The sequence below is a fragment of the Collimonas sp. GW821-FHT02H07 genome (genome assembly GCF_059421505.1).
This window is the reverse complement of record NZ_JBWKVC010000014.1, coordinates 1-114370: the sequence shown is the minus strand read 5'-3', so window position 1 is coordinate 114370 and position 114370 is coordinate 1. Positions and strand designations below refer to the sequence as shown.

The 114370-nt window shown below is 61.1% G+C and carries 99 protein-coding genes and 1 pseudogene (1 of these 100 cut by a window edge); 33 read left to right on the top strand and 67 right to left on the bottom strand.

Going from position 1 to position 114370, the window contains the following annotated elements:
* The 4 genes from AC07V8_RS20480 to AC07V8_RS20465 form a co-directional block, all read right to left on the bottom strand.
* Positions 1–223: the beginning of a transporter substrate-binding domain-containing protein gene (locus AC07V8_RS20480; protein WP_494679949.1), read on the bottom strand. The gene continues 521 nt to the left of window position 1, outside the view; the window shows 223 of its 744 coding nt (coding positions 1–223); the start codon lies at positions 221–223; the stop codon falls past the left edge of the window.
* 238 nt (positions 224–461) lie between these two features.
* The gene (locus AC07V8_RS20475; RefSeq protein WP_494679860.1) at positions 462–1013 is read right to left on the bottom strand and encodes a GNAT family N-acetyltransferase; all 552 of its coding nucleotides are present in this window, start codon (positions 1011–1013) and stop codon (positions 462–464) included.
* A 41-nt stretch (positions 1014–1054) separates the two neighbouring features.
* Positions 1055–1936 (bottom strand): prohibitin family protein, encoded by an 882-nt coding sequence (locus AC07V8_RS20470; RefSeq protein WP_494679861.1) that lies wholly within the window; start codon positions 1934–1936, stop codon positions 1055–1057.
* The gene (locus AC07V8_RS20465) at positions 1929–2144 is read right to left on the bottom strand and encodes a hypothetical protein (RefSeq protein ID WP_494679862.1); all 216 of its coding nucleotides are present in this window, start codon (positions 2142–2144) and stop codon (positions 1929–1931) included. Before AC07V8_RS20465 ends, AC07V8_RS20470 begins: the two co-directional genes overlap by 8 nt.
* Before the next feature lie 78 nt (positions 2145–2222).
* Here AC07V8_RS20465 and AC07V8_RS20460 point away from each other — a divergent pair, with 78 nt between their 5' ends.
* From AC07V8_RS20460 to AC07V8_RS20435, 6 genes are read left to right on the top strand one after another with little or no spacing between them, the layout of a single operon-like run.
* Positions 2223–3137, top strand: a complete 915-nt coding sequence (locus tag AC07V8_RS20460) for a fatty acid desaturase (protein WP_494679863.1) — start codon at positions 2223–2225, stop codon at positions 3135–3137.
* 46 nt (positions 3138–3183) lie between these two features.
* Positions 3184–4101, top strand: a complete 918-nt coding sequence (gene osmF, locus AC07V8_RS20455; RefSeq protein WP_494679950.1) for a glycine betaine ABC transporter substrate-binding protein OsmF — start codon at positions 3184–3186, stop codon at positions 4099–4101.
* Entirely contained in the window at positions 4098–5318 is a 1221-nt protein-coding gene (locus AC07V8_RS20450) for an ABC transporter permease (protein ID WP_494679864.1), read from the top strand. Before osmF ends, AC07V8_RS20450 begins: the two co-directional genes overlap by 4 nt.
* A complete protein-coding gene (locus tag AC07V8_RS20445; protein WP_494679865.1) occupies positions 5315–6253 on the top strand; it encodes an ABC transporter ATP-binding protein in 939 nt (312 codons plus the stop codon). The genes AC07V8_RS20450 and AC07V8_RS20445 overlap by 4 nt, the downstream gene beginning before the upstream one ends.
* Positions 6250–7035 carry an ABC transporter permease gene (locus AC07V8_RS20440; protein ID WP_494679866.1) on the top strand — a complete coding sequence of 262 codons (786 nt, stop codon included), beginning with the start codon at positions 6250–6252 and terminating at the stop codon, positions 7033–7035. The genes AC07V8_RS20445 and AC07V8_RS20440 overlap by 4 nt, the downstream gene beginning before the upstream one ends.
* Entirely contained in the window at positions 7032–7826 is a 795-nt protein-coding gene (locus AC07V8_RS20435) for a phosphate/phosphite/phosphonate ABC transporter substrate-binding protein (RefSeq protein WP_494679867.1), read from the top strand. The genes AC07V8_RS20440 and AC07V8_RS20435 overlap by 4 nt, the downstream gene beginning before the upstream one ends.
* Before the next feature lie 32 nt (positions 7827–7858).
* On the opposite strand, the gene AC07V8_RS20430 is transcribed toward AC07V8_RS20435, so the two are convergent.
* From AC07V8_RS20430 to AC07V8_RS20410, 5 genes are all read right to left on the bottom strand, one after another.
* Positions 7859–8086, bottom strand: coding sequence for a hypothetical protein (locus AC07V8_RS20430; RefSeq protein WP_494721488.1), 228 nt, complete (start codon positions 8084–8086; stop codon positions 7859–7861).
* Between the two features lie 112 nt (positions 8087–8198).
* The gene (locus tag AC07V8_RS20425; protein ID WP_494679868.1) at positions 8199–8939 is read right to left on the bottom strand and encodes a tetratricopeptide repeat protein; all 741 of its coding nucleotides are present in this window, start codon (positions 8937–8939) and stop codon (positions 8199–8201) included.
* 77 nt (positions 8940–9016) lie between these two features.
* A complete protein-coding gene (locus tag AC07V8_RS20420) occupies positions 9017–11107 on the bottom strand; it encodes a bifunctional 2',3'-cyclic-nucleotide 2'-phosphodiesterase/3'-nucleotidase (RefSeq protein WP_494679869.1) in 2091 nt (696 codons plus the stop codon).
* 164 nt (positions 11108–11271) lie between these two features.
* Positions 11272–12033: an ABC transporter permease gene (locus AC07V8_RS20415; protein WP_494679870.1), complete on the bottom strand. Its 762-nt coding sequence runs from the start codon at positions 12031–12033 to the stop codon at positions 11272–11274.
* A 2-nt stretch (positions 12034–12035) separates the two neighbouring features.
* Entirely contained in the window at positions 12036–12968 is a 933-nt protein-coding gene (locus AC07V8_RS20410) for an ABC transporter ATP-binding protein (protein ID WP_494679871.1), read from the bottom strand.
* 280 nt (positions 12969–13248) lie between these two features.
* Between AC07V8_RS20410 and galE the strand changes: the two genes are divergently transcribed.
* The gene (galE, locus tag AC07V8_RS20405; protein ID WP_494679872.1) at positions 13249–14268 is read left to right on the top strand and encodes a UDP-glucose 4-epimerase GalE; all 1020 of its coding nucleotides are present in this window, start codon (positions 13249–13251) and stop codon (positions 14266–14268) included.
* A gap of 39 nt (positions 14269–14307) precedes the next feature.
* Here the strand turns inward: galE and AC07V8_RS20400 are convergent, their stop codons facing one another.
* The 10 genes from AC07V8_RS20400 to cyoA all read right to left on the bottom strand — a co-directional run bounded on the left by AC07V8_RS20400 (position 14308) and on the right by cyoA (position 24514).
* Positions 14308–15426 (bottom strand): ABC transporter substrate-binding protein, encoded by a 1119-nt coding sequence (locus tag AC07V8_RS20400; RefSeq protein ID WP_494679873.1) that lies wholly within the window; start codon positions 15424–15426, stop codon positions 14308–14310.
* A gap of 209 nt (positions 15427–15635) precedes the next feature.
* Positions 15636–16793, bottom strand: a complete 1158-nt coding sequence (locus AC07V8_RS20395) for an ABC transporter substrate-binding protein (RefSeq protein ID WP_494679874.1) — start codon at positions 16791–16793, stop codon at positions 15636–15638.
* A gap of 289 nt (positions 16794–17082) precedes the next feature.
* A complete protein-coding gene (locus AC07V8_RS20390; protein WP_494679875.1) occupies positions 17083–17535 on the bottom strand; it encodes an RDD family protein in 453 nt (150 codons plus the stop codon).
* A gap of 43 nt (positions 17536–17578) precedes the next feature.
* Positions 17579–18115 (bottom strand): response regulator transcription factor, encoded by a 537-nt coding sequence (locus tag AC07V8_RS20385; protein WP_061940801.1) that lies wholly within the window; start codon positions 18113–18115, stop codon positions 17579–17581.
* Positions 18105–19457 (bottom strand): ATP-binding protein, encoded by a 1353-nt coding sequence (locus tag AC07V8_RS20380; RefSeq protein ID WP_494679876.1) that lies wholly within the window; start codon positions 19455–19457, stop codon positions 18105–18107. Before AC07V8_RS20380 ends, AC07V8_RS20385 begins: the two co-directional genes overlap by 11 nt.
* Positions 19441–20301: an SURF1 family protein gene (locus tag AC07V8_RS20375; protein ID WP_494679877.1), complete on the bottom strand. Its 861-nt coding sequence runs from the start codon at positions 20299–20301 to the stop codon at positions 19441–19443. Before AC07V8_RS20375 ends, AC07V8_RS20380 begins: the two co-directional genes overlap by 17 nt.
* A gap of 10 nt (positions 20302–20311) precedes the next feature.
* Positions 20312–20818: a cytochrome o ubiquinol oxidase subunit IV gene (gene cyoD / locus AC07V8_RS20370; protein ID WP_494679878.1), complete on the bottom strand. Its 507-nt coding sequence runs from the start codon at positions 20816–20818 to the stop codon at positions 20312–20314.
* Entirely contained in the window at positions 20815–21453 is a 639-nt protein-coding gene (gene cyoC / locus AC07V8_RS20365; RefSeq protein ID WP_494679879.1) for a cytochrome o ubiquinol oxidase subunit III, read from the bottom strand. The genes cyoD and cyoC overlap by 4 nt, the downstream gene beginning before the upstream one ends.
* On the bottom strand, positions 21446–23449 hold the full coding sequence (gene cyoB, locus AC07V8_RS20360; protein ID WP_494679952.1) for a cytochrome o ubiquinol oxidase subunit I: 2004 nt from the start codon (positions 23447–23449) through the stop codon (positions 21446–21448). The genes cyoC and cyoB overlap by 8 nt, the downstream gene beginning before the upstream one ends.
* A 135-nt stretch (positions 23450–23584) precedes the next feature.
* Entirely contained in the window at positions 23585–24514 is a 930-nt protein-coding gene (cyoA, locus tag AC07V8_RS20355) for a ubiquinol oxidase subunit II (RefSeq protein WP_494679880.1), read from the bottom strand.
* Between the two features lie 237 nt (positions 24515–24751).
* Here cyoA and AC07V8_RS20350 point away from each other — a divergent pair, with 237 nt between their 5' ends.
* The gene (locus tag AC07V8_RS20350) at positions 24752–26092 is read left to right on the top strand and encodes an MFS transporter (protein WP_494679953.1); all 1341 of its coding nucleotides are present in this window, start codon (positions 24752–24754) and stop codon (positions 26090–26092) included.
* Positions 26093–26172: 80 nt separating this feature from the next.
* On the opposite strand, the gene AC07V8_RS20345 is transcribed toward AC07V8_RS20350, so the two are convergent.
* From AC07V8_RS20345 to AC07V8_RS20335, 3 genes are all read right to left on the bottom strand, one after another.
* Positions 26173–26340: a hypothetical protein gene (locus AC07V8_RS20345; RefSeq protein WP_494679881.1), complete on the bottom strand. Its 168-nt coding sequence runs from the start codon at positions 26338–26340 to the stop codon at positions 26173–26175.
* Between the two features lie 62 nt (positions 26341–26402).
* Positions 26403–27020 (bottom strand): TetR/AcrR family transcriptional regulator, encoded by a 618-nt coding sequence (locus tag AC07V8_RS20340; protein ID WP_494679882.1) that lies wholly within the window; start codon positions 27018–27020, stop codon positions 26403–26405.
* 64 nt (positions 27021–27084) lie between these two features.
* Positions 27085–27483, bottom strand: a complete 399-nt coding sequence (locus tag AC07V8_RS20335; protein ID WP_494679883.1) for a transposase — start codon at positions 27481–27483, stop codon at positions 27085–27087.
* Between the two features lie 264 nt (positions 27484–27747).
* Here AC07V8_RS20335 and AC07V8_RS20330 point away from each other — a divergent pair, with 264 nt between their 5' ends.
* Positions 27748–28032, top strand: coding sequence for a DUF4148 domain-containing protein (locus AC07V8_RS20330; protein ID WP_494679884.1), 285 nt, complete (start codon positions 27748–27750; stop codon positions 28030–28032).
* Between the two features lie 38 nt (positions 28033–28070).
* On the opposite strand, the gene AC07V8_RS20325 is transcribed toward AC07V8_RS20330, so the two are convergent.
* Complete coding sequence (locus tag AC07V8_RS20325; RefSeq protein WP_494679885.1) at positions 28071–28730, bottom strand: class I SAM-dependent methyltransferase; 660 nt, start codon at positions 28728–28730, stop codon at positions 28071–28073.
* Between the two features lie 83 nt (positions 28731–28813).
* The gene (locus AC07V8_RS20320; RefSeq protein ID WP_494679886.1) at positions 28814–29710 is read right to left on the bottom strand and encodes a LysR family transcriptional regulator; all 897 of its coding nucleotides are present in this window, start codon (positions 29708–29710) and stop codon (positions 28814–28816) included.
* Positions 29711–29882: 172 nt separating this feature from the next.
* Between AC07V8_RS20320 and AC07V8_RS20315 the strand changes: the two genes are divergently transcribed.
* Positions 29883–30623, top strand: coding sequence for an SDR family oxidoreductase (locus tag AC07V8_RS20315; RefSeq protein ID WP_494679887.1), 741 nt, complete (start codon positions 29883–29885; stop codon positions 30621–30623).
* Positions 30624–30685: 62 nt separating this feature from the next.
* Here AC07V8_RS20315 and cysC read toward each other — a convergent pair whose 3' ends face one another.
* A complete protein-coding gene (cysC, locus tag AC07V8_RS20310) occupies positions 30686–31300 on the bottom strand; it encodes an adenylyl-sulfate kinase (protein WP_494679888.1) in 615 nt (204 codons plus the stop codon).
* A 218-nt stretch (positions 31301–31518) separates the two neighbouring features.
* Between cysC and AC07V8_RS20305 the strand changes: the two genes are divergently transcribed.
* Positions 31519–32340 (top strand): sulfotransferase family protein, encoded by an 822-nt coding sequence (locus AC07V8_RS20305; RefSeq protein ID WP_494679889.1) that lies wholly within the window; start codon positions 31519–31521, stop codon positions 32338–32340.
* A 20-nt stretch (positions 32341–32360) separates the two neighbouring features.
* Here AC07V8_RS20305 and AC07V8_RS20300 read toward each other — a convergent pair whose 3' ends face one another.
* Positions 32361–34031 (bottom strand): ShlB/FhaC/HecB family hemolysin secretion/activation protein, encoded by a 1671-nt coding sequence (locus AC07V8_RS20300; RefSeq protein WP_494679890.1) that lies wholly within the window; start codon positions 34029–34031, stop codon positions 32361–32363.
* 40 nt (positions 34032–34071) lie between these two features.
* The gene (locus AC07V8_RS20295; RefSeq protein WP_494679891.1) at positions 34072–41670 is read right to left on the bottom strand and encodes a beta strand repeat-containing protein; all 7599 of its coding nucleotides are present in this window, start codon (positions 41668–41670) and stop codon (positions 34072–34074) included.
* 510 nt (positions 41671–42180) lie between these two features.
* Between AC07V8_RS20295 and AC07V8_RS20290 the strand changes: the two genes are divergently transcribed.
* The 3 genes from AC07V8_RS20290 to AC07V8_RS20280 all read left to right on the top strand — a co-directional run bounded on the left by AC07V8_RS20290 (position 42181) and on the right by AC07V8_RS20280 (position 43905).
* Positions 42181–42837: a phage tail protein gene (locus tag AC07V8_RS20290; RefSeq protein ID WP_494679892.1), complete on the top strand. Its 657-nt coding sequence runs from the start codon at positions 42181–42183 to the stop codon at positions 42835–42837.
* A 112-nt stretch (positions 42838–42949) separates the two neighbouring features.
* On the top strand, positions 42950–43519 hold the full coding sequence (locus AC07V8_RS20285; protein ID WP_494679893.1) for a phage tail protein: 570 nt from the start codon (positions 42950–42952) through the stop codon (positions 43517–43519).
* 65 nt (positions 43520–43584) lie between these two features.
* Positions 43585–43905: a DUF6916 family protein gene (locus AC07V8_RS20280; RefSeq protein ID WP_494679894.1), complete on the top strand. Its 321-nt coding sequence runs from the start codon at positions 43585–43587 to the stop codon at positions 43903–43905.
* 6 nt (positions 43906–43911) lie between these two features.
* Here the strand turns inward: AC07V8_RS20280 and AC07V8_RS20275 are convergent, their stop codons facing one another.
* Positions 43912–44421, bottom strand: coding sequence for a GNAT family N-acetyltransferase (locus tag AC07V8_RS20275; RefSeq protein ID WP_494679895.1), 510 nt, complete (start codon positions 44419–44421; stop codon positions 43912–43914).
* Between the two features lie 198 nt (positions 44422–44619).
* Between AC07V8_RS20275 and AC07V8_RS20270 the strand changes: the two genes are divergently transcribed.
* Both AC07V8_RS20270 and AC07V8_RS20265 read left to right on the top strand, forming a co-directional pair.
* Positions 44620–45318: an aspartyl/asparaginyl beta-hydroxylase domain-containing protein gene (locus tag AC07V8_RS20270; protein ID WP_494679896.1), complete on the top strand. Its 699-nt coding sequence runs from the start codon at positions 44620–44622 to the stop codon at positions 45316–45318.
* Positions 45311–46327, top strand: a complete 1017-nt coding sequence (locus AC07V8_RS20265; protein WP_494679897.1) for a sulfotransferase family protein — start codon at positions 45311–45313, stop codon at positions 46325–46327. Before AC07V8_RS20270 ends, AC07V8_RS20265 begins: the two co-directional genes overlap by 8 nt.
* Before the next feature lie 36 nt (positions 46328–46363).
* On the opposite strand, the gene AC07V8_RS20260 is transcribed toward AC07V8_RS20265, so the two are convergent.
* The 13 genes from AC07V8_RS20260 to AC07V8_RS20200 all read right to left on the bottom strand — a co-directional run bounded on the left by AC07V8_RS20260 (position 46364) and on the right by AC07V8_RS20200 (position 59214).
* Positions 46364–46972 (bottom strand): glutathione S-transferase family protein, encoded by a 609-nt coding sequence (locus tag AC07V8_RS20260; protein WP_494679898.1) that lies wholly within the window; start codon positions 46970–46972, stop codon positions 46364–46366.
* Positions 46973–47043: 71 nt separating this feature from the next.
* A complete protein-coding gene (locus AC07V8_RS20255; RefSeq protein ID WP_494679899.1) occupies positions 47044–47997 on the bottom strand; it encodes a cupin-like domain-containing protein in 954 nt (317 codons plus the stop codon).
* A 54-nt stretch (positions 47998–48051) separates the two neighbouring features.
* Complete coding sequence (locus AC07V8_RS20250) at positions 48052–48354, bottom strand: hypothetical protein (protein WP_494679900.1); 303 nt, start codon at positions 48352–48354, stop codon at positions 48052–48054.
* Positions 48355–48356: 2 nt separating this feature from the next.
* Complete coding sequence (locus AC07V8_RS20245) at positions 48357–48683, bottom strand: YbjQ family protein (protein ID WP_325669741.1); 327 nt, start codon at positions 48681–48683, stop codon at positions 48357–48359.
* Positions 48684–48819: 136 nt separating this feature from the next.
* On the bottom strand, positions 48820–50061 hold the full coding sequence (locus AC07V8_RS20240; RefSeq protein ID WP_494679901.1) for a DUF1501 domain-containing protein: 1242 nt from the start codon (positions 50059–50061) through the stop codon (positions 48820–48822).
* Positions 50062–50090: 29 nt separating this feature from the next.
* Complete coding sequence (locus tag AC07V8_RS20235; RefSeq protein WP_494679902.1) at positions 50091–51629, bottom strand: DUF1800 domain-containing protein; 1539 nt, start codon at positions 51627–51629, stop codon at positions 50091–50093.
* A gap of 264 nt (positions 51630–51893) precedes the next feature.
* Positions 51894–52265: an EF-hand domain-containing protein gene (locus tag AC07V8_RS20230; protein ID WP_494679903.1), complete on the bottom strand. Its 372-nt coding sequence runs from the start codon at positions 52263–52265 to the stop codon at positions 51894–51896.
* Positions 52266–52343: 78 nt separating this feature from the next.
* Positions 52344–54029 (bottom strand): S10 family serine carboxypeptidase-like protein, encoded by a 1686-nt coding sequence (locus tag AC07V8_RS20225; protein WP_494679904.1) that lies wholly within the window; start codon positions 54027–54029, stop codon positions 52344–52346.
* Positions 54030–54464: 435 nt separating this feature from the next.
* Positions 54465–54758, bottom strand: a complete 294-nt coding sequence (locus tag AC07V8_RS20220; protein WP_494679905.1) for a putative quinol monooxygenase — start codon at positions 54756–54758, stop codon at positions 54465–54467.
* Positions 54759–54835: 77 nt separating this feature from the next.
* Positions 54836–55861: an NADP-dependent oxidoreductase gene (locus tag AC07V8_RS20215; RefSeq protein ID WP_494679906.1), complete on the bottom strand. Its 1026-nt coding sequence runs from the start codon at positions 55859–55861 to the stop codon at positions 54836–54838.
* Between the two features lie 386 nt (positions 55862–56247).
* The gene (gene leuD / locus AC07V8_RS20210) at positions 56248–56889 is read right to left on the bottom strand and encodes a 3-isopropylmalate dehydratase small subunit (protein WP_494679907.1); all 642 of its coding nucleotides are present in this window, start codon (positions 56887–56889) and stop codon (positions 56248–56250) included.
* On the bottom strand, positions 56882–58306 hold the full coding sequence (leuC, locus tag AC07V8_RS20205; RefSeq protein ID WP_494679908.1) for a 3-isopropylmalate dehydratase large subunit: 1425 nt from the start codon (positions 58304–58306) through the stop codon (positions 56882–56884). Before leuC ends, leuD begins: the two co-directional genes overlap by 8 nt.
* A gap of 17 nt (positions 58307–58323) precedes the next feature.
* Positions 58324–59214, bottom strand: a complete 891-nt coding sequence (locus AC07V8_RS20200; protein WP_494679909.1) for an alpha/beta fold hydrolase — start codon at positions 59212–59214, stop codon at positions 58324–58326.
* Between the two features lie 92 nt (positions 59215–59306).
* Between AC07V8_RS20200 and AC07V8_RS20195 the strand changes: the two genes are divergently transcribed.
* Positions 59307–60230, top strand: a complete 924-nt coding sequence (locus tag AC07V8_RS20195) for a LysR family transcriptional regulator (RefSeq protein WP_494679910.1) — start codon at positions 59307–59309, stop codon at positions 60228–60230.
* Here the strand turns inward: AC07V8_RS20195 and AC07V8_RS20190 are convergent.
* Together AC07V8_RS20190 and AC07V8_RS20185 are read right to left on the bottom strand one after the other, a co-directional pair.
* Positions 60184–61080, bottom strand: coding sequence for a pirin family protein (locus tag AC07V8_RS20190; RefSeq protein ID WP_494679911.1), 897 nt, complete (start codon positions 61078–61080; stop codon positions 60184–60186). The two genes, AC07V8_RS20195 and AC07V8_RS20190, sit on opposite strands and share 47 nt — an antisense overlap.
* Positions 61081–61115: 35 nt before the next feature.
* Entirely contained in the window at positions 61116–61850 is a 735-nt protein-coding gene (locus tag AC07V8_RS20185) for an isochorismatase family protein (RefSeq protein WP_494679912.1), read from the bottom strand.
* Between the two features lie 157 nt (positions 61851–62007).
* On the opposite strand from AC07V8_RS20185, the gene AC07V8_RS20180 reads away from it, so the two are divergent.
* Together AC07V8_RS20180 and AC07V8_RS20175 are read left to right on the top strand one after the other, a co-directional pair.
* Complete coding sequence (locus tag AC07V8_RS20180; RefSeq protein ID WP_494679913.1) at positions 62008–62928, top strand: LysR substrate-binding domain-containing protein; 921 nt, start codon at positions 62008–62010, stop codon at positions 62926–62928.
* An 88-nt stretch (positions 62929–63016) separates the two neighbouring features.
* Positions 63017–63556: a hypothetical protein gene (locus AC07V8_RS20175; protein ID WP_494679914.1), complete on the top strand. Its 540-nt coding sequence runs from the start codon at positions 63017–63019 to the stop codon at positions 63554–63556.
* Here the strand turns inward: AC07V8_RS20175 and AC07V8_RS20170 are convergent.
* The 5 genes from AC07V8_RS20170 to AC07V8_RS20150 are packed head-to-tail and all read right to left on the bottom strand — an operon-like array spanning position 63553 to position 68870.
* Entirely contained in the window at positions 63553–65046 is a 1494-nt protein-coding gene (locus AC07V8_RS20170; RefSeq protein WP_494679915.1) for an efflux transporter outer membrane subunit, read from the bottom strand. The two genes, AC07V8_RS20175 and AC07V8_RS20170, sit on opposite strands and share 4 nt — an antisense overlap.
* A 25-nt stretch (positions 65047–65071) precedes the next feature.
* Complete coding sequence (locus tag AC07V8_RS20165) at positions 65072–66214, bottom strand: ABC transporter permease (RefSeq protein WP_494679916.1); 1143 nt, start codon at positions 66212–66214, stop codon at positions 65072–65074.
* On the bottom strand, positions 66211–67203 hold the full coding sequence (locus AC07V8_RS20160; protein WP_494679917.1) for an ABC transporter ATP-binding protein: 993 nt from the start codon (positions 67201–67203) through the stop codon (positions 66211–66213). Before AC07V8_RS20160 ends, AC07V8_RS20165 begins: the two co-directional genes overlap by 4 nt.
* A complete protein-coding gene (locus AC07V8_RS20155; protein WP_494679954.1) occupies positions 67200–68162 on the bottom strand; it encodes an HlyD family secretion protein in 963 nt (320 codons plus the stop codon). The genes AC07V8_RS20160 and AC07V8_RS20155 overlap by 4 nt, the downstream gene beginning before the upstream one ends.
* Positions 68163–68195: 33 nt before the next feature.
* Positions 68196–68870, bottom strand: a complete 675-nt coding sequence (locus tag AC07V8_RS20150) for a TetR/AcrR family transcriptional regulator (RefSeq protein ID WP_494679918.1) — start codon at positions 68868–68870, stop codon at positions 68196–68198.
* 158 nt (positions 68871–69028) lie between these two features.
* On the opposite strand from AC07V8_RS20150, the gene AC07V8_RS20145 reads away from it, so the two are divergent.
* Complete coding sequence (locus tag AC07V8_RS20145) at positions 69029–70273, top strand: alginate lyase family protein (RefSeq protein ID WP_494679919.1); 1245 nt, start codon at positions 69029–69031, stop codon at positions 70271–70273.
* A gap of 175 nt (positions 70274–70448) precedes the next feature.
* Here the strand turns inward: AC07V8_RS20145 and AC07V8_RS20140 are convergent, their stop codons facing one another.
* On the bottom strand, positions 70449–72413 hold the full coding sequence (locus AC07V8_RS20140; RefSeq protein WP_494679920.1) for an SPFH domain-containing protein: 1965 nt from the start codon (positions 72411–72413) through the stop codon (positions 70449–70451).
* Between the two features lie 125 nt (positions 72414–72538).
* Entirely contained in the window at positions 72539–73669 is a 1131-nt protein-coding gene (locus tag AC07V8_RS20135) for a heavy metal-binding domain-containing protein (protein WP_494679921.1), read from the bottom strand.
* Between the two features lie 356 nt (positions 73670–74025).
* On the opposite strand from AC07V8_RS20135, the gene AC07V8_RS20130 reads away from it, so the two are divergent.
* Positions 74026–75315 carry a TCR/Tet family MFS transporter gene (locus AC07V8_RS20130; protein WP_494679922.1) on the top strand — a complete coding sequence of 430 codons (1290 nt, stop codon included), beginning with the start codon at positions 74026–74028 and terminating at the stop codon, positions 75313–75315.
* 55 nt (positions 75316–75370) lie between these two features.
* Here the strand turns inward: AC07V8_RS20130 and AC07V8_RS20125 are convergent, their stop codons facing one another.
* The 4 genes from AC07V8_RS20125 to AC07V8_RS20110 all read right to left on the bottom strand — a co-directional run bounded on the left by AC07V8_RS20125 (position 75371) and on the right by AC07V8_RS20110 (position 81219).
* On the bottom strand, positions 75371–76513 hold the full coding sequence (locus AC07V8_RS20125) for an acyltransferase family protein (protein WP_494679923.1): 1143 nt from the start codon (positions 76511–76513) through the stop codon (positions 75371–75373).
* 138 nt (positions 76514–76651) lie between these two features.
* A complete protein-coding gene (locus tag AC07V8_RS20120) occupies positions 76652–78004 on the bottom strand; it encodes a sigma-54-dependent transcriptional regulator (protein WP_494679955.1) in 1353 nt (450 codons plus the stop codon).
* Entirely contained in the window at positions 78004–79800 is a 1797-nt protein-coding gene (locus tag AC07V8_RS20115; RefSeq protein ID WP_494679924.1) for a sensor histidine kinase, read from the bottom strand. Before AC07V8_RS20115 ends, AC07V8_RS20120 begins: the two co-directional genes overlap by 1 nt.
* A 69-nt stretch (positions 79801–79869) precedes the next feature.
* Positions 79870–81219, bottom strand: coding sequence for an MFS family transporter (locus tag AC07V8_RS20110; RefSeq protein WP_494679925.1), 1350 nt, complete (start codon positions 81217–81219; stop codon positions 79870–79872).
* Positions 81220–81679: 460 nt separating this feature from the next.
* Here AC07V8_RS20110 and AC07V8_RS20105 point away from each other — a divergent pair, with 460 nt between their 5' ends.
* Positions 81680–81889 (top strand): SlyX family protein, encoded by a 210-nt coding sequence (locus AC07V8_RS20105; RefSeq protein WP_494679926.1) that lies wholly within the window; start codon positions 81680–81682, stop codon positions 81887–81889.
* 10 nt (positions 81890–81899) lie between these two features.
* Here the strand turns inward: AC07V8_RS20105 and AC07V8_RS20100 are convergent, their stop codons facing one another.
* The gene (locus AC07V8_RS20100; protein ID WP_494679927.1) at positions 81900–83720 is read right to left on the bottom strand and encodes an aminopeptidase P family protein; all 1821 of its coding nucleotides are present in this window, start codon (positions 83718–83720) and stop codon (positions 81900–81902) included.
* Positions 83721–83940: 220 nt separating this feature from the next.
* Here AC07V8_RS20100 and fusA point away from each other — a divergent pair, with 220 nt between their 5' ends.
* Positions 83941–86061 (top strand): elongation factor G, encoded by a 2121-nt coding sequence (gene fusA / locus AC07V8_RS20095; protein WP_494679928.1) that lies wholly within the window; start codon positions 83941–83943, stop codon positions 86059–86061.
* A 48-nt stretch (positions 86062–86109) separates the two neighbouring features.
* On the opposite strand, the gene ribA is transcribed toward fusA, so the two are convergent.
* Positions 86110–86784 (bottom strand): GTP cyclohydrolase II, encoded by a 675-nt coding sequence (ribA, locus tag AC07V8_RS20090; RefSeq protein ID WP_494679929.1) that lies wholly within the window; start codon positions 86782–86784, stop codon positions 86110–86112.
* 247 nt (positions 86785–87031) lie between these two features.
* Between ribA and AC07V8_RS20085 the strand changes: the two genes are divergently transcribed.
* From AC07V8_RS20085 to AC07V8_RS20065, 5 genes are all read left to right on the top strand, one after another.
* Positions 87032–87670, top strand: a complete 639-nt coding sequence (locus tag AC07V8_RS20085; RefSeq protein ID WP_494679930.1) for a paraquat-inducible protein A — start codon at positions 87032–87034, stop codon at positions 87668–87670.
* Positions 87667–88356: a paraquat-inducible protein A gene (locus AC07V8_RS20080; protein WP_494679931.1), complete on the top strand. Its 690-nt coding sequence runs from the start codon at positions 87667–87669 to the stop codon at positions 88354–88356. Before AC07V8_RS20085 ends, AC07V8_RS20080 begins: the two co-directional genes overlap by 4 nt.
* Positions 88357–88431: 75 nt before the next feature.
* A complete protein-coding gene (locus AC07V8_RS20075; RefSeq protein ID WP_494679932.1) occupies positions 88432–90069 on the top strand; it encodes a PqiB family protein in 1638 nt (545 codons plus the stop codon).
* Positions 90066–90698 carry a PqiC family protein gene (locus tag AC07V8_RS20070; protein WP_494679933.1) on the top strand — a complete coding sequence of 211 codons (633 nt, stop codon included), beginning with the start codon at positions 90066–90068 and terminating at the stop codon, positions 90696–90698. The genes AC07V8_RS20075 and AC07V8_RS20070 overlap by 4 nt, the downstream gene beginning before the upstream one ends.
* Positions 90699–90738: 40 nt before the next feature.
* Entirely contained in the window at positions 90739–92028 is a 1290-nt protein-coding gene (locus AC07V8_RS20065; RefSeq protein WP_494679934.1) for a DUF445 domain-containing protein, read from the top strand.
* Between the two features lie 13 nt (positions 92029–92041).
* Here AC07V8_RS20065 and AC07V8_RS20060 read toward each other — a convergent pair whose 3' ends face one another.
* From AC07V8_RS20060 to AC07V8_RS20050, 3 genes are all read right to left on the bottom strand, one after another.
* A complete protein-coding gene (locus AC07V8_RS20060; protein ID WP_494679935.1) occupies positions 92042–92776 on the bottom strand; it encodes an rRNA pseudouridine synthase in 735 nt (244 codons plus the stop codon).
* Positions 92777–92794: 18 nt separating this feature from the next.
* Positions 92795–93019 carry a hypothetical protein gene (locus AC07V8_RS20055; RefSeq protein ID WP_211441339.1) on the bottom strand — a complete coding sequence of 75 codons (225 nt, stop codon included), beginning with the start codon at positions 93017–93019 and terminating at the stop codon, positions 92795–92797.
* A gap of 109 nt (positions 93020–93128) precedes the next feature.
* Complete coding sequence (locus AC07V8_RS20050; protein ID WP_494679936.1) at positions 93129–94670, bottom strand: CYTH and CHAD domain-containing protein; 1542 nt, start codon at positions 94668–94670, stop codon at positions 93129–93131.
* 624 nt (positions 94671–95294) lie between these two features.
* Between AC07V8_RS20050 and AC07V8_RS20045 the strand changes: the two genes are divergently transcribed.
* A complete protein-coding gene (locus AC07V8_RS20045; protein ID WP_494679937.1) occupies positions 95295–97961 on the top strand; it encodes a TonB-dependent receptor in 2667 nt (888 codons plus the stop codon).
* Between the two features lie 66 nt (positions 97962–98027).
* Here AC07V8_RS20045 and AC07V8_RS20040 read toward each other — a convergent pair whose 3' ends face one another.
* Both AC07V8_RS20040 and AC07V8_RS20035 read right to left on the bottom strand, forming a co-directional pair.
* Positions 98028–99569 carry a catalase gene (locus AC07V8_RS20040; RefSeq protein WP_494679938.1) on the bottom strand — a complete coding sequence of 514 codons (1542 nt, stop codon included), beginning with the start codon at positions 99567–99569 and terminating at the stop codon, positions 98028–98030.
* A gap of 273 nt (positions 99570–99842) precedes the next feature.
* Complete coding sequence (locus AC07V8_RS20035) at positions 99843–100988, bottom strand: porin (RefSeq protein ID WP_494679939.1); 1146 nt, start codon at positions 100986–100988, stop codon at positions 99843–99845.
* Positions 100989–101286: 298 nt separating this feature from the next.
* On the opposite strand from AC07V8_RS20035, the pseudogene AC07V8_RS20030 reads away from it, so the two are divergent.
* Positions 101287–102015 (top strand): annotated as a pseudogene (locus tag AC07V8_RS20030) (YoaK family protein); the annotation flags it as partial.
* A 93-nt stretch (positions 102016–102108) separates the two neighbouring features.
* Here AC07V8_RS20030 and AC07V8_RS20025 read toward each other — a convergent pair.
* The 3 genes from AC07V8_RS20025 to AC07V8_RS20015 all read right to left on the bottom strand — a co-directional run bounded on the left by AC07V8_RS20025 (position 102109) and on the right by AC07V8_RS20015 (position 106248).
* Positions 102109–103785 carry an acid phosphatase gene (locus AC07V8_RS20025; RefSeq protein WP_494679940.1) on the bottom strand — a complete coding sequence of 559 codons (1677 nt, stop codon included), beginning with the start codon at positions 103783–103785 and terminating at the stop codon, positions 102109–102111.
* A gap of 99 nt (positions 103786–103884) precedes the next feature.
* Entirely contained in the window at positions 103885–105249 is a 1365-nt protein-coding gene (gene gorA, locus AC07V8_RS20020) for a glutathione-disulfide reductase (protein WP_494679941.1), read from the bottom strand.
* Between the two features lie 138 nt (positions 105250–105387).
* Positions 105388–106248, bottom strand: coding sequence for a fumarylacetoacetate hydrolase family protein (locus AC07V8_RS20015; protein WP_494679942.1), 861 nt, complete (start codon positions 106246–106248; stop codon positions 105388–105390).
* Between the two features lie 165 nt (positions 106249–106413).
* On the opposite strand from AC07V8_RS20015, the gene AC07V8_RS20010 reads away from it, so the two are divergent.
* The 3 genes from AC07V8_RS20010 to dinB all read left to right on the top strand — a co-directional run bounded on the left by AC07V8_RS20010 (position 106414) and on the right by dinB (position 109823).
* A complete protein-coding gene (locus AC07V8_RS20010; RefSeq protein WP_494679943.1) occupies positions 106414–107046 on the top strand; it encodes a LysE family translocator in 633 nt (210 codons plus the stop codon).
* 82 nt (positions 107047–107128) lie between these two features.
* Complete coding sequence (gene cls, locus AC07V8_RS20005) at positions 107129–108550, top strand: cardiolipin synthase (RefSeq protein WP_494679944.1); 1422 nt, start codon at positions 107129–107131, stop codon at positions 108548–108550.
* A gap of 115 nt (positions 108551–108665) precedes the next feature.
* Entirely contained in the window at positions 108666–109823 is a 1158-nt protein-coding gene (dinB, locus tag AC07V8_RS20000) for a DNA polymerase IV (RefSeq protein WP_494679945.1), read from the top strand.
* A gap of 9 nt (positions 109824–109832) precedes the next feature.
* Here dinB and AC07V8_RS19995 read toward each other — a convergent pair whose 3' ends face one another.
* The 3 genes from AC07V8_RS19995 to AC07V8_RS19985 all read right to left on the bottom strand — a co-directional run bounded on the left by AC07V8_RS19995 (position 109833) and on the right by AC07V8_RS19985 (position 113646).
* Complete coding sequence (locus AC07V8_RS19995; protein ID WP_494679946.1) at positions 109833–111086, bottom strand: glycosyltransferase family 9 protein; 1254 nt, start codon at positions 111084–111086, stop codon at positions 109833–109835.
* Between the two features lie 160 nt (positions 111087–111246).
* On the bottom strand, positions 111247–112497 hold the full coding sequence (locus tag AC07V8_RS19990; RefSeq protein ID WP_494679947.1) for a glycosyltransferase family 9 protein: 1251 nt from the start codon (positions 112495–112497) through the stop codon (positions 111247–111249).
* 222 nt (positions 112498–112719) lie between these two features.
* Positions 112720–113646 carry a CgeB family protein gene (locus AC07V8_RS19985; RefSeq protein ID WP_494679948.1) on the bottom strand — a complete coding sequence of 309 codons (927 nt, stop codon included), beginning with the start codon at positions 113644–113646 and terminating at the stop codon, positions 112720–112722.
* Positions 113647–114370 lie beyond the last annotated feature (724 nt).

Below are 114370 nucleotides of genomic sequence, written 5' to 3'. Positions count from 1 at the left end.
TGTGCGTCTGCAGGTAGGCGATGCGGTTGGCGCTGGTGACCGGCACCAGTTCCGCTTTCAAGCCCATGTTCCTGGCGATCAGCGTTGCAACGTCAATGTCGAGCCCCTGCAGTTTGAGATCCGCGGTGACGGATCCGAATGGTGCAAAATCCTGGGGCACGGCAATGCGCAGGACGCCGCGCTTCTGGATATCGCCCAAGCCGTCGGCATGCGCGCTTTGCATGCCCAGGACCGGTAAATCGAGGAGCAGCAGGAACAGCAACTTGAAAATTCTCATCAGATTCACCTGGATGAAGAGGAAAGCGTAGGGATGGCTGTGCGGCCCATCCACGGGACTGCGGGCCACAGCCATATTACGCAATAAATATGCCACAAGCCGTATCCATGGCCTGATGCATGCCTTGGATGCCAAGCAATGATTGCCCGGCGCCGCGCTCAAGCGCTTGCAACTACGGGATCTTTCAGCGCCAGTCCCATACGATCACGCGCCATTCCGACGGCTCGGCATCCGTCCCCGCGATGCCTCTGAACCCTACCCTCTGATGCGCGCGCATGGATCGCGGATTCTGCAGCGACACTTCGGTGACGACGAAATCGAAGTCGGCACGCATCTGCGTCCTCAAGGTTTCGTACAGTTTCCTGAAAACGCCCTGGCCGCGAAATGCCTGGCCGACGCACACCTGTCCCATGACGAAGTAGGCGTTGTCACGCATCGGCATGCCATTGAAAACGGCGGCCTCGGCATCCCGGAACATATTGTCGAGAAAAGGAAATGAAGCACGGCATTCCTTCAGCATGACCAAGGCATAGCCGATGACGACGCCATCGCACTTTGCAAGGACATGCCGGTAAGCGCCGCGCATGAGCTGCAGTTCGCCGACGGTATATTCCATGGTCACGAATCCCTCCGTGCCGCGCAGTTCGGCCGCCACCGCATCCAGCCGGTTCAGGCGCTGCAATTCAACGATTTGCTCAAGGTCATCCGCCTTGTCGCTCAATTCGAAAGTCATCATGCAGCCCTCCTGTCGCAGATTCTATACCTGTGCAGCGCAGGCTACTTATTGGTCACGAACGGAATCGGCGCCGAGCCGTACATGGTGGTCGGGACGTCGCCCTTCCATTGCTTGGCCCTGACCATGTCGACCTCGATCCGGCGCAGTTCCAGCACATCCTTGTTTTGCGCCAGCGCGGCGTTTTGAATCTTCAGCGCATCCGCCTGCGCGGTGGCGATCTTCAATTGCGAGTAGGCTTCGCCGTCGGCGCTGGCGCGCATCGCCTGAGCCTCAGCTTCGGCAACCGCCACTTTCTGCTTTTGCTCCGCCTCGACGGTCTTGAGCTTGTTTTCCGCGCCCAGGCGCAACTGTTCCTGGGTGACTTTTTCGTTGATCGCCGCCATATAGGAAGGCGAGAAAGAGAAGGTTCGCATATCGATGCCGATTACCTGGGCGCCGTAGATTTTCAGCTTGTCGCGCAAGGAGGCGCTGATGTCCGCGCTCACCTGCGAACGGCGGGCGATCAGGTCGGGCGCGCTGTATTTGGCAGTGACTGCCTTGAACACTTCTTGCGTCGCGGTCTGTACATACGATGAGAGATCACCGTCATGGCTGTACTTCTCATAAACTTCCGCGACGCTGTTGGTGGAAATCGAATAACGCACCGTCATGCTGACCTTGACCGGCTGGGTATCCGAAGTGCTGCCCTCGGCGTCTTCAACGTCGGCGCGCTCGGCGCGGATGCTGAATATGGTCAGTTTCTTCCATGGCGGCAGGATCACCAGCCCCTCGTTCTCGATGCCGACGATCTTGCCGAACGATGTCACCACGCCGCGGTTGCCGGTCGGCACAGAACCGAACGGCCACAGCCATAGCGCCACAATCAATAAAACCAATCCAGTCAAACCCAACTTGATGAAACTTTTCTTTTGTAAATCAAGCATCTAATTCCCCTTGTTTGAATAAACCAAAATCGGCAGCTCCCACAGCCGACCGATGCCATTCTTGCATGCTTTCAAGGTTTTGTCTGAGGGCAATAATGCGTGGTGAAAAAACAAGCTGGCGCAGCTGTTTTTTATGGCTGTCAACGACGCAACGGGTCTTCACGTAGGGAGGCGGCAAAGATTTTCGGCGACCGTCCAGGATCCGCATATGGATGCTCGAAACGATTCGTTCAGTTCTCGCGGAGACGCACTATATATTGGCGGAAAGTCAATGGAGAGCCGCCCTATGCCATCTTTATTTCACACGCCCTCAGACCGCTTCCGCGCCGCAAGACCCGGCTGGTGGGCGCGGCTGGAGCTGCCGACCTGGATCCTGATTGCCGCCATCTACGGCGGCTGGCTAGGCTGCGTGCTGCATTGGCGGGCGCTGGGCCCATGGCTGGGAACGCCGCTGCTGATTCTGCTGACGGCCTGGTATATGTCGCTGCAGCATGAGCTGATACACGGGCACCCCACCCGCCATGCCCGTTTCAACGCCCTGCTCGGCCAGTTGCCACTGGCTGTCTGGTATCCGTATGCGGTCTACCGCGACAGCCATCTCGGCCATCACAATAACGAAACCCTGACCCTGCCCGGCATCGACCCGGAAACCTATTATGTATCGCGGGCCGGCGCCGGCAGCGGCTCGCGCCTGCGCCGCTTCCGCAACACCTCCGCCGGCCGCCTGCTGATAGGCCCGGCGCTGGCATGGTCGCATACCATCCGCGCCGCCTGGCTGGCGCGCGACCGTAAAGCTCTGCTCATCTGGGGCGGCCACGGCTTGTTGCTGGCCGGGATGCTGATCTTGCTTGAGCGCGCCGGCATCGCGCCCTTGTTCTACGTACTGGCGATTGCCTATCCGGCGCTCAGCCTGACCATGGTGCGTTCCTTGTTCGAACACCGGGCGGTGGAATCCGAGCACGGGCGCTCGGTCATTAATGAAGCTGCATGGCCCTGGCGCCTATTATTCCTGAATCTGAATTATCATTTGGTGCATCACCTTCATCCCGGACTGCCCTGGTTTCATCTGCGGCTGGCCTACCTGGCCGAGCGCGAGAGCTACCTGGAGTCGTCGGATGGGTTCGTCGAACGCGGTTATCTGCCCTTGCTGTGGCGCTATCGCAGCACGCCGGCGATTGCCGATGTTCATCCTTTTGCCTGAAGCAGCATGATCTTTGAAACTGCCCCTTGACGATCACATCGACCACATGAACCTGCCCATCCGCCGGCTGACCGCCCTGTTTGCCTTTACCCTGCTCACTTCCCACGCACAGGCGGCCGAGCCGATCCGCGTGGGATCCAAGATCGACACCGAAGGCGCCTTGCTGGGCAATGTCATCCAGCTGGTGCTGGAAGCCAACGGCATCAAGACCGTCAACCGCCAGCAGCTCGGCACCACCAAGGTGGTGCGCGGCGCGCTGCTGGCCGGCGGCATCGACATCTATCCGGAATATACCGGCAACGGCGCCTTCTTCTTCGCCGACGGCAGCAACCCGGCCTGGAAGAATGCCGGGGCCGGCTATCAGCTGGTGAAAAAGCTCGATGCCGACAAGAACCACGTGATATGGCTGACGCCCTCGCCGGCCAACAATACCTGGCTGATTGCGATCCGCAAGGAAATCGCGCAAGCCAACCAGCTGAAAACCATGGCCGACCTCGGCCGCTGGATCAGCCAGGGCGGCAAGATCAAGCTGGCCGCCTCAGCCGAATTCATCGAGCGTCCGGACGCCTTGCCGGCCTTTGAAGGCGCCTACGGTTTCAAGTTGAAACAAGACCAGCTGCTGACCCTGGCCGGCGGCGACACTGCCGCCACGATTAAGGCCGCTGCCGAACAGACCTCCGGCGTCAACGCCGCCATGGTCTACGGCACCGACGGTGCGGTCGCGGCCCTGGGCCTGGCGACGCTGGATGACGTCAAGGCCGTGCAGCCGGTCTACGCGCCGGCGCCGGTGATACGCAGCGACGCCCTGGCCAGGGAGCCGAGGATCGCCGCCCTGCTGCAACCGGTATTCAGCTCCCTGGATAGCGCGACCCTGCAAAAGCTCAATGCCGGCATCGCCATCGAAGGCCGCGATGCCCGCAAGGTCGCCGCCGATTATCTGCGCAGCAAGGGCTTTATCCGATGACGGCAGAGCGTCTGGCGAACCTGCCGCCGCGCTCCGGCGCACTGGCGCTGCTATCGATCCAACTGCGCAATCCGGTGCACCTGCTGCTGGCGGCAACAGCCATCCTCGCCGCCGCCGGCTTGCCGCTGCTGACGTTTGCGCCCAACCGGCTGCTCAGCGGCCATGGCATCTTTCTGAGCGAACTGTTCAACCGCGCCAGCATGTATTGGCTGCTGGCGATCCCGGCCTTGCTTCTGCTGGCGGCGCCCTGGCTGCGTCCGAGCCGCGGCAGCAGGATATTGCTGATCCTGGCTGCCGCGCTGTTCAGCTGGGGCCTGCTGGCGCTGGCCGGCCAGGAAGCCCGCCTGCGCAGCGGCGCGGAGGACTCGCTGGCACGCGTCTCGTTCGGCGGCGCTTTCTGGCTGCTGACGCTGGTCGCCTGGCTGCAGCTGGCCGAAGCCTTGCGCGGGCTGCGGCTGTCCTTGCCGGCCCAGGTCGCGGTGGTAGCGCTGGCGGGATTGCCGGCGACCGGCTTGCTGCTGACGGGCCAGCTCGGCCAGCTGTCGCTGCTGAAGGAATACCGCAATCATCTGGACAGCTTCGATCAGGCGCTGCTACGGCATCTGCAGCTGGTGCTGTTTTCGGTGCTGCCGGCGGTTGTCATCGGCACCAGTTTCGGCGCCCTCGCGTTCCGCAGCCAGCGCCTGCGCAAGCTGTTGTTTCCCGTCTTGAACGTGATACAGACGATTCCATCGATTGCCTTGTTCGGCCTGCTGATCGGTCCCTTGACCCTGCTCGGCCTGATGCTGCCGCGCACCGGCATCAGCGGCATCGGCATGGCGCCGGCCTTGCTGGCGCTGATCCTCTACTCGCTGCTGCCGATGACCCGCAGCGCCGTAGCGGGACTGCAACAGGTGCCGGCCGCGGTGCGCGAAGCGGCCCGCGGCATCGGCATGTCGCCGCGGCAGATTTTCTTTCGGGTCGAACTGCCGCTGGCGCTGCCGGTCTTCCTCAACGGCGTGCGCGTTACTACCGTGCAGGCGGTAGGTTTGGTGGAAGTGGCGGCGCTGATCGGCGCCGGCGGCTTCGGCACGCTGATGTTCCAGGGCATGGCCAGCAGCGCGCTGGACCTGGTGCTGCTGGGGGTGATTCCGGTGGTGCTGCTGGCGATCTGCGTCGACGCTGCGTTCAAGGTGGTGATTTCATTGCTCACCAGGAAAACCCAGGAAAATCAATGATTGAAATCGAGAATATCAGCAAATCCTTCGATGGCCGCCTGGCGCTTGACGACGTGTCGCTGGCCATCAACGCCGGCGAGCTGGCGGTGCTGATCGGCAGTTCCGGCTCCGGCAAATCGACGCTGCTGAAGCTGTTCAACCGCTTGCTGGAACCGGACAGCGGCAATGGCAATATCAGGCTGCTGGGAAATGACATTACCGGCTATTCGCCGGAGCAGCTGCGGCGCCGCATCGGCTATGCGATCCAGTCGGTCGGCCTGTTCCCGCACTGGACCGTGGAACAGAATATCGCGGCCGTGCCGACCCTGCTGCAATGGCCGAAAGCGCGCATCCAGGAACGCGTCGACGAGTTGCTGACGCTGCTGCACCTTGCGCCTGAGACCTTCCGGCGCCGCTATCCGCACCAGCTGTCCGGCGGCCAGCAGCAAAGAGTCGGCGTGGCGCGCGCCTTGGCGGCCGATCCGGAAGTGCTGCTGATGGATGAACCGTTCGGCGCGCTCGACCCGCTCACCCGCAGCAGCCTGCAGCAGGAACTCGCCAATATCCACGCCATTTCGGGCAAGACCATCGTGCTGGTCACCCACGATATCGACGAAGCGCTGGCGCTGGGCGAGCGTATCGTGCTGCTGGATCACGGCCGTATCGTGCAGCAAGGCGCGCCGCGCGATTTCCTGCTGGCGCCCGCCAGCGACCTGGTGCGCGATTTTGTCGGCCAGAGCGATGTCGGCATCCGCCTGCTCGGGCTGGACAAGATCGCCGCCAGGGTGCGCGCCGAGCCGGCCATTGAAGGCGAACCGATCCGCAGCGACGGCACCTTGCGCGAAGCGCTCTCGGCGTTCATCACGCGCAAGGTGTACAGCCTGCCGGTGGTGGATGAACACGGCCAGCCTGCCGGCGTACTGCATTTTGCAGATTTGCTGACGGAGCGGACTTGAGCTGGCCGGGCAAACCGCGAAATTCTCTGTACCGCCATCGCTGGCTGATTGTCAGCAGCCTGCTGCTGGCGGGACTGATCTTCGGCATGCCGCTGGCAGGACCGCTGTTCAGCGCCGTTTTTCCGGAGCTGGAACGGCCCATCTATCAGCAGGACTCGTTTCTTGCCCTGGTGCTGGCGCATCTGCGCATCGTCTCCATCTCCGGCGGCATCGCTGTGCTGGGCGGCGTCGGCGCTGGCTTGCTGGTGACCCGGCCTGCCGGCAAGGCGTTTCGCTCGCTGCTGGAAACGATGCTCGCCATCAGCCAGTCATTCCCGCCGGTGGCGGTGCTGGCGGTGGCCGTGCCGCTGGTCGGCTTCGGCGAAACGCCGGCCCTGATCGCGCTGGTGATGTACGGCATTCTGCCGGTGGCGCAAGGCGCAGTCACGGGCTTGTCGTCCATTCCACGGCCGGTGCTGGAAGTGGCGCGCGGCATCGGCATGAGCCGTCGCCAGATCCTGTGGCGCGTCGAGCTGCCGCTGGCCGCGCCCGTGATACTGGCGGGCGTGCGCACCTCGGTGGTGATCAATATCGGCACCGCGGCGATTGCCTCCACGGTGGGCGCAAAAACCCTGGGCTTGCCGATCATTGTCGGCCTCAGCGGCTTCAACACCGCCTATGTGATCCAGGGCGCGCTGCTGGTCGGCCTGCTGGCGATCGTGGCCGACCAGCTGTTCGAATTGCTGGCGCGCCGCTGGACGCCGCAATCCGCAGGCGGTGCGCAAGACCAGGGGGATGGATGATCTGCGCACTGCCGATGTATCCGTTTCCGGCCGCCGGCCTGCGCGCATTCTGGACGGTCTTGCGCGACAATTTGCTGCGCGCCGGCCTGGAGCCGCTGCCGCTGGAGCTGGCGCAGCCGGACGACCTGCTCCAGCATTGGCAGCGCAGCGATCTGCTGCTGAGCCAGTCGTGCGGCTATCCGGTTTCCACTCTGTTGCGCGGCAAGGTGCAGGTGGTCGGGGCATTTCATTTCGATGTGCCCGGCTGCCGGCTGAGCGCTTACAGCAGCGTCTTGCTGGTACGCAAAGACGACAAACGCGCATCCTTGCCTGCATTTCACGACGCCGTCGCCGCCTGCAACGAACGGCATTCGCAATCCGGCTATCACGCGCTGCGCAGCGCGGTTGCGCCATTGGCGCGCGACGGCCGCTTCTTTTCCAAGGTGCTATTCAGCGGCGCGCATCGCCGCTCGGCACAGATGGTTGCCGGCGGCGAGGCCGACATCGCTGCGCTCGATTGCGTCAGTGTTTTCCTGTTGCGGCAACAGGAGCCTGCTGTTTTCGAACGGCTTGCCGTCATCGGTTTTACAGAATCCATGCCCGGCCTGCCGCTGATTACCTCGCTGAGCACGTCTGCAACGGCATTGGCGCAACTGCGGCAGGCACTGAGCGTGTGCTGTCAAGCGCCAGAACTGCGCGATAGCCTGGACGCCATGCGCATCACCGGCTTTTCCGCCCTCGATGAAAACGATTACCGCATCTGCGCGGCCAGGGCCGAACAAAACACGAAAGGCGGCCTGGCCGACTGGTAGCCAGCCTGGCGCAGGCTGGTTTCGCTGCCGCGTCAAGAGCGCCAGGGTTCCAGGGTTTTCAGCAGGACGCCTTTTTCCTTGACGCATTTGCCCAGCAAGGCAAAGCCGCATACCTCTTCCTGACGGTTGGTGTACACCGCGCGCATGCCGGTGACGATGCCCTCTGCCTGCAAGGCTTCCGCCGGTTCCCAGCGGCCGTCCGACAGGATCGGCGGCACGATCACGGCCGGCAGCGCCGGGGGTTTTGGCGTTGCCGGGATTGCCGGTCTTGCGATTCGGTTGCTATAAAAATAGGCACTCCAGGAGAAAGTAGCGCCGCTGGCCGCGGTCGGAGGCTATGGCGGCAGCTGAGCAGGTAGTCGAGGCAAAGAATTATTGCGCCTTGTCCCAGTGCATGCGCCGCTCTTCAGTTGCTTCCTTGAGCAAATGATAGGAACGCTCTGGATTTTTTTCTGCATTCGGACTTCCGGCATCCATGGCCAGCGCCAGCGACTGCAGCGCCGGCGGAAAATCTCCCTGCGCGGATTTTTCCAGCCAGCTGCGCGCCAGCGCCGGATCCTGCAGGACGCCGTCGCCCGCGGCATAGGCGTTGGACAGCAGGAACATGGCTTGCGCACTGCCGTTGGCGCTGGCTTGCTGCAGCCATGACACGGATTGCTTCAGGTCTTGCGGCATGCCTTCGCCATACTTGGCCATGCGCGACAGCATCAAGGCAGCTCTTTCGTCATCCTGCGCCGCCGCCTTTTTGTACCATCGCGCGGCCAGCACAGGCTCTTTGCCAAGGCCAAGCTTGCCGTTGTAGTAAGCGCCGGCCAGGACAAAAGCCGCCTCCCTGTCCCCGCCCTGGGCGGCCTTGCCCAACCAGAAGGCGGCATCCTTCTCGCTCGCCGCCGTATCTTCGTAGGCCAAGGCCAGTTCCCGCTGCGCCACCGCGGAGCCGCGCTGCGCCCAGGCTTGCAATTGATCGACAGCCGACGCCTGCCGGCCTTGCCGGGCCAGCACGCCCAGGCTTTCCAGCTGCGCGCTGCCTGGCGCTGCCGGCTGCTGATCGCTACAGGCGGCAAGCAGCGGTCCGAAGACCAGCGCCGCCAACAGATTTGAATATGTTTTCATCTTTATCAAACAAGACAAGCCCCGTGCAACCGAGGCTTGGTACATCGGAGATGCCGGCCGCACCTCGCCGGCCGCACCTATTTGCTCAAGTCGATCGCGTACTTGGAAAAGCCGCTGGGATCAAGAGCGCCCTCGGTGGCGACGCGGTTCAGGCCGAGCGCTTGCGCCACGGCCAGCTTGCCCGGCGTCGAACGCAGGATCACCGGTCCCTTGGTCGCCACCTTGACGAAGCTCCAGCTCTGGCCGCTGCCGTTGTTCGCCTGCGTGACCTTGCCGAGCTTTTGCAGGTAGCCGCTGACCACCGCCTGGCTGGCGTCGGGCGACTTGATGATGGTCTTGCTGCCGTCGATGCCAGGGAAATTGCCGCCGCCGCTGGCGCGATAATCATTGGTGGCAACGATGAAATCATCCGTCGCTGCCACCGGCTTGCCCTGGTAAGTCAGGTTGACGATGCGGCTGCCGACCGCCTGGGTGACGTCGATCTGGTACTGCATCGCATTGCCTTCGGCGTAGAACACGTCGTAGTTGTAGATGGACGAATACGAGGGCACCAGGTCTTGCTCCGCAGTTGCGTTGGGATCGATCTTGCCGAACTGCGAAGCGGAGGTTTCCAGCCAGTTTTTGAGGTCCGATCCCTTGATTTTCACCGCCTGCAGATTGTTGTTGCTATACAGGTAGAGATCGCCTGGATTACGCACCTGCAAGGCAAATGGCGCCGCCCTGGATGCGGTCGGCGCGACATCCGTGAAATCCGACGGCCCGTTGCGGCCGGCCTTGAACGGCGCGCTGCAAGAGATCACCGGGATGTTCTTGTAGCTGGCCAGCGTCGCATCGGTAGAATTCGCGATGAAATTCTTGACGTAGTCGATCTGCGCCTGGTTGACGATCTGGATCGCGCCGACATCGCCCGCCAGCGCAAAGTACGACGACATTTCGAAATCCGTAGTGGTGCCGAGCGGCTGCTGCGCATAGGCGATGGTGGCCTTGTGCTCGCTGTCCACCAGCGCCGCAATGGCGGGATCGGCCGCCACGCTGGTGACGCCGTCGGTATATTTGAAGCCGCGCGCTTCCACCGTGGTTTGCGGTTTCTGGATCACCCATTTGCCGCCCGTGTATTGCAGGGTCAGCTTGATGATGCCGAGACGCCGGCCCCAGCTCTGCGCCATCACGGTCGGCACATTATTGACAAAGCCGTTCTTGCTGTCGACGATGTTCTTGGGCAAAGCTGCCAGCGAGGCGTCCAGCGCCGGCGCTTTGGCTTCCTTGGCCGCCGGGAAAATCAGGTGCGAATGGCCGACCAGCAGCGCGTCGATGCCGGTGGTCGACAGATACAGGCTGCCGTTTTCCATCTTCGGACTGTAGGGCGAGGCGTCCAGCCCGCCGTGCGAGAGCGCGACGATGACGTCGGCGCCGGCGCTGCGCAACTGCGGCACGTACTGGTTGGCGCTCTCTTGCACGCCGTTGACATACACCTTGCCGGCCAGGTTCTTCTGGTCCCAGTCCATGATCTGCGGCGGCACGAAGCCGAGGATGCCGACCTTGAGCGGCACTTCGATGGTCTTGCCGTCCGGCGTGGTGGCGGCGAACAGCTTGGGAATCACGGCATAGGGATTGAAAATCGGCTTCTGGCTGGCGACGCTGTTGACGTTCGACAGCACCAGCGGGAACGCCGGCGCGCCGCAAGTGCCGGCCGGCTTGGCGACGCCGGTGACGCCAAGGTCGGCATTGGTGATCTGGCTGAGGAATCCCAGGCCGTAATTGAATTCATGGTTGCCGATGCCGCCGCCGTCGTACTTGAGGGCGTTCATCACCTTGTGCACCGCCAGCGTGCCGCTGCAGGCGACCGGCGTGGCCTGCGCCTGGTAGTCGCCCAGCAAGGTGCCCTGGATGACGTCGCCGTCGTCGAACAGCACGTTGTTGGGGTTTTCAGCGCGCGCGCCCTGGATCAGGGTCGAGGTGCGGTCCAGGCCCAGGCTGGCGTCGGGCGCCAGCGCGTAGTAGTTATAGCCGAGCACATTGGAATGGATGTCGGTGGTCTCAAGAATCGCCATCTTGAGCACGCTGCCTTCCTGCACCTGCGTCGTTAGCGTGGAGGAACTGCTGCCGCAGGCCGCCACGGCCATTGCGGCGACGGCGGCCAGCGCCGGCTTGCCAAATTTATTGATCATCAAACGGTCTCCGGAAAAGAGAACGCGCCTTGGATGGCGCGTTCGTCATGTGGGGCGCGTGGTTCTGGTTTTATGTATCGGCCAGGTAACGCATTGTCGGGATTATGTATCCCGAATATGACCCCATCATGAATCCGGTTGGCAATTGTTTATCAGCCCTTGAGTCAGCCCTTGAGGCGGTAGCCAGTCTTGAAGATCCACCAGAGCACGCCCATGCACAGCGCCAGGAACGCCAGCGCCATGCCGGCGCTGATCAGCACGTTGACGTCGGCAACGCCGTAGAAGCTCCAGCGGAAGCCGCTGATCAGGTACACCACCGGATTGAACAAGGCGATCTTTTGCCAGAACGGCGGCAGCATCTTGATCGAATAGAAGCTGCCGCCCAGGAAGGACAGCGGCGTGACGATCATCAGCGGGATCAGCTGCAGCTTTTCAAAGCCGTCGGCCCAGACGCCGATGATGAAGCCGAACAGGCTGAAGGTGACGGCGATCAGGATCAGGAAGGCGATCATCCACCACGGATGGGCGATCTCGAAAGAAATGAAGAGCCGCGCCGTGGCCAGGATCAGCAGACCGAGGATGACCGATTTGGTGGCCGCTGCGCCGACATAGCCGCCGACGATTTCGACGCTGGAGATAGGCGCCGACAGCACCTCGTAAATGGTGCCGGAAAACTTCGGCATGTAGATGCCGAACGAGGCGTTCGCGGTGCTTTGCGTCATCAGCGACATGATGATCAGGCCGGGAATGATGAAGGCGCCGTAGCTGACGCCATTGATGCTGACCATGTGCGAGCCGATGGCGGCGCCGAACACGACGAAATACAGCGCGGTGGAAATCACCGGCGAAGCGATGCTCTGCATCAGCGTGCGCCCGGTGCGCGCCATCTCGAACATGTAGATTGCGCGGATAGAGTGAAGATTCATGTTTATGCTTTCACCAGGTTGACGAAAATTTCTTCCAGTGAGCTTTGACTGGACTGCAAGTCCTTGAAATCGATGCCGTGTTCGCTGAGCTGGCGCAGCAGGCTGGCGATCCCGGTTTGTTCGCTCTGGGCGTCGAAGGTGTAGATCAGCTCGTTGCCGTCGGCCGAGAGTTCCAGCTGATGTTCCAGCTGACTGCCGCCCAAACCGTCAGGAATCTGCGACAGCGACCGCTGCAGGTGCAGCTTCAGCTGCTTCTTGCCGAGCTTTTCCATCAGCACCGCCTTGTCTTCCACCAGGATGATCTCGCCCTTGCGGATGACGCCGATGCGGTCGGCCATTTCCTCGGCTTCCTCGATATAGTGGGTGGTCAGGATGATGGTGACGCCGTTCTCGCGCAGGCCGCGGACCATCTGCCACATGTCGCGCCGCAGTTCGACGTCGACGCCGGCGGTGGGCTCGTCCAGGAACAGGATCTGCGGCTCGTGCGAGAGCGCCTTGGCGATCATCACGCGGCGCTTCATGCCGCCGGACAAAGTACGGATCTTGGCATCCTTCTTGTCCCACAGCGACAGGTCGCGCAATATCTTCTCGATATGCGCCGGATGCGCAGCCTTGCCGAACAGGCCGCGGCTGAAGGAGACCGTGGCCCACACGCTTTCGAAGGCGTCGGTGGAAAGCTCCTGCGGCACCAGGCCGATGCGCGAGCGCGCCGCCTTGTAGTCGCGCACGACGTCGTGGCCGTCGGCCAGGACCTGGCCCTGGCTGGGGTTGACGATGCCGCAGATGATGTTGATCAGGGTCGTCTTGCCGGCGCCGTTCGGTCCCAGCAACGCAAAGATCTCGCCGCGCCGTATCTCCAGGTTGATGTTCTTGAGCGCACTGTGCCCTGATGCGTAGGTCTTGGTCAGGTTGTTGACTGAAATGATCGATTGCACTCGGCTTCCTTCTAAAAATCCGGATAGTCATGCATTCTAATGGTGCTTTGTATTTGCTGCTGGCAAGCGGCCGTATGCAGCGAGGATTGCCCCTGCGGCCGGTTTTCCATGGCTGAAAGCGGCTGCAAGCCACTGACGTTGCCGGGCTTGCTTAAATTGCACGATTGTCACGCGGCGGGCGCGGCTATTCCCGGCATTTGCGCAGACAGTGATTGCCTCGATTCAAAAAACTACTTACTCTCTCTGCCTATATCCATTTTTGCTTTGCTTTAAAGACAATATGAACGCAGCTATCCTGCTCACCGGGGCAACCGGCTACATCGGTTCCCACACCTGGGTTGAGCTGCTCGATGCCGGCCATGAGGTGGTTGGCGTCGACAACCTGGCCAACAGCAGTCCGCTGGTGCTGGACCGCATCAAGAAAATTACCGGCAAGACCCCGGTCTTCGTGCAGGCGGATCTGTGCGATCGCGCCGGCACCGAACGCTTGTTCCACGATTACCGCATCGGCGCAACCATCCATTTCGCGGCGTTGAAATCGATAGGGGAATCGGTCGCCAAGCCGCTGGAATACTATGCCAACAACCTGAACAGCCTGCTGACGCTATGCACGGCGATGCGCGATGCCGGCGTGGGGAAAATGGTGTTCAGCTCATCGGCATCGGTGTATGGCGATCCGGCCGCCCTGCCCATCCTCGAACACTTTCCGCTGTCGGCCTCGAGTCCGTATGGCCAGACCAAGCTGATCGGCGAACAGATACTGCGCGACCTGGAACAGTCGGACCCGCGCTGGAAGATCGCCTATCTGCGTTATTTCAATCCGGTGGGCGCGCATAAGAGCGGCTTGATCGGCGAAGACCCGCGCGGCAATCCGGATAACCTGATGCCTTATATCGCGCGGGTGGCCGCCAGGCGCAGCGCCAGCTTGCCGGTATTCGGCGGCGACTATCCGACCGCCGACGGCACCGGCGTGCGCGATTATATCCACGTGGTCGACCTGGCCAAGGCGCATCTTGCGGCGCTGAACTATCTGCAAGACAAACAACAAAGTTTCACCGCGAATATCGGCAGCGGCCGCGGCTATAGCGTGCTGGAAGTCATCGCTGCCTACGAAAAAGCCAGCGGCCGGCCGGTGCCCTACGATATGGCGCCGCGCCGTCCGGACGACATCGCCTCGTGCTATGCCGATCCGGGACGGGCGGCCGAACTGCTGGGCTGGCGCGCAGAGGAAGACCTGGAATCGATCTGTACCGATTCCTGGCGCTGGCAGTCGCAGAACCCGGCCGGCTTTACCGATTGACCTGCATTGCCCGGCGCCGCGATGACTGAGGATTAGCTATCAATGCAGGATGGCGCCGTGTTTGCCGACCATGATCATTTCGACAAATTTCGAACCGTCGTGGTTGCCCGGCGAATAGGACACCCGCACGCCGCCCAGATCGAAATCGCGTATCGTCTCCAGCGCTGCAATCAGTTTCGGCCGGGTTGGATTCGGCCCCGCCCGGCGCAATCCTTCGGTCAGCAGTTTCGCCGCCACGAAGCCCTCAAACGCCGAATAGGAACTAGGCGGCGGCTTGGCCATGCCCTTCAGGACGCTCTGGAACTCGCGCGTCGCGGCTGCCGCAAAGTCCCTGGGATAAGGCATCACCTGCATGACGCTGACGCCGCGGCCATCGTCGCCCAGCGATTCGAAAAAAGTCTCGGAACTGACGTTGGAGAGCATCATGAATGCCGGATGCGCGCCCTTCTTGTGCATCTGCTTGACGAAATCGGCGCAAGCTGACGGCGTGCACGCCATCAGGACTGCCTGCGGGTTGGCGGCGGCGATGGCGCTGACCGCCGGCTCCAGCTTCAGATCCTTGCGGTCATAGCTTGCGGTAACCAGCGGGTTCAGCTTATGCGCTGCCAGATTGCGCTGGAATCCTGCCAATCCATCCTTGCCGAAGCTGTCGTCCTGATACAGGATCGCCACCTTCTTGATGCCGAGCGAACCGAACAACTCGATCATTTTCGCGGTTTCAGCCTGGTAGCTGGCGCGCAGATTGAACAGATAGGGGTTGAACGGCTGATGCAAGCTCTGGCCGCCGGAAAAAGGCGCGATCAACGGCACCTTCTCGCTCAGCAGCAGCGGCAGCACGGCCTCCACCGTCGGCGTGCTGCGGTAGCCGAACAGCGCCAGCGCATTGTCTTCCTTCAGCAGCTTCTCGGTATTGAGCCGGGTGGTCTCCGGCTTGCGCTTGTCGTCATAGGACTTGAGCTCGATTTTGCGGCCATAGACGCCGCCCTGAGCGTTGACCCAGGCGAAATAAGCCAGCGCCCCCTCCATGTTTTCCTTGCCGGTGGCTTCGCCCGAAAGCTCCACCGACTGGCCGATGACGATCTTGTCCTGGCCCGCCCGTTCTTGCGCCTGGGCCAGCGCGACAGATGCAAATAAGAGTATGCCGATCAACATTTTCATGCTTGTCCCCCCTGTTTGTAATTATTTTCTCAGGACAATACTCTTACAAAGCTTACAAACAGCTTTCAAACGGCGTTCATTTCATTGCGTTTTTTTGTAATCGCCGACTTGGCAGGCCATGACGTTTCAGCGCTTGCGCCGAGCAGTCCGGTTCAGGCCGGCGGCCCGCGCCGCAAACGCGGAGCGCCAGGCAGGCCGGCCCGCGCAGTTCATTTCTTGACGCGGGTAATCAGTCCGCTGCTGGCGTCTTCCGGATAGGCGTAAGCCACCTGCCCCTTGTGGATTTCGCCCATGACGATCATGTTCAGGCTGATGGCTTCATGGTCGGCCGGCGAAAACGGCCGCTTGTAGCGCGACACCACGGTCGACACGGTGGACTGGCGCAGGTCTTCCAAGGCAGCGCGGATCTTGTCGCCATCGGTGGAACGGGCCTGGTGGATCGCCAGGATGATCAGGCGCAAGGCATCGTAAGTCTGGGCCGCGGCGACCGCTGACGGGATCCGGCTCACCTTGTTGGTTTTTTTGTAAGCCAGCGCGAACTGGTTGCTGACCGTACCGCCGTCGTTTTCGATATAGGTGACCGCCGTGCGCACGCCTTCGCCGCTATCGGCGGACAAATCGATAAACGATTTATGCGACAGCGTCCAGGGACCGACAATCGGCAGTTTCAGCTTCATCCCGGCGGCGCTTTTCGCCACCATGGCGCCTTCGTCCGCGAGGCAGTACAGCACCACCGCCTGGGCGCCTGCTTCACGCGCCTGCGCCAGCTGGCTGCTCATGTCTTGCTCGCCGACCTTGAAGCTGGCCACCGTCACCGGCGCCAGATGGCGGCGCGCCAGTTCGTCCAGCACGCTCTGCTTGCCTAGCTGGCCATAGGGCGTTTCATCATGCAGCAGCGCGATCTTGGTGATCTTGCGGCGGTCGATCAGGTCGTTCAGGATCACGATCGGCTGCAAGGCGTCGCTGGCGGAAATACGGAACACATAGCTGACGGCGGAGGCTGGCGGCATCAACTGCTTGTTGATGACGGCGCCGGTGGCGCTGCTGATGATCACGGGAATCCTGGCGTCCTGGAATATCTTGGCGGACGGCAGCGCGACGCCGGTGTTGCCGAAGCCGACCGCGGCGACGACTTTTTCCTTGTCCACCAATTCCCTGGCGATGCGAGAGCCAACCTCAGGCTTGGCTTCGTCGTCGCGCTCGACCAGCTCGACGCGGCGTCCCAGCACGCCGCCAAACTGATTGATGTCGCTCAGGAAAACCCGGGCGCCGCCGCGTATGCTTTCGCCGATGTCTTCGGACGACTTCCCGGTAATTGGGCCGATGACGGCGATCCTGATAGGCGGTTCTTCAGCAAAAACCGGCAAACTCGCACAAAGAATCAGGGCTGGCAACATTCTGTTGAAAGAGAATTTTAGCAACATCGTCTCCGTTTTGTAGTGTTCAGGTTTTCCTGCGTCGGATAAACAGCGCAGCAGTGCACTAGCGCTGTCATATGTTTTGCCGCTGTCTCCACAAGGAAATTATTGCAATTACAACACAAGCTGCTCACGGCTCGTTCTAAGCGCACACGTAAAAACGGCTCCCTTAAGGGGAGCCGTGAAACCTGCCAATCTGTGATTCTGCCTGCCGTCCCGGCGCAATGCCGACGCCTTCCTATCTACCGTGGTCTTTTCTGCGCACCACAACAGTGCCCGCCATCTTGTCGTGCCAGCCTTGCTTTTTCTTGTCGAAGGCCACCCATATGAAACCCAGGCAAAACCCGAAAACAGAAACGTAATAACCGATATAGCGCACCACCAGCTGGGCTGGCCGGGGATTCTCGCCAGTCCTGGCGTCGACGATCTTCGCGCCTATCATCATTTTTCCCGGCGTGCTTTGCTTCACCAGCCAGAACGCCAGGACGGCGACTATGGGAAGCATCCATTCAAAAAGGACCCCGCCGTAGCCCTTGAAAAGACGTTCGTCTTCCCAGTATGCGCTGCCGTAGATCGCCAGCATGGCCGGAATGATCACCAGCGACAGCAACACCGTGTCGACCAGGCTGGCCAGCGTGCGGGCCCAGAATCCAACGTACTCCAACTCCTGCTCAGATTGCGCTTGCTCCATATGACGGCCTTTTCCGTGAGCGCTACGATTCAGATTGAACGGCTTATTTGATACGCTGTTTTTCCAGCTTGCGCGCCAGTGTACGGCGATGCATGCCCAGGCGGCGCGCCGTCTCCGAAATATTGAAGCCGGTTTCCACCAGCACTTCGTGGATGCGCTCCCACTCCAGCGTCTTGATCGAGGTCGAACGCGTACTCAATTCAAGCTCGGCCACCCCGGCAACGTGGCCGAAAGCGGCCTCGATGTCGTCGGTATTGGAGGGCTTGGCCAGGTATTGGCAGGCGCCCAGCTTGATCGCTTCCACCGCCGTGGTGATGCTGGCGAAACCGGTCAGCACCACGATCAGCATGGCGGGGTCGTGCTTGTGCAGCATCTGCACGCAAGCCAGTCCGGAAGTATTGTCGCTCAGCTTGAGGTCGACCACGGCATAGCCGGGCGAATGCTGCTGCAGCAGTTGCGCGGCTTCATCCAGGTTGGCCGCCAGCAGTACTTTGTAATCGCGCCGCTCAAACGAACGGCCGAGCGTACGCGCGAAGGTGGCGTCGTCTTCAATGATCAACAGCAGACGATCAGCCGGCATGTTCTGTTCCCTCTTCTTCCAGGCGGATGGCGGCCAGCGGCAGCGTCAGCTGCACCAGCGCCCCGCCCTGCGGCCGGTTGCTGGCGCTGAAAGTGCCGCCCAGCTTGCGGGCGACGTTGACCACAAAGAACAGCCCGAGGCCGCTGCCCGGCCGTCCTTTGCTGGATTGATAGGGCTTGCCGATCTGGGCCAGGATGGCGGGCAGGAAGCCGGGGCCGCTGTCGGTGACGACCAGGACCAGCGCGTCGCCGTCGCGCGAGGCCTCCAGGCTGACCCATTGCGGCGAGGCTTCCAGCGCATTGTCGAGGACATTGCAGATCATCTGCTTGAGCGCGGAATCGAAGGCCACCGGGATGTCTTGCTCGATGCGGTTTTCGTAGGCGAACGAGACCACCGGCCGGGTCGCGCCCCATTCTTTCGCCAGGTCGTTCAGGAAAGTGTTGATGGTGGTCTTCACGGACGATTCGCCGCGCGCCTCGCCGGCCGAGAGCAGGATGCCGCTGACGATGCTCTTGCAGCGCTGCAGCTGGGTTTGCATGTCGCCGATTTCCTCCAGCAAGTCGCTGTTCTGGCTGAACTCGGGCATGCGCCGCCAGTCGCCCAGGATCACCGACAAGGTCGCCAGCGGCGTCCCAAGTTCATGCGCCGCGCCGGACGCCAGCAGGCCCATGCGGACGATGTGGTCTTCCTCGGCGGCGCGCTGGCGCAGTTCGGCCAGCTGGGCGTCGCCGGCGCGCAGGTTGCCGTTGATGCGGGTAATGAAAAACACCAGCAGCGCGGCATTCATCACAAAGCACATCAGCATGCCTTCGACGTACAGGCTGGACAAGCCGTTGCCGTGGTCGGGCGGAAACGCCAGCGGCTCGGAAAACAGCGAGAGGCCGGCCAGGCACAGGCTGGTGATGGCGACCATGGTCCAGGTCGACCAGGCTTCCAGCAGCACGGCGCTGAGGATCACCTGCAGCAAGTAAAGGAAGGCAAAGGGATTGGTGGTGCCGCCGCTCAGGTATAGCTGGGCGGTCAGGATGCCGACGTCGACCAGCAGCGCCAGGAACAGTTCGCCGTTGGTGGCGACGCGCCGCTCGTGCCAGCGCAGGTGGCTAGCGATATTGAACGCCACCAGGCAGGCCAGCACCTTCAGCATGTGCGGCAAGGGCAACTGGATGCCGAAGCCGAGGATGACGATGGCGATCGTGGTGATCTGCCCGATCACGGCAATCCAGCGCAGCTGGATCAGCTGCAGCATATTCTTGTGGCCGGCGGCGTTTTCCACGCCTGCCGCCACCGTCCATCGCTGTTTCAACTCTTCTGTATTTGTAAGAATATCAATTTTGCTTGCCATCTTCACTTTCACTTTGATCCTTGCCGGCCGCGTTGCCGGCATTCTGCGGCATTTTTTGTTCTTCGCGCACGACCCAGTAGCAGGCGCCCGCCACCATCAAGGCGAGAGCATACCAAGTGAGAGCATAAACCAAGTGGCTGTTGTGAAAGGCAATTACTGTCAAACCGGCAACCGGACGCAGCCCGTCGCCGATATCTTGTGCGGCAGGCTGGCGTACGGCTTCGGCGTCGACAAAGTAAGGCGCAACCCGGTCCAGGCCGCGCGCCGCCGCAATCGCCTGTACATCGCGTGAATACCAGCGGTTGCCGGCAGGGTCGTTGTGACGCAGGAAGCCGCCGCCCGGCTCGCTGATGCGCAACAGGCCGTTGACGACGACCGGCGCGGATTCCGCCACCACCACCACGGATTCGGGCGTAGCGGTCGGCACGAAGCCGCGGTTGACCAGCACTGTGCTGCCATCGGCGCTGCGCAAGGGCGTCAGCAGCCAGAAGCCGCCGCCCAGCTCGGTCGAGGCCTGGACCCGGGTGGTCAGCGCATACAGATAATTGCCGCTGATGCGCACATGGCGGTATTCATCAGATTCGGCGCTGATGTGCGGCCATCGCTCCGGTCCCGGGGCGGCCACGGCAGGCGCATGCACCCGCGCGTCGACCCGCTGGATCAGGTCCAGCTTCCATTGCAGGCGCTTGATTTGCCAGCTGCCGAGGGCGAAGAAAGCGGCAAACAGCAGCACGGCGCAGGCCAGCAGCGCCGTTTTTGCAGCCCTGGAGCGCGAACGCGGCGCCGTTGCCGGCGCCGCGTTCTGGTTTGCCGCAGTTTGCGGCTCCGGCGGTTCTGCTTTCATCGCACGGGATTTATGGCGTCTGTTGCATATTGGGCATGTTGTGCATGTCGTGGGATTTCGGCATGGTCGACATGTCCATGCCAGGCATGCTCTGCATCGACTCAGGCACGGTCTCGTGCATGGACGAATCCGTCATCATGCCCGGCATCATGTTGTGGTTCAGGTGATACATGACCCACAAGGAACCGCTCAGCATGATGAACACCAGCATGATCGTGAAGATCAGCGCCAGCATCGACCAGCCGCCTTCGGACTTGGTGTTCATGTGCAGGAAGTACACCATGTGCACCACGATCTGCACGGCGGCGAAGCCGAGCAGCACCAGTCCGAGGGTGCTGGACTTGTCGATGACCTTGCCCATCACCAGCCAGAACGGGATCGCGGTGAGGATCACCGCCAGGATGAAACCGGTGGTATAGCTTTTCAGGCTGCCGTGGTCGGCATGGGTGTGACCGTGATGATCGTCGTGGCCATGGCCGATAACTCGGGCCGGATGTTCTTGATGTCCGCCGCTCATGGCAAAACTCCCATCAGATAGACAAAGGTGAAGACGCCGATCCAGACCACGTCCAGGAAGTGCCAGAACATCGACAGGCACATCAGGCGACGGCCGTTTTCCGGGGTCAGGCCGTGGCGCTTGACCTGGAACATCAATGTGACCAGCCAGACGATGCCGAAGCTGACGTGCAGGCCGTGGGTCGCCACCAGGGCGAAGAAGGAAGTCAGGAAGCCGCTGCGTTGCGGACCGTAGCCTTCGTGGATCAGGTGGGCGAATTCATACAGTTCGAAGCCGATGAAGCAGGCGCCGAGGATGCCGGTGACCGCCAGCCAGGCCATGGTCGCGCCCTTGCGCTTGCGCTGCATTTCCAGCATGGCGAAACCGTAAGTGATCGACGACAGCAGCAGCAGCGAAGTATTGACGGCGACCAGCGGCAGGTCGAACAGCTCGGCGCCGGTCGGGCCGCCTGCATAGTTGCGGCCCAATACCGCGTAAGTGGCAAACAGACAGGCGAAGATCAGGCAATCGCTCATCAGGTACAGCCAGAAACCCAGCAAGGTGCCGTTTTCCGGATGGTGCTCGCGGACGTAGAAGCGCGCGCTCGGGTCAGCCGCGCCGGTGGCGCTGTTGGTATTCATAGTGATGTCAGACATGGCTAGCCAGCAATCGTGTGCGTTCGCCCTCGGTGCGGACGACTTCGTCCGCCGAGATGTGGTAATCGCGGTTGTAGTTGAAGGTGTGGACGATGATGGCAGCCATCATCGCGGCAAAACCGAGGCCTGCCACCAGCCACATGTGCCAGATCAGGGCAAAGCCGACGACTGCACTGAGCGCGGCGATGATGAAGCCGGCGCCGGTATTCTTCGGCATGTGGATGGCGACGAAGTCTTTCAGCGGACGGGTGTAGCCGTTGGCTTTCATGTCGGTCCAGGCGTCGTTGTCATGCACTTTCGGCGTGAAAGCGAAGTTGTAGTCCGGCGGCGGCGACGAAGTCGACCATTCCAGCGTACGCGCGCCCCATGGATCGCCGGTGGTGTCGCGCAGCGCGTCGCGGCGGCGGTAGCTGACCACCAGCTGCACCACGAAGGAAGCGATGCCCAGTGCGATCAGGACGGCGCCGAAGGCGGCGATCTGGAACCAGATCTGCAGCGACGGATCTTCGAAGTGGCCCAGGCGGCGGGTCACGCCCATCAGGCCCAGCACATACAGCGGCATGAAGGCGATGTAGAAACCGATGGTCCAGAACCAGAAGCAGCACTTGCCCCAGAAATCGTCGAGCTTGTAGCCGAAGGCTTTCGGGAACCAGTAATTGATGCCGGCAAACATGCCGAACAGTACGCCGCCGATGATCACGTTGTGGAAGTGGGCGATCAGGAACAGGCTGTTATGCAGCACGAAGTCGGCTGGCGGCACCGCCAGCAGCACGCCGGTCATGCCGCCGATGACGAAGGTGATCATGAAGCCGATGGTCCACAGCATGGGCAGCTCGAAACGGATGCGGCCGCGGTACATGGTGAACAGCCAGTTGAAGATCTTGGCGCCGGTCGGGATCGAGATGATCATCGTCGTGATGCCGAAGAACGAGTTGACGCTGGCCCCCGAACCCATGGTGAAGAAGTGATGCAGCCACACCAGGTAGGACAGGATGGTGATCACCACGGTGGCGTAAACCATCGAGGTGTAGCCGAACAGGCGCTTGCTGCTGAAAGTGGAAACCACTTCAGAGAAGATGCCGAAAGCCGGCAGGATCAGGATATAGACTTCAGGATGGCCCCAGATCCAGATCAGGTTGACATACATCATGGCGTTGCCGCCCATGTCGTTGGTGAAGAAGTTGGTGCCGAAGATGCGATCCAGCGACAGCATGCCCAATACCGCGGTCAGGACCGGGAAGGCAGCGACGATCAGGACGTTGGTGCACAAGGCAGTCCAGGTGAACACCGGCATCTTCATCATGTTCATGCCAGGGGCACGCATCTTGACGATGGTGGCGATCAGGTTGATGCCGGACAGCAGCGTCCCTACCCCGGCAATCTGCAGCGCCCATATATAGTAGTCGACCCCCACATCCGGACTGGCCAGGATGCCGGACAGCGGCGGATACGCCAGCCAGCCGGTACGCGCGAATTCGCCGACGAACAGCGACGCCATCACCAGCATGCCGCCGAAGGTGGTCATCCAGAAGCTGAAGTTGTTGAGGAAAGGAAAAGCAACGTCGCGCGCGCCGATCTGCAGCGGCACCACGTAGTTCATCAGGCCGGTCACCAGCGGCATAGCGACGAAGAAGATCATGATGACGCCGTGCGCCGTGAAGATCTGGTCGTAGTGATGCGGCGGCAGGAAGCCTTCCGAGCCGCCGAAAGCGAACGCCTGCTGGGCGCGCATCATCAGGGCGTCGGCAAAGCCGCGCAGCAGCATGACCAGGCCGAGCACGACGTACATGATGCCGATTTTCTTATGGTCGATGCTGGTGAACCAGTCGCGCCACAACGTACCCCAGACCTTGTAATAGGTCAGCGCGCCAAGCACCGCTGCGCCGCCGAGGGCGACCATGAGGAAGGTCGCGATAAGAATCGGTTCGTGATAGGGAATCGCTTCCCAGGTGAGACGGCCGAAGATCAGCTTCGTCAGATCGATATGGTCTAGCATCATTACTTTCCGGTGAAAAAGGGAAACATGGCGCCTGACAGCGCGCCATTGCTTGCAGAGCGGAGCGCTGCTTGCCGGTGTTGCATTGCTTGCATTGCTTGCGTTGGTTGCTGGCCAGGCGGTGTTTGCAGGCCCTTATTCATGATGTTGTTCCATCGTGTGGCCGCCCATCATCTGGTCCATGCACATCTGGCCCGGTTCGATGCAGCGGTTGAGAATGGCGTGGTACAAGTCCTGGTCGACCGAAGCGTAGGAGCGCACCGGCTCTTTTTCGCTAGGCTTTTCCAGCTGCAGGTAATCGGGACGATTCAGGTGGCCGCCGGCCGCCTTGCGCGCCTGCACCCACTTGTCGAAGTTTTCCTGGGTCAGGCCGTGGAACTTGAAGCGCATGTCGGAGAAGCCGGCGCCGCTGTAGTTGGCAGAGAAGCCGTCGAACTCGCCAGGACGGTTGATCACCGCGTTGAGCGAGGTCTGCATGCCGGGCATGGCGTAGATCTGGCCGGCCAGCGCCGGGATGAAGAAGGAGTTCATGATCGTCGACGAAGTGATCTTGAAGCGGATCGGCATATCGACCGGCGCCGCCAGCTCGTTGACGGTGGCGATGCCTTGTTCCGGATAGATGAACAGCCACTTCCAGTCCAGCGCCACCACTTCGACCGTCAGGGTCTTGGCGTCGGCCGGAATCGGACGGTCCGCATCCAGGCGCGACAGCGGCCGGTACGGGTCCAGGGTATGGGTGCTGATCCAGGTCAGCAGGCCGAGGGCGATGATGATCAGCAGAGGCGCGCCCCAGATCACCAGTTCGAGTTGTGTAGAGTGGTCCCAGTCCGGCTCGTAGCGCGCGGCGGTATTGTTTTTACGGTAGCGCCAGGCAAACCAGATGGTCAATGCGATCACTGGAACGATGACCAGCAGCATCAGTAAGGTGGAGACGACGATCAGGCGTCCCTGCTGAGAGGCGATATCGCCCGACGGATTCATCACGACTGTGTTACAGCCAGCCAGAAGGAGCACAGGCAAGACGGCCGGCAGAAGCAATCCGCGACGAGAAATTAGGGAAACCATGGAGTAAAAGTCCAGTCGAAGCTATCAGATCGTGGTACTGTACACTGACTGGTGCGCGTTGGCGATTGGACGTTTTGTCCTACCCTTGCCAGTGTCGTGTTGCGCATGTAATCGCAAGTAATGGAGCTCCGGATTATGTGCGAAACGCCACACTAAACGTCGGGAAGGGTTCGCCATGCCATTAGTAGGCAAGGCCATAGTTAGTAGAGACCCAAACCAACTAGAGACAAAATTATGATGACCAGCACCCATAGCCATAATGGCGATCTTTCCGCCAATCTCTCGTCCGCCCAAGACGTCCGCAATGCCAAATCCGACCACCCTGAAGTCGCCCCGGGCGAAATAGCCATCGGCGTGGTGATCGGCCGCGCCTCGGAGTACTTCGACTTTTTCGTCTATGCGATGGCCTCGGTTTTGGTGTTCCCGGCGGTTTTCTTTCCGTTTGAACAACAGCTGGAAGGAACGCTGTACGCCTTCGTGATCTTCTCCTTCGCCTTCCTGGCCCGGCCGTTCGGCACCGTTCTGTTCATGACGATCCAGCGCCGCTTCGGCCGCGAAGTCAAGCTGACTGCCGCGCTCTTCATATTGGGCATTTCCACGGCCGGCATGGCTTTTTTGCCGACATACGAACATCTTGGTTTTTACTCGATACTTTTGCTCTCGCTGCTGCGCATCGGCCAGGGCGTCGCCCTGGGCGGCTCATGGGACGGCCTGCCGTCGCTGCTGGCGCTCAATGCGCCGCAAAACAAGCGCGGCTGGTACGCCATGCTGGGGCAGTTGGGCGCGCCGGTAGGCTTCATGATCGCCGGTGCCCTGTTCGCCTACCTGCTCGGCAACCTGACTACCGAAGACTTCCTCGACTGGGGCTGGCGCTATCCGTTTTACGTGGCCTTCGCCATCAACGTCGTAGCGCTGTTTGCCCGCCTGCGCCTGGTGTCGACGCCGGAATATGCACGCCTGCTGGATGAGCGCGAACTGGAGCCGACCAAGGTCATCGAAATGACGCGCTCGCAAGGCCGCAACCTGCTGATCGGCGCGCTGGCCGCCCTCGCCAGCTATGCGCTGTTCCACCTGGTGACGGTGTTCCCGCTGTCATGGATCAGCCTGTATTCGATGCGCTCGGTGCACGACTTCCTGATCATCCAGGTCATCGGCGCCGCCCTGATGGCGGTCGGCGTGGTCGCTTCGGGCCTGATTGCCGACCGCTTGGGCCGCCGCACCACGCTCGGCAGCTGCGCGATACTGATCGCGATACTCAGCGCCTTCGTGCCGACACTGATGAACGGCGGCGAACTGGGCCAGAATATCTTCATCCTGCTGGGCTTCAGCTTGCTGGGCCTGTCCTACGGCCAGGCGGCCGGCGCGGTCACCGCCAACTTCCCCGCCAAGTATCGCTATACCGGCGCCGCCCTGACCTCCGACCTGTCATGGCTGGTCGGCGCAGGTTTCGCGCCGCTGGTGGCGCTTGGCCTGTCGGCCCACTTCGGCCTTGCCTATGTCAGCTTCTACCTGCTGTCGGGCGCCGCCTGTTCGCTGGCGGCCCTGAGCCTGAATCGCGCGCTGGAGATACGCGACTAGGCGAGCGAATCGCTGCTGCGCATGGCCCGCCAAAGCAAGCCGTCCGCAGCAGAATGCCATGCCGGATGCATCAGGGCCTGTTAACCCTCGGCTCGCCAGCCGCTGCGGCCGAGGTATCCCTCTTCCAGTCCAACATCAGAAAAATCAAAGTCGGCGTTGCAGTTCGGGACGGAGCGCAAGGCCGACGCCAGATAGCCACCCAGGGCAAACACGCCGGCGACAGCGCCGGCCAGCAGGAAAATCATCATCGCAGCTCCTTTTTCGCACGATAGTGCGAAATTGAATCAAAAAAAACCTCAACCACCCCAGGCTATGCGCCCTGGTAGTTAAAGCTCCTGTAAGTGGAAATCAAGCGGCTGTAAGCGTTGTGCACCCGCTGCACCGCGCCGCTGTCGCGCATGAAGCGGATATCGTGGGTAAGCCCGACGATCAAGCTGTAGATTTCGAAAATCAGCTGCTCCGGATCGCTGTCCGGCCGCAGATGCCCTACTTCGATCGCCTGGATGATCGTGCGCCGCATCGTCGCGCGCCAGCGCACCACCCCGCGCTGGATGCGGTCGCGCAGCGGGCCGTCGATGTCGTCGTATTCAAAAGCGCCGGCGATATACAGGCAGCCGGCCACCTCGCGCGGATCGCTGGCGCGGCCGATCCAGGCCTTGACCTGGGAACTCAGGCGCGGCAAACCGCGCGGCAAGGCCATGGACGGCAAAAACACTTCTGCGCTGAAGCGGCGGTCGAACTCCTCCAGCACCGCCTCCTGCAGCGCTTCGAGCGAACCGACCCGCGAGAACACCCCGCTTTTGCTGATGTCCAGCTGCTTCGCGACTTCGCCGAGGGACAGATTGCCGATGCCCTCCGCCGCGGCAAGCGCTAAGGCGGCGTTGACGATGGCGGCGTAGGTGAGTTCGCTTTTGCTGGCTTGATTCATGATGCGTGCATTTTAGCACACTCATGCGAAATTGAAAGAGCTTTGTTCTTCAAACCCTTTGGCGCTAACACATGCTGCCGTCGACCAGCCGCAGCCAGTGCAGGTCAGAGTCGCTCTCCGCGGCAAGCGCCGCCGTTGCGCCAGAACGGTATTTGTTTCTCAGGTTGCGTTGCTTGCCGTAGGCGCAGATTTTTTTAATTGCCGCGTGCAGCTCGGCATCTCCGGACGCATCGTCCATCAGTTCGGCCCACAGATTCGAGGCGTCCCAGCGCCTGAAATGCACGTACACCGTATTCCACTTGCCGAAGCGCGCCGGCAGCTCATGCCATGCGCGCTCGCTGCCGATCAGCCATAGCAAGGCTTCTATGAACTGGCGGTTCCTTTTCGCGCGCAGCTTGGAGTACCCGCTCTTGGCTGACAGCAGCTGTTCCAGTTTTCGCCATTGCTCATCCTGAAGCATCATGATGTTCTCTTTCGTTGGTCGCGCCGTTGCTGTCCATGCAAGCGCTCATACGGGCCGATTTTACATATTGTTTTGATAATTTGACGCTGTTAATTGTCAATGATTGTTAATTTATGAAAGAGAAATCTTCTTATGGTGCAGATTGATGCCGGCATGACAAATTTGTCATGCCCGTGTCATCAGATCGTTTGAGGCCGAAGCCTAGACTGCAGTTCAGCGATGGCGGAAAACGCTGTCGCCCTCCCCACATCCAAGGAAACCATCATGCCTACCGTAAAAACGATTTTCACAGTCTTGGCCTTAGTCGCTGCCGCATCAGCTTTCGCAGAAGCACCCTACCCGCCTGAACAGTCGTTCGTGTCGACCCTGACCCGGGCGCAGGTCGAGCAGGAAGTCGCCAAGGCTGAAGCGCAGGGAACACTGTTGCAAAGCGATGCCAGCTATCCGGTCATTGCCGCGCCTGCGGCGCAAGGCGGGAAGCCGATGATGGCGCAATTGCACGAGCACGGCAAGAACGAGGCCGGCGCCTCGATTTATGCCGGCGCATGAAGCTGATGGCGCGCAAGCCGGCCGCGGATGACAGCGGCTCAGCGCTTGCGCGCCAGCGTCAAGCCGTCGCCGACCGGCAGCATCGACAGGTCGATGCGCTCGTCGGCATGCAGTTTCAGGTTAAGCGCCTGCAAGGCAGCGGTGTCGGCATCTTCCGCAGGAGCCGCCACGCTGCCGCTCCATAAGACGTTGTCGATGGCGATCAGGCCGCCGCGCCGCACCAGTTGAAGGCAGCGTTCGTAGTAGCCGTCGTAGGCGCTCTTGTCGGCATCGATAAAGGCAAAATCGTATTGCCCGGCCGCGCCGGCAGCCAGCCTGGCGTCGAGTGTTTCCAGCGCCGGCGCCAGCTGCAAGTCGATCTTGTGCGCCACCATCGCTTGCTCCCAGTAAGGGCGCGCAATGCGCGTATATTCGTCGCTGATGTCGCAAGCCAGGACCTGGCCGTCTTCCGGCAAGGCCAGCGCCACCGCCAGCGCGCTGTAGCCGGTAAAAACCCCTATTTCTATCGTCTTGCGGGCGCCCATCAGGCGTATCAGCAGCGCCATGAACTGCCCTTGCTCGGGCGATATCTGCATGCCGCCGCGGGCATGGCTGCGGGTGGCGGCACGCAATGCGGCCTGCGCCGGATGTTCGCGCAGGGAGTGGCTTAGCAGATAGTCATAGAGCGTATCGTCAAGATTAAGCGTGCGGCTGGACATGGTTTGGCTTTCACTGGCTGGAAGATCAATTTACCACGTCCGCCGTCATCGTCAAGGACGCTCTGCGCAGCTATCAGCAGGCCCTAGCGCGCATCGGCGAAGATGGTCGCCAGCCAGTCGACCAGCACCCGTACCTTGGGCGACAGCTGGCGGTGATGCGGATAGAGCACCGACACGGTCGACGGCCGCGGTCTGGCCGCAGGCAAGACTTCCCGCAACTCGCCCGAGGCCAGCAGATGCGCGACGGCATAGCGCGGCAGCTGGATCAGGCCGAAACCCAATTTGCAGCACTGCACATAGGCATCGGCGTTGTTGACCGATATGCTGCCGTTGATCGCATATTCGCCGGCCTCTCCGTCCACGGTGAATTCAAATGGATAGAGCTTCCCGCTTTGCGGCGAAAAGAAATTGACTGCGCGGTGCCCGTCAAGTTCGTCCACCGCCTGCGGTTCGCCTTGCTTTTCCAGATAGGCCGGACTGGCGCAGGTGACCTGCTCCAGGCTGGCGACCCGCCGGCCCACCATCGACGAATCGCGCAATTCACCCACGCGCAGCACGCAATCGACGCTCTCCCGCACCAGATCCACCAGGCGGTCGCCCATGCCTATCTGCAGTTCGATATTCGGATAACGGTTGCAGAACTGATCCAGCACCGGCAGCACGAAATGGCGCCCGAGCGTGCCGTGCATGTCTATCCTCAGCTTGCCTGAGGGGTTGGCGGCGGCTTGCGAAAACACATTTTCGGTTTCCTCCAGATCCGCCAGCAGCTGCGCGCAACGCGTGTAATAAGCGTCGCCGTCCAGGGTAGTGCTGACCTGGCGCGTGGTCCGGTGCAGCAGCCGCACATGCAGACGCGCTTCCAGCTGCTTGATGGCGTTGGTCACGGTCGCTTTCGGATAGCCGAGATCATCGGCGGCCCGGGTGAAACTTTTCAATTCGACAATGCGCGTAAAAATGCGCATGGCTTCAAATTTATCCATGGAGGTGCCCAGCTTTATTGTTAATTCATATGGAACAGTGTAAGCATAAATAGCCAGTTTATCCAAATAAAATTAACTGTCATGATGCACTCACCGCCCCGCAAACCGATATCGGCAATCCATAGCGCGGGGCGGCTTAGGCAACGCTCAAACCAACTTCAAGGAGCTTCAAATGAACAGCGCGGACAAGAAAGTAGCCATCGTCACCGGATCCTCGCGCGGCATCGGCGCGGCAGTGGCGCGACGCCTGGCGCAAGACGGCTTTGCCGTGATCGTCAATTATTCGGGCAGCGCCGCCGCTGCCGCAACCCTGGTGCAGCAGCTGCTCGGCCAGGGCGGCCAGGCATTGGCGGTACAGGCCGACGTCAGCGATCCCGCAGCGGTGCGCGCCATGTTCGATGCGGCGGAACAAGCATTTGGCGGCGTCGATGTGCTGGTCAATAACGCCGGCATCATGGTCAACGCAAGCATCGCCGAAACCGACGATGCCGGCTTCGACCGCCAGATCGCCATCAACCTGAAAGGCAGCTTCAATACGCTGCGCGAAGCCGCCAAACGCCTGCGCCATGGCGGCCGCATCATCAACTTCTCGTCGAGCGTGGTCGGCATGCTGCAGCCCACCTACGGCGTGTATGCCGCCACCAAGGCCGGGGTGGAAGCGATGACCAGCGTGCTGGCCAAGGAGCTGCGCGGCAAGGACATTACCGTCAACGCCGTCGCGCCCGGACCGACCGCCACCGATCTTTTCCTCAACGGCAAACCGCAGGAGCTGGTCGAGCGCCTGGCCAAGATGGCGCCGCTGGAGCGCCTGGGGCAGCCGCAAGATATCGCCGGCGCAGTGTCCTTCCTGGCCGGCGCCGACGGCAGCTGGATCAATGGCCAGGTCCTGCGCGCCAACGGCGGCGCCATCTGAGATCGAGCCGCATTTCTCATACGTCGACGAGAGGAAACATGAGTGAACGGCTGATTCCGGCGTCAGGCACGGGGAGCGGATTTTGCGTCTAGCGGCAGATTGCGCTCCACATACGCCACCAGCTGCTGCACGCTCGCGGCGATGCTTTCATGGCCGCTATCGATCGCAAGTTGCGGATGCTCCGGTGTTTCATATGGCGCGCTGATGCCGGTAAATTCTCGCAATTCGCCCGAGCGCGCTTTCTTGTACAAGCCCTTGGGGTCGCGCGATTCGCAGGTCGCCAGGTCGGCGGCGACATGGATTTCGTGAAACGCCTCGCCGCAGGATAGCCGGGCGCGCGCACGGTCGGCCCGGTACGGGGAAATGAAAGCCGCGATGCAGATCAGGCCGGCGTCGGCAAACAGTGCGGCGACCTCCCCTACGCGCCGGATATTCTCGCTTCTATCCTCCGGACTGAAGCCGAGATTTGCATTCAGGCCATTGCGTATATTGTCGCCATCCAGCACGTAGCAGGAATATCCCAGCGTTGTCAGCGCATGCTCCAGGGCCATGGCCAGCGAGGATTTTCCGGACGCAGGCAATCCGGTCAGCCACAGGACTGCGCCGCGGTGGCCGTAGTGCGCCGCGCGCTGCGATGCATTCAAGGCATGGGGTACTGCGGTCAGATTTTTTTGCATTCAACGCTCCACAGAATACGGCGCCCCGCGACGGCCAGGCGGCAAGATACATGATGCCTCAAAACGCAGCGGCCGCAACGGCCCGTATCCGCGATTCATGCATCCGCCGCGCTACGCAGGCGCAGGATGCGGTAATATTTGCTGGACAGTTTGCCGGCGCTACTGGCGCTGAAAACGTCTCGGGCAGCCATTCAATTTGAGAGCAAAGGCCATTTCTGATGATTCCAGCATTCGTCGGCGTAACGGGTTTACCGAGGGCGGGTTCCACGCTGCTGTGCCAGCTGCTGGCCCAGCATCCCGAAATTCATTGCGAAGGACATAGCTCTCCCCTGTGCAACACCTTGCTGGGGATCCGCCGCATGATCAGCGAAGATACTTTTTTCCTGTCGCAGCTCGATACTCAGTTCGAACAAAGCTATGCCCACCTGACCTCGGCAATGCAAGGCTTCTTGCGCGGCTGGAACCATGATTGCGGCAAGCAGGCGGTGGTGGACAAGAACCGCGCATGGCTGCACGCGATAGAACTGCTGCTGCATATCGAGCCGAACGCCAAGCTGATCGTGTGCCTGCGCGAACTCGGACAAATCTACGGCTCGATCGAAGCGCAGCACCAGCGTACGATCCTGGTCGATTTCATCGATCACCTGGCCGATTTCGACCGCTTCGGACGGGCCGACATGCTGTTCGCCAAAGACAAGGCCATCGGCGCTCCGCTGATATCCCTGCATGCGGTCGCCGATCTGCCTAAGCATGTGCAGGAACGCCTGTATTTCATCCGTTTCGAAGACTTGATGGAACGGCCCTCGGCCTGCATGACGCACCTGTATTCCTGGCTGGGACTGCCGCCGTTCGAAATCGATCCCGACCACCTGGCGATCGGGATCCAGGAAAGCGACAGCCACTACCATATGAAATACAGCCACAAGCAGGCGCGCCAGATCAGCAAGCCGAAACGGCATGACATCCCGCCGCGCATACAGGCGCAAATCGAAACCGCCTGCTCCTGGTTCTACCAGCTCTACTATCCGCAGAAAATGTAAGGCCCCTAGGCCGACGCTTCCTAAAACGCCTTGCCGATCTCGGCCCAGGCGCGCACCGATTTATTGTCGCCGATCAGTTGCGGCGTCGACCCGATTGGCGCGGCAATATAGAGCTTGGCATGCCACTGGTCCGGGCCGGCCCAATTCATGCCGACGCCGGCGCCGCTCAGCGTCGCGCCATTGTCGCCCGGCAGCCAGGGATTCTTGTTGACCGTCACGTGTTCGCTGTCGACGAAGGCCAGCACCTGCCAGCGCCCGCTCGCGAACTGGCCGAGATCGTGCCGCAGTTCGATCGAACCGAAGACCCCGGTATCGCCGGACAGCACGCCGATGTCATAGGCGCGCACCGTATAAGGACCGCCCGCGACCATCTTTTCGGCGGGATCCAGGTTGCTGTTGGTCCATTGGCCGGCCAGCGCGAAATACAGGGAATCGTTCTGGCTCAGATTTTGCAGCTGCGCCAGATTGCCGTTCCATTTCGTGTAGCTGCCCTGGGTCTTGGCGGTGACTGAATCGGACAGTTCCGCCGCCCGGTCGTCGAAGCCGACACGTCCCGCGGTGACGCCTATATTCCAGGTGCCGATGCCGCCGGCCAGTACGCCGTTGCGCCAGTCGCCGTTCAGGCTTGCGCTCCAGTTGTCCAGATGGCGGTCGGTCTTGATGTTGCTGACGCCGATGCGGTCGTTCAGCTGCTTGCGATCGTACTGGATCTGACCGTACAGATTCGCGTCGCGCGTGCGCATGAACGGATGCTTGACCCAGATGCTCGCCACTTGCGCGGTGCCGCGCGCATCCAGCGCGCCCAGGGCATCGCCGAGGATGTAATGCAGCGCCGAATAGGAACCGCCCATGCGCGTACCCAGGCCGTTGAGCAGGGTTTCATAGGCAATGCTGCCGTAATTCATGTCTCTGCCGCTGGTCAGGGCGCCAAGGCTGAGGACATCGCCATGGTGCAGCGGATTGAAGATATTGACGGCGGCGCCGAGGCGGGCGCGGCCGGTATAGCGGTTGCCGAAATTATCCACCGTCACGTTGCCGGCGACCTGCGCCGTCGGGTCGGCTTGCACCTGCAGGTCGGAAGTGCCGACTACTTCGCCCGGCTTCAGGATCGCGCTGACGGCGACACCCGGGATATCCGAGGCCAGCAGCAGCGTGCGGTCCAGCCCCGCCTGCGTAACCACTTGCCCGGCCTGCAAAGGAGACAAGGTTTGCTGCAGCAAGGCGTCGCCTACCCGGCTGCGGTTGTCCAGCTTGACCTGGCCGTAACGGGCCTCGATCACCGTCACCTTCACTACGCCGCCTTGCACGGTCTGGGCCGGGATGATGGCGCGCGCCAGCGGATAGCCGTGGCTGTGGTAATAGTCGGTGATGCGCGAGACCACTTCGCCGAGCTGGGCCAGAGCGAGGTTCTTGCCCTCGGCGTCGGCCACCAGCGCATGCAGGGTGGCCGTATCGAACGCGGTATTGCCGGACAGCTGTATGCTGGTGACGCTGAAAGCCGCACCCGCCGGCTGCTGGGCGCCGCCCTCCCGTTCGATGGTCAGGCCGGTCCCCGTCGACGAGGGAAGCGCTGGCTTGACCGGCTGGATCTGCCGCAGTATCGAGCCGGCGCCGGGCGGGGTTACCGGATCGGCCGCCAACGCGCAAAAATATGGGTAGCTGAGCAGCATGGCTGCGATGATCGGCTTCATTGGCGTTAGGAATCTACCGTTATTTTTCATTGAGGCTCGCTTATTCATCCGTGCTCACAATATTGTCCGGCAGCTTGACTCCGCCGCCCGTGATCTTCACTTCCACACCGTTCATGCCGTCGCCGATTTTATTGTTCGGCGGCTGGATATTGAACTGCACCAGGTCGAGCGCCGCCAGGTTGACGCCCGCGTGCGAAGGATCAAAAACCGAATCCAGGGCGGTGATCACGTTCTGCACCGGGACGGGCGCCGCACCCGGCTTCAAGGTCAGCGCGGTGGCGTTCCCTGCCGCTTGCACGAACACATAGTTCATCGCGCTCAGGCCGCCGCCGTCAATCGCATACAGTCCCGGCAGGCTGGTCGGCTGGGCGTTGGTGGTCCAGGTCAGGCTGCCTGCCGTCGCATCGTTCAGCGTGTCGCCGCCCACCAGGCCGCTCAGGGTTCCGCTCAGGCCGGACGGCGTTTGCCCGGCAATGCTGCTTGCCGGGGCGGCGGTATAGGTAAGCGTCGCCGGCGTAATGTTGGCGCTGGTCGTCGTCGTGCCGCTCACCGTATAGTTCCCGGCATCGGCGCCGCTTGCGCTGATGCCCGCCACCGTCACGGTCTTGCCGGCGCCGGCATTCTTGTCGGCGAAGTTGGCGGAGGTGTCGCTGAACGTCACCGCATCGCCGGCCAGTCCGCCGCTGAGCGTCACCGCAGCCGTCGTATTGCCGTCATAGGCTTTGTTGGCGCCGATGGCGGCAACGGTGATGGCCAGCGGCGTGATATCGGCAGTGGCCGATGCGGTGGCATTGCTGAGCAGGTAGTTGCCGGCATCCGCACCGCCTGCGCTGATGCCTGAAACGGTAAGCGTCTTGCCGGTGCCTGCATTTTTGTCGCCAAAATTTGCCGAAGTATCGGTGAAGGTCACCTTATCGCCGCCTATCAGGCCGCTGCCGGCCAATATCGCCGAACCGGAAGTCGTTGCGTCATAGACCTTGCTGACGCCGCTGGCAGTGACCGTGACCGACTGCCGGTTGACCGTATAGTCGCCGCTAATGCTGCCCAATATGTAGTTGCCGGCATCGGCGCCACCCAAGGCGCCATTCGCCGATTCGATACCGATATGGGTGCCGGCAGTCAGGTGGCCGCTGCTGCTGGTAAGCCCGGCCGTATTCACTGAAACGCCGGGGGCGCTGACAAGGTCTCCCGAGATGACATTCGATATGCTGAGTGCGCCTGGCGCCAGCGCCGCACCGTAGGTCGAGCTGCCGGCGGCAATCGAACCGGCCAGCGCCAGCGGACTGACAGTGTAGTTGCCCGCTGGGCCGGCGTACGCATAGTTGCCGGCATCGGCGCCGCTCAGGGCGCTGACCGATTCGATGCCGCTATGCGTTCCGGCAGTCAGGTGTCCGCTGCTGCTGGTGAGTCCGGTCGTGTTGATCGCAACCGTCGCCGTGCCCAGAGCATCGCCCGCCACGGCATTGGTGAAACTCGCCGCGCCCGGCGTCAACACGGCGCCATAGACCGAGCTGCCGGCGCCGATCGAACCGGTCAATGCCAGCTGGCTGACGGTATAGTCGCCGGCTGGCGCGGCAAATGTGTAGTTGCCGGCATCCGCCCCGCTCAGCGCGCTGACCGATTCAATGCCGGTGTGGGTTCCGGCGATCAGGTGTCCGCTGCCGCTGGTCAGGCCGCCGGTATTGACCGCGACCGTCGCCGTGCCCAGTACGTCGCCGGTCACGGCATTGGTGAAGCTCACCGCACCCGGCGTCAACGCCGAACCGTAGGTCGAGTTGCCGGCGCCTATCGAGCCGGTCAAGGCCAACGGACTCACCGTGTAATTGCCGGTGGCGCCGGTAAAGGTGTAATTGCCGGCGTCCGCCCCGCCCAGGGCTGTGCCTACCGATTCGATGCCGTTATGCGTTCCCGCGATCAGATGTCCGCTGCTGCTGGTCAGGCCGGCCGTATTCACCGTGACTGCGCCAGGCGTGACCAGGTCGCCGCTCAAGGCATTGGTGAAACTTGCCGCCCCTGGCGCCAGCACCGAACCGTAGACCGAGCTGCCCGCCGCAACCGTGCCGCTCAAGGCCAACTGGCTGACGGTATAGTCGCCCGTGGCGCCGGCAAAGGTATAGTTGCCCGCATCCGTTCCACCCAAGGCAGTGCCCACCGATTCGATGCCAGTGTGGGTGCCGGCAATCAGGTGGCCGCTGCTGCTGGTCAGACCCGTCGTATTCACTGTGACTGCGCCGGGCGTGACCAGGTCGCCGCTCACGGTGTTGGTGAAATTCACCGCGCCCGGCGCCAGGGTCGCACCATAAGTCGAACTGCCCGCCGCAAGCGTGCCGTTCAGCGCCAGCTGATTGACAGTGTAGTTACCCGTGACCCCGCTGAATGTGTAGTTGCCGGCATCGGCTCCGCCCAAGGCGCTGACCGATTCGATGCCGTTATGCGTGCCGGCCGTCAGGTGCCCGCTGCTGCTGGTCAGGCCGCTCGTATTGATGGCGACCGTCGCCGTACCCAGCGCATCGCCCGATACGGCGTTGGTGAAATTCGCTGCACCCGGGACCAGGGCCGCACCGTAGGTCGAGCTGCCCGCCGCAACCGCGCCGGTCAAGGCCAGTTGGCTGACGGTATAGTCACCCGTAGCGCCGGCAAAGGTGTAGTTGCCTGCATCCGCCCCGCCCAAGGCAGTGCCCACCGATTCAATGCCGGTATGGCTGCCGGCAATCAGATGGCCACTGCTGCTGGTCAGACCTGTGGTATTCACTGTGGCGGCGCCCGGCGTGACCAGGTCCCCGCTCAAGGCATTAGTGAAATTCACCGCGCCCGGCGCCAGGGTCGCACCATAAGTCGAACTGCCCGCCGCAAGCGTGCCGTTCAGCGCCAGCTGATTGACGGTGTAGTTGCCCGTGACCCCGCTGAATGTGTAGTTGCCGGCATCGGCTCCGCTCAAAGCGCTGACCGTTTCAACGCCGTTATGCGTACCGGCAATCAGGTGGCCGCTGCTGCTGGTAAGACCCGTGGCATTGACGCCAACCGTGGCCGTACCCAGCGCATCGCCCGACACCGCATTGGTGAAATTCGCTGCACCCGGGACCAGGACCGCACCGTAAATCGAGCTGCCCGTCCCTATCGAACCGGTCAAGGCCAGCGGCGTAACGGTGTAATTGCCAGTGGCGCCGGCAAAGGTGTAATTGCCTGCGTCCGCCCCGCCCAAGACGGTGCCCACCGATTCGATGCCGTTATGCGTGCCGGCCGTCAAGTGACCACTGCTGCTGGTCAGGCCAGTCGTATTCACGGTGACGGCGCCCGGCGTGACCAGGTCGCCGCTCAAGGCATTGGTGAAATTTGCCGCCCCTGGCGCCAGCACAGCACCGTAGACCGAGCTGCCCGCCGCAACCGTGCCGCTCAAGGCCAACTGGCTGACGGTATAGTCGCCCGTGGCGCCGGCAAAGGTATAGTTGCCCGCATCCGTTCCACCCAAGGCAGTGCCCACCGATTCGATGCCGGTGTGGGTGCCGGCAATCAGGTGGCCGCTGCTGCTGGTAAGACCAGCCGTATTCACGGTGACGGCGTCCGGCGTGACCAGGTCGCCACTCAAGGCGTTGGTAAAATTCACCGCCCCTGGCGTCAGGGTCGAGCCGTAGGTCGAGCTGCCCGCCGCAAGCGTGCCGTTCAAGGCCAGTTGGTTGACGGTGTAGTTGCCCGTGACTCCGCTAAAAGTATAGTTGCCGGCATCGGCCCCGCTCAAGGCGCTGACCGTTTCAACGCCGTTATGCGTGCCGGCAATCAGGTGGCCGCTGCTGCTGGTAAGACCCGTGGCATTGACGCCAACCGTGGCCGTACCCAGCGCATCGCCTGACACCGCATTGGTGAAGCTCGCTGCACCCGGGATCAGGGCCGCACCGTATGTCGAGCTGCCCGTCCCTATCGAGCCGGTCAAGGCCAGCGGTGTAACGGTGTAGTTGCCGGTGGCGCCGGCAAAGGTGTAATTGCCCGCATCGGCGCCGCTCAGCGTACCGCTCACCGACTCGATGCCGGTGTGCGTGCCGGCAGTCAAGTGGCCGCTGCTGCTGGTCAGGCCGGTCGTATTCACCGTGACGGCGCCCGGCGCGACCAGGTCTCCGCTCAAGGCATTAGTGAAATTCACCGCGCCCGGCGCCAAAGTCGAGCCGTAGGTCGAGCTGCCTGCCGCAAGCGTACCGTTCAAGGCCAGCTGGTTGACGGTGTAGTCGCCCGTGACCCCGCTAAAAGTATAGTTGCCGGCATCGGCCCCGCTCAAGGCGCTGACCGTTTGGATGCCGGTATGCGTGCCGGCAGTCAGGTGGCCGCTGCTGCTGGCAAGGCCCGTGGTGTTGACGCCAACCGTGGCCGTACCCAGCGCATCGCCTGAGACCGCATTGGTGAAGCTCGCTGCACCCGGGACCAGGACCGCACCGTAAGTCGAGCTGCCCGTCCCTATCGAACCGGTCAAGGCCAGCGGCGTAACGGTGTAGTTGCCAGTGGCGCCGGCAAAGGTGTAATTGCCCGCATCGGCGCCGCTCAGCGTACCGCTCACCGACTCGATGCCGGTGTGCGTGCCAGCAACCAGATGGCCGCTGCTGCTGGTCAGGCCCGCCGTATTGACGGCGACCGGTGCGGCCGTGACGACATGGCCGGCGATCATGTTGGTGAACGTCACCGTGCCCGGCACCAGGACTGAACCATAGACGGAGCTGCCGGCGCTGATGCTGCCGATGAGCGCCAGCGGATTGATCGTCAATGCACCATTGACATAGGTAACGATGTAACCCTGCTGGCCGCTGGAAGAAAGTCCCGACGCGGTAATCGTGTAAGTGCCGGCGTTGATCGCGGTTTGCGAGCTTCCGCCATAAGTTATGCTGCCCAGCACGCCGACCGGCGTCCCGGAATATCTGTAGCCGTTGAGTCCGGTGTATGTAACGCCATTGTTGCTGCCATAAGCCGCGCCGTTGAAAGTGCTGGTGGCGTTGTTGGCAGTGACGGTCAGCGCCGTCATGCCGGAGAGTAATAGCGGATAGCCGCCGGATATTATCCAGGTGCCGCTGAAATCCCATGCTGGGTTCAGATTGCCGTTGGCGACGGTGCTGGATGTGAAATTGGCCTGGTTCTGCATGTTGGCAGTGGTCATGCCAGTGCCGGCGGCGGATGTAGCCTGGCCGGAGCTCGTCTTGTCCCAGAAGCTGCCGGTGACGGTGCCGGCGTTGTTGCCAATCAGCCCGCCAACCGAGGTCGAGCCGGTGCCGGCGCTGACGCCGCCTGTCGAATAGCTGTTGGTGACTGTGCCGCCCAATGCCCCGGCGCCGGCGTTATTGCCTACCAGTCCACCGACAAAGGAAGCGCCAGCCGTGCCGGTGACGCTGCCCGTTGCATAGCTGTTGCTGATCGCAGGGTTGCCGCCCGCACCGCCGTAATTGTGGCCGACCAGGCCGCCGACAGCGCTGGTGCCGGCAACGGCGCCCGTCGCATAGCTGTTGCTGATCGTGGACGGGCCGGAAAACCCATAATTGGCCCCAAGCAAGCCGCCCACATAGGACGCGCCGCTGACAGAGCCGGTGGCATAGCTGTTGCTGATCACGCTGGTGGCGCTGCCTCCGCCATAGCTGTACCCGATCAGGCCACCGACATAATTGCTGCTTCCGGTGACATTCCCGGTCGCATAGCTGTAACTGACGGTCCCACCCTGCAGGCCGCCAAGCAAACCGCCCACGTTACTTGCCGCAGCCCCGGCATTGAGCGTTCCGCCCGCATGACTTCTGATGATCGTACCGCCCGAGCTTTCGCCTACCAAACCACCGATAAAAGTCGCATTGCTGCTGGCGCTCACCGTAGCGGTTGAAAAACTGTTGCTGATCTTCCCGAAATTCTGCCCCACCAGCGCGCCGGTGTAGTTGGACGAGGTGACGGCCACGCTCCCGCCCAGCAATCCCACGTTGCGCACCACGCCGGCTGCACCCACCGCGCCGATCATGCCCACGCCGACAACCGAACCTCGATTGATCGTCAGACCGCTGACGGTATGGCCGAGGCCATCAAAGACGCCGGAAAATTCCTGCGCCGGGGTCAATACTGTCACTCCATTACCGCCTATCGGCGTGAAGCCTGCGCCGCTGTTCCAAGCCGAGGTGGCGGCAGCGTTGATATCGCTGCCCAAGGCATAATAGCCGGCCAGGTTTCCTATCGTTCCCTGCAAGCTGCCGTCGCCGCTGCTGGCGGCCGTACCCAGGGAGTTGATGACCGTATAGACATGATTGTTCATCGTCAGCACGCCGCTGCCGCTGAAATTGACGCGCCCGTTAAACGCGCTGCTGCCCACGGCGACATTGACATTGCCGCTGCCCGGCTCCAGGTCCAGGCTGGCGGAGCCGCTGGCCGTCATCGTGGCGTTGATGTTGACATCGTTGCTGGCGTTCAGGGTCAGCTTGTGCCCGCTCCAGCTGACCGTATCGTCGACGTTGACATTGCCGCTGGTGCCGCCGGCGCCGCTGGCCGAAGAAATGGTCACATTGCCCGCGCTTAATGACGCATTAAGCGCGGCGCCGGTCAGGTCGCCGCCGCTGGGCGCGATCGTGAAATCGGTCGGGTCGATCAGCCAGGTGCCGGCCAAGCCCAGCGCCGCAGCGGTGGTGATCTTGGCGCTATTTGCCACCTTGACGTTGGCCGCGCTGGTTTCGATGAAACCGCCGTTGCCGCCGGCCGGCGCGCTGGCGTCGAGCGTGCCGCCGACATTGACGGTGCCCGCTGCCATGCCGCCCAACAACGTAATCGTGCCGCCCTGGTTCTCCACGGTGCGCGCTTCAATCACGCCGGTGTTGTTGACGACGCTGGCCAGCAACGCATCTTTTGCGCCCGCGCTCATGATCACCCGGCCGCCGTCAGCCCGGATCAGTCCGCCGTTTTCCGCCGCGCTGTTCAGCACGCTCTGGTCGACCTGCAGCTGCAGCAGGCTGTTGCCGCTGAATGTGAGGGTGACGGCGTTGCCGGCGCCGAGCGCCACCGCGCCCTGTTGCGCGCTGATCGTGCCCTGGTTGCTGACATGATTTCCGAGCAAGGCGACGTAGCCGCCATTGGCCGCCGTGATCGATCCCTGGTTGACCACGCTGCCTGGGCCGTTGCCGCTGAAAGTGCGGGCATTGCCGTTCAGGCTGGCGTCGCGCAGATCCAGGGTGGAAGCCACCAGCCCGCCGACATTGACCTGCGCGCCGGCGCCGAACAGGATGCCGTTCGGGTTGATCAGGAATACCTGGCCGTTGGCATTCAGATGGCCGAGGATCTGCGTGCCGTTGGTATCGAATATGCGGTTGACGGCAATCGCGCTGACTGACGGCTGCACGAAATTCACCGTTTCTTGCGGAGCGATGTTGAAGCCGCTCCAGTTCAAGGTGGCATTCTGGCTGGTCTGGCTGATCGTGGTGGTCGCGCCGGATTGGCGGATGCTGCCGCTACCCGCGACAACCTGTCCGCCGGTCGGCGCCGCCTGGGCGGCAATCGCCGTCAGCGACAATGCCGCCGCCACCAGCTTGCGGCGCCCGCCCTTGCCGCGTCCACGCGTTGTTTCCGCTACTGCGATCCAGCCGTTGGTCACTGTGCTCCAGACCAGGCGATAGATGTGGTTCATAGATCCGTGGCGTTTCATGGGATGATTTCCTCATTGAACCTGCACTTCTCGACCAAACAATGCGCGCGGCTTGCCGAGACGTGGTCGGCCGCTCACCTGCTCCTCGCTTCAACAAACCCTGCGGCATCAACATCGGCGCCGCGTATTCGTCACGCAGAAACTTCGCTTAAGTTGCCAGGCGCCGGAAAACAGCGGTACGGCCGGGCAGACTTTCAAGTAAATCGTATTACAACGACAACGGATTCAAAGAGATGCGACTGACGCAAGGCGCGCCAAAATGAGAGCTGACATTCAGACAATGTCAAGCGGGGGGACTTAGCTGGTTTCCCTATCCAACTTTCTTTTAAGCAAAATATTAACCAAGTGAATGTGTTACACGCAAGCTAATTGTTAATCTCAATTGTATTTTATTGTTTCTGTGGGATTTTGGCGTCGGATGGCAGCGTGCTGGGGGCTTGCCGCGACTTTTTTCAAGCAAGTATTGCCGAATACTATTGCTGAATTCGGGATTTCCTGTTCAACTGCGGCTTGCTGCAGATTAACATTCAGCAACCCGATACGTACAAAAGCAGGCTACTCACTGAAGGAAATGCGATGAACATATTTCTCGGTAGCATCATGACTTTCGGTTTTCAGTTCAACCCCAGCGGCTGGCAGCAATGCAACGGTCAAACGCTCGGCATCGATCAAAATTCGGCATTATTCGCCCTGCTCGGCACCACCTTTGGCGGCGACGGCGTACAAACTTTTCTATTGCCGAATTTGCAAGGGAGGATGCCGCTTTGCCAGGGTAGCGGGAGCGGATTGAGCCCGCGTGTGATCGGCGAGTTTTCGGGCAACGAAAACATCTCGATCGGAATCAGCAACCTGCCGTCGCACACCCACACCGCCACCTTTACTCCTTCGGGCAGCAGCGGCTACACGGTATCGGGCAACACGGCTGGAAATCAGCTGGTGCCCTCCGCGACCAACAACATCCTGTCAGGATCGCCCGCCGGCATCACGGCCGCGGCGATCTGGAGCGCGGCGGCAGCGACGATTCCCCTGGGAGGCAGCGGCGGCGGTTCCGGCGGCACGGTAAGCAACGCCCTCACCGGCAACAGCCTGCCCACGGCAAGCATGAATCCGTACCTGGCGCTGAATTTCAGCATTGCGTTGACGGGTATTTTTCCTTCCCGCAACTAACAATCGCCGCCGCAGAAATTACCATTACCACGCGTCCAACTACAGTCACACCGGTCCTTAAACCGCAGCATCCACCAGGGAGATTTCCATGGAAGTATTTCTCGGAAGCATAATGACGTTCGGTTTTCAGTTCAATCCAAATGGCTGGCAGTTATGCAACGGCCAGACGCTCGCCATTCAGCAATATGCAGCCTTGTTCTCGCTGCTCGGCACCAACTATGGCGGCAACGGCACGCAAAACTTCATGTTGCCGAATTTGCAGGGACGGGTGCCGATTGGCCAAGGCAACGGAATCGGCTTGACGCCGCGTGTGATCGGCGAAGCGGCCGGCACGGAAAACATCGAGATCTCCATCAGCAATCTGCCGTCCCATACCCACGTCGCCACGTTTACTCCGTCGGGCGGCGGCAGCAGCTACATGGTATCGACCAACACCAGCGGAAACCTGCTGGCGCCGACGGCGACCAACAACATCCTGTCCGGATCGCCTGCCGGCCCGCAAGGCGCAGCGATCTGGGGTTCGGCCGCAGGCACCATTCCCCTGGGCGGCAGCAGCGGCAGTTCCGGCGGCACCGTCACCAATGCCCTCACCGGCAACAACGCCCCCGTAGGAACCATGAACCCCTACCTGGCGCTGAACTTCAGCATCGCGCTGGTGGGTATTTTCCCGTCCCGTAACTAGAGCCTAGAATCGCGAGCCGGCCGGCGACCGGCCAGCATTCCTTCCATTTCCATTTGCCGACGCCGATGCTAGAACTTGTTGATGCCGCCTATTTCACCCCCTCCACCGGACAGGTCTGCACGCTGCAGCTGCCTGACGGCAGCACCTTGCCGGTGCTGGTCGACAGCGTGAATGTGAAAGCGCAGTACCGCAATCCGTATGCGCCGGAACAGCAACGCCTGCCGTTCATCGTCACCTTGACCGCGCAACAAGCCACCGCTTTTCTCGAAGGCCCGTGCGCAATCGATCTGCCGCAGCGCGAACGCCTGGAAGGCGTTTACGTGTCGCGCCTGGCGCCGCTCGGACGCGATCCGGCCGGTGCGTATTTTCAAGTGGTGTTCAGCTAAAGGGATTCAAGGCAGGGATGGCTTGCCCGGATACCACACCATGCGATCGGCCATCAATTCCGATTCTTCCACCTGGAATCCCAATTCCAGGTAGATCCGCCTGGCGCCGGGGTTGTTGTGCCAAACCACCACCGCGACCGGGCATTGCACGTTGGCAGCGGCCTGCTGCACGCCGCGCAGGACCGCCTTGCCGTAGCCGAAGCCGCGGGCCGCAGTAATGAAGGCGATATAAATCACGCGCACTTCGTTGTGGCCGAAATCGACCACCAGCGCACCGACCGCGGCCTGGGTTTTCTCGATGACGAAATGCATGGCGTTCGGATATTCTTCACCGGCGCCTTGGGCATGCGCGGCATATTGCTGGGCGATCACCGTTTCGATGAATTCGGGTTCGCCGTCGATGAACTGCAGGTCTGGCCGGGCGGAGCGATACAGGGTTGCCAGGAAAGGCTGGTCGCCGGCGGTGGCGGGCCGCAGGGAAATGCCGGCCGGCATGGCGGAGGAAGAAGTAAGCATGTTGAGCTTTATCCGGAATCAAAGTGAATACGGCGTAGTACATCGCGATGGTGGAGCAGCTTATAACAGAAGCTGCCTTGACGGATGAAGGCACCTCAAATAAAGTGCCTCGGCGCAAGATTTTTTCCTGAATCGCGGGCAAGCTCCGATGCTGATATGTGCCGCAGTCGACGCATCAACTGGATTGAAGGTAGTCGAATGAACAGCTTCCTCAAATTGCCGCTTCTCTTTGATCCGGATCAACTGCTGCAGGATTTGCGGACCTGTGAAACCATGGACTGGCCACGGCATTTCCATACCGAGGACTATTCCGGCCTATGGTCCGGCCTGGCGCTGCGTTCCGCCTCCGGCAAGCCGGACGATATCTATTCCCACCCTGGCGGCGCCGGCCATATCGATACGCCTGTGCTCGGCGGTTGTCCCTACATTGCCACCATCTTCGACGCCTTCGCATGCGAGATAGAATCGGCCAGGCTGCTGCGCCTGGGGCCAGGTGCACATATCAAGGAACATCGGGATGTACAGACCGGCTATCAGTTTGACGTCTTTCGCGTACACATTCCGATCGAGACCAGCGAGCAAGTACGATTCCTGGTGGGCGGCCATGCTTTGGACATGCGCGCAGGCGAATGCTGGTATGCCGATTTCAGCCAGCCGCACAGCGTCGAGAATTGCGGGAGCACAGCACGCACCAACCTGATCCTGGACTGCAAAAGGAATGACTGGTCAGATACGCTGTTCCGCCAGGCCGGCTACGATTTCGATGCCGAGGCGCGCAATCGCAGGCTGGACGGCGCAACGCGCGCCATGGTGATCGCCCGGTTGGCGGAGATGAAAACCGATACGGCGGAGCGACTGATCAAACAGCTGGAAGCCGAAGCGGATATCGATGAATAGCGCAATGCGACGAGAGATACGGCAAGAAATACCGCAAGATGATGCGCCGGTCCGGCTCGAGGAATGGATACCCTACAAACTGCTGCAGCAAGAGCGGCAATGGCATTGTCTGTGGCTGGACCTGGCGGGCAAGCGCATTTCCGAGCCGTTTTTCACCGATACGATCTTACGCTGCAAAGCCAGCGCCCCCGTCAACCGCCGCTTTCCCAGTCTCAGCTCGCTAGCATACCTGACGGCATGCGCAGCCACCGCCGCGGCCGAGGTAGTCGCGCCAAGCGCTTTCATTTTCCATGTTTCGCGCTGCGGCTCAACCCTGGTCTCGCAACTGCTCGGATTGAGCCAAAAAAATATCACCCTGTCTGAAGTGCCTCTGATCGATGAACTGCTGCGCGCGTCCCGCAAGGAGGCGGATTCTTCCGAAACGGAAGCTGCGCTGAAAGCCAGCATTGCTTTGCTGGGACGGCGCAGGCTTGGGCAGGAAAAGCATTTGTTTATCAAGCTCGACAGCTGGCATGTCTTTTTTGCCGGCACGCTGAGAAAACTCTACCCGGAGGTTCCGTTTGTACTGCTGTATCGCAGCCCGGATGAAGTGGTTTTCTCACATCAGAAGCGGCGTGGCATGCAGGCCGTGCCAGGACTGATCGAACCCGAACTGTTCGGCATGTCGCAGGCGGAATCGACGAGCTACGATGGCGACCGCCATCTCGCCAAGGTGCTGGAATATTATTACTCGCAATTCTTGCGCATCGCCGAAACAGATGATCGCTCGCTCTTGCTGGACTACCGGCAGGGCGGCATTGAAATCGTGCGCCGGCTGGCCGGATTTTCGGGCCTGGTCCTGGATGAAACAGAAATGGCGGAGATGGCAGCCCGTTCGCGTTTTCACGCAAAATATCCCGAACAGGGATTTGCCGAGGAAAAGAAAGAATCTTCTCCGTCCGTAGAGCTTCAGCCGGCACAGGCGATGTATGCACTCCTTGAACAACTGCGGGCAAAACTGGCCGGCTGATACGGCGCCGTCATCTCAACGAATATCGCCGCAGCATCAAGAGGGAAATGGCGCGCGCCATGCCGGCAGTTCGTTTAGCCGCTCATGCCAGCGCTGGATTGCAGGAAAATCGGCCAGCGGCAAATGCGCCTTGTCGGCATAAGGCAAGCTGATGGCCACCGCGAAATCGGCGACAGTCAGGCCGTCTCCTACCAGGAATTTCCTGTCGCTCAGATGCGTATCGAGGACACGGGCATAGGTCCTGAAGTATTTCGTTGCCTCCGCCAGTTCGGCGGCTTCAGCGGGCGGCAAGCCAAACATCGGCTTGACGACGTACTCAAAATACAAGACCGAGGCGTGGCGCGTAAAGTGCACCGCATCCCAGCTGAGCCAGCGCATGACATCGATCTGCCGCGCATCGTGCGGCCACAGATCGGCTTGCGCCAGATCCGACAGATAGCACATGATGGCGTTCGATTCCCATAGAGTCCTGTCGCCGTCCAGCAGCACCGGGACCTTGCCGTTCGGGTTCATGGCCAGGAATTCCGGCGTTTTGTTTTCACCCTTGCCGATATCGACCCGAACGAATTCCACCGGCGCCTCCAGGTAACGCGCGACTGCGCAGGCTTTTCTCGGGTTCAGAACTTCGCAATAAAACAGTTTCATGCCGGTCTCCTCGACTGCGCTTGTGATTCAATCAGTTGTGAGTCGGCATCCTCGTGATGCCGAGAACGCGGTCAGGCAATATGCTTGTGGCAGATGCAGTGCCCCCAGCGGTACAGATGCATATTGTGCAGCAGGTCCTTGGTCGCCGTCGGCACGCCGCTGAGCAGGATCTCTTTCGCGGTCAGGCCGAATACCGCCAGGCTGATCGACGGCGCCAGCGACACCACCGCGTGCCAAGTCCGTTTCGGAATGAACAAAGCATCGCCCTGCTCCACCCGCGCGTACAGTCCCTTGGCTTGCTCCAGCGCGCGCAGCTGTTCCGGATGCTCGTTGAAACGGGCGATATTGATGGCGCTGAGCGTGGCGCCCCAGTCGTATTTGTTGGACGGACTCATGAACGCTTCTTCCGAAGGCGGGAACATGACGAATTCCTTGACCCCGCGCGCCTGGCAAAACCAGTTGTTGGGGACGTCGCGGTGCAGTCCGGTGTGGGTGTTGGCCGGCCCCATGAATACCGACTCCCAGGTCCAGCGCCAGCCCGGCCACAAGCTGCGGATATCGAAATCGCTGCGCAGCTGCGGGAAATCTTCCAGGATGCTCCACTGCGCCAGGTAATTGCGGTGCGGCGTAAACGATTGCATGTGCGCCCAGTTGAGATGGAATTCCTCGCCCGGCTGCAACTGGCGCAGCCGCTGGTTCGGCAGCAATCCCGCCTGTTCGCTGACAGGCTCCTTGGCAAGCTCCGCCAGCTCGCGCAGATAAGGCGCAATCGGCAGCGATGGCCGTTCCTGGGTTTCGCCCTGTTCGACCAAGCCGTTCTGGAACTTGCGGACCGGTTCCGAGCCGTCTTTATGCCGCAACTGCGCCATCTTTTCAAACGACCAGTTCTGCTGCGCCGGCCAGTCGCGCAAAGCGCCTTTGACCAATAACGGCCGGGTCCGGCTGCCAAAGCCGCCGGCTTGCGCCAGCTCCGATACATCGATTTGTTCCACCAGCTTGAATGAAGGGCCTAGTATTTGTGTCATGTCTGATTGCAGGTTAACGTTGCGGCGCCGCTGCTTGCCAGCGCCCTTGCCGTATTATGGCGCGATCCCGGGATCTTCGCCGACCGCGACATAGCGCCGCTCGCCGCTGGTCGGACTGTATTGAACGGCCATCAGGCGGCCTGATTCCGGATCGACGAAACGTTCCCCGGTTTCCTGCCAGGGACCGTCGTCGGGCAGGTGCTTGCGCTGATAGCGCCAGCGCTCCGCCAGCACCGCGACCAGCAGTATCAGACCCCAGGTGGTTAACGGAAACGCGGCCGGCTCGCCGCGGAGATGGCAAAAGATGCCGGCGCCGGTCAGCAGCACGGCGAATCCAAGCAAGGCCAGGCGCAGCATGATTACGGCGCCACGGGTTCGACGATCACCGCCGTGCCGTAGGCCACGATTTCACTCATGGTCTGGCCCATTTCGGAAGAGTCGAAGCGCATCATCACCACGGCGTTGGCGCCCATCCGATGGGCGTTCTTGACCATGCGGTCGACCGCATGGCGGCGCGCCTCCTCCAGCAATTGCGTGTATTCCGTGATTTCGCCGCCAATGATGGAGCGCAGCCCGGCCATGATGTTGCCGGCCAGCCCGCGGCTGCGCACCACCAGTCCGAATACCTGACCTTTGACTTCCTTGACGCGATAACCGGAAATGTTTTCTGTTGTAACGACGAGCATGTTTCCCTCTTTGCGTGTTGCTGGATTTCAATTGTTTCAATTGTAATTGACCGCAGCAAGCAGGCGGCAACAATTTTGAGCAGGCCGGCATGACCCGAGGCCTGAGCAAAAAAGGGAAATACTGCAAAGGAGGGATTCAGCTGCGCAGGAATTTGAGTCCGGGATTGGCCGCGGGCATCGCCGGGAATACTTGAAGCAGTTGCTGGTCGCTCAGGCGCAGATGGCGTTCGCCGACCTGCGCCAGCACCGAGCGGAAATCCGTGGTGACCGGCAGATCGCGCCCTTCATGCAGCTGGGCCTCGCCCAGCCCCTGCCAGTCGCCGTACACCTTGCCGCCGGCAACCCCGCCGCCCAGCACCCACATCACATTGCCATGGCCGTGATCGGTGCCGCCGTTGCCGTTCTGGCGCGCGGTACGGCCGAACTCCGACATCACCACGATGGTGGTGTCGTCGAACATCGGCCCCAGGCCTTGCGCCAGCGTCCCCAGGCCCTGCCCCAGAGGCGCCAGCCGGTTGGCCAGCTGGCCTTTGCCGTTGCCCTGGTTGGCGTGCGTATCCCAGCCGCCCAGCGCAACGAAAGCGATCTGGATCTTGGGATCGTTGCGCATCAGCTTGGCCAGGTGCGCCGCATCGTTCGGGAAGCCGTTCGGCAAGGGCGCGCCGCCATTGGCGGCCTGCATTTCATCTTGCATGGAAGCCGTCATGACCTCCTTGTGCGCATCGCGCCCGTCCTGGTAGGCGCTGGCGTATTTATCGCTGCCCTGATACATCTGGTCGAAAGCGCTGCCGATCTGCGGCCGGTCGAGTATCGATTGCCTGGTGCCTGCAGCGCCCGCCGCCAGGTTGGTGGCCGGCGCCCTGCCGCTGAGGATGCGCGGCATCAGCGGACCGATGCTGATCGCCCGGGTCGGCGTTGCCGTGCCAGGCAAGACCGTCAGCAAGCGGTTCAGCCAGCCGTCCTGCGTCGATTTCCTGCCGGGCGTACCGGATTCAAGATAATCCTGGGCATCGAAATGCGAGCGGGTGGCGTCGGGCGAACCAGAGGCGTGAATGAAAGCCAGTTTCTTTTGTTCCCACAGCGGTTGCAGGGAAGCCAATGCCGGATGCAGGCCGAAATAGCCGTCCAGGTCCAGCGCGCCGCCATCCTGCCCCGGCCGCGCCAGTCCGATGGTCGGACGCAGGCGCGCATAGTTGACGTCACCGTAAGGCGCAACCACGTTCAGGCCGTCGACCGCGCCGCGCAGCATCACCACCACCAGCTTGCGTTTGGTGGCCGAACTGTCGTCGCCGACCGCGGCCCAGGCCTGGCGGCCGACCGGGATCACCAGGCTGCCTGTCAGCGCCATCAGCTTCAATAGATTTCTACGGTCCATCATGTTCTCCTGACATTCAATCCGATCAAGGCTCAGCGCTGCATGAAATCCGGGCTGCCGAGCACCATGGCGGCGCGCAAGGCGGCCGGGTTATTGTTGATGGTGGCGCGCGTCTTGGCTGAAATCGCCGGACCGAGCGTGTTCAGCAAGGTATCGGCGTCGAGCGGCGGTTCGGCAGCGGCGGGCGTATTCGCGGCGCTATTGTCCTGGCCCGCGGCCTTGTTCAAAGGCAGTCGCCCGGCTGCCAGCGCGGTAGCAAACGTAATGCGCCGCGCCAGCGCATCCGGATTCAGCCATGCCGCTTCGGTGTTCTTGTAGCCGTCCGGCGTTTGCGCGCCGTACAGCGGCATGCCGAGCTGGTTCAAGGCCCCCAGCAAAGGACGGACATTGGTGATCGGCATCTGGCCGGCGCGCGCCGCCGAAATCACATACTGGTAAGGCGTCTTGAACTTGGCGCCGACAGTGCTGGCGGCCATGAATTCAGGACTGTGGAACAAGGTGCGCAATACTTCGCGGATGTCGCCCCTGGTTTCAAGATAGCGCTTGGACATGCGTTCCACCAGCTGCGGCGGCGGATTGTCCTGCACAAAATACTGCGCCAGCTGATAGCTCAAGTGGCGGGCAGTGGCGGGATGCATGGCCAGCACGTCCAGCGCGAATTCCCCCTCGCCCTGGCCCTGGGCGCCGACGTGATGGCCCAGCCATTCCTTGTCGCCCATATCGTGGCGTTGCGCGTCGAAACGGAAAGTACGGTTGTTGCGCGCCAGCTCGCGCGGATCGAAACTCCAGCCGGTCAGCATGCGCGCCAGTTCGGTCACGTCCTTCTGGGTATAGCCGGTGTCCACGCCCAGCGTATGCAGCTCCATCAGTTCGCGCGCATAGTTTTCATTGAGGCCGGTGGCCTTGGCTTTCGGTCCCTGGGCGCCGCCGCGGCGGCCTTGCCCAGACTGATAATCATTAGAGGTGGAAAGCCAGTTATCCAGGTAGAACAGCATGGCCGGATGCTTGGCGGTCGCCCCCAGCAGGTCGCGGAAGGAGCCCAGCACATAAGGACGGATCGCATCGCGCTCGTAGCTGCCAATCAGGGCCCGGTCCAGGCCCTTGCCGCCGTACACATTGAAGTGGTTGAACCAGAAATCGACCATCACTTCTTCCAGCTGGCGCGGGCTGTCGATGGCGCGGGCGATCCTGGCTTCGGCATTTTGCTCGACGATCTTGCCGACCACTTCGCGCCGCTTTTGCTTGGCGGCGTCGTCGCCGTCATTGGCGACCTTGCGCACCGCCAGGAACTCGGACAGCACTTCGCCGGCGCTGGCGTTGCTGGCGTCGAGCGTGCTCAGGCGCTGCGACAGCGCGGCCGGCAAGGGAATGCTTTCCGGCTGCAACTGGCCGTCGATGTAGCGCTCGATGCCCATCTGCTTGACCCTGTCGATATCGCCCGGCTTGGGGCCGTAGCCCAGCCGGTCCAGTACATGCAAGGCCTGTTGATCGCTGGACAAGGGCGCGGCCGTTGCCGCCAGGGCGCTGACCGAAAACAGTGCAAGTACAGCGAAGCGGATGGCTAATTTCATGGACGGTCACCGGCAAGAATGATCAGGATTGGAAGCAGATTGGAAGCAAATGAAATGCCTCTCGCATTGACTACATTAACGCATTTCAGATGAGCCTCTGCCACCACCTAGATGTATCGATTGTAACCAGCTGTAAAGGCCACATTAAGTTACGTCAGCGCACGCAAACCTCACCCGGAACACGGCGGCAGAAAAAAAGCGCAGCCCTCCAATTGGACGGCTGCGCTTTTCCTCTCGGCTCCCTGGCCGGGAGCCCGTTCTCTACTACGGCTGCGACTGCAGGTAGTGCTTCACATCGTCGAAGGTCACCTTGCCGGACTTGTTGACGTCGATCTTGCCGAAATTGTTAGCCACATAGCCCAGGCCGCTCTTTTGCGCCTGCTGTTGGGTCAGCGTACCCGTCTTGGCGACATCGGCGGCATCGAAATTCGATTTCAAACGGCTCATGGCTTGCGCCTTGAGCGTGTCGCCGGTGGATGCCGCCGCGGCTGGCGCCGCCGGCCGCGCTGCCGGGAAGAACGGGCCTTCCACGCCATGTGTCGCAATACCGGCCGGAGTCGCAGCCGTATCGCTGGCATGCGCCGGGACTGCCGTTGCACAAAGGGCAAATATCATTAGATAAAATGTATTTTTCATAGGATTTCCTATACGCCTTTCTTCATCATAGTCGATCCGGACGCCGTCGGCGCCGGTTCCGCGTATTGCCTCATGTACCTATGGCGTACCCGCTGGCCCCATATCCGACCACGGCGCCGGCAGCTCGGCGAAGCGCATGGCGCCTCTTATCCGCCGGTCCTGGTAATAGTCGACCAGGTCGGCCTTCATGCGCGGCCGCGAGCTGTCGTCCAGGTAGATCATGTGGCCGCCGGCATAATGCGTCACCTGGATGTCAGGCCGGATGCCGGCAACGCTCTTGAGCCGTCCCAGATCTTTCTCGGTCATGAAAAATGGCGTGACCAGGTCGTGGTAGCCGTTTTCAACCAGCACCTTGATGTGCGGATTGAGCGTGATTTCGGCTAGCAAATCGGGCAGCGTATCCGGCACCGGCAGCCCTCCATGGCTGAAATCCCAGTTGCCGTTGGCGCTGTTGCTCAAGGTCACGTAGGTGGTGTTCGGCGCCGTGTACTTCAGGTAGTCCGGCAGCTGCTGGCTGAGAATCGCCGGAAACGGCTTGGCGATCAGGGCATCGGACGGATCGGAATCGCCCACCAGCATCGGGCTGTCGTTCGGCGCCGATACGCGGCCGTCATAACCGCCGATGGTGTAGCCCGGCACCAGCGTAGTGTTAAGCGGGTTCGGTCCCAGGTAGGCTTGCAAAGCGCTCACGTTGATGTCGCTCTGGCGCGACATTTGCGCATACACGGCGGGGGGCGGAAATACCGGCGGATTGGCCAGGCCGAGGAAGGTCGGGCCGTAAGGCAGCAACTCCGCGTAACGATCCGTCGAGAAATCGCGCATGCGGCGGGCGAAGCTGCGTACGCCGGACGGCGGCGGCGTGACCTGGCCGAAGAATGCCGCAACTTCGGCATAGCCTGGCAGCAGCGACACCATGTAGTCGGTGGCGCGCTGCAGATCCGCTGCGCTTGGATACTGGTCGTTATAGTCGAGGATGCAAGACTGCAGGATGATGCCGCTCAGCCGCACGCCGGCCTGTTCCAGCAACGGCGCCAGCACATCGGTGCGCGGTGTGCCGTACGATTCGCCGTACAGGTAGATCGGCGCATGCGGGCGCGGATTGACAGCAAGATAGCGCAGGATGAAATCGCGCATCACGCCGGCGTCCTGGTCGACGCCCCAGAACGTTTGATTCGTATTCGGCAGCACCGCCTCGGAGAAACCGGTGCCCGGCGGATCGATGAACACCATGTCGGTGGTGTCGATCAGGCTCTCCTGGTTATCCACCAGCGGGAAGTTGGGCCAGCCGGTGGTGTACGGATCAGGCGTGGCGACCCGGCTCGGCGCGAAAGAACCCAGGCGCAGCCAGATCGATGAAGATCCCGGTCCGCCGTTATAGAAAAAAGTGACGGGACGCGGCCACGGCCCGCGGTTTTTTGCGGTATAGGCAACGTAGAACATCGACGCCTCGGGCTTGCCGTTGGCGTCCGCCGCGGTCAGGTGTCCGGTGGTGGTGGTGTAGTCCACGCGCCTGCCGCTGTCGCGATAAGTCAGCTGATGGTAGGCGACAGCCGCCTTTTCATTGACAATCGACGCCGCCAGCCCGTCAGCGGGGCCGAATGCGTAGGCTGTGTTGTCCATGTAGGGCTGGTCAGGCGGGAACACTTCGGCCGCCGCCGGCATGGAAAAAATCGCGCAGAATCCTGCGGCCAGCGCCGCTGCGTACATGGTGCTTCGGATTGTTCGAGGGGGAGTACTGGCATTCATGGGACGATCTGTTTTCATCTCTTGCCCTTTCTTGTTAGAGACGTACCGCCTGACGGCGGCACAACCGGGTGATTTGACTGACAAAAGCGCTACCGTTACTTCGCCATCGCTTGCTGCGCCAGGTAGTCTCCTGGTTGCTGCCGGCAAGCTGTTGCTACTCTCCCTTTTTACAATTGAACAGACGAACTCTGTCCGCGCGACCGGTTCGGTGCTTCATGGATGGATGCTGATTGGATGGGCAGCCGCAAGATCTTGCGACCTGGCCGGCGAATCGCACCGCTTCAATAATCCGAGTGAGATTCGACCCCGCCACCTCAAAGGTATACTACAAAAATACATTTCTTCAAGGAAAGTTTCAATTGCGCGGCGGTACGGATTGCAGAGGCTGGCGGCAGACAATGGAAGATACGCCGCGCTGAACGCGGCGAACCATCCGGCAATCCGTTTCCCCGATTACTTCGACGCCAGGATATCGATTTTTTCGATGGCTGGCGGCTGCGAAAACAGTTCAGCCGACCTGCCCATCAGCGCAGCTGCCACCCGCCCGTTGAGATGCGCCTGACGGCCCGCCTCGTCAGGAAAAGTGTCGAAGATGCCGTAGGTAGACGGCCCCAGCTTGATGGCGTACCAAGTGGTGGTCGCCAGCTCCTGTTGCACAACTGCCAAGCCGTCGCGCAGGAATGCCTCGACCTCGGCTTCTTTTCCCGGCCGGGCTTCCAGCCTGACGAACAGACCCAGATTAGCCATGTCGACCTCCCGCTGATATGCATGGAACTAGAGTTTAGCCGTCCCCGTACGCATTGCAATGCCGCCGAATCAAGCTATCAGACGCGCACCAGCAGCTTGCCGATATTCTTGCCCTCGAACAGACTGTTGAGCGCATCCGGCAATCGTTCGAAACCGTCGACATAGGTCTCCTGAAACACGATTTCGCCGCTTTTCACCCAAGGCGCCACGATCGCCAGCATCTCATCCATGCGGCTGGTGTAGTCGCGCGCCAGGATGCCCTGGATGGTGGCGCGCTGGAACAGCATGTGCTGCAGGAAGCGCGGACCGAGGTCGGGCGTATCAAGGCCGCCGTCGTACTGGCTGATGGCGCCGCAGATGATGATGCGGGCGCGCCGCTTGATCAGCGGGATGACCGCATCGGTGATGGGGCCGCCGACATTGTCAAAGTAGATATCGACGCCGCCGGTAGCCGCCTGGATCGCAGCGCTCAATGCTTCGGGCGTCGTATGCGCGCGATAGTCGATGGCGCCGTCCAGCTTCAGCGTCTCGGTCAGGAACTTGCATTTCTCGGCGCCGCCGGCGATGCCGATCACGCGGCACCCTGCCCGCTTGCCGAACTGCGCCACCAGCGAACCGACCGCGCCTGCGGCCCCCGACACCAGCAAGGTATCGCCCGGACGCGGACGGCCGGCTTCGGTCAGGCCGAACCAGGCTGTGCGGCCCGGCATGCCCAGCACCCCGAGCGCGGTGGAAACCGGCGCAACAGCGGGATCGAGCTTGGTCAATTCGCTGTGATGACAGCGCGCATACAGCTGCCAGCCGCTATAGGCCGAGACCCAGTCGCCGGCCTGATACAGCGGGCTGGCCGAAGCCATCACTTCGCCGACCACGCCGGCGCGCTGCACGATCCCCAGCGGATGCGGCACATCGTAGGTATTGCGCTCGTGCTGCTGGATCCGGATATACGGATCGACGCTGATGAATTTGGCGCGCAGGATCACTTCATTGGTCGCCAGGTTGCCGTCGAGTTCGCTTTCACGCAACTGGTAATGATCGTTGCCGACGCGTCCGTCCGGACGCTTGACGTAAAACCACTGGCGGTTCTGGTAAGTGTTTTGCATGTTGGAAGCCTGGTTGCTGTTGGCCTGACAGTGTAGCTAAATTGCCAAAGCTGCGCTGGGCTCGGGCATAAAGCCGACGGGACGGCAGCCGCAGAAAACCTTCCATATCGCAGAAAATGGGCGGAGTCATCTGGGGTCGGAGTGAAGTTTCTGCAAAAAGCGCGCAGAAAGTTCACTCCGACCCCAGTTAGCTGCTTAGCTTAAGCGCGACGAAAACCAGATTACGATTTTGAAATGCGTTCGCGCGCGATGGCGTCCAGCACTTGGTGGAATTGCGGAGCGTGCTCGGCACGGATCGGCATGATACTGAACATGGTTTCTTTCATCGCGTAGCATTCGCTTCCCACTGGCGCCCCGCGGCGCCTCCTATGCGATGCTAGCGTAAATCATGCAATCTGCCCATGATTGTCTTCAGCCAGAGGCAGCACCCAGGCCCACGGACAAGCCGTTTCATGCTTTTTCTCGAAAGCGCTAATCTGCGGCAGCAATTGCAAGGTGGCGCCCACCACGTCCAGCCCTTCGACGATCATTTTCCTGTACCGCTCGCCCAGCGTGAAGGCGAATGCCAGCGAACCGCACGACAGTTGCATCTGTTCCAGGTCGATGAGCAGACGGTGCCTGTTGCTCTCCAATGCCTTCAATAGCAAGGCAATCCGGTCATGCTCCAGCACGATCAGCAGCAAGCGGTTATTCAGCGCATTACTGAAAAAAATCTCGCCAAAGCTGGGCGCAATGACGGCTTCCACGCCCAATTGCTGCAAGCCCCACACCGCATGCTCACGGCTGGAGCCGCAGCCGAAGTTGGAGCCGCCGATCAGGATGCCGGCATCCTTGTACTCCGGACGGTTCAGCAAAAAATCCGGCCTGGGACTGCCGTCCGGATGAAAACGCAGGTCGAACAGCACGCCCCGGTCCAGCCCTTCCTTGGTGATCGTGCGCAGGAACTGCTTGGGCATGATCTGATCGGTATCGAGGTTATCGATCGGCAGCGGCGCGGCAACGCCTTCGATGCGCTTATGTTCAGGCATGCTGTTTCTCCAAGGTGCGGACATCGCTGATGCAGCCGCTGAGCGCGGCGGCAGCCGCCATCGCCGGACTCATCAGATGAGTGCGGCCACCCCTGCCCTGGCGGCCCTCGAAATTGCGGTTGGTGGTGGAGGCGCAGCGTTCGCCCGGCGCCAGCACATCATCGTTCATGGCCAGGCACATCGAGCAGCCCGGCTGGCGCCATTCAAAGCCGGCATCGATGAAGATAGCGGCCAGGCCTTCCTGCTCGGCCTGGCGCCGTACCGCGCCGGAACCGGGCACCACCATCGCCCGCACCGTGGCGGCGACGCGCTGGCCGGCGACGATGGCGGCGGCAATGCGCAAATCCTCGATGCGGCCATTGGTGCAGGAGCCGATGAAGACGCGGTCTACCGGCAGGCCGGCAATCGCGGTGCCGGCCGAAAGACCCATGTATTGCAGGGCCTGGACCGTCGCGGCAGCAGCCTGTTCGTCGCCTGCCAGCGCCGGATCGGGAATCAGGGCATTGACCGCAATCGCCTGGTCGGGACTGGTGCCCCAGGTGACAAACGGCGCGACTTCCTGCGCAGCGAATGCATGTTCGACATCGAACACGGCATCTTCATCTGAATATAACTGCTGCCAGTCGCCCAGCGCCCGCACAAAATCCTGCTCGCCAAGATCCTGCGCCTTCGCCCTGACATAGGCATAAGTCGTCTCGTCAGGCCGGATCAAGGCCGCCCTGGCGCCCGCCTCCACCGCCATATTGCACAAGGTCATGCGCGCCTCGGCTGACAGCGCCGCTATCGTCGTGCCGGTAAACTCGACGGCGTAGCCGCGCGCCCCCTGGGCGCCGATGCGGGCGATGATCAGCAGGATCAGGTCCTTGACCGATGTGCCCACCGGCAGTGCGCCGTCGACCCTGATGCGCATGTCTTGCGCCAGGCGGTAGACCAGGGTCTGGGTCGCCAGGATGTGCTCCACTTCGGAGGTGCCGACGCCGAATCCCAGGGCGCCCAGCGCGCCGTAAGTGGTGGTATGGCTGTCGCCGCACAGCACCACCATGCCGGGCCGGATCCAGCCGTGTTCGGGTGCGATGATGTGCTCTATGCCTTGTTCTTCATGGTTGGCATCGAACAGCTTGATGCCGAACTCGCGGCAGTTGCGCTTGAGATTGCTGGCCTGCAGCGCCGAGGCCGGATCGAGGATCACGCGGCTGTCGACGCTCACCGGATGGGTCGGGATGATGTGCGACACCACGGCAAGCTGCTGCCGCGGCCGCAGCACGGTCCGATGACTGGCGCGCAGGCTGCTGAATGCCTGCGGGCTGGTGTATTCGTTCATGATGTGCAGGTCGGCATACAGCAGCACGTGCTGCTCATCCAATACGGCGACGGTGTGGCTGTCGACCAGCTTCCGATATAGTGTGCGATGTGGCATGGCATGGTCTCCGGCGATCAATCGGTAAAACCATCGGCAAGAAATGGCAGGACTTCCGCCAACAACTGGTCCGGCGCCTGTTCCGGAATGTAATGGCCGCAGGCCAGCGCCTTGCCGCTCAGATGCGTCGCCAGCTGCTCCCATTCCGCTAGCGGATCAAAGCATTTTTCGATGACGCCATCGGCGCCCCACAAGACCTTGGTCGGGCATTCGATCTTGTTGCCCTGGGCCAGATCCAGACGCTCATGTTCCAGGTCGATGCCGGCGCTGGCGCGGTAATCCTCGCAGATGCCATGGATGGTGGCCGGATCGCTCAGGCAGCGCAGGTATTCGCCATAGGCTGGCGGCGTGAACGGCGCCAGACCGGCGCTGCGGCCGCCTATCGTGTGCTTCAGGTACTCCTCGGGATGCGAGCCGATCAGCAGTTCCGGGAAAGGCGCCGGCCGGATCAGGAAAAACCAGTGGTAATAAGCCGTGGCGAAAGCCATGCTGGTCTGTTCATACATGGCCAGCGTCGGCGCGATATCCAGCAGCACCAGCTTGCGGATAGCGTCAGGATGATCGAGCGCCATGCGGTAAGCCACCCGGCCGCCGCGATCATGTCCCATCAGCAGGAATTGGGGAAATCCCAGCTGCGCCATCAGTTCGATCTGGTCCTGTCCCATGGTGCGCTTGGAATAGTTGCTGTGGTCCGCCAGGCCGGCGGGCTTGCCGCTGTCGCCATAGCCGCGCAGATCGGCGGCGACGACGGTGAACTGGCGGGCCAGCCGCTCAGCCGTCTTGTGCCAGATGACGTGGGTCTGCGGATGGCCATGCAACAGCAGCAAAGCCGGACCGCTGCCGCCGCGGACATAGTTGATCTGCGTGCCGTTGACCTCGGCCATGCCATGCTCGAATCCTGGAAACATCGCTCGCTCTCCTTGTGATGAAGAGATTGTATAGCTGGCAGTTCGATTTATAATTCATTAATATTGATTCTATTATTTCTTTCAAGTTAATAATGAATACGCTCTCCGACCTTGCATTTTTTGCCGCGCTGGTAAAGACCGGCAGCCTTGCCGCGCTGGCGCGCGAACTTGGCGTCACCCCGCCGGCGGTCACCAAAAGACTGGCCAATCTTGAGCAGCGCCTGGGAGTGCGCCTGCTGAACCGCACCACCCGGACCATGAGCGTGACCCATGAAGGCGAGATCTACCTGGCGGACGGCGCCCGCATCCTGGCCGATATCGAAGCGCTGGAACGCACCATCGGCAGCAGCCGCGCAGTGCCCAAGGGCCTGTTGCGCGTCAACGCCAGCTTCGGCTTCGGCCGCAAGCATATCGGCCCTGCCGTATCGGAATTCAGCAAGCGCTTTCCGGAAGTGGAAGTGCAATTGCTGCTGTCCGAGCGGCCCCTGAACCTGGCGGACCAGGCTTTCGATATCGGCATCCGCATTGGAGAAATGCCGGACGCGCGCATCATTGCGCGCAAGATCGCCGCCAACCGCAGGCTGCTGTGCGCCGCGCCGGCCTACCTGAAGCAGCATCCGGCGCCGGCCACGCCGCGCGATCTGCAAACCCATGCCTGCATCGTGCTGCGCGAAAACGATGCCGCCTACGGCAGCTGGCACTTAAGCCGCGGCAAGCGCCAGCAAACCGTCAAGGTGCGCGGCGCCCTCAGCAGCAACGACGGCGAAACCGTGCTGGCCTGGGCGCTGGCAGGCCATGGCATCTTGATGCGCTCCGAATGGGACGTGGCGCCATATCTGCGCTCCGGACGGCTGCGCCAGGTGCTGCAGGAATGGGCGCTGCCGCCGTCCGACATTTTCGCGGTCTACCCGGAGCGCCTTAACCTGTCGGCCAAGGTCACTGCTTTTGTCGACTTCCTTGCGGCGCGCTTCAAAGCCCATCTTCTGCCGCAGAAGGATGGACAGCACGGCTGGTAGGCATTGCCAGCCGGCCGAACTCGCCGCGCCGGTAAGCCTGCATCCGGTCGTTCATCTGCTCCACGGTATTCATCACCAGCGGCCCGTGCTTGACCATGGGTTCCCTGAGCGCTGGGCCGGACAGGATCACGAAGTGGGCAGGCCCGGCCGCCGTCAGCCTGACGGCGCTTGCCTCGGCTACTCCCAGCGCATGGCCTGCCGCCAGTTGCTGGGCGCAGGCAAAAGCATCCATGCTCAGGCTGAGCACTCCCTGTACCGCATAAATCATGGCGTTCCAGCCGGCAGGGATGGCGTGCTCAAAGGTCCCGCCGGCTTCGAGAAAGCCGTCCAGCAACGTGAACGGCTGCGGCAGCCGCGCCGGCGAGCGCAGTCCCTGGGATTCGCCTGCCGCCACCCTTACCCGCACGCCCGGCGCCTGGAACACCGGCATGTCGGCGGCGTCCACATGCACCGCATACGGTGCTGTCATTTTTTGCGCCGCCGGCAGGTTGACGAAAATCTGCAAGGCATGCACATGCGGATTCTCGCCTTCCGGCTGTTCGGTATGCACCGCCCCGCGGCCGGCGACAAACCAGTGCAGGTCGCCGGGCTGGATCGGCCCCTGGTTGCCAAGCGAATCGTAATTGTGATGCGGGCTGACGGAATCTTCAAACACATAGGTCACCGCCGAGATGCCGGCATGCGGGTGCGGCTCGAAAGTCGGCGCTGTCATGTGGAAGTGGTCCAGCATGACGACCGGATCGACCAGCCCCTGGAAATCATTCTCCGCAAAATGCCTGGCCGTGAAGCCCTCGCCGATGCGCATCTCATGCCCTGCGACGATCGGCGAGACAGATAATTTCTTGTTCATGTGAATTCCTCTGTTCCGGATAAGGGATGGCAGCTTTATTTATTGCTGAATGCGCTGTGCAATTGCCAGACCAGGCTGGCGAACGGCATGTCCAGCGCCGCGTAGACATCCTGCGCCTTCGGATCGGTGTTATCCCTCAGCATTTCTACCGCCGCGGTCGCATAGTCGGTCACCGGCACACCGGCGCCGGCCAGCCGTTGCAAACCAACGACGCGCTTGGTGTCATTGAATGTGCCTGACGCATCCAGCACCACACGCGTATCGTAGCCGGCAGCCTTGGCGGACAATGCCGGAAAGGTAGCGCAGACTTCCAGCGAAACGCCGGCGATCAGGATTTGCTTGCGTCCGGTTTTACGGATCGCAGCCTGCACCTGCGGATCTTGCCAGGCATTGACCGCCGTGCGGTTGATCACCGGCACGCCGGGCAAGGCTGCGCGCAGTTCCGGAATGGTCGGGCCCCACATGCCATCCGGCATGGTGGCCGTCATGATCACCGGCACGCCCAATGCCTGCGCCGCCTTGGCCAGCGCCACCACATTGTGCTTGAGCTCAGCCACAGGCATGTCACGCACGCCAGTGAGCAGGCCGACCTGGTGATCGACCAGCAACAACACGGTGTCGTCGCGCGATTGCGGGGTGAGATAGGTATTGCCGCTCTGGACGCGCGCATCGGCGACGACAGTTGGCGCGGCTGCAGCAGCGTTGCCGGCGAACAACGAGAAAGCCAAGGCGGCAATGGCGCCAGCCTGGATAAATTTGCTGTGTTTCATGTGATTCTCCTGTGTGGAAGCAGTTTTGGGTAAGCGGCAGTTGCTTTCTTTGCCTGGTATCCATCATGCGCTTGCAACGATCATGGATAAAGGCGCAAAATGACAACCTATCGTTTCGTTGGTGGAACGATAAAAAACAAACAAGGTACCCGCTTCCATGAATCCTCTGGCGATCGACCTGAATGACCTTTATCTGTTTGCCCAGGTAGTCGAGCGGCGCGGCTTTACCGCGGCTGGCGATGCGCTAGGCATTCCGAAATCGCGCATTTCGCGCCGCATCACGCAACTGGAAGCGCGCCTCGGTGCGCGCCTGCTGCAGCGTACTTCGCGCCGCATGAGCCTGACCGAGGCCGGCCAGGAGCTGTACCGCCATTGCGCCGCCATGATCGCCGAGGCCCACGCCGGCGAAGATGCGGTGCGCAAGCGCCTGGGCGAGCCCAGCGGCACGGTGCGCGTCAGCCTGCCGATGGCGATCGCCGACATTGCCTTGCCGCGCCTGCTGCCGCGCTTCATGCAGCAATACCCCAAGGTGCGCCTGATGGTGCAAGCCAGCAACCGCCAGATCGACCTGATTGAAGAAAACATCGACGTGGTGGTGCGCGGACTTGGCGCCCAGCAGGAGCCGTCGAGCCTGGTGCAAGCCGGCCTGTGCTCGGTGCACTGGGTGCTGGTGGCCAGCCCGCTGTATCTGAGGCATAGCGGGCCGATCGACGATCTGCCTGCGCTCGCTACCGCCGACGCCTTGTACTACGCACCGCTCAGCGACAGCGACGCCAGCTGGCGCCTGCTGGGACCGGACGAGGCGCGGCACCAGGCGCCGATCGGCAAGCTGCGGCTGCAGAGCGATAATTTATCCATGCTGAAACAGGCCGCGCTGGCAGGCATGGGCGTTGCCACCCTGCCGCGCTATGCCTGCGCTGCCGAACTGGCTGCCGGCACGCTGCAAGTGGTGCTGCCGGAATGGCGGCCCAAGGCCGGTCATATGGTGGTGCTGTTTCCGTCGCGCCGCGGCCTGGCTCCGGCGGTCAGGGCATTTGTGGATTTCCTCAAAAGCGAATTGCCGGCCGCGCTGGCTTAATCATCTAAGGCCGCCCAGCGCACCTGCGCCGCCTGACTGATAATATCGGCAATCGAAACTGCCCGATTTCTCCATACGAGGTATTTGCATGCGCACACCATCCAATTCCATCCTGGCCTATATCCAGGCCAAGGACGGCAACCGGCCGCACCTGATGGCGCACGCCTTTGCCGAGGACGCCACGCTGGCCATGGCGGTCAACAGCGGCGCCATCACCTTCCCGCCGGCCACCGCGGGACGCGACAACATCGCCGACGTGCTGGTGCGCCGCTTCGGCCAGACCTACGAGAATATCTACACTTTTTGCCTGGCGGTGCCGCCGAAGAACCAGGAATCCGCATTTTCCTGCGACTGGCTGGTAGCCATGACGGAGAAGGAAAGCCGCGCCGTGCGCGTGGGATGCGGCCGTTACGACTGGTCTTTTGCCGAGGAATCCCATCTGGCGCAAGGTTTGGCTATCACTATTGAAGCCATGCAAACGCTGCCGGCCGACGTTGTCGGCGATGTCATGCAGTGGGTCTCGGTCCTGCCCTATCCCTGGTGTTCGGCCGACGCCGTGATCGCCGGCGCACCCGGCATCGAAGGCTTGCACCCGGTGCTGGCCTATATCGCATTAAAGGGCCGTTAGCGCGGATCCGCCGCCGCGCCGGATTCATTCCACCAGCCTCCGCCCAGCGCCTGCAGTAGCGCCGCCGTATCGGTGTAGCGCGCCGCTTGCGCCACAGTGCGCTCAAGATCGTTCTGCAGGCTCTGGCGCTGGGCGTCGAGCAAGCTCAGATGGCTGACGCCGCCTGCCTGATACTGCTTCAGCGTGATCGCCAGGCTATTGCTGGAATTCTCAGCCGCCTGCGTCCTTGCCTGCAGCGCCAGCGCATCGTTCTCCAGCGCGCGCAGGCTGTCCGCCACCTGCTGCAAGGCCTGCAGCACCGTTTGCTGATAGCCGGCCGCGGCCGCATCGTAGGCGGCGACCGCTGAACGTTTCCTGGCGCGTAGCTCGCCGCCGTGGAACAAGGGCTGCATCAGCTTCAGGCCAAGGCTCCAGACATTGAGGCTGTTGGCGATATCGGCGATATGCGTCTGTTCCGCGCCGACGCTGCCGGACAAGGTGAGTTGCGGATAGAGCCCGGCCGTGGCCACGCCGACCTGGGCGCTGGCCTGGTGCAGCGCCGCTTCCGCAGCGCGGATGTCGGGACGCTGGCGCGCCAGTGCCGAAGGCAGGCTCAGCGGCAATCGCTCCGGCAAGATCAGCGCATCCAGTTCCAAAGGCGGCAAGTCAGCCGCGCCGGGCGCCTGCCCCAGGTAAACCGCCAGCTGATGCGTGACCTGCGCCATTTGCTGCCGCAACGCCGGCAACCCTGCTTCGCTTTGCGCCACCAGAGTCCGCTGGTTCTTCAGATCCAGCTCGGCAATGCCGCCCGCGGCCAGGCGCTGCGCCATGATGGCGAGCTGCTGGCGCTGCAGTTCCAGCATCCGTTCGCTGCTGTCGATCTGGGCATGCAGCGCGGCTTGCCTGATCGCCGCCGTGACGACATTGCCGGCCAGCGTCAGGCGCGCCGCCTGCAATTCCTCGGCCTGGTTCTGCGCCTGCGCCTGCAAGCCTTCCAGCATGCGGCTGTTGGCGCCGAAGGCATCGACGGTGTAGGACACATTGAGCGAGGCGTTGTACAGGTTGAACGGCCCGGCCTGGGGCACATTCGGAATCCCCAGCGCAGTGGTGTCGATCTGCTGGCGCGTGCCGCCCAGTTGCAGGTCGGCCCGGGGATAGCGGGTGGCGCCGGTTTCCGCCTGCAGCGTCGCGCTGGCCTGGCGCAGGGTGGCTTTTGCTTGCGCTATCTGCGGACTGTTGGCCAGCGCGGTACGCACCAGCGCATCCAGCCGGGGCGAATGGAACAAGTTCCACCATTGCGCCGGAATATCCATGCCGGCGTCGAACTGCTGGGCCGCACCGCCTGCTCCGCCGCTGGCGGCGGTGGCCTGCGGCTGCGCGCCTGGCGTGTACTGCTGCACGGCCGGCGCCGCCGGCGCCTGGAAATCCGGCCCCACCGCGCAGGCGCCGAGCAGCGCGCTTAGCCCCAGGCACAAGGCTGGGTTCGCTGCGCGCCGCATGTGGACTAGCATGGCTGCCGGCTTCATGACGACTCCCTCAATCCAGTGTGCTGCGGTAAAAGCGCAGCGCAATGCCCATCACGATCACCGTGAACAGCATCAGCGGCCAGACGTTCGGCCACAGATCGATCCAGCCGTTGCCTTTCAGCAGGATGCCGCGTATCAGGCGGTTGAAATAGGTCAGCGGCAGCAGGTTGCCGATGAACTGCGCCCACTTCGGCATGCCCTGGAACGGGAACATGAAACCCGACAGCAGGATGTTCGGCAAAAAGTAGAACATGGTCAGCTGCATCGCCTGCAACTGGTTTTGCGCGATCGACGACAAGGTGATGCCGACCGTCAGGCTGGCGGCGATGAACAGCAGCGCCGCCAGGTAGATCGCCAGCACGCTGCCGGCGAACGGCACGTGGAACATGAAGCGCGCACCCAGCAGGATGATGCTGGCCTGGATCAGGCCGATGGCGATATAGGGCATGATCTTGCCGGTCATGACTTCGATCGGCGAGACCGGCGTCGCCAGCAGGTTTTCCATGGTGCCGCGCTCGCGTTCTCGGGTCATCGAGAGACCGGTCATCATCACCATGGTCATCGACAGGATCACTCCCATCAAACCGGGCACGACGTTGTACTGGGTCACGCCTTCCGGGTTGTACAGGCGCTGCACCTGGACCTCGAAGGCGGGCGCGCCGCCGCTGAATTTCGCCAGCGCCCCTTTCAGATCCTTGTTGACTACCGATTGCACCAGTTGCGGCAAGGCCGCCAGCGCCATGCCGGTGGCGGTAGGGTCGGTGGCGTCGGCTTCCACCAGCAAGGCCGGCCGCTGGCCGCGCAGCAGATCGCGCGTGAAGCTGGCGGGGATATTCAGGACGAACAGCACTTTGCCCTGCGCCAGCGCGGTGCGGGCCGCCGCTTCGTTGGGCAGTTCGGCGACGATGTCGAAATAATCGGAAGCCTTCATGGCAGCGATGAAGGTACGCGTGAATTCGCTATGGTCGGCGGCGATGACGGCGGTCGGCATGTGCTTGGGATCGCTGTTGATGGCAAAGCCGAACAGCACCATCTGCATCACCGGGATCACGGTGATCATGCGCACCGTGACGCGATCGCGCATCAGCTGCAGGAATTCCTTGAGGACGATGCTCCACCAGCGGCTGAAGGAAAAACCCGAAAAACCGCTCATGGCTGGTCTCCGAAATTGTCGGCGGAGCGGTTCATCATGTAGATGAAGACGTCTTCCAGGCTGGTGTCGATCGCTTCCATGCGCAAGCCCTGGCCGGCGGTGATGCGGCGCAAGGTCTGCTCCAGCAAGGCGGCGTCCTTGCCGCAGACATGCAGCGAGGTGCCGAACACCACCAGCTGGTCGACTCCCGGCTGCCCGTGCAACTGCCGGGACAGGCCGACCAGCTGGTTGTCGTCGCTGTCGCGGCTGTTATAGATCGCCCAGGTCGTCAATCCCTGGCCGGCCGCCACTTCAACGGCGGTGCCTTGCACCAGCAGCTTGCCGTAGGCCAGGTAAGCCAGCTTATGGCAGCGCTCAGCCTCGTCCATGTAATGGGTGCTGACCAGCACGCTGATGCCTTCCGCCGCCAGCCGGTGCAGCTCTTCCCAGAAATCGCGCCGCGCGGCCGGATCGACGCCGGCGGTCGGCTCGTCCAGCAACAGCAGCTCAGGCTGGTGCAGCATGCTGGCGGCCAGCGCCAGCCGCTGCTTCCAGCCGCCCGAGAGCGAACCGGCGAGTTGCTTGGCGCGGCTGCTCAGGCCGAGTTTTTCCAGGCTCTGGTCCACCACTTCCTTGCGCCGCTTCATGCCATAGATGCGCGCCACGAAATCCAGGTTTTCGCGGATGCTGAGATCGTCCCAGTAGGAGAACTTTTGCGTCATGTAACCGACCCGGCGCTTGATCTGGTAGCTCTGCTTGATGATATCGAAGCCCATGCAGGTGCCATGGCCGGAATCCGGCGTCAGCAAGCCGCACATCATGCGGATCGAGGTCGTCTTGCCGCTGCCGTTCGGCCCCAGGAAGCCGAAAATCTCGCCGCGCCTGACCTGCAGCGACAGGTCTTTCACCACGTGCTTGCTGCCGAAGTGCTTGTTGATGCGGTCGACATCGACCACCAGGTCGCCGCCGGGCTTTTCAGCATCGCTGTGAGTTTCGCTGGCGGCAGTCATGGCAGTTTCACTTCCACAGGTTGCCCCGGGTGCAGCTTGAGCGCATCTGCCGGCGCCGGCCGCGCTTCGATCATGTACACCAGCTTGGCGCGCGACTGGTTGCTGTAGATGATGGGCGGGTTGTACTCGGATTCGGTGGATATATAGGAAATGCGCACCGCCACGCTGGCCTGGCAGCCATCGCAGCTGAGCGTCAGCGCCTGGTTGATCTTGAGCCGGCCCAGGGTGGTTTCCGGCACGAAGAAACGGATCTTGACGTTTTCCGGCGGCAGCATGCGCAGCACCGGGTTGCCGGCGGCCACCCATTCGCCCTCCCGGTACATGGTGTCGAACACCAGTCCGGCACGGCTTGCACTTATCGTCTTCTGGCCCAGCTTCCAGTCGGCCTGCGCCAGCACCGCCTGCGCAGCGGCGACTTGCGCCTGCTGCGCCCGCACCTGGGCCGCGCGGCTGGGCAGGCGGTCCACCGTCAGCTGGCTTTGCCACTGCCTGACCTGGGCGCTCGCCGTTTGCGCCGCCGCGCGCGAATCGTCCAGCTGCTGGCGTGAGATGCCGCCGGCCTGAAACTGCAGCTCGTCGCGCCGTAACTGCAACGCGGCCTTGCTGGCCGCCGCCTGCGCTTGCGCCAGTTGCGCCCGTGTCACGTCCTGCTCCTGCGGCCGTCTGCCGCTCTGGATATCGGCCAGTTGCGCTTCGGCGGCGTTCAGTTGACGCTGCGCCTGGTTGCGGGCGGCGATTTCATCGCCCGCTTCCAGCGTGAACAATGGCGCGCCCAACGCCGCCTGCTGGCCGCGCTGCACCGACAGCCGATCCAGCCGCCCTCCCTGGGACGAAGCGACGTACACATACTCGCCTTCGACATAGCCCTGCCAATCGTTGTCGTTGGCCGGCATACAGGCCGCCAGCGCCAAACAACACAAGCCGGCGCCGGCAACTGTGGCAGATCGCTGGCAACACATCGAAAAACGATATTGCATCGGACAGCTCCCGGTTTATTCGTCGGATGGGGTCACGGCCGGCAACGCCAGCCCGGACAGCAGCAGCGCTTTGATATGGCGCGTCAACACCGCCTTGTCCAGCAGCGCGACCTTGTTCATCACCGGCAGCAAGGGCCGGTTCTTCAAGGTGCGCGCCATCGCCAGCGGCAGCATGGTCAGGCCCAGCACCGAGATGAAGATCAGGGATGGCTCCAGTCCCGGGTTGATCGTGCCGGCCTGCTGGCTGCGCGCGACGTTCTCGGCAAACAGCGCGATCTTGGCCAGCGGCACGCGCCGCACCATCCGTTCGCGCAACTGGCCGCCGTCGCTCAGCACCTCGCGCACCCACAAGGCCGGCATCCAGGGCATTTTTTCGGTGGTGGCTATCATGCGCTCGACGATGCCAAGGATCATGTCCCCGGGGGGCTCGTCGCCCTGGATCGGGTCCCAGATGCTGTTGACGAACAGGCATACCCGTTCATCGACCACCGCCTCGATCAGTTGATCGCGGTTCTTGAAGTAGTAATGCACCATGGCCGGCGTCACGCCGGCCGCGCGCGCCACCGCCGCGACCGTGGTGGCGGCAATGCCCTGCGAGGAAAATAGCAAGGTGGCGGTATCGAGCAGTGTTTCACGCGAATCCTGGTCCGATGCCACTGGACGTCCGCGCGCCGGCGTTAGTCTGGTCATGCGTTTTATATTAATCAACGCATTAATTAATTACAAGATTGGATTGGGCGATTCCATAAGAAATTTCTTGAATGAAGCAGAGGCAATCATTTACCGGATTATTCCATTGAGAATTTATATTTTATCAATAAAATGAAACATTCTCTTAAGGAGCGAAAATGAACTATAAAGAAACTTTTTTGCATTTTACTTGGGTTGCTTTTGCCTTTATAGCATCAATGGCAATGCCGGCTGTGGCAGTAGAGGATGACGGGCAAAAACAATTTTCTTTTAAACACCCTGGAATACTCGAGAATCGTGAGCAACTTGAACACGTCAGACAAAAGATTATGGCTGGAGAGGAACCCTGGAAAACTGCCTATAGAAATATGCAAAATGATCCATTGGGTTCTCTAAGCTATCAAGCCCAGGCGAACTGGAGCACGATAGATTGCGGCGAACGTGACGGTTCCCCTCCTAATCCCGCCTGTGCTGCAGAAAGACAGGATGCGCGAGCTGCATATACCCAGGCATTACTTTGGTATTACAGTGGCAATACAGTCTATGCAGAAAACGCGATTAACATCATGAATGCATGGGCAAATAAATTATCTGGCGGGCACACAAATACAAATAGAGCGTTGCAGGCATCTTGGACCGGCGCATTATGGCCGCGCGCAGCAGAAATCATTCGTTACACCTATGACGGATGGGGAGAAATAGACAGGTTAAAATTCGAGGAAATGCTAAAAGAACAATATATTGCAAATATTGATGGGCAATCAACTGCCTGCCATTTTGGGAACTGGCAAGCAGTTATCACCGAAGCCAAGATGAATATCGCTGTTTTTCTGAATGATACGGCGCTTTACGATATAGCAATAAAAAGGTGGCGTGACTACGTTCCCGCCTACATATACATAGATGCAGATGGCAGTCTGCCTGAACGCGTACCAAATTGCGCGAAATATGAGAACGAAGATGATTTGATTCAATATTGGTCCGGACAGGAAAAAAACACCTTTACGCAGGGTCATGCTCAAGAAACTTGTCGTGATCTGGAACATCTGGCATACGGTGTAGCTGGCTTTACCAATGTGGCAGAAACCGCATATATTCAAGGACTTGATTTGTATGCGGAGCAATCGGAGAGAATTACATCGACGATGGAATTTCATACAAAATATGATCGTAATAATGCAATTATCCCGGCTTCCATTTGCAAAGGAAAACTCATTCGTGATGCTGGTTTTAAAGGAACACTAGAGATTGCTTATAACCATTATGCAAATCGAAAAGGAATATCATTACCGAATACCAAAGAATGGCTCTCAAACGGGAATAGATTCGCTCCAGGCAGATTCCACTACGCCTGGGAAACGTTAACGCATGGTGACATCGGCAATGCTGGAGTAATGAAGTAGCTTGCTCATTACAAATGAAACACAAATTGGCGGAATCTTCAGAAAAGAAATAATCGCAGGAAGCAAACCGCAAGCCTTAAAAGAACGGGGCGGCTGAATCGGCCGCCCCGTTCTTTTTCCGGACAATGCCGGATCGTCACCGGCAAATTTCAGCGTTCAGCGTGGCAGGCAGGCATCATGCGTGCGGCGTCTCATCACGCTTCAGCGACTGCGCCAGCTCACCAGCCTTGAGCGAACCCATCAGCGACAGCAAGGTATTGAACGCATTGGTGTCGCCACCGCCGCCCATCTGGATCTGCGGCACCAGCGGCACCTTGGAGGTTTCAAACGCTTCAGCCAGGCGCAGCATCACGGTTTGCATCAGTTGCTTGTCGGCGCCCTCCCCCTGCATCGCTTCCGACTTGGCCTTGATCGCCGATGCTTCGGCTTCGCCGACCGACCGGATCGCGGACGCACGGCCGGAACCTTCCATTTCCTGCTTGAACTTCTCAGCATGGGCCAGCGCCTCGATTTCCTGGCGCCTCTTTTCAGCCGCCTTGACATTGGCTGAACCCTGGTTTTCCTTGATCGAGATATCCACCAGCGAACCGGTCAGTTCCTTCTGCTTGGAGGCGCGCTGCTCGGCCTCGTTGAGCTCGCGCTCCTTGTCGGCGGCAATCTGCTTTTGCGCAAAGGTTTCCACCTGCTCGCGGGCGATCTGGCGGTCACGCAGCTGCGCCATGATGTTTTCGATCTTGGTATCGCCCGGCTGCGGCTTCGGCGTGCCGATCAAGACTTCCTGGAATTCCAGCGAATATGCCTGAAAGCGCTCCTTCATGTCGGCCGACGCATTGCCCTGCAATTCGCTGCGCGACTGGATCAGCTCGATGAAGGTCTTGGTCTGCGAGACGTTCTTGAAATACGACGACACCATCGGATCCAGCGTCTGTTCCACCAGCTGGGCGACATTGCCGAAGCGCTGCACCACCATCGGCGCCTTGCGGTAATCGATATGCACCACCACCGACAAGGGCAGCTGCGGCTCGAACGCGTCCTTGGTGATCAAGGTGATCTCGCGCAGGTTGCTGTCGAAACTGGAACCGCTCTCGCCGGACTTCCACATCAGCACGAAGTTGGTGGTCGGCACCAGCTCGATCTTGCCGGCGTAAGTGTTGAATGCATACTTCCCCGGCATCAATGGATCGCGCCAGACGCCGCGGCAACCGCTCTCGACCAGTTCGCCATGGCTGTATTCCTTGCCCGACAAATCGGAACCCTTGCGTCCGGTATAGGACACCACCACGCCGACATAGCCGACCGGGATGATGGTCTTCTTGATCAGTTCAACCGTGGCGAACAAGCGGTTGATGTAATACGTGCCCTCCACCAGCACCCGTTCCTGGCGGCCGCGCTGGCCGCCGGCGGCGAGGAATTTCTCCGGCTCCTGGAAGGAATTGTGGCTGTCGCCCACATCCGGCGCCAGCAACTCATCCTTGGGCAAGCCGGGGCCATCCTGCACGGTGACGATGGCCAGCTGGTCGGAATCGTGGGTGCCGGCCACTTCCTTCAGCACTACCGGCGTAAAGCCGCTGCGCTCGTCGAGCACGCCGCGCATCTGCTCGTAATACGCCTTTTCCTGGGCATCCAGCGACAGCGAATAAGTCGCTTCTTCCGTCATCACCACGAACAGCGCCGGATTGATGATGTGCGTGCCTTCGCGCAGGATCTTGCGCTGCGGCCCTTTCTGGCCGCCGCCTTCGAGGAAGGAGCGGACGTCGCGGAAGTCCTCCACCTTGGCGTTGTCAGCCAGCGTCTGCCCGGCCGGCAGATCGATGCCGTCGCGCGCAAAGACATAGCCGATACGGCCCTGGGTGACCGATACCATCGGATGGATGTGCACGCGGAACTGGAACGGTGCAAAAAAATGGAAGCCGCCGCGCCGCAGGTCAGGCTGCAAGCCAGCCTCGCCATGCAAGGCCAGCAAGCCGGCCTTCACCGAGCCGCTGGAACTCCACAATTTCTCGACCACGCCGATCCGGTCGTTGGGAATGTATCGGATGATGCCCGACACCGAAAAAAATATGGCCAGCAAGATGGCCGCTGCCACCAGAATGATAAGCGCCGTGGGCAACCAGCCCAGGCTTGTGATCAGATTCAGCATGTCATTTCTTTCTTTTATTGTTGAGTGCTACGCTTTCCCCGCCGCCGTACGCCTGCCGGCGATTTTCCAGCCAGAGTGTCATAGCAAAGTTTGGGATTTTGATGACGATATGGGGGCTGGCCCCGTCAGGAATTTGCGCCGCGATCCCTATCCAGCGAGATGCCGAAACCGCCGTCGATCCAGGTATCCTTGTCGCGGCTGACCGCCTGCGCCGGCAGCGCCGCGGTCTGGACCGAGAAGCCGGGCATTTTCTTGACCGCGGTGCCGATCGCCATGAACTCCACCAGGCCGTTGCCGATTTCAGCGATATAGGTCTTGACGCCGACCACTTCTTCCGCGCCCAGCGCATCGGCTTCGTTCTTCAGGCGCTCGATCGCAATCTCGCGGGCGTCATGAATCAGCGTGGTCAGGTCGCTGATTTCGCCCTTGGCGAAGGATTTGAAGGCCGCCAAGACGCCGCCCACCACGCCCAGCGAATAGATCGACGTGGACATCAGCAATTTGACCGGCGCATAACCGAGGCTGGTCATGGCCCACAGCTCTTCCCCGGTAAGGTCGCTGGTGACCGGATTGCCATCTGCGCCGGCGGGCAGCGCGCTGTGCCGCGACGCCGTACCGGCCATCAGCATTTCGTGCGTGCCCATCCATGGCAGGATGGAAGTGCGGATGCCGACCACGGCATTGGCGCCGTCCGCCTTGGCCTGCGCTACCAGCCGTTCGAGCGCCTTGTGGCGGGTAGTGTTGAAGATATTGCTGTATTCGGCGATTTCGCCGCGCACCAGGGTTTTCAGCGACCCGATGATGCCGCGCCCGACGCCCATCGAATAGGCGATGTTGCCGAATGCGTGCTGGATCGGCATATAGCCGGCATCCATGTGACAGTACAGCTCCTGCGCATCGCCGGCAGTGGTGAAGAAACGGCCGGACAGCGCGCGCGAGTGAACGCAGGAACCCACGAACAGGAATTCGGTGCTGCCGCTGAACGACCGCAGTTCGCTGGAAACCCCCGCCACGCCGGAAGCTCCCTGCTGCATGGCTTCCTTGCTCATGCGTTCGAAGGCGTTGGCGCGGCCTTCATGGATCGCCGCGGTGACTTGCGTGATTTCCCCGCCCAACATGTTTTTCAGGCCGGCGCCTATGCCGCCGAGGAAGCCCATCGAGTTGACGCTGTTGCCTACTACAATTTCGCCCGCCGAATAATTCTTTAACGCCAGGCAGAAAATTTCATTCCCGGATAAACCAGTGACTTTAGCCATACGCCTTCCTTTTTATCGACGATGAATGTCTAACGGCCCACTCCAGAATATCTGGAGAAATGCACTGAAGACGAAACGATTCTGAACCTTAAATTGACCGGTAGCTACTGATTTCGGAGGGTTGCGATTGGAGTATTTCCTCAGGCCGGCCCGCATGAATCACTGATATTCAGGGGACATATTTCTCCGGTCTTTTTAGAAAAAATCCGGCCGCGATTTGACCGCATCGGCCAGACGTTTGGAACATTCCCGGCAATGCGGGCTGCAACGTCTTATTTTGGATATGATGACGGTTGGCAGCCTGGCATTCCCTGAACCCCGCAACCACCTGACACTACCTACCGGAGCAGCGCAGCGTGACCGACACCCCCACCCCGCCCCAGCATCGCGCCCGCGAGGCTGCCATGCCCTTCATCATGCTGACGGTGTTGATCGACATGATTTCGATCGGCCTGATCGTTCCGGTCCTGCCGGCGCTGGTTGGCCAGTTCACCGGCAACCATGCCGACCAGGCGTTCTGGTACGGCGCGGTGGCGTTTGCCTTCGGCCTGGCGAATTTTTTCGGTTCGCCCATCCTGGGAGCACTGTCCGACAACTATGGCCGGCGGCCGGTTTTGCTGCTGGGTTTTTGCGGACTGGCGCTGAATTTCTTCGCCACGGGCTTTGCCACCGCCCTGTGGATGCTGATCGTGGTGCGCCTGATCGGCGGCGCCATGCAGTCTAATGCCGCGGTGTGCAATGCCTATGTCGCCGACATCACCGCGCCGGAACAGCGCGCCAAGCGCTTCGGTATGATCGGCGCCATGTTCGGCGTCGGCTTCATCATCGGGCCGGTGATGGGCGGCTTGCTGGGTGCGGTCGACCTGCGCCTGCCTTTTATCGTCGCCGGCAGCCTGGCGCTGGTCAACCTGGCCTACGGTTACTTCGTCCTGCCCGAGTCGCTGCCGGCAGACCGGCGTCGCGCCTTCAGCTGGAAATCCGCCAATCCGCTGTCGTCGCTGCAAGCCTTGTCGCGCCTGAAGACGGTTGGCCCGCTGGTGGCGGTGATCGCCTGCAACGGCCTGGCGCAATTCATGCTGTTCACTATCTGGGTGCTGTACACCACCTTCAAGTTCGGCTGGGGACCGCTGGAAAACGGCCAGTCGCTGGCTGCGGTCGGCATCATGTCAGTGCTGGTGCAAGGCGTCTTGCTGGGGCCGCTGCTGAAGCGTTTCAGCCCGCAGCGGCTGGCGGTGATCGGCCTGGTGTCTTCTAGCACCGCCTATCTGCTGTGGGGCGCCGCCAGCCAGGGCTGGATGATGTATGCGGTGATCTTTGCCAACATCTTCGGCGCCACGGTGAATGCGTCGATCCAGAGCATCATCTCCAGCGCAGTGGATTCGCATAGCCAGGGACAGACGCTAGGGGCGGTCAGCTCGCTGAACAGCCTGATGGCGGTGGTGGCGCCGATGATCGCCGCTCCCTTGCTGGGTGCGGTATCGCATCTGCCGAAAGGCGACTGGCGCATCGGCACGCCGTTTTATTTTTGCGCGGTGCTGCAGTTAATTGCGCTGGTGCTGGCGTTCCTGCACTTCCGGCGGCAACGTCATGCGCGCACGGAATCCCAGCCGGCAGAAAACCGGCAGGAAACTGAAGAAGCCATGTGATGCGTGAAATTGCTCCCGGCGCCACCTATGCCGATGGCGGCGCCGGCGGTAAGGTTCACGCCGCCGCGGTCGCCGGCAAGGCCATGCTGCGGCCGGATGCGCGCGCCGACAGGCGGCTCAGGGGAATTTCCACCCAACGGTAGAAAATCGCGCCAGCGGCAAGGCTGGCAGCCCATGCCATCAGCATGCCGACAGCCTGGTAGAGCGGCTGCGGCGGCACAAAACGCGCGAAGGCGGCGTTGACCACCAGGCACACCGGAAAATGCACCAGGAAAATGGAATACGAAATGCGTCCGAAGGCACGGATCCAGGACAGACGCTGACGCGACATCAGCATGCCGCGCCGGCTCACCAGCACCAGTGCGCAGGCGACAATCAGCGCTACCGCGATGCGGGCACGGAAATCGATGGCCAGCGCGCACAAGGCCGGCAGCACGATCGCCACCAGCAACAAGGCCAGCACCGCCGGCCGGCGGCTAAGATCGCGCGCCCACCAGGCGATGATGCCCAGGCCGTAGCTGCCGAAGAAATACGGCGCCCAGGCATCCCAGGCGGCGTCGCGGTTGAAGTACAGCAGCGAGGCGGTAACGCCGATCACGACCAATACCGGGGCCAGCCACGGCGCCGAACGGCGCTTGGCGACGCTGCCGGTAAACCACAGCAGCACGGTGAGCAAGGCGTACAGTTGGAAATCGATGGCGACATACCAGGCGCCGGCCGAAATCGATTCATAGCCCAGCACCGTATGCAGCAGCAGCGCGTGCGCGGCCAGCTGCAGCGCCGTCGGCATGGCCGAAATCGAATAATGGTTCATCCACAAGGCAGCCCAGGCCGACGCCCCGACGGCCAGCGCGGTCGCTATCAGGAACGGCGGCACCAGCTTCATGTAGCGCCGCCACAAAACGCGCATGGGATCGGCAATGCCGGAATTGCCCTGCGGCGACAGCGACTTGGCGGCGAGGAAGCCGCCGACCACCAGGAACACCTGCACCGCGATGCGGGCGTAGCTATCCAGCCAGCCGATCAAGGTGGGCGCGACCGGCCGCACGTAATCGGCCATCGGGCCGTAGAACGCCAGGTGATGCAGAACGATTAACTGGGCTGCCACTACCTTCAGCAGATCGATGAAGCCGAATTGAAAATTGGTATTGCGATCAGGTGCGGAAGATGAGCTTGCAGCTTGCGATGAAACGCTCATTGTTACATCCGTGTTAAAAAAGATGCCAATGATAAAGATTCAGCCGCGCTTGTCCAGCATAATATTGTTTTGTAACACTTGACAGGCTTGACAGATTCTACACAGTTAACCGGACGACATGACATTTGCCATGAACGCTCAGTTTTTCCCCACCGACAGCTGGTATTTCTTGATCTTGTCATACAGAGTCTTCTTCGGCAGGCCGAGGCGGTCGGCGGCGCTGGCGACGTTGCCGCCGCTGGCTTCCAGCATCTCGACGATCAGCATACGCTCATATACTTCCAGCTGCTGCGGCAGCGAGGCACCCGGCGGCAAGCCGGCGCTGCCGCCCGGGATCGGATCGGCCACGCCTTCCGCCACCCCCAGCACCAGGCGATCGGCGAAATTGCGCAACTCGCGCACATTGCCGGGCCAGTCGCGGGTTTGCCATTGCGCCATCTGCGCCAGGCTCCACTGCGGCAGCGGCCGCTGATAGCGTAGCGCCGCGCCCTGGATAAAGTGCGCCAGCAACAAAGGGATATCGTCACGCCGCTCGTTCAGGCGCGGCAAGTCGATGCTGACCACGCCGATGCGGTAATACAGGTCTTCGCGGAAGCTGCCCTGGGCGCTCATCTGCAGCAGGTTGGCCTTGCTGGCGGCGATGATGCGGCAATCGATGGCGATCGCCTCGTTGCCGCCCAGCCGCTCCAGCCTGCGCTCCTGCAGCACGCGCAGCAGCTTGACTTGCAGGGCCAGCGGCATGGATTCGATCTCGTCGAGGAAGACGGTGCCGCCCTTGGCATACTCCAGCTTGCCGATGCGGCGTTTCTGGGCGCTGGTGAAAGCCCCTGCTTCGTGGCCGAAAATCTCGCTCTCAAAGACGGCTTCCGGCAAGGCGCCGCAATTGATGGCCACAAACGGCCCCTGGCGGCCGCTGGCCAGGTGCAGCTGGCGCGCCACCACTTCCTTGCCGCTGCCGGTCTGGCCGTTGATCAGGATATCGACCATGGTCGGGCCGACGCTGCGGATCATGGTGCGGACCCGCTCGATCGCCGCCGACTGCCCGATCAGGCTGGGCATGTCGGGATGCGCCACCCAGGCCGCCTTGAGCCGCCGGTTCTCCAGGATCAGGCTGCGTTTTTCCTGCGCCCGGTGCGCGGTTTCCAGCAAGCGCTCGGCGCCGAACGGCTTCTCGATGAAATCGTAGGCGCCGGCGCGCATCGCCTCGACCGCCATGCTGACGTCGCCGTGGCCGGTCACCACGATGACCGGCAAGTCCGGATCCAGCGTTGCTACCTGGGTCAGCAATTCCAGGCCGGAACGGCCGGGCAAGCGCACATCGGTGACGATGACGCCGGCAAATCCCGGCGTCAGCCATGCCTGCGCCTGCTCCACGCTGCCGCAGGCGTGCACGGTGAAGCCGCCCAGCTCCAGCGTCTGCGCAATCGCTTCGCGCACCGACTGCTCGTCCTCGATCAGTACCGCTTCCAATGCTGCCGCCTGCATTTCCATCATGTTTCCATCGCTTTTTCTACTGATTCCAGCAAGGGTATGCGCAGCACGAATTCGGCGCCGCCCTCGCTGTGATTGTTGGCCGTCAGGCGGCCGTTCATCGCCTGCACGATGGAGGATGAAATCGCCAGGCCCAGGCCGAGTCCCTTGCCGGAAGGCTTGGTGGTAAAGAACGGCTCGAACAGATGCAGGGCGACCTGTGCCGGAATGCCCGGCCCGGAATCGCGGATGCGGATCACGGCCTCGCCGGCATCGCGTTCCAGCACCAGCGAGACGATTTTTTGCCCGGCATTATCGACCGCGTCCAGCGCATTGCGCAACAGGTTGATCAGCACCTGCTCGGTGCGCACCGAATCGCCCACCACCTGAGCCTGGTCGCGGATATCGATGCGCAGCTCGGTCCCGTGGGTCTGGAATTCGTTGCCCAGCAAGAGCGCGGCAGCCTCTATCGATTTCGACAGGTCGATCGCCGCCACCGCTTCATGGCTTTTCCTGGAAAAGCCGTTGAGCTGGCCGACGATCTTGCCCATGCGGGCGCTGGCGTTGCTGATGTGGCCGAGGTTTTCCGTGGCCTTGTCGCGCTGCTCGCGCGACAGGAAGGTGATGGCGTTGTCGGCAAAGGCGCGGATCGCCGCCAGCGGCTGGTTCAGCTCGTGCGCGATGCCGGCCGCCATCTGCCCCAGCATCGCCAGCTTGCCGGCCTGGATCAGCTTGTTCTGGGTCGAACGCAGCAGATGCTCGGTTTCCTTCAGCTTGGCGTACTTCGCCTCCAAAGTTTGATTCGCCACCATCAGCTCCTGGGTTCTTTGGGCAATGGTGCGGTCCAGGTATTCCGCCGAGGTCAGGCGCTCTTCCAGGCGCCGCCGGCGCTGGTAGAAAGCCCACAGGGAAATCGCCGCAATCGCCAGCAGCAACGCCGCTGCCAGGGTCCACAGCATGGCGATGCGGGCGATCCGCGCTTGCGAGGGAAACAGCATCAGCTGCCAGCCGAGACTGCCGATATTGCGCGTGACGTGCTGGCCGAACTCGGTCCTTTGCTGTTTCGGCAGGGAGCTCACCGGCGTGATGGCCTGGTCGGCATACTGGTGGGTGCCGGCGAGATTCTGCTGCACCTGGCCGTCCAGCGAATACAGGCTGTGATACTTCCACGCCGGCCGGTTGCTGAGGAACACGACGCCGCTGCTGTCGACCAGCGTGATCGGCTCTTCGCTGCTGCGCCAGGTATGCTCGAACTCGGTCAAGTCGATCTTGATCGCCATCACGCCCAGCACCGCATTGGCGCCGTAATCCGCAGCGCTGGCGTAGATCGGCTGTGCGATAAAGTAACCGGGAACGTTGGTAGCGTTGCCGATGCCGTAGAAGCGTCCGGGATTGCCTTTGATCGCCTCCCGGAAATAGGGACGGAAGCCGAAATCCCTGCCGACAAAGCTGACGCTGCTGTCCCAGTTGCTGGAAGCCAGCGTCATGCCCTTGCGGTCCAGCATGAAGATCGCCACCACTTTCGACTGCCGCTGTATCAGTTGCAGCGCCTGGTTGAGGCGCTGGATGTTCTGCCGGTCGTCAGGCTGCGCCAGCGCCTGCAGGACGTCCGACTGAAAACCCAGCGCGAACGGCAAGGTCTCGAATTTCTGCAGCACTGATTCCAGGTCCAGCGCGATGATCTGCAGCTGGCGTTCGCTGGCTTCGCCGATATCGCTGCTGGCTTTCCTGGCCGCCAGCACGTAGGTGGCGGCCAGCACGGCCAGCGCCGCAATCAGCGCCAGCGCCGGCAACAACAGCTGCTTTCTCGATTTCATGGCGGCATTCGCAAATCAATCATGACGGGCAATGGCGACGGCGCCTGCAAAGCCGTCGCCGCTGCCTCTTCAACGGCTCGCAGCCGCGCCGTCCGGCGCAAATTTGCGGGTTTCCAGCTGCACGTCCTTGAGATAGCCTTCCTTGCTCGGGTCGCGCATTTTGTAGGCGACGATGAAGGCGATCGCGCACATGACCGATACGTACCAGTAGAAAACGGACTCGGAACCCATCCCCTTCAGCTCCAGCGCCACATATTCCGCGGTGCCGCCGAACAGGGCATTGCCGACCGCATACGACAGGCCGACGCCCAGCGCGCGCACTTCCGCCGGGAACATTTCCGCCTTGATCAGGCCGCTGATGGAGGTATAGAAGCTGACGATGGACAGCGCCAGGATCACCAGCCCGAACGCCGCATACGGATTGGTGACGTCTTTCAGCGCATGCAGGATAGGCACGGTGGCGACCGTGGCCAGGGCGCCGAACCAGAGCATCGAGGTGCGGCGGCCGATCTTGTCGGAGAGCATGCCGAACAAAGGCTGCATCAGCATGTAGACGAACAGCGCGGCGGTCATCACCGTGCTGGCGGTCTTGGCGCTCATGCCGGCGGTGTTCACCAGGTACTTCTGCATATAGGTGGTGAAGGTGTAGAAAATCAGCGAACCGCCGGCGGTAAAGCCAACCACCGTCAGAAAAGCCCGCTTATGCTTCATCAAGCCTGCCAGGGTGCCGGCATCCTTGTTCTTGCGCGTCTCGGCGGTCGACGTTTCGCTCAGCGATTTGCGCAGGTACAGCGCAACCAATGCCGCCATCGCACCCAGCACGAAGGGAATGCGCCAGCCCCAGGCATGCAATTGTTCCGAGGTCAGCAGCTGCTGCAGGATCACCAGCGCCAGCACCGCCAGCAGCTGGCCGCCAATCAGCGTCACGTACTGGAACGAGGCAAAGAAGCCGCGCCGCCCTTCCAGCGCGACTTCGCTCATATAGGTAGCGCTGGTGCCGTATTCACCGCCGACAGACAGACCCTGGAACAGGCGCGCCAGCAACAGCAGCAAGGGCGCAGCGATGCCGATGCTGGAGTAAGTCGGCAGGCAGGCGATCATCAGCGAGCCGCCGCACATCATCAGCACCGAAATCATCATGGCGGTGCGGCGGCCATGCTTGTCGGCGATGCGGCCGAACAGCCAGCCGCCGATAGGCCGCATGAAAAAGCCGACAGCGAAGATGGCGGCGCTGTTGGCGAGCTGCGTGGTCGGATTGCTGCTGGGGAAAAACATCGGCGCAAAATAGATCGCGCAGAATGAATAGATGTAGAAATCGAACCATTCCACCAGGTTGCCGGAGGAAGCGCCAACAATGGCGAAAATGCGCTTGCGGGTATCCGCGGCGGCGGCAGGATCGGAAGGATGAAGCACGGACATGGTTATCTCCTGGTTTTAATGTTTTTTGTACAATCCTGGCAACGACCTTCTTGCGGCATCTTGAACTCATGCACAAGTTACATCATGCCATTCAGAAGGCACAACTAGCAAAGGGGGAATTTACGGCCTAGGGCCAGGTCGGCTCGAGCACGGCGGGCAAAGCGGTCTGGTCGGGCATGTTTGTCTCCTGTGGATACTATTTTTGCATAAGCCATTGCAGGGTTCGTGCCAGCCTGGCCATAAACGCCAAGCCATTGATTTGTTGGGTATTTTTTTACAAGAGCAATAACCGACAAGCGGCTATTGTGCGGAAACCCGGAATTGGCGCCGTCCGGCTTGCGGTTTTCCGCCCGCCCGGAACGGATTCCCGGATCGAATATTCAGATATGTTCAGATATGGCGGGCGCTATTGCGCTACCATCTGCGCTGCAAAAATCAAGGAAACGCTATAGGAAACGCTATGAATCAAGAAGAACGCATGGTCGACATCGAAATCAAGCTGACGCGCCAGGACGACCTGCTGGATGAGCTGAACAAGCTGGTATATCGCCAGCAATTGAAGATAGACCAGCTGGAAACGCTGTGCGCCGCGCTGGCGCAGCGTATCAAGGATGCCGCCGACAACAGTAATGCGAGCCAGGCCGCCAACGAGCGGCCGCCGCATTACTGATCACTCGGCTTTACAAAGGCTGGGTACGCTCTTCCAGCCACTGCTTGGCGTCGCCCCGCACATGCGGCGACAGGCGCGTACGTACTTCGGCGTGATAAGCGTTGAGCCAGGCTATCTCGTCGCTGCGCAACAGGCTGGCGTCGAGGCAGCGGGTATCGATAGGACACAAGGTCAGCGTCTCGAAGCGCAGGTAGTCGCCGAACTCGGTGCTCTCGGCTTCCTGGTTCAGCACCAGGTTTTCAATCCGCACGCCCCAGCGGCCGGGACGATAGATGCCCGGCTCGATCGAAGTGATCATGCCCGCTTCCATGGCGGTATGCGCTTCCGGCGCCGCGCTGTTGGAAATCACTTGCGGACCTTCATGGACGTTGAGGAAATAGCCAACCCCATGGCCGGTGCCATGACCGTAGTCGATGCCGGCGGCCCAGATCGGCGCGCGGGCGATGGCATCCAGCATCGGCGATTTGAGCGAGCGCGGGAACTGCGCCGAAGACAAGGCAATCACCCCCTTCAGCACCAGCGTGCAGTCGCGCTTTTGCGCGGCTGAAGGCTGGCCGACCGGCACCATGCGGGTGATGTCGGTGGTGCCGCCGACATACTGGCCGCCGGAATCGATCAGCAGCAAGCCCTCGCCGCTGATGGTAGCGTGCGATTCGGCAGTCGCCTTGTAGTGCGGCATGGCGCCGTTGGCGTTAAAGCCGGCAATCGTTGCGAAGCTCGGGCTGACAAAACCGGGACGGCGCGCCCGCGCAGCGGTGATATGGGTATCGACCATCAGTTCGGTCACGGCTTCCTGCTCGCGTTTGGCGATCGCCTGATCCAGCCAGCTGAAGAATTCGCACAAGGCGGCGCCGTCCTGCTCCATGGCGGCGCGTACATGCGCGACTTCCTCCGCGCTCTTGCGCGACTTGGCGAAGGTGGTCGGGTTGATCGCCTCCACCACCTTGACGGTGGCGGCAATCGCCTGGCGCAATCCCAGCGTGACGCGGCGCGGATCGAGCAGCAGGACGGCATCGGCCGGCAATGCGGCCAAAACCTCGGCGGCTTGCGCATACGGCGCCAGCACGACGCCATCCTGGCCGAGCAGTTCGCGCAAGGCCTCTGGCACTTTGCCATCGGCGACGAATAGCGTGGTTTGCTGCGGCCCAATCAGTGCGTGGGCCAGGAATACCGGGTTGAAATTGACGTCGGCGCCGCGCAGGTTGAACAGGTAGGCGATATCGTCCAGGGTCGAAATGAAATGCCAGCCGGCGCCCTGCTGCTGCATGGCCTGGCGCAGGTTGGCCAGCTTGGCGGCGCGCGTGAGCGGTGCATGGGCAGCATCGTGCTGGTAGATTTCGGCCATGGGCAAGCCCGGCCGTTCGCTCCAGATATCGCCGAGGACGTCGAGATCGGTGCGCAGCTTGCTGCCGCCCTTGGCCAAAGCCTGTTCCAGCGCGCGCGCCGTCGCCAGGCCCAGCACCGCGGCGTCGACCGCCAGCGTCTGGCCGGCCGCCAGGTTGTTCGACAGCCAGTCCAGGTGCAGCAGGCTGCTGCCGGTGGGCGTTTTCATCAGGACGATTTCGGTGCCGGCCAGCTCGGCTTCGGCCTGCGACCAGTAACGGCTGTCAGCCCAGAGGCCGGCGAAATCGGCGGTAATGATCAGGTTGGCGACCGAGCCGGTGAATCCCGACAGCCATTCCCGGCCCTTCCAGCGCCCCGGCAGGTACTCGGACAGATGCGGATCGGCCGACGGGATCAGGCAGGCATCGACATTGTGGCGCTTCATGGCATCGCGCAGCAGCTCGATGCGTGGCGCGGCAGTCGTTTGGGAGAAGGTTCGGGAGTTCATAGAGGGCGGGATGAAATAAGCGTTTTAGGTGGACGGATTCACTTGCCGTTAAGCCGTTAAGCATACCACCGGGAGAGGAAAACGGGGGCGTGCGACGGTAATGCCGTAGGGTGGGCACAATGTGCCCACCCTACCGATAATCAAAAAAACGGGTAAGCTCTGACGTCACAGCCGCTGCAAAATGTCCTGATCATCATAATTTCTCACAGAGGAAATCGTCATGAGCCGCAAAACCCCCATCGAGCGCTACCGCAACATCGGCATCAGCGCCCACATCGACGCCGGCAAGACCACCACTACCGAGCGCATCCTGTTTTATTCCGGCGTCAGCCACAAGATCGGCGAGGTGCACGACGGCACCGCCACCATGGACTGGATGGAGCAGGAGCAGGAACGCGGCATCACGATCACCTCGGCCGCCACCACCTGCTTCTGGCAGGGCATGGCAGGCAATTATCCCATCCACCGCATCAACATCATCGACACCCCGGGCCACGTCGATTTCACGATTGAAGTCGAGCGCTCGATGCGGGTGCTGGACGGCGCCTGCATGGTGTACGACGCGGTCGGCGGCGTCCAGCCGCAATCCGAAACAGTCTGGCGCCAGGCCAACAAGTACGGCGTGCCGCGGCTGGCGTTCGTCAACAAGATGGACCGGGTCGGCGCCGATTTCTTCCGCGTGCACCAGCAGATCAGCGAACGCCTCAAGGGCAACCCGGTGCTGGTGCAGATCCCGGTCGGCGCCGAGGAAAATTTCCATGGCGTGGTCGACCTGATCAAGATGAAGGCGATCATGTGGGACGACGCCACCCAGGGCGTCAAGTTCGAGTACATCGACATCCCCGCGGCGCTGCAGGCAAGCGCGAAAGAGTGGCGCGGCCGCATGATAGAGGCGGCGGCCGACGCCAGCGACGCCATGATGCAAAAATACCTGGAAGGCGAAGACATCAGTGAGGATGAAATCAAGGCGGCCTTGCGGCAGCGCACGATCGCCGGTGAAATCGTGCCCATGCTGTGCGGCAGCGCCTTCAAGAACCGCGGCGTGCAAGCCTTGCTGGACGCCGTGATCGACTTCCTGCCGGCGCCGACGGACATCCCGCCGGTCAAGGGACACGATGACGACGACCTGGTGGTTGAGCGGCGCGCCAGCGACGACGAGAAGTTCTCCGCCCTCACCTTCAAGATCATGACCGACCCCTTCGTCGGCCATCTGAGCTACTTCCGCGTGTATTCCGGGGTGCTGGTGTCGGGCGATTCGGTCTTCATCCCGAACAAGGGGAAGAAGGAAAGGATAGGCCGCGTGCTGCAGATGCATGCCAATCACCGTACCGAAATCAGCGAGGTGTACGCCGGCGACATCGCAGCAGCGGTCGGCCTCAAGGAAGCCAGCACCGGCGATACCCTGTGCGATCCCGGCAGCATCATCACCCTGGAAAAAATGATCTTTCCAGATACCGTGATCTCCCAGGCGGTAGAGCCGAAAACCAAGGCCGACCAGGAAAAAATGGGCGTGGCGCTGAGCCGCCTGGCCGAAGAGGACCCGTCGTTCCGCGTCAAGACCGACGAGGAATCCGGCCAGACCATCATTTCCGGCATGGGCGAGTTGCATCTGGAAGTGCTGGTGGAACGGATGCGCCGCGAGTTCGGCGTCGACGCCTCGGTCGGCAAGCCGCAAGTGGCATTCCGCGAAACCATCCGCAAGGTATGCGAATCCAGCGAAGGCAAGTTCATCAAGCAATCGGGCGGCCGCGGCCAGTACGGCCACGTGGTGATCAAGATCGAGCCGCAAGCGCCCGGCAAAGGCTTTGAATTCGTCGACGCCATCAAGGGCGGCACCGTGCCGCGCGAATATATACCGGCGGTGGAAAAAGGCGTACGCGAGACCCTGGCTACCGGCGTGCTGGCCGGCTATCCGGTAGTGGACGTCAAGGTCACCCTGTTCTTCGGCTCTTCGCACGATGTCGATTCCAACGAGAACGCCTATCGCATGGCGGCCTCGATGGCGTTCAAGGATGGCTGCCGCCAGGCCAGCCCGGCCTTGCTGGAACCGATGATGGCGGTCGAGGTGGAAACGCCGGAAGAAAAAATGGGCGACGTCATCGGCGACCTGTCGTCGCGGCGCGGCATGATCCAGAGCATGGACGACATCCCGGGCGGGGTCGGCAAGATCGTGCGCGCCGAAGTGCCGCTGGCCGAAATGTTCGGCTACTCCACCACGCTGCGTTCGCTGACCCAGGGCCGCGCCACTTACACGATGGAGTTCAAGCACTACGCCGAAGCGCCGGCCAATGTGACCGATGCCGTGATCAACGCCAAGCACGTAGGGAACAGCCGGCATTGATTCCCTGCCCGCAGACCGGTTTGTCGCAGCACAACCCGGTCTGCGAGATTACAGCTCGTTTTCGTCGAGATCACGCTCCAGGCCGTCGACCGGCAGCAGATGCCCGAGCTTGGCGGCTTTGGTATCCAGGTATTTCGTATTGAAAGGATTACGGTTGAGTATCAGCGGAATCCGTTCGACCACGTTGATCCCTATTTTTTGCAGCGCCGCGACCTTGCGCGGATTGTTGGTCATCAGCCGCAGCGCGGTGATGTCCAGGTGCTCCAGCATGGTTTCGCACAGGCTGTAGTCGCGCAAGTCCGCCGCAAAGCCCAGTTGCTGGTTGGCTTCCACCGTATCGGCGCCGCTATCTTGCAAATGATAGGCGCGGATCTTGTTGATCAGCCCGATGCCGCGACCTTCCTGGCGCAGGTACAAGATGGTGCCGCGCCCTTCCGCGGCGATTTTTTGCAGAGCTCCTTCGAGCTGGGCGCCGCAATCGCAGCGCTGGCTGAACAGCGCATCGCCGGTCAGGCACTCGGAATGGACGCGCGCCAGCACCGGTGCGCCGTCGTTGACCTGGCCCAGGGTCAGGGCCAGATGTTCTTTGCCGGTGCTGTGTTCGATGAATGCGTGCAGCTGGAAAGTCGCCCATGGCGTCGGCAGCGCGCACGAGGTCACATACTCCAGCGGTTGATTGACTGAGGCGGCAGGTAGATTGCCTTTATTATTAGTGGTGCTCATCAGATAGATTCAAAGTGAATAAAAGGCATGTCATTGCATAAATGACATGCCTGCAAATAATATGTGGTTTAACATTGTCCGGCGCAGCTGTCATTTTACGATTATTCGAAAATATACGTATGACGGCGGCTGGCGCAAACCGCTCCCTGCCTCGTAAATAGGGATTAATCCGGCGTTTTCAACACTCTGCCCGGTGTCTGAAGGGATTTATTGCTAGAATCTCATCTACTCAAATTTAAGACTATCAATGCGCGAAGTCCCAGACCTGATTGCCTGCGAAGGATGCGATGCCCTCTACCGCAAGGTGCAGCTGCGCCGCGGCGAGATAGCCCATTGTCCGCGCTGCGGCGCCGAGCTGGAGCGCGACGACGGCCGCCAGCGTGAACGCATCTTGCCGCTGACCGTGGCCAGCCTGATCATGTTTTTCATCGCCAACTGCTTTCCGATCGTCGAAATCGAGCTGCAAGGCCTGCGCAGCCAGACCACCCTGTTCGGCGCGGTGCTGTCGCTGAACGCCGAGGGCATGTCGCTGGTGGCCATGCTGGTGCTGGCGACCACCATCCTGTTCCCGCTGCTGCAACTGCTGTTTTTGCTGTACCTGCTGCTGGCGCTGCGTAATCAGGGCGACTCGGAGCGCAGTCCGCCCGGCTTCCGCTGGCTGGTGCACGCCATGCAAAACCTGCGGCCCTGGGGCATGGTGGAAGTATTCCTGCTGGGGGTGCTGGTGGCGGTGGTCAAGCTATCGAACATGGCGACCGTGATCCCCGGCGTGGCGCTCTGGGCCTTTGGCGCGCTGACCGTGCTGCTGACGGCGGTGGTCTCCTTCAATCCACGCCGCTTCTGGCAGATGGCGCTTGCCGACGGCAGCCAGCAAGGATCGCCATGAGCAGCGCCGACAATGTCGACTATGCCGACAATCCGATCATCGTCGCCGGTGACGAAGACCTGGCGGTGCATACCGCCGCCAGCCACGGCATGATGTCTTGCCACCATTGCGGCACGGTGTGGCAGGACGTGGGCGAGCATGAAGACTGCCAGCACTGCGGCACCGCGCTGCACCTGCGCAAGCCGCATAGCATCATGCGCAGCTGGGCGCTGCTGATCGCCGCCTGCATCATGTACATTCCGGCCAATCTGATGCCGGTGATGGTCACCAAGACTTTGCTGGGCGTGCAGCAGGACACCATCATGAGCGGCGTCATCTATTTCTGGGTCTCCGGTTCCTGGGAGCTGGCCGCCATCATTTTCATCGCCAGTTTCCTGGTGCCGCTGTTCAAGCTGGCGTCGCTGATCCTGCTGACGGCGACGGCGCAAAAACAGAGCCGCTGGCGCCGCCTGCAGCGGGCGAAACTGTACCGGCTGGTGGAAATCATCGGCCGCTGGTCGATGCTGGACGTGTTCGTGGTGTCGCTGCTGGCGGGGCTGGTGCAGATTGAAGGTTTCGCCAAGATCACTGCCGGCTTCGGCGTGGTGGCGTTCGCCTCGGTGGTGGTGCTGACCATGCTGGCCGCGCTCAGCTTCGATCCGCGCCTCACCTGGGACAGCCATGCGGACCGTCATGAGCATGCGTGAGCAAAAAACGAAAACGAAGCAAGAGAATCAGCAAATAAGTAAGCAAATAAGAAAGCAAAAAAGTGAAAGCATAAGATGAGTGATGAAAACACCCCGCACAGCGCGCTGCCGCCCCTGCCCGAGCCGAAGCTAAGCCGCAAGCGCGACTGGCTGCCGTCGCTGATCTGGCTGATTCCCATCGTCGCCGCCGTGGTCGGCCTGACGCTGGTGGTCAAGATCCTGGTCGAACGCGGGCCGTCGATCACCATCACCTTCCGCACCGCCGAAGGCCTGGAAGCCGGCAAGACCAAGGTCAAGTACAAGGACGTCGACATCGGCCTGGTGCAGACCATCACCCTCAGCAAGGACCGCTCGCACGTGCTGGCCAACGTCCAGCTGTCGAAGGAAGCGGAAAGCTTCACCGCCGCCGACACCCGCTTCTGGGTAGTGCGCCCACGGGTCGCGGCTTCCGGCGTTTCCGGGCTGGGCACCCTGCTGTCGGGCGCCTATATCGGCGCCGACGCCGGCACTTCCAAGGATAAAAAGGACGAGTTCACCGGCCTGGAAGTGCAGCCTATCGTCAGGCTCGACGCCAGCGGCAAGCAATACATGCTGCACGCCACCGATATCGGCTCGCTGGATATCGGCTCGCCGATCTATTTCCGCCGCATCAAGGTCGGCCAGCTGGCCGCTTACGACCTGGACGAAGACGGCAAAGGCGTGACGCTGCGCATTTTCGTCGATGCGCCGTACGACAAGTTCATCGGCGTCAATACCCGTTTCTGGCACGCCAGCGGCTTCGACATGCAGATCAACGCCAGCGGCTTCAAGCTGCGCACGCAATCGCTGGCGACCGTGGTGCTGGGCGGCATCGCCTTCCAGTCGCCGGATGACGAGCTGGGCATGAAAGCCAAGGAAAACACCACCTTCAACCTGGCGCCGGATGAAGAAGCCGCCCTGAAAGAGCCGGACGGGCCGTCGGAAACCGTGGTCATGTATTTCAACCAGTCGCTGCGCGGCCTGACGCCAGGCACCACGGTCGATTTCCGCGGCGTGGTGCTGGGCGAAGTCAAATCGATAGGCATCGAGTACGACGCCAAGCTGCGCGAATTCCAGATGCCGGTCGCTGTGCAGATCTATCCGGAGCGGCTGGGGCGCAAGTATGCCGAGGATGAGCGTCATTCCACCTATACCGCCAAGCAGCGGCTGGAATACATGGTCAGCCGCGGCTTGCGCGGACAGCTGCGGACCGGCAACCTGCTGACCGGCCAGCTGTATATCGCGCTCGACTTTTTCCCGAAAGCGCCGCCGGTGAAAATCGACACCTCGACTTCCGTCATTGTGTTGCCGACCATCCCGAACAGCCTGGATGAAATCCAGTCGCAGATCGCCGAGATCGCCAAAAAACTGAGCAAGGTGCCTTTCGACCAGATCGCCGCCGACCTGCAGAAGACCATCGGCACCATGAACCGTACCCTGCTCAATGCCGAGCAACTGACCAAGAGCCTGAACAACGATGTTGCGCCGGAAATCATGGCGGCGATGAAAGACGTGCGCAAGACGCTGGACAACGCCGACCGCACCCTGTCCGACAATTCGCCGCTGCAGCAGGATATCCGCCAGACCCTGCAGGAACTGACACGCTCGGCCGCTTCGGTGCGCATCCTGACCGATTACCTGGAACGCCATCCGGAATCACTGATCCGCGGCAAGCAAGAGGAAAGCAACAAATGATATCGACCAAGACCACAGCAAGCCGCCGGCGCGGCGCCCTCTTTACCCTGGCAACGGTGCTGGCCCTAACCGGCTGCGCCTCCAGCCCGACGCGCTTCTATACTCTGTCGGCGCCGGCGGTGCCGGTGCAGACGCAGAATGCGCGCCTGTTTATCGAAGTGTCGCCGATCGCCCTGCCGGAGCGCCTGGCGCGGCCGCAGCTGGTGATGCGCAGCAGCGGCGCCAATGCCGGCACCCGGGTCGACATCCTGGAGCAGGAACGCTGGTCTTCGCCCTTCAACAACGAATTGCGCGACGCGCTCGCCAGCGGTCTCGCCAACCGCCTGGGCGCGACCGACGTCAGCCGCAGCGGCAGGCCGACCGACCAGCCGGTCTACCGGATCGCCATCGAACTGCGCCAATTCGATGCGGCTCCGGGTGATAAGGTGCAAGCCACCTATGGCTGGAGCATCACCCGTTCGGACAATGCCAAGACCAGCGCCTGCCAGCTGACCGTCTCGGAACCGGTCGCCGCCGGCATCGATGCCCTGGTGCTGGGCGTGCAAAAGACGGTGGCCGATGCGGTCAACGCCATCGCCGCCAACGTCAGCACGTTCAAGAGCGGCGCCGCGCCGGTCTGCCAGGGCTGAGGATGCGATGCAGTAATCCGGATATGACAGGTCAGCAGCCATGACGGACAAACGGCGGGAACTGGAGAGATCAAAGAATATCGCGATGCTGTTCCTGGCCGCTGCCAGCATCGTATTTATCGTCACCTTGCTGCTGCCCGGCGGCTTCTGGCCCGACCTGGTCAAGGCCGTTTCAGAAGCGGCGATGGTGGGCGCGCTGGCTGACTGGTTTGCGGTGCACGCCCTGTTCCGGCGCGTGCCGATTCCTCTGCTGTCGCGCCATACCGCCATCATCCCCAAAAACAAAGACAAGATCGCGGACAACCTGGCGCTGTTCGTCAAGGATAAATTCTTCGACGTCGAATCGATCGCCGGCCTGATCCGCAAGCACGACCCGGCCAAGCTGCTCTCCGCCTGGCTGACCGCCCCCGGCAATACCGAAAACTTCGGCCGCCATCTGCTGAGGGAGGCTGAGCGCATTCTGGACTTCATCGAGGATGCTCCGGTACAGCGTTTCATGACAAGGGCGCTGCACGTGGCGCTGGCAAAAATTGACCTGTCGCAATCGGCCGGCGTGATTCTCGACCAGCTGACCAAGGACGGCCGCCACCAGGCTTTGCTGGACGAAGCGCTGGCGCAATGCGCCGGCTTGCTGGCAAACCCTGATACGCAAGAACTGATCGCCGGCGAGATCGTGATCTGGCTCAAGCAGGACCATCCTTTGAAAGAGAAAGTCCTGCCATCCGAATGGATAGGCCGGCAAGGCGCGGACATTGCCGTCAACGCAGTAAGCCACCTGATTGCGGAGATCAGCGGCGATAAAAACCATCCCTTGCGCGGCAGGTTCGACGCCTTTACCAGGCACTTCATCGAACAGCTCAAGGACGATCCGGAATTCATCGCCAAAGGCGAACAGATCAAAACCTACCTGCTCAACGACCCTACGCTGTATCTCTATCTGAAAAACCTGTGGGGATCGCTGCGCACATGGCTAAAGGAAGACCTGCGCCGCAGCGACTCGCTGCTGCACCGGAACATCGCCGCCGCCGGCCATTGGCTGGGAAAGACGCTGGCGGACGATCCGGCATTCCAGCAGTCGGTCAACCAGCATCTGGAGGAAGCGGCAAAGAACATGGCGCCCGATTTTGCCGATTTCCTGACCCGCCATATCAGCGATACGGTCAAAAACTGGAACAGCCAGGAAATGGCGCAGCAGATCGAGCTGAACATCGGCAAGGACCTGCAATGGATACGCATCAACGGCACCATCGTCGGCGGCCTGATCGGCTTGCTGCTGTTCCTGATTTCCCAGCTGCCGCATTGGCTGCCGCAATGGCTGTCGCATCTTTAAGCAAAGCCGGCGCTCAGAACCGTTCGTAGCCCAGCAGATAGCGCCACTCGCCGACCGCCAGGCTGGCCATCGGCAGGCGGCCGATGCGGATGCGCTTGATCGCCACCACTTGCAGCCCGACCTGTTCACACATGTGCACCAGCAAGCCGCGCTGCGGCGCCTTGAGGGCAAAGCGCAGGCGCCTTTCATTCTGCCAGCTGACCTTGATCGGCGGCAGCGGCTTGCGGTTGAAGCTCAAACCGTGGTTCAGCAGCTTCAGGCCATCCGGGACGATGTCGCCGGCGACTTCCACGATGAATTCGTGTTCGATCTTGGCGGCGTCGTCGACCAGCTTGCGCGTGACGCGCCAGTCCTGGCTGAAGATAAGCAGTCCGCTGGCCAGCGTTTCCAGCGGCTCGATCAGATTCAGGTTGCTCAGGTGGCGCTTGAGGAAGCGCAGTTCGGCACGGTCGTCGGCGGCCCGCTTGTCCGCCGTCACCAGGCGCGCCGCCAGCTCGCTCATCGGCGTCTCGGCGAACAGGTTCAGCCCGGCCGGTTTATGGAACAGGATGGTGACCGGGTCTTGCGGTTCCAGCGTGGCGTCCGGCAGCAATTCGATTTGCTGCTGGACGCCGATGCGCTGCCCCGGCTCTTCCACCAGCACGCCGTCGACCTTGACCCAGCCGCCTTCGATATATTGTTCGGCTTCGCGGCGCGAGCAGGAAAGCTGTTCGGCGAGTTGTTTTGCCAGGCGAACGGATTCAGTCATGTATGAGTGCCTTGATCTTTATTTGCGGTACAGTTCCGGACGCGACTTGTTGCGCTGTTCGTAAATGGTCTTGGCGTCTTCCCGCGCGCGCTCCAGCGTGCGCATGGCCGGGTCGTCGTCGTGCAGGGTGAAAAAATCGGCGGCCTGGGCCCGCATCACGTATTTGATCGCAGCCTCATCCTTGAGGTCGTAGAACTCGACCATCAGCGTGGTGACTTCATCCAGATATTCTTCGTAGGTCATGATTAACTCCTGTGTTTCCCGCCCTGCTCTCCTTCATCCACTGCGTTACAGGAAAAGCCGGGCGGGCGTATTTTCGCATCAAACGGGCTTGGCGACCAAGTTATCGGCCTCAGCCAGGTTTGGCTGGCGGCGCCAATTCAGCGAATTTGCGCCAGACGCGCTTGATTTTCGAGGCGCGCAGCCTGACGCCCTCGTCCAGCAGGCGCAACGCCAGGTCGCAGTGCGGCTCCAGCTCGGGGCGCTGTTCGGCGATCTGCTGCAGCAGGCTGCCGGCGACGTTGCGATCATTCGAGACGCCTAACAGGTCTTGCAGCTCGCTTAGAGCTTGCACATAGGGGCGCATGCGCTTGAACGGAAAATACGATTCGAAGAACTCCGCCGCATAGCGCACCTTCTTCGCCGCGATCCTGAGCCGATGCCGTTTGGCCGGCCCCTGGCGCTTGATGCCCTTGGCGCGCTCCAGCAGCTTCTTCTGCAGCTTAACCAGTTTGCCGCGTGCAAATTTTTTCAGCGGCATCGACAATGCGGCAATCTGCTCGGCGCTTTGCTGCTGGCGCCAGCGCCGCCCCTCCAGCCAGCTTCCCAACGATAGCAATAATCTTGCATAGGCACGGGAAGCCAGCGCATTTGCGGCCGCATGGCGGTGTTTGCCTGCGACGCCGGCAGTGTGCTGCCGCAAATGCTCCAGTTGCGGCTCATGCGGCCGGCGCCGGGCAGCGTCGCTCAGGGTGGATGCCGCCAGCACCTCCCAGTCGCGCGCCGGCCCCAGCATGCCGCCCAGCCAGCGCAGCTGCACGGCGATCTCCGGCGGCGCCTGGATGAATTTCTTGAACAGGCTCAGCGTCGCGCGCAGGCGCCGCAGTCCAACCCGCATCTGATGCAGGTGTTCCGGATCGCTGCCATGCATCACGCCGTCTTCATTGCCTTGTATCTGCGCCAGGCAGTTATGCATCAGCACCTGGAAACCCTGCTCCAGCGTCAATGCCGGCGACAGGCTGAGCGGCAGCGCCTTCACCGCTTCCGGTGTTTGCGGCGAATGCAAGGCATAGCCGCGCTCGGCCTTGCTGACATTGGCGGCGCGCAGCGGCAGGCTGTTCTGCAGTTCAAGGGCGACATCGAACAGACTGGCCGAATCGCCGGCTTTCAGTTCCAGCTCGATCTCGCTGATAGGGATTGCTTTATCGCCATGGATCACTTCCCCCTGGTCCAGCGCCAGTTCGATTTCAGCGCCGGACGGCAGGCGCAGCAGCCAGATGGTGCGCCGGAACTGCGTCGTAAAAATCGGCTGCAGGCGTTCCGCCAGGGCCGGCGCTGACATCAGCCTGGCCACTGCCGATCCGGCTTCGATGAGTCCAAGCAAAGCCGGCAGGTCGGGCCTGGCGCCGCTGACTTCCGACTCCCACTCCGGGCGCTGATGCAAACCGGCAGCCACCTGGCCGCCGCTTTTACAGGTCTGTATCAAGCGCCGCCCCACCTGGCGTACGCGCAAGGCCGTGTGATTCTGCTTGAGGTACAGCTCGGGGGTATCGAAGTAAATACTGTTCAGTTGCCGCGATTGCGGTTTGTTGAGTGCATGTTTTTTTAATAATGGGTGGCGTCGGAAGCGATTTACATCGGCCGGATCCAGCAACAGTTTTAGTTCGATTTCCATGTTTTCCAATGTTAAACAAAATTGTGGATAGCGGCAAAACTACCCGGCGGCACGATCGTAACCGTGACGTCATATGCACAGTATATGCAGCCTTAGCGGGCTTGCGTCGGCATTTTTACTGTAAAAAATACAAGTAACCATTGCAGGATTGGACAATTCTTGATTTTACATTCATGGCAGACAAGCAATAATAGATTTTTTGCTTAAAAGTTTATCCATAAATCTACATTTTCATTTATTTTTCACTAAATTCTGCGATAAATACATCTTTATCAGCCAAAATCATTTTACAATCATTGCCAAAAAGAAATTTATTTATCACATTTTTCGTAAAAATAGTGATGTGCGGAAAATAAAACAACGAAAAATCGACGTAAAAAGTTAAATATTTCAATCGTGTTACATCTGCTCACAACTTGATACAGAATGAAATGGCGATGACCTGAACCGTTGCAAAGTGCGGGTCAGCGTTTGTCGATTGGACGTACACAGTCCACTCCGACGATACGCAACGAAACATGCTCTACGGCGAATTTACCGAATTGGCCGTAACAAAAGCATGAAGCGAAATTGATCATTTCCTTGTTAATAAAGTGGAGAGCTCCCCAGATGAAGAAGACGTTCTTGGCATCAGCTATAGCGGCAATCGGCCTCATGCATGCTCCCCTGGCCTTCGGCGCCGATCAAACCACCACCACCTCCGACAGCCTTGAGCGCGTCACCATCACCGGCTCAAATATTTCGCGCGTCAACAAAGAAGGACCGACCGCTGTCGAAATCATCAAAAGAACCGACATCGAAAAATCAGGCGCCAGCACTGTCGTTGAACTGCTGAGCAAACTGCCCTCGGTTTCCGTGGAATTAAGCGGCAACGACAACAATTCATTCGCCAGGGGCGCGGCATCGGTAGGCTTGCGCGGCCTGGGTGCGAAATACACCTTGATCTTGTTGAATGGCCGCCGCCTGGCCAATTACGGCTTTGCCAACAATGCCGAAGATACGTTTGTCGATCTCAACAGCTTGCCGCTGGCCGCGATCGAATCCGTCGAAATTCTGCGCGATGGCGCTTCTGCGATCTATGGTTCGGATGCCGTTGCCGGCGTGATCAATTTCAAGACCAAGCGCAACTACCAGGGTGTCGAAGCGACAGCCAATCTCGGCAGCAATGAAAAAGGCGACGGCGGCACTGCCGGCGCCAGCGTCACCGCCGGCTGGGGCGATCTGGACAAGGATGGCCAGAATTTGCTGCTGACAGTCGATGTATTTCGCCGCAATCCGCTCTACAGCGACAAGCACGACGCCACCGCCAATCGCGATTTCGGCCGCTTTGGCGGCAGCGATGGCAGGAGCATAGACCGTTACCTGGGAAGCTTGACCGACCTTACCACTGGCGAACCTGGCTTCCCTATTCCGGGTTGCCGCGGAACGGTGGGCGTCAGCCGCGACACGCACGACACGCGCTGCTTTACCAATCCTGTGATCCGCTTATCGCCAAAGGTGCTGCGTGGCGGCATTTCGGCGATTTTCACCAAGCGCCTCAATGGCCAGGACGAACTGTTCGCCGAAGCATCCTACAGTCACAGCGAAAGCACCACCGAATTCGGTTTGCCCGCGTTTGACAGCGCCTTCATCGGCAAGACTGCCGGCTCGACCAATCCGGGCCTCGCCAATTTGCCAGGCCCCAGCGCGGACGGCTCGCTGGCGGGATTCACGCCGGGCGATCAACTACGCATCTTCCGTAGCATTTACGAAGCTGCGCCAAGGCAAAACAAGGTGACCAGCGACAGTGCGCGCCTGGTTGGCGGCTGGCGCGGCGAAATCGGCAAGTGGGACAGCGAGGCGGCCATCAGTCTCAACCAGAACCGCCTCAGCGACGTCGGCTCGAATGCCGTCTTGAAAAATGAGTCGTCGGCGTCGCTGCAAAGCGGCTTGCTCGGCAACGGCGGCTATGACCCGTTCACTTACTGGAATCCGCCTAGCGTGGTCAATCCCTTACTGACGTCCGTCGAACGGGTGGCGATATCGCGCCTCGGAACAGTCGATTGGAAAATGTCGACGCCGGACCTGTTCTCGTTCAATGGCGCGCCGGTCGGCTTCGCCTGGGGCGCACAGGCCAGCCATGAATCGATTGACGACCGTCCGGACCCATTGACTGTCGCCAACAAGATTGCCGGAACCGGCGCCAACAGCAGCAAGGCCAGCCGTTCGGTCTATTCGCTGTACGGCGAATTCAATGTGCCGCTGATGAAGCAGCTTGAAATGCAACTTGCCTTGCGCGGCGACCACTACAGCGACTTCGGCAATTCGGTCAATCCGAAAATCGCGCTTGCCTGGCGGCCTTCGGAACAAATCCTGTTGCGCGGCTCGGCTACCACCTCGTTCAAGGCGCCGACCTTGCCCGAGATTGCCTCGACCACCACCGCCTACACCACCGTTGCCGACCGCGCCCGTTGCGGCCCGCTGGGTTACGTAGGCGCCGCCTGCAGCTATAACCCCAAGGTCTACCTGCAAGGCAATCCCAACCTGAAGGCAGAAAAGGCCAACAACTATTCCCTCGGCGTCGTATGGCAACCGGTCAGGGATCTGTCGGCATCGCTGGATTGGTATGGCATCAAGCAACGCAATACGATTCAGTCGCTTGATGCGCAATACATCCTGGACAACGAAGACATCATCCCCGGCTATGCCGCACTTGTCGGGCGCGATCCCCGCAACCCCGCTCTGGAAAGGCGCAACCCGGGACTGAACAAGGGTCGCATCAACAGCATTACGTCGCCCTATATCAACGTCGGCAGAACCGATCTCCAGGGTCTCGACCTGGACGTGAAATATGATATCGGCCTCGGCAGCTGGGGCAAGCTCAAGTTCCGTGAAGTCAACAATTACACGCTGAGCTTCAAGCAAAGCACCACTCCGGGCGCCGATCCTGTGAGCCGGCTGGATTCGCTCAACCATCCACGGTGGAACAACTCCTTCCGTACCGCTTACGAGTATGCCACCCACGAACTGGCGCTGACAGCGAGAACCTACGCCAGCACGCGCAACATCGACGATCCGACCCACTCCCAGGATCCCGCCATCACCAATGCGCGCGTTCCTTCGTACACGGTATGGGACCTGAATTTCAACACCAGGCCGACGAAAGACCTGACCTTGAATTTTGGCGTCAACAATCTGTTCGACAAGGCGCCGGTGTATGCAAACACGGCTTACTCCGACACTTTTGTCCAAAGCACCAATGACCTGGTTGGCCGCTACGTCTACGCCAACATGCGTTATCAGTTCCAGTAATCCGTATGGCGCAGGCCGGGATAATGCCTTCATCCCGGCCTGCGCATTTTCTGATCCAAGAGATTTTTAATCTGTCAGCTTTTGCGCGCGCAGCTGCACATCTCCCAGGTCACCTTTGACCGCAGCCGTCAGGCGCGTCCCGTAATCCACATCCGCCTTGTAGAAATGGCTCAGCATGACCTGCCGGATTTCTGCATTCTTCACCTGTCCCAGATCCGCCGCCAGGTTGCCGATCAGGTTTTCCCGGTCTTGCTTCGACAGTGAGCGGTAGAAACTGCCGGCCTGGCTGAAGTTGTCGGTCTTGGCGATGCCTATCTGCTGCGTGCTGCCCGTCAATGGCGTCTGCACCGACTTGTAGGCGGGATCATCGGCCGCGCTGCCGTTTTGCCGCGACGGCTGGTAATTGACATCGCCGCTGCGCTTGCCGGTGTCGCCAGGGCCGTCGATATTGTTGTTGTTCACCTTTACCAGAGGCTGATTGACCGGGATCAGCTGGTTGTTGGCGCCCAGCCGGTGCAATTGCGTATCGGCATAGGAGAACATGCGTCCTTGCAGCAGACGGTCTTCCGATGCTTCGATGCCGGGCACCAGATGCGATGGCGCAAACGCTGCCATCTCGGTGGTTTCAAAGAAATTGTCCGGCACCTTGTTGAGGGTCATGGTGCCGATCTTCGTCTCGGCGATGTCAGGCCAGATCTTGGTGGCATCCAGCGGATCGAACTTGAATTTATCCAGGTCTTCCGGCTTCAGGATCTGCACGTACAGGTCCCATTTAGGAAAATCGCCGCGCCTGATCGCTGCGTACAGGTCGCTGGTCAGATTGTTGAAGTCCTCGCCTTGCACGCGCGCCGCCTCGGCGCGGGTCAGGTTCTTTTCACCCTGCAGGCTCTTCCAGTGGAATTTCACGTAGCGGACCTGGTCCTGGCCGTTGACCATCTTGTAGGCATGCACGCCATTGCCGTCCATCATGCGGTAGGAAGCCGGGATGCCGAGATCGGAATAGACCCGGGTCAGCATATTGGTGCTCTCTGGCTGGTGGCTGAAGAAATCGAAGAAGCGGTTGGGATCCTGCGTATTGGTGACCGGCGACGGTTTCAGGGAGTGCACCATGTCCGGAAACTTGATCGCGTCGCGAATGAAAAAGACCGGCAGATTGTTGCCGACCAGGTCCCAGTTGCCTTGGTCGGTATAGAACTTGGTGGCGAAGCCGCGCGGATCGCGCAGGGTTTCCGGCGATCCTTTTGGATGGATGACCGTAGAAAAACGCACGAAAACCGGCGTCTTTTTACCGGCCTCGGCAAACAGGCTGGCGCGCGTCAGCGTCGACAGATTTCCTGCCGCCACAAACTCGCCAAAGGCGCCGGTGCCGCGTGCATGCACCACGCGTTCAGGAATGCGCTCGCGGTCGAAGCGCTGCAGCTTTTCAATCAGATGGGCATCTTGCAGCAAGGTCGGACCGCGTTGACCAGCGGTCTGGGAATTCTGGTTGTCGCCGACCGCTGCGCCGTTGTCGCGCGTCATGGTCTGGGCGCTTGCGGCGCCAGCCAGCAAGGTGCTCAATCCGATAGCGGCCAGTTGCGAAGTTGAATAGGCTTTTGAGAAATACATGCTTGGTTCTCCTCATTTTTATACGCGAGAATGCGTATTGCCAAACTTACACAAATAGTCGTTAACTATATAATTTTAATTATTAATTAGTTTAATAAATTAAAACTATGCCTTATAGCAACACTACTTGCCGAGGGAAACAGATAAGAGACGCGCAAAAAAAACGGTCCATAGGGACCGTCCGCCGTCAGCGCCAGGATTTTCAGATTGGTTTTGCTGCAAATGACAGCGGTCGGGGCATTGCTGCCCCGGACCGCTGATGCAGGCCGGCACTCAGAATTTGTGGCGCAGTCCCAGCCGCAACATCCCTTGCCGGGCAGCCGATGAAACATCGGTGGCGCCAGGGATATAAGCGCGGTCCAGCACCGAGCCGGTCGCACTGCCGGCAACCTGCTGATAAACAGCTTGCCCATAAACGTCAGTGCGCTTGGACAACTCGTAATCGGCCATCAGGCCCAGCGTGTGCCATTTCGGCTTGAAATTGGCTTCCGAAGTATTGAATTTACCTTGGGTAAACGTGTACATCGCCGCCAGCGAGAGAGCCGGCGTCAATTGATATTTGGCGTTGAGTTCATAGTTGTTGAACACCAGCCGGTTCAGGCTGCCTGCGGCCGGCGTAATCGGACCGACATAAACTGATGACAGCGGATCGGTGAAATTGGTGTTCGAATAGGCGAAGCCATAGGTGGCGTCGCCTGCCGTGTAGCTAATGCCGGCGCCGGCGGTGCGTTGCTGGGCAGCGATGAAATTGGCATCGTTGCTAGCGATCGAGCCGATGGCGGTTGAACCCGGCAGCTTGTTGCTCATGTATGCCGCAGCCAGCGACCATGGACCGTTCACGTACCTGGCGCCAAGGCTGTAAGTGAGATTGGTCCGTTGTGCGCCTGCAGTTTCGCCTAGGCCGACCAGGCCGCCAAAGCTGAAGCCGTTATAGTCGGCGCTGGTGTACTTGACAGCGTTATTGATGCGGAAGGAATTGTCGGTATTGTCGTTGTCGAAGGGATGCGCCAACAGGTAGCCGCCCCAGTTGCCGTTGGCTGTCAGCGGGCCGAGAAAATCCACGACAGAGTCGTATTGGCGCCCCACGGTCAGCGTTCCCAGCTGTTTGCTGGACAGGCCGACGAAGGCCTGCCGTCCGAACAGGCGCCCGCCTTGACCCAGGGTGCCGGTGTCGGCGCTAAAGCCGTTTTCCAACTGGAACACGGCGCTCAGGCCGCCGCCCAGCTCTTCCTTGCCCTTGAAACCGATCCGGCTGCCGGAGGGATAGCCGCTCTGCAATTCATAGGCCCGGCTGCCGCCGGCATTATTGGTGAAATTCAATCCCAGGTCGACGATGCCGTAGATGACCACGTTGCTTTGCGCCTGCGCGGCGCCAGCGATGCCGCCCAGAATGCCGGCGATCATTACCATTTTTTTCATACCATTTCCTCCGTTAAATTGAAAGCGGGGCCGTCGCTTGAGCCGCTATCCCCGTTCATGTATTTCCCGGCCCTGCTACTGCGTCATCCAGGGACAGGCTCGCGTCGCGGCGGACGCTCAGTCAATAGTATATATAAAATGACAACTAATGATAAATAGATAACTGTAGGAATATTCTTTGATTGGCACGCCAAGGGCTAGCATTACCCAGCTGAACCGCGCAGACCGGCGTTGCACCGGCCCGCAACGCGCGCAACAGCGTACTATTCGATCGTTGCCCAACAAAAAATCGCAAGCTATGCCTATTCCCTATCTGAGAAGACTGACCGGCAAGGACCGCAGCCAGCAAGCGAATCGCCATCTGGCATGCTTCCTGTCCTTTATCGCGGGGGCGATCAATGCCGGCGGCTTTCTGGCGGTTGGGCAATACACCTCTCACATGTCCGGCATCGTCTCATCGATGGCGGATAATCTGGCGCTCGGATCTGTCGGCCTGATGCTGGCGGGCCTGGCTTGCCTGCTGGCGTTCCTGGCCGGGGCGATGACATCGGCGCTGCTGATCAACTGGGGCCGGCGCCAGGAACTGCAGGCGGAATATGCGCTGCCATTGATGCTGGAAGCGGTTTTGCTATTGCTGTTCGGGCTGCTGGGCGGCAACCTGGAGGGGCATAAATGGCTGTTCGTGCCGATCACGGTCATCCTGCTGTGCTACATCATGGGCTTGCAGAACGCCATCATCACCAAGATTTCCAAGGCGGAAATCCGCACCACCCACATTACCGGGATGGTGACCGACATCGGCATCGAGCTTGGCAAGCTGGTCTATTGGAACAAGCTCAAGCCGCACCAGAACCGGCCGGACGTGCTCGGAGACCGCGACAAACTGCGGCTGCTGGCGACACTGGTGACTCTGTTTTTCAGCGGCGGCCTGATCGGCGCCATGGGCTTCAAGCATGTAGGCTTCATTGCGACCGCACCGCTGGCGGCCACCTTGATGTGCCTGGCCATCGTTCCCATTTTCGATGATTTCCTGAGATTCCGGCGCAAGGCATGACGCCGCCTGGCTGGTGCGACTGCGCCAGTCAAACGGGACATCCCAGAGTAAACGGATTTATCCGATCTAGGCCAGGTTCAAGGTATTGGTCAGGTCTCCCAGCGGCGCCTGCTGGTTCTGCAGGAAGGCCACATCGCGCGCGACCAATGCTTCGAGCTTGCGCAAGCCATGCAGGCGCGTGATGAAACGCATGATCGAGGTCGTATCGTACACGGTGTGATCGACAAAACCCTTCTTGGCATACGGCGAAATGACGGTCGCTGGAATCCGCGAACCCGGCCCCCAGCGGTCGCCCTTGGGCGGCGCCACATGATCCCACCAGCCGCCGTTTTCATCATGCGTGACGATCACCACCATGTTTTGCCATTGCGGCCCACGCTGCAGATGGGCGATGACATTGGCGATATGGCGGTCGCCGGATTCGACGTCGGCATAGCCGGCGTGCAGGTTGAGATTGCCCTGCGGCTTGTAAAAGCTGACCTGAGGCAGGCGCCCGGCGTCGACATCCGCCAGGAATTTATTGGTGGCGGGATCGTCGCCCAGGCCGGCGTCCTTCAAATGCGCCTCGCGCGCCGCGCTTCCCGGAGCGAAGCTTTTGAAATAATTGAACGGCTGATGGTGGTACTGGAAGTTCGGCACCGCATCGTCGTTGGCCTTGCCATCCAGCGCCGCTTGCCAGGCGCCGGAGTACCAGCTCCAGCTGACGCCTTTTTCCGACAGGCGGTCGCCGATGGTCGGATAGGTCTGCGGCGGCAGCACCATCGGATCGCTGGCGTCGGCATAGGCGGCATCGCCGCCCTTGGCCGGCTTGACGAAACTCGGCTGGTACGGCGGCGCCATGGTGTTCACCGCGTAACCATCCGGGGTGATGGCGCGGTCGCGCAGGAATTTGGGCGGGCCGGCTATGGCCGAGGCCGGGTTCTTGTCATCCAGCTTCAGGCGCGCGCCCTTTGGATCGTCGCCCTCCACCGTCGATACATTATGGCGCGCCGGGCTATTGTGCACATCCGGATAGAAAGGCGTCTGCCCGGAAATCAGAAAGATATGATTGAGGTAGGAACCGCCGAAAGCCGACATGAAAAAATTGTCGCACAGCGTGTATTGCTCGGCCAGCTTCCACAGGTTCAGCTTGCTGGCGGTTTCGCCGTAGTGCCCCATGGTCAGGCCGCCGGAATCGGCCCAGGCGACGAACTGGTCGTTCTTGCCGCCGTTGATCTGCATCTGGTTCTGATAAAACCTGTGCCACAGGTCGCGCGTGATGACGCCCTGCGGCAGGGGCTTGCCCTGCGCATCGCTCAGCTTGAAAGGCGCGTTCGGCAAGCCGCTGATCTGTTCTTCGCTGATCGCATAGCGCCGGCCGTCCACCTGCTGCGCCTGCGGCACCAGGCCGCCCCAGATCTTCGGCAACTGCGGCAGCGGCGTCTTGCCGTCGCGGTCCAGCTGCGTGTAGCGTCCTTGCATGGCTTGCGCCAAGGGTTTCTGCACACCAGGGAAATTGCCGTACAAGTTATTGAAGCTGCGGTTCTCGGCATAGATCACCACCACGTGCCTGATCGCCGCCTGCAGCTGCTGGTCGAGCAATTTTTCCTGGGCAGCGTCGGCCACCTGCTGGCTGCCGTCGCTGGCGCAATCGGCCAGGGCCAGGGTGGCGCCGGCCGCTACCACGCTGCCGAGAAAACGGCGGCGCGTGAAACCGCCTGGCTCATCTTCTGCTGTCAATTCAGGTTTGTCGTTTTCATTCATGGATGGGTTTCACAGTTCTTGATAGAGATATTGCGAGCCGGCCCGCCGCGGCGCTGAAGACGCGCCCGGCGGTCAGGGCCAGGGAAGATTGCATTGGATTTATTGCGTTTCCGGCAGCGGCGTGCGCAAGGTCACGAACTCTTCCGCCGAGGTCGGATGGATGCCGATGGTGTCGTCGAACACCCGCTTGGTGGCGCCGGCGCGCAAGGCCACGGCAATGCCCTGGATGATTTCGCCGGCGTCCGGGCCGACCATGTGGCAGCCGAGCACCTTGTCGCTGCCGGCATCGACCACCAGTTTCATCATGGTCTTTTCATGATAATCGCCCAGGCTCAGCTTCATCGGCCGGAAGCGCGCTTCGAACAGCTTGATCTTGTAGCCGGCGCTGCGCGCTTCCTGTTCCGTCAGGCCGACCGTGGCGATATTCGGCAGGCTGAACACCGCGGTCGGAATCAGCTTGTAATCCACCGGCCGGTATTCCTCCGGGCGGAACAAGCGGCGCGCCACCGCCATGCCCTCGGCCAGCGCCACCGGCGTCAGCTGCACCTTGCCGATCACGTCGCCCAGCGCCAGGATCGACGGTTCCGAGCTGCGGTATTCGCTGTCGACCTTGATGAAACCTTTTTCATCCAGCGCCACATCGACGTTTTCCAGGCCCAGGTTATCCAGCATCGGACGCCGTCCGGTGGCATAGAACACGCAGTCGGTCTCCAGCACGCGCTGGTCCTTCAGCGTTACCTTCAGGCTGCCGTCAGGCTGCTTGTCGATGCGCGCGATGTCGGCATTGAACTGCAGGCCGAGGCCCTTTTTCTCGAACTCTTGTTTCAGATGCAGACGCACGCCCTGATCGAAGCCGCGCAAGAACAGGTCGCCGCGGTACAGCAGGCTGGTCTCGGCGCCGAGGCCATGGAAAATCGAGGCGAACTCTACCGCAATATAGCCGCCGCCGATGACCAGCACGCGACGCGGCAAGGCCTTGAGGAAGAACGCTTCGTTGGACGTGATCGCGTGTTCCTTGCCGGGGATGTCAGGCACCTGCGGCCAGCCGCCGGTGGCGATCAGGATGTTGGCGGCGCTGATGCGCTGGCCGTTGATCTCGACCGTGTGCGCATCCAGCAGCCTGGCATGGCCTTCATGGAGGGCGACGCCGCTGCCCTGCAGCAGGCCGCGGTAGACCTCATTGAGACGGTGGATTTCGCGGTTCTTGTTGGCGATCAGGGTGGTCCAGTCGAATTGCGGCTTGCCGGCAGTCCAGCCGAAACTGGAAGCGATGTCAAAATCCTCGCTGAAATGGGCGCCGTACACCAGGAATTTCTTTGGCACGCAGCCGACATTGACGCAGGTGCCGCCCAGGTAGCGGCTTTCCGCCACGGCGACGCGGGCGCCGAAACCGGCGGAAAAACGGGCGGCGCGCACACCGCCGGAGCCCGCTCCAATTACGAACAGATCGACATCGAAAGACATTGGCATTCTCCTAGAACCAACTATTACTGGGTAAAAAACGGCGAACAACGATGGACAGCAATGAGCAGCAATGTGCAGCGGCCAAATCTTACGCCATAGCGCGTCGATGAGTGAAACCCATCGTATGAATCAATCAAATCAATCCAGCAGGCTCTCGTCCCAGGCATGCACCGTCTGCTGCTGCTCGCCGAGGCCGTCGATGCCCAGCCGGACGACGTCGCCATGCTTCAGATACAGCGGCGGCTTCTGGCCCATGCCGACGCCGGGCGGCGTGCCCGTGGAAATGAGGTCGCCCGGGTACAGCGTGGTGAACTGGCTGATGTAATGGACCAGGAAAGCGACGTTGAAAATCATGGTCCTGGTGCTGCCGTTCTGGAAGCGCTTGCCGTTGACTTCCAGCCACATGGAGAGATTTTGCGGATCGCCGACCTCATCCGCCGTCACCAGCCAGGGACCGACCGGACCGAAAGTATCGCAGCCCTTGCCCTTGTCCCAGGTGCCGCTGCGTTCGATCTGGTATTCGCGTTCGGACACATCGTTGACGACGCAATAACCGGCCACATGCGACAAGGCCTGATCCAGTTCGACATAGCGCGCCTTGCTGCCGATGACCACGCCCAGCTCGACTTCCCAGTCGGTCTTGACGGAATTCTTCGGCATCACGATGGGATCGTTGGGACCGCCGAAACAGCTGTTCCACTTGTTGAACAGCACCGGTTCGGCCGGCACCGCCAGGCCCGATTCGGCGGCATGGTCGCTATAGTTCAAGCCGACGCACATGAATTTTCCGAGGCCGCTGAACGGCGCGCCGATGCGGCCGGGCGCGCTGATTTCCGGCAGGCTGGCGGCATCGATGGCGCGCAATTGCGCCAGGCCTGCCGGCGTCAGCTGCTGCGCCGTGATGTCCGCGATCACGCCGGACAAATCGCGCAGCTTGCCGCCAGCGTCCAGCATGGCCGGCTTTTCCTTGCCCTTAGGACCTACTCGTAATAGCTTCATCTGTTGCTTCCTTGTGTTTTTCGGGGCTTGACGAAACGATCATACTATTAAACCGGCAAGGCAGAAGCCGCACCGTCGGACACGGCTATGCAGAGACGCGTGTTTTACGTCAGAATACGGAGCCTGGCCGCAAGCGGCTCCACCCCGTGTCTCCTCAAATCATCTATGCCGAATCTTAATTTACTGCTGGGTTTTGCGCTGGTCGCCTTCGGCATGGTGCTGACGCCGGGTCCGAACATGATCTACCTGATCTCGCGCTCGATCTGCCAGGGGCCGAAAGCCGGCTTCATTTCGCTGGCCGGGGTCGCCACCGGATTCGTGTTCTACATGCTGTGCGCCGCCTTCGGCATCACCGCCCTGCTGTTCGCGGTGCCGCTGGCCTACGATGTCTTGCGCTTCGGCGGCGCTGCCTACCTGCTCTACCTGGCATGGCAAGCAGTCAAGCCGGGCGGCCGCTCGCCTTTCGCAGTGCGCGACCTGCCGATGGACAGCAACCGCAAGCTGTTCTTCATGGGCTTGTTCACCAACCTGCTCAACCCCAAGGTCGCGCTGATGTACCTGGCGCTGATGCCGCAGTTTATCGATCCCCACGGCGCCAGCATCCTGGTGCAGTCGCTGGGATTGGGCGTGGTCCAGATCCTGATCAGCATCACGGTCAATTCGATGGTGACGCTGGCGGCCGGCAGCATTGCCGGTTTCCTCGGCAGCCGCCCGAGCTGGCTGCTGATCCAGCGCTGGCTGATGGGTACGGTGCTGGCCGGCCTGGCGGTGCGGATTGCGATGCAGGCAAAGAAATAAGGGAGCTTAAGGGAGTTATAGGCGCCAAACCGCCAATTATTGGCTAAGATGCAAGCTGCCCCACAAATCCGGAGTCGCCTGAATGCCGCATTTGCCGTTTGCACTGATTTCCGCCACCGTTCTGCTGTTGCATGCCGCCGGCATCGTCGCCGCCATCCACGCCCTGATGCATACGCGCACGCCGCAAGGTGCGGTGGCCTGGGTGTTCGGCCTGGTGCTGCTGCCCTACTTCACCCTGCTGCCTTACCTGTTCCTCGGCAGTAAACGCTTTTCCGGATACGCCGAACTGCATCACTCGCGCCAGGCGCGCCTGCAGCAGCTGGATGATCCGGCCCAGCTGGCCTTGTCGGCGGAGTATCCGCCGCACCCCGGCGCCCAGCGCTACCAGGCGATCAGCAAAATGCTCGGCGTGCCTTTCCTGAGCGGCCATCGCCTGCGCCTGCTGGTCAACGGCGCCGCCAGTTTCGAAGCGATCTTCGCCGCCATCGCCAGCGCCGAACGCTACCTGCTGGTGCAATTTTTCATCATCCACGACGACGAGCTCGGCCGCAAACTGCAGGCTGCGCTGCTGGAACGCGCCGCCGCCGGCGTCCGCGTGTATGTGCTGTACGACGGCGTCGGCAGCCACGACCTGCCTGCTTCCTATGGCGCCATCCTGCGCGCCGGCGGCGTCGAGATCCATCGCTTCGCCACGCGCCGCTGGCGCAACCGCTTCCAGCTCAACTTCCGCAATCACCGCAAGGTGGTAGTGGTGGACGGCTGGCGCGGCTTTGTCGGCGGCCTCAATGTCGGCGAGGAATATCTCGGCAAGAAGCCGCCGCTGGCGCCCTGGCGCGATACCCACATGGAGCTGCAGGGACCGGCGGTGGCCGACCTGCAGCTGGCGTTCGACGAAAACTGGCAATGGATCACCGGCCAGCCGCTCAAGCTGTCGGCGCCGCGCCCGGCCGACGGCCAGGCCACCAGCCTGGTTGCCGCCACCGGCCCGGCCGACGCCCAGGAAACCTGCTCGCTGTTCTTCATCCAGGCCATCCACGCCGCGCGCCACCGGCTGTGGCTGACCACCCCCTACCTGGTGCCCGACTCGGCCGTCAACGCCGCCTTGCAGCTGGCGGTGTTCCGCGGCGTCGATGTGCGCATCCTGATTCCCGCCATTCCCGACCATCGCACCGTGTTCCTGGCATCGACCTTGTACGCGCATGAACTGGTGCGCGCCGGCGTGCGCATATTCCGCTACCAGCCTGGCTTCACGCATCAGAAGGTGATGCTGATCGACGACGACACCGCCTCCATCGGCAGCATGAACCTGGATAACCGTTCGCTACGGCTGAATTTTGAAATCACCTCTCTCAACATCGACAGCGCATTCGCCGGTGAAGTCGAAACCATGCTGCTGGCCGACTTCGCCCAGGGCGTGGAAATCGGCGTCGCCGATTACGCCAGGCTGCATTATCCGTACCGGGTGCTGATCCATGTGGCGCGCCTGGTGAGCCCGCTGCTCTAAAATTGCCGCATTTACAACAGCATCAAATCAGAACAAAAAACTGGCTTTACGCACTGTATTTACATACAGTAGTGCTATCCTATGGCCGTATCGAATATTAGATTTCATCTGCCCCATGGAAGCACCAATTCGTCGCATCGCCCACCTGGATATGGACGCTTTCTACGCGTCGGTGGAGCTGCTGCGCTACCCTGAACTGCGCGGCAAGCCGGTCGTCATCGGCGGCGGTTCGCGCCACCAGCCCACGGCCGGCGCCGACGGCAAACTGCAATTCCACAAGCTGCGCGACTACGTCGGCCGCGGCGTCGCCACTACCTCCACCTATGAAGCGCGCGCGCTCGGCGTCTTTTCCGCGATGGGCATGATGAAAGCCGCCAAGCTGGCGCCGGACGCCATCCTGCTGCCTACCGATTTCGAGTCCTACCGCCACTACTCGCGGCTGTTCAAGAACGCGGTGGCCGCGATTGCGCCGCTGATAGAAGACCGCGGCATCGACGAAATCTACATCGACCTCAGCGAGCACGAGGAAGAAATCCGGCCGCTGGCGCAGCGCATCAAGGACGCCGTGCGCGCAGCCACCGGCCTGTCCTGCTCGATCGGCATCGCGCCCAACAAACTGCTGGCCAAGATCTGCTCGGAGCTGGAAAAACCGGACGGCATCACCATCATCACCGAGGCCGACATTCCCGCGCGCATCTGGCCGCTGGCAGCGAAAAAAGTCAACGGCATCGGCCCCAAGGCGGCGGAAAAACTGAGCGCGCTTGGACTGCATACCATCGGCGACCTGGCCGCCGCCGATCCCGCTCTGCTGCAAGACAATTTCGGACGGACCTACAGCGAATGGCTGATGCGCATTTCCCATGGCCAGGATGAGCGCCCAGTGGTCACCAGTTCGGAAACCAAGTCGATCAGCCGCGAATCGACCTTTGAACGGGACCTGCACGCCAAACTGGACCGCGATACCCTGACGCCGATATTCACCGATCTCTGCGTGCGCCTTGCCGGCGACCTGCAAAGAAAGGGTTATGTCGGACGCACCATCGGGATCAAATTGAAGTTTGCTGATTTCCGCGGCGTGACGCGCGACCTGACCTTGCCGGATGCGACGGACGATGCGGCGACAATCCGGCAAGCCGCCGGCGAATGCCTGCGCCGGGTCACCCTGGACCGGCGCTTACGGTTGCTGGGGGTGCGGGTTACGGCGCTGTCGAGGAAAGAACTGGCTGGCAGCGCTCCGCTGCTGGCGCAAGGTGAACTGTTTGGCGAGGAATAGGCAGACGGCTCAATCCTGCTGCGTGGCCAGCGAGGCCAGCATGTCGTCAATCACCGGCCGCCAATCTCCGAGCGCCGCCTGACGATACAAACGCATGGAGGCATACCACGGCGTATAGCGCTGGCCGACATACCAACGGTGATCGCAAGCCTGCGCCAGCATCACCCAGACCGGTATGTTGCAAGCGCCTGCCAGATGCGCCGGCGCCGAATCCACCGTAATCAGTAGGTCCAGCTGTTTGAGCACGTGGGCGGTATCTTCGAACGACTGCAAATGGGCGCCAAGGTCAGTCACGCCGTGCCGCTCCAGCAAGCCTCTTTCTTCCTCGCTCAGTGTGCCGACCTGGAGCGAAAAGAATTCGGCCGCGCCCTGTTCAAGCAAAGGCACGAGGGTGCTGAGCTCGGTCGACCTGAACGGCTCATGCCGCGCGCCGGACTCGCTGCGCCAGGTCAGGCCGATGCGGCGGCGATCCTTACCTCGTTCTCCAGTCAGTTTCTGTTGCAGGATTTCCGGCAGGCGGTACTGGTCCGACAGCGTCAGGTAACCCTCTTGGGCGTTGGGGAAATAAGGCGACTCCTGGTAAATCGCGTGCAATGAAAACGGCCAGGTGATGTAATCGAAATCGACCTGCAGGTTGTCGACCAGCGTTATCGGCAGCGAACTGTTGTTGAACAGCCCATGCAGATAGTGCGGCGCCTGGCAGTAGATGGCGGCCGCTCCCTCCCGCTGCAAGCTTTCCGCGTGGCGCAGGAATTGCAGCAGGTCGCCAGCGCCGCCTTCGAGCGCAATCATGATCCGTTTTCCGGCCACCGGCTGGCCCTCCAGAACTCTATCCATGTACGGCAGGAACCAGGCATTGTCGCCATTCGGCGACGACAGCCGGCTCCAGACTTCGCACCATTCGGCCGAACGCAGCTTCCTGAACAAGGGATGCGCATCCTGATAATTGCCGAGGCAATAGCGCGTCAGCATCACTTCCGACGCGATCAGATAGTAATCGTGCGGATAGACCGGCCACTGCGGCAGCGCTTCCTCCAGCAATGGCAACGCCTGGCTGAACATCCCCAGGTAGTTCATGTCGATGCCAAGCTGGGTGCGCTGCAACAGCGTATCGGCCTTGTCCGACCATTTGAGGGCAAGCTCGATGGCATCCTCCACCTTGCGGCAGCTGCGCAGCTTGCGCATCAGGTTGAGCGCGTTTTCCAGGCTGGTCTGGCTCTGGTAGGTGCGGTAGGCCGCAACGAGATCTGTGAGATTGTTCATGGTTATTTGAGTTCGCAGCGGGAAATACGCGCCAGCTGCCAATCTGCTGCCGTCCATCGAATCTGCTCATCCGGGTAGGTCATGAGATCGTCATCGACAGCGCTATGTAAAGGGCCACCGATTCGTCGGTAAACTCCCTTGCATTTACAATGCAAACAGATCATGACGATAAATCCGCGCACATGGCCGCAACCACTGCCCCCCAGTCGCCGAGCGCGGCCTGCCGGTACAAGCGCATCGAGGAATACCAAGGGGTAAACCGCTGACAGTCATACCAGCGATAATCGCAGGATTGTGCCAGCATCAGCCACACCGGCCGCTGGCGGGCGCCGGCCAGGTGCGCAGGCGCCGAATCGATCGTCAGCAGCAGGTCAAGCTGTTCCAGCACATGGGCGCTGTCTTCAAATGAACGCAACTCGGGCGCCAGGTCAACGACGTGGTGCTGCTCCAGCAGTTGCTTCTCGATTTCACTCAGCGTGCCTACCTGCAGCGAGAAAAAATCAGCGTCGACGCTTGCCAGCAGAGGCGCCAGCGCTTGCAGATCCATCGAGCGGAAGGGTTCGTGCCGCACTCGGGTTTCGCTGCGCCAGACCAGTCCGATGCGGCGCCGGCCGCCGCCGCGTCCGGCAAGTTTTTCCTGGATGCCGGCAGGCAGGACATAATCAGCCGCCAATCCAATATATGCCTCAGCTGCAGGGGGAAAATAAGGACTTTTCTGATAGCGGGTAAACAGCGAGAAAACCCCAGTGATAATGTCACAACTGTCCATGCCGGCGAAGCTGTGGTCGACAATCACGATTGGCAGGCCGCTATTGGCGGTCAAGCTTTGCATCGCAGCCGGCACCTGGCAATAAATCTGCGCAGCGCCTTCCTGCTGCAAATTTTTCACGTAGCGGAAAAAATGCAGCAGATCGCCAGCACCGCCTTCGCTGGTAACCAGGATGGTTTTCCCGGCCACCTGCTGGTCGTACAGCACCTTGTCCTTGTAGGGCAGGAACCAGCTGTTGTCGCGATTGTGCGAACCAAGCCGGCTCCACATTTCACTCCACCTGCTACTGTGCAGCGGCCGTTGCAGTTGCCGCGCTTCATAAAACTTGCCCAGGCAGTATTTCACGATCGCCAGCTCCAGCCTGACCTGGTAGTAGGTATCATCATCCAGCTCAACTTGCGGCAGCACTTCCTGCAATATGGCTTCAGCCGGCGCCAGCATGCCAAGGCAGCTCATGTAATAAGCCAGCTGCGCGCGCGCTATCGGCCCTTTCGCTCTTTCCGACCATTTCAGCGCCAGGTCGATGGCATCCTCGGCCTTACCCGCCAAGTGCAATTGACGGATGAGATCCAGCGCGGTCCGGATATGGGTCTCCTGCTGATAGAGAGTATAGGCAGTGGTCAGGTCGTTAAGAGATGACATGTGGGCTCTGGCGAATTTTATGAGTAAATGTAGCACTTCCGGCGGAAGCGCTAACTAGGGAGCTCGTCTTGGGGTTCTTGTCGGGGTCTTTGAAATGTATAGCGTCAGCTCTTGCAATGCACATCGCACTCTTGATCCAGGTTCTCAGAATCTGATTGCGAAAACCTGTCATTGCAAGACCTGGCCCCAAGCTCCGCCATATACGCCTGCTGATGGTTCGCGCTACAGGCGCTGGCGGACCGCAGCAACATAACGATGCATTGCACCGGCCAAAATCTCTTTCTGTGGTGTCAAGCCAAGCAACGCGAGAGGACCGGCCTTCTCGAGCACGCGCCGTCGCGGGGCATCGGCCAGCAGCGCAAGCACTCGCTCAATGAGTTCATCATACGAGCAGCCATCGACGGCGTCGCGCAACACCGATGGTATCTCGGAATGCGGATAAAGCTCTGACACGACTGCTTTGCGGTTACGCAACAGGATAGACAAGCGCGGCAATTCTGCAGTGCTTGTGTGAGCGGCCTTGCGCATGTTTAAACCGACCTTTGCACGCGGTAGCAAGGCATCACGCTGCGCGGGCGTCCAGGCCTTTCCTATCGGATAGGCAACCCGAAGCCCGTGCGACTCTAGCGCGTTCAGAATGGAGAGCCGACGGGGCATGGTTTCACCGAAGAAAATGACATCGATGTCCTGCTGATCGTCGCTCAATACCTGATCTTCGGGCACGATGGGCGTCGCCTGCGGCTCGAAAGTTAGCGGTACGTAGTCAGACCTGAGTATCCCCAGGGCTTGGTGATGCGTCAGATTATCAAGGCTGTACTCCCAGACCCACGCGCTCTGAAGCAAGTGGCGATAGCCGGGCATTTCCGTTAACAATTCAGGCAGGCCAGGCTCAAAGTTGACAACGATGGCGTTGAGTGGCAGCTCCATATCGGAAGGTAAGCTAAGACCCATCGCGAAAAAGAAAAAGTTGATGTCGGCGTTGTCTACGCTAGGTGCGGCTTCGATGCTGGTTGAGTACCCCAGCTGCTCGCAAGCGACGCGAAAGCTCTCCATAACCTCCATCACGTTCTCGTTGCCCAGAGTACAGAAGCGCAGATGCGGCCGGAACGGGAAGTCTTCCGGCCAACCTGCAGGGCCTGTCGTGCTCACAGCATCTCCTTCACCGAGGCAATGTCACCAGGAATAGCTGCTACCGAGTTGAATCGCAGTCTTTCCTCCATTCGATAGATCCGATAGGGTTGCCGGATATCTAAGCCTAACGACGATTTCCACCCGTTGGTATCTAATACCATGACTTATCCCTCAATATTTTTATGGGGGAACATATCAGAATTCCGATATAGCGTCGATGAATTATTTTCTATTTAACAATTCTTCAAGCATTGCATTCAAATTTCGTCGCGCGCTTTCTTCACGGGATATCGGACTTCTCAAGCCAATCATTGTTTGCCAGCCCCATGATCGTGCGCCGGGAAGAGTTGTCCGTCGGCGTACGTGAACGCATAGGGTCAAGCTTACAATGACACGTTTTCGCAATCCGATTCCGAGAACTGGCGTCATTAGCAAAGAATCATGTGACATTGCAAGACTCGACCCCAGGCCTGTATATAGCAGGAGCGTAGCTGCGCCATTTTGACGCCAAGCGTCGATATCACAATAGGACTAGCCGTCAGTTGCTACTCATTACTGACGGCTTTTGGTTTGGATGCATTAAGTCGACGAAAAATAGAGTACGAATATGAGGCAATTATGTGTCAATGCAAGACCTCGTATATTGAGCCTACCGCATCGCCATTAGATAATCAGGATGTAGAAGCGGTCGGGCGGAGTGATGCCGATTAGACTGAGTGTTGTTAAGCACGTGGGTCAGATA

What these genes read in the sequence shown, in the direction of transcription:
- galE (WP_494679872.1), top strand. Translation starts at nt 13,249, where the DNA reads ATGAACGCAGCTATCCTGCTCACCGGGGCAACCGGCTACATCGGTTCC.
- AC07V8_RS20250 (WP_494679900.1), bottom strand. Translation starts at nt 48,354, where the DNA reads ATGCTGCGCCTGGCCTTGCTTGGATTCGCCGTGCTGCTGACCGGCGCC.
- AC07V8_RS20160 (WP_494679917.1), bottom strand. Translation starts at nt 67,203, where the DNA reads ATGACTGCCGCCAGCGAAACTCACAGCGATGCTGAAAAGCCCGGCGGC.
- AC07V8_RS20315 (WP_494679887.1), top strand. Translation starts at nt 29,883, where the DNA reads ATGAACAGCGCGGACAAGAAAGTAGCCATCGTCACCGGATCCTCGCGC.
- AC07V8_RS20085 (WP_494679930.1), top strand. Translation starts at nt 87,032, where the DNA reads ATGCGCGAAGTCCCAGACCTGATTGCCTGCGAAGGATGCGATGCCCTC.
- AC07V8_RS20320 (WP_494679886.1), bottom strand. Translation starts at nt 29,710, where the DNA reads ATGGATAAATTTGAAGCCATGCGCATTTTTACGCGCATTGTCGAATTG.
- AC07V8_RS20240 (WP_494679901.1), bottom strand. Translation starts at nt 50,061, where the DNA reads ATGATGGACCGTAGAAATCTATTGAAGCTGATGGCGCTGACAGGCAGC.
- AC07V8_RS20120 (WP_494679955.1), bottom strand. Translation starts at nt 78,004, where the DNA reads ATGGAAATGCAGGCGGCAGCATTGGAAGCGGTACTGATCGAGGACGAG.
- AC07V8_RS20285 (WP_494679893.1), top strand. Translation starts at nt 42,950, where the DNA reads ATGACGTTCGGTTTTCAGTTCAATCCAAATGGCTGGCAGTTATGCAAC.
- AC07V8_RS20235 (WP_494679902.1), bottom strand. Translation starts at nt 51,629, where the DNA reads ATGAAATTAGCCATCCGCTTCGCTGTACTTGCACTGTTTTCGGTCAGC.
- AC07V8_RS20245 (WP_325669741.1), bottom strand. Translation starts at nt 48,683, where the DNA reads ATGCTCGTCGTTACAACAGAAAACATTTCCGGTTATCGCGTCAAGGAA.
- AC07V8_RS20415 (WP_494679870.1), bottom strand. Translation starts at nt 12,033, where the DNA reads ATGAATCTTCACTCTATCCGCGCAATCTACATGTTCGAGATGGCGCGC.
- AC07V8_RS20145 (WP_494679919.1), top strand. Translation starts at nt 69,029, where the DNA reads ATGAACTATAAAGAAACTTTTTTGCATTTTACTTGGGTTGCTTTTGCC.
- AC07V8_RS20420 (WP_494679869.1), bottom strand. Translation starts at nt 11,107, where the DNA reads ATGATCAATAAATTTGGCAAGCCGGCGCTGGCCGCCGTCGCCGCAATG.
- AC07V8_RS20080 (WP_494679931.1), top strand. Translation starts at nt 87,667, where the DNA reads ATGAGCAGCGCCGACAATGTCGACTATGCCGACAATCCGATCATCGTC.
- cyoA (WP_494679880.1), bottom strand. Translation starts at nt 24,514, where the DNA reads ATGGTTTCCCTAATTTCTCGTCGCGGATTGCTTCTGCCGGCCGTCTTG.
- AC07V8_RS20190 (WP_494679911.1), bottom strand. Translation starts at nt 61,080, where the DNA reads ATGAACAAGAAATTATCTGTCTCGCCGATCGTCGCAGGGCATGAGATG.
- AC07V8_RS20295 (WP_494679891.1), bottom strand. Translation starts at nt 41,670, where the DNA reads ATGAAACGCCACGGATCTATGAACCACATCTATCGCCTGGTCTGGAGC.
- AC07V8_RS20165 (WP_494679916.1), bottom strand. Translation starts at nt 66,214, where the DNA reads ATGAGCGGTTTTTCGGGTTTTTCCTTCAGCCGCTGGTGGAGCATCGTC.
- AC07V8_RS20260 (WP_494679898.1), bottom strand. Translation starts at nt 46,972, where the DNA reads ATGAAACTGTTTTATTGCGAAGTTCTGAACCCGAGAAAAGCCTGCGCA.
- cyoD (WP_494679878.1), bottom strand. Translation starts at nt 20,818, where the DNA reads ATGAGCGGCGGACATCAAGAACATCCGGCCCGAGTTATCGGCCATGGC.
- ribA (WP_494679929.1), bottom strand. Translation starts at nt 86,784, where the DNA reads ATGAGCACCACTAATAATAAAGGCAATCTACCTGCCGCCTCAGTCAAT.
- AC07V8_RS20425 (WP_494679868.1), bottom strand. Translation starts at nt 8,939, where the DNA reads ATGAAAACATATTCAAATCTGTTGGCGGCGCTGGTCTTCGGACCGCTG.
- AC07V8_RS20110 (WP_494679925.1), bottom strand. Translation starts at nt 81,219, where the DNA reads ATGTCCGTGCTTCATCCTTCCGATCCTGCCGCCGCCGCGGATACCCGC.
- AC07V8_RS20215 (WP_494679906.1), bottom strand. Translation starts at nt 55,861, where the DNA reads ATGCAAAACACTTACCAGAACCGCCAGTGGTTTTACGTCAAGCGTCCG.
- AC07V8_RS20065 (WP_494679934.1), top strand. Translation starts at nt 90,739, where the DNA reads ATGACGGACAAACGGCGGGAACTGGAGAGATCAAAGAATATCGCGATG.
- AC07V8_RS20075 (WP_494679932.1), top strand. Translation starts at nt 88,432, where the DNA reads ATGAGTGATGAAAACACCCCGCACAGCGCGCTGCCGCCCCTGCCCGAG.
- AC07V8_RS20435 (WP_494679867.1), top strand. Translation starts at nt 7,032, where the DNA reads ATGATCTGCGCACTGCCGATGTATCCGTTTCCGGCCGCCGGCCTGCGC.
- AC07V8_RS20175 (WP_494679914.1), top strand. Translation starts at nt 63,017, where the DNA reads ATGCGCACACCATCCAATTCCATCCTGGCCTATATCCAGGCCAAGGAC.
- AC07V8_RS20140 (WP_494679920.1), bottom strand. Translation starts at nt 72,413, where the DNA reads ATGCTGAATCTGATCACAAGCCTGGGCTGGTTGCCCACGGCGCTTATC.
- AC07V8_RS20470 (WP_494679861.1), bottom strand. Translation starts at nt 1,936, where the DNA reads ATGCTTGATTTACAAAAGAAAAGTTTCATCAAGTTGGGTTTGACTGGA.
- AC07V8_RS20445 (WP_494679865.1), top strand. Translation starts at nt 5,315, where the DNA reads ATGATTGAAATCGAGAATATCAGCAAATCCTTCGATGGCCGCCTGGCG.
- AC07V8_RS20115 (WP_494679924.1), bottom strand. Translation starts at nt 79,800, where the DNA reads ATGAAATCGAGAAAGCAGCTGTTGTTGCCGGCGCTGGCGCTGATTGCG.
- cls (WP_494679944.1), top strand. Translation starts at nt 107,129, where the DNA reads ATGCCGCATTTGCCGTTTGCACTGATTTCCGCCACCGTTCTGCTGTTG.
- AC07V8_RS20300 (WP_494679890.1), bottom strand. Translation starts at nt 34,031, where the DNA reads ATGAAGCCGATCATCGCAGCCATGCTGCTCAGCTACCCATATTTTTGC.
- AC07V8_RS20390 (WP_494679875.1), bottom strand. Translation starts at nt 17,535, where the DNA reads ATGGAGCAAGCGCAATCTGAGCAGGAGTTGGAGTACGTTGGATTCTGG.
- AC07V8_RS20330 (WP_494679884.1), top strand. Translation starts at nt 27,748, where the DNA reads ATGCCTACCGTAAAAACGATTTTCACAGTCTTGGCCTTAGTCGCTGCC.
- AC07V8_RS20180 (WP_494679913.1), top strand. Translation starts at nt 62,008, where the DNA reads ATGAATCCTCTGGCGATCGACCTGAATGACCTTTATCTGTTTGCCCAG.
- AC07V8_RS20255 (WP_494679899.1), bottom strand. Translation starts at nt 47,997, where the DNA reads ATGACACAAATACTAGGCCCTTCATTCAAGCTGGTGGAACAAATCGAT.
- AC07V8_RS20225 (WP_494679904.1), bottom strand. Translation starts at nt 54,029, where the DNA reads ATGAAAACAGATCGTCCCATGAATGCCAGTACTCCCCCTCGAACAATC.
- AC07V8_RS20035 (WP_494679939.1), bottom strand. Translation starts at nt 100,988, where the DNA reads ATGAAAAAAATGGTAATGATCGCCGGCATTCTGGGCGGCATCGCTGGC.
- AC07V8_RS20230 (WP_494679903.1), bottom strand. Translation starts at nt 52,265, where the DNA reads ATGAAAAATACATTTTATCTAATGATATTTGCCCTTTGTGCAACGGCA.
- gorA (WP_494679941.1), bottom strand. Translation starts at nt 105,249, where the DNA reads ATGTCTTTCGATGTCGATCTGTTCGTAATTGGAGCGGGCTCCGGCGGT.
- leuD (WP_494679907.1), bottom strand. Translation starts at nt 56,889, where the DNA reads ATGCCTGAACATAAGCGCATCGAAGGCGTTGCCGCGCCGCTGCCGATC.
- AC07V8_RS20220 (WP_494679905.1), bottom strand. Translation starts at nt 54,758, where the DNA reads ATGGCTAATCTGGGTCTGTTCGTCAGGCTGGAAGCCCGGCCGGGAAAA.
- AC07V8_RS19990 (WP_494679947.1), bottom strand. Translation starts at nt 112,497, where the DNA reads ATGTCATCTCTTAACGACCTGACCACTGCCTATACTCTCTATCAGCAG.
- AC07V8_RS20150 (WP_494679918.1), bottom strand. Translation starts at nt 68,870, where the DNA reads ATGACCAGACTAACGCCGGCGCGCGGACGTCCAGTGGCATCGGACCAG.
- AC07V8_RS20200 (WP_494679909.1), bottom strand. Translation starts at nt 59,214, where the DNA reads ATGTTTCCAGGATTCGAGCATGGCATGGCCGAGGTCAACGGCACGCAG.
- cysC (WP_494679888.1), bottom strand. Translation starts at nt 31,300, where the DNA reads ATGCAAAAAAATCTGACCGCAGTACCCCATGCCTTGAATGCATCGCAG.
- leuC (WP_494679908.1), bottom strand. Translation starts at nt 58,306, where the DNA reads ATGCCACATCGCACACTATATCGGAAGCTGGTCGACAGCCACACCGTC.
- fusA (WP_494679928.1), top strand. Translation starts at nt 83,941, where the DNA reads ATGAGCCGCAAAACCCCCATCGAGCGCTACCGCAACATCGGCATCAGC.
- AC07V8_RS20400 (WP_494679873.1), bottom strand. Translation starts at nt 15,426, where the DNA reads ATGAAAATGTTGATCGGCATACTCTTATTTGCATCTGTCGCGCTGGCC.
- AC07V8_RS20345 (WP_494679881.1), bottom strand. Translation starts at nt 26,340, where the DNA reads ATGATGATTTTCCTGCTGGCCGGCGCTGTCGCCGGCGTGTTTGCCCTG.
- AC07V8_RS20185 (WP_494679912.1), bottom strand. Translation starts at nt 61,850, where the DNA reads ATGAAACACAGCAAATTTATCCAGGCTGGCGCCATTGCCGCCTTGGCT.
- AC07V8_RS20280 (WP_494679894.1), top strand. Translation starts at nt 43,585, where the DNA reads ATGCTAGAACTTGTTGATGCCGCCTATTTCACCCCCTCCACCGGACAG.
- AC07V8_RS20380 (WP_494679876.1), bottom strand. Translation starts at nt 19,457, where the DNA reads ATGGCAAGCAAAATTGATATTCTTACAAATACAGAAGAGTTGAAACAG.
- AC07V8_RS20100 (WP_494679927.1), bottom strand. Translation starts at nt 83,720, where the DNA reads ATGAACTCCCGAACCTTCTCCCAAACGACTGCCGCGCCACGCATCGAG.
- AC07V8_RS20010 (WP_494679943.1), top strand. Translation starts at nt 106,414, where the DNA reads ATGCCGAATCTTAATTTACTGCTGGGTTTTGCGCTGGTCGCCTTCGGC.
- AC07V8_RS20325 (WP_494679885.1), bottom strand. Translation starts at nt 28,730, where the DNA reads ATGTCCAGCCGCACGCTTAATCTTGACGATACGCTCTATGACTATCTG.
- AC07V8_RS20270 (WP_494679896.1), top strand. Translation starts at nt 44,620, where the DNA reads ATGAACAGCTTCCTCAAATTGCCGCTTCTCTTTGATCCGGATCAACTG.
- AC07V8_RS20275 (WP_494679895.1), bottom strand. Translation starts at nt 44,421, where the DNA reads ATGCTTACTTCTTCCTCCGCCATGCCGGCCGGCATTTCCCTGCGGCCC.
- AC07V8_RS20465 (WP_494679862.1), bottom strand. Translation starts at nt 2,144, where the DNA reads ATGCGGATCCTGGACGGTCGCCGAAAATCTTTGCCGCCTCCCTACGTG.
- AC07V8_RS19995 (WP_494679946.1), bottom strand. Translation starts at nt 111,086, where the DNA reads ATGAACAATCTCACAGATCTCGTTGCGGCCTACCGCACCTACCAGAGC.
- AC07V8_RS20460 (WP_494679863.1), top strand. Translation starts at nt 2,223, where the DNA reads ATGCCATCTTTATTTCACACGCCCTCAGACCGCTTCCGCGCCGCAAGA.
- AC07V8_RS20040 (WP_494679938.1), bottom strand. Translation starts at nt 99,569, where the DNA reads ATGTATTTCTCAAAAGCCTATTCAACTTCGCAACTGGCCGCTATCGGA.
- AC07V8_RS20050 (WP_494679936.1), bottom strand. Translation starts at nt 94,670, where the DNA reads ATGGAAATCGAACTAAAACTGTTGCTGGATCCGGCCGATGTAAATCGC.
- AC07V8_RS20375 (WP_494679877.1), bottom strand. Translation starts at nt 20,301, where the DNA reads ATGAAAGCAGAACCGCCGGAGCCGCAAACTGCGGCAAACCAGAACGCG.
- AC07V8_RS20340 (WP_494679882.1), bottom strand. Translation starts at nt 27,020, where the DNA reads ATGAATCAAGCCAGCAAAAGCGAACTCACCTACGCCGCCATCGTCAAC.
- AC07V8_RS20475 (WP_494679860.1), bottom strand. Translation starts at nt 1,013, where the DNA reads ATGATGACTTTCGAATTGAGCGACAAGGCGGATGACCTTGAGCAAATC.
- AC07V8_RS20015 (WP_494679942.1), bottom strand. Translation starts at nt 106,248, where the DNA reads ATGAAGCTATTACGAGTAGGTCCTAAGGGCAAGGAAAAGCCGGCCATG.
- AC07V8_RS20125 (WP_494679923.1), bottom strand. Translation starts at nt 76,513, where the DNA reads ATGAGCGTTTCATCGCAAGCTGCAAGCTCATCTTCCGCACCTGATCGC.
- AC07V8_RS20170 (WP_494679915.1), bottom strand. Translation starts at nt 65,046, where the DNA reads ATGCTAGTCCACATGCGGCGCGCAGCGAACCCAGCCTTGTGCCTGGGG.
- AC07V8_RS20195 (WP_494679910.1), top strand. Translation starts at nt 59,307, where the DNA reads ATGAATACGCTCTCCGACCTTGCATTTTTTGCCGCGCTGGTAAAGACC.
- AC07V8_RS20265 (WP_494679897.1), top strand. Translation starts at nt 45,311, where the DNA reads ATGAATAGCGCAATGCGACGAGAGATACGGCAAGAAATACCGCAAGAT.
- AC07V8_RS20385 (WP_061940801.1), bottom strand. Translation starts at nt 18,115, where the DNA reads ATGCCGGCTGATCGTCTGCTGTTGATCATTGAAGACGACGCCACCTTC.
- AC07V8_RS20105 (WP_494679926.1), top strand. Translation starts at nt 81,680, where the DNA reads ATGAATCAAGAAGAACGCATGGTCGACATCGAAATCAAGCTGACGCGC.
- AC07V8_RS20060 (WP_494679935.1), bottom strand. Translation starts at nt 92,776, where the DNA reads ATGACTGAATCCGTTCGCCTGGCAAAACAACTCGCCGAACAGCTTTCC.
- AC07V8_RS20155 (WP_494679954.1), bottom strand. Translation starts at nt 68,162, where the DNA reads ATGTGTTGCCAGCGATCTGCCACAGTTGCCGGCGCCGGCTTGTGTTGT.
- osmF (WP_494679950.1), top strand. Translation starts at nt 3,184, where the DNA reads ATGAACCTGCCCATCCGCCGGCTGACCGCCCTGTTTGCCTTTACCCTG.
- AC07V8_RS20055 (WP_211441339.1), bottom strand. Translation starts at nt 93,019, where the DNA reads ATGACCTACGAAGAATATCTGGATGAAGTCACCACGCTGATGGTCGAG.
- AC07V8_RS20070 (WP_494679933.1), top strand. Translation starts at nt 90,066, where the DNA reads ATGATATCGACCAAGACCACAGCAAGCCGCCGGCGCGGCGCCCTCTTT.
- AC07V8_RS20305 (WP_494679889.1), top strand. Translation starts at nt 31,519, where the DNA reads ATGATTCCAGCATTCGTCGGCGTAACGGGTTTACCGAGGGCGGGTTCC.
- AC07V8_RS20025 (WP_494679940.1), bottom strand. Translation starts at nt 103,785, where the DNA reads ATGAATGAAAACGACAAACCTGAATTGACAGCAGAAGATGAGCCAGGC.
- AC07V8_RS20350 (WP_494679953.1), top strand. Translation starts at nt 24,752, where the DNA reads ATGACCAGCACCCATAGCCATAATGGCGATCTTTCCGCCAATCTCTCG.
- cyoC (WP_494679879.1), bottom strand. Translation starts at nt 21,453, where the DNA reads ATGTCTGACATCACTATGAATACCAACAGCGCCACCGGCGCGGCTGAC.
- AC07V8_RS20335 (WP_494679883.1), bottom strand. Translation starts at nt 27,483, where the DNA reads ATGATGCTTCAGGATGAGCAATGGCGAAAACTGGAACAGCTGCTGTCA.
- dinB (WP_494679945.1), top strand. Translation starts at nt 108,666, where the DNA reads ATGGAAGCACCAATTCGTCGCATCGCCCACCTGGATATGGACGCTTTC.
- AC07V8_RS20450 (WP_494679864.1), top strand. Translation starts at nt 4,098, where the DNA reads ATGACGGCAGAGCGTCTGGCGAACCTGCCGCCGCGCTCCGGCGCACTG.
- AC07V8_RS20135 (WP_494679921.1), bottom strand. Translation starts at nt 73,669, where the DNA reads ATGGCTAAAGTCACTGGTTTATCCGGGAATGAAATTTTCTGCCTGGCG.
- cyoB (WP_494679952.1), bottom strand. Translation starts at nt 23,449, where the DNA reads ATGCTAGACCATATCGATCTGACGAAGCTGATCTTCGGCCGTCTCACC.